Genomic DNA, 115,343 nt, shown 5'->3' on the forward strand with positions numbered 1-115,343 from the left:
ATAACCTGAAGGGTGAGACGCGCTCGAGCAAAGATCAAGCGGAGAGTCCACTCGATTGTGCCAAACAACGAACAGCGCAGAACCCGCACAAATACAAAGCTGCAGTCAATCGAGGTTAAGGAAGTCAACAGGTGATCCCAGGCGGCGCACTTCGGGCTGTATAAATTTTCGCTTCCTAATGTTTGATTTTACACAGCTTCTGGTGGCAAATAGAGCCAAGCAGTAATTTTGAGAATATTTTACATGCCAAAAAGACCACTGATCCAGAAGGGCGTAGCAGAGCTTGAAAAGCTGTTCGATCAACAGCGCGATGATCCAAAGTTTTTGGACGACCTGCTTGAAGAACTTTCCGAGCGAAAAACCCGGCGTGCGCAGGAGCTACGGCAACGAGCGATGCAGGCCAGAGGAACAATCGCTCAACGATCTGCCTCGCGCGTTGACACCAACGAACCTGCCATGGAAAGCCCGATTGTTGCTGCCGCAACACCAGTAGGCCGCCCGGCTTCTCCTCTTCCCAGACCAGCGTCAGCCTCGGCGGTACCAATCCGTCCCACCCTAGAACGCCCCTCTGTCGGTAATGATCCCGAAAGCATCCTGTCAGCGTGGACGGCGATGGAGGTCTTGTCTCCACCGTCCTTTCGAAAGCCCGAGGATCTCGCGAGCGGCGCTCGATCTCGTATCGCCCAAATCGATAAGGACGCGCTGCCTTGGGAGAATGGTGGCGAGAAAAGCCTCCCCAATCAAAAGCTTTACTACCAAATCATTCTCGGCAGCATCGACATGGAAGCTGCCGTCTCGGCGTTACTGACGGTTTACACCGACAGTCGGGCGGAGCGCCCACAAGCGCGTGGAGAGGCTGTACTCGCCACGATCATGGTTGATCGAGATGGGCGCGCCGTGGAGAGCGAAGCCGTTTCCATTTCCAGCTTCGGCTGGGGAATACCCGTGGCATTGGGTGGCAGGCTGAGTGATCTCGGACAATGGTCGCAGGCGGAAAAGTCGCTTGTGGAGGGATTGGCGGCAAAAATTGTGATTGCCGACAAGGACGGAAATCCGCTGCCGCTCACCCGCAAGATAATTCAAGACGCTTATGATTGGCTGGTGCAGACCATCGGCCTGCCTGCACAATTCGTCAGGCCACCGGCGTTTGCCGTTCGGTCGTATCAGTATTTCAAGCTGCAAGATCCGCCTGAATCCATTCTGCTCAATTCGTTCTTCCTTGATGATCTTGCAGCGGCACGCGCTCTTGTTGTTTCCGGCGAGGCGCCGCCCAACCTCAAACGCTATCTAGGCGTCCTGAAGCCAGGCGGCCGCCGAAACCTTATGAAGGACAACGAGGCACTTTCAGAAGCGCTCGAGCCCCGGAAATTTCCATTGGGATCATGGCCGGGCGACGGTCGGCATCCGCTTGCGCTCCTTCAGCAATGCGCGGTCAATCTTGCCCTTCACGACTTGAAGACGGACGGCATTCTTGCTGTAAACGGCCCGCCCGGCACGGGGAAAACAACCCTTCTTCGCGACGTTATCGCCGCGCTTGTCACCCAGCGAGCGGAAATTCTGTGCTCTTATGACGAGCCGGAAAGCGCCTTTATCCATTCCGGTCAGAGACTGAAAAAAGGAAATTCCTTCGTTCACCTCTACCGGCTGGACCACAAGATCAAGGGGTACGAGATGATCGTTGCCTCCTCGAATAACAAGGCCGTCGAGAATGTCAGCGCCGAGCTGCCCGCCATGCAAGCGATAGCAGGTGACGCCGGCGGCCTCCGATATTTCAAGACCGTATCCGATGCGCTGTTGGAACGCGACACGTGGGGCGCGGTCGCCGCAGTGCTCGGCAATGGCAAGAACAGAAGCGATTTTCGGCAAACCTTCTGGTGGGACGATGATGTCGGGCTCCAGAGGTATTTGCAGCAGGCCAGCGGTAATCCTCAACTGATCACTGAGAAAACAGACACAGGAACGAAGCAAAGACCGCCGCATGTCATCGTCAAGGAAAATGCACCGGAGGATCATGACCAGGCCCTGCGGCGCTGGAAAAAAGCTCGTCAGCATTTTCGCAAAGTAGCGGCATCTTCGAAATCGGCATTGGCGGAATTGCAGAAGGCTCATGATCTTTTACGATCGATCCGGCAAAAGCAGGAGACGGTTGACGGTCTCGCCGTCGAAATAGAGGCAATGCACCCGGTTTTGGAGCAACTGGTGGAGAACGCCGGAAAAGCGGTATCTGCTTTTGATGTCCAGAAGCGGAATGTGGAAGCATTGGATCAGGATCGAGCCGCTTTATGGAGCATACGGCCCGGTTTTCTCAGCCGGCTGTTCGGCACGCAGGCTTATCGTTCATGGCACGAGGCATACGATAGCCTCTCGAAAAGCCTGACCTCAGAGAAAATAGAGCTTTCGCGTCTGTCGGCAGATGCTGAGACGAAAAGGTCGGAATTTGCGCGAGCGAACGGCGAGCTGCAAAAAATGCAGGCTTCGGTCATCGAACTGACCGAGACGCTCAGGCGCGAACGAATTGCATGTGAAGACATTGCCGGCCGATATCCCGGCACGTTCATTTCGGAAGAATTTTTCGACCAGCGTCATCAGGATAAACAGAAGAGTGCGCCCTGGCTGGATACGGCTACCGCACGTTTGCGCAACGATGTTTTCGAAGCAGCGATGGCATTGCATAAGGCGTTTGTTGACGGCGCCGCAAAGCCGATCCGACATAACCTCAACGTTCTGATGGATGGCTTTGGCACACGTTCGCTGGGAAGTCCGGAAAAGGACGCGCTGATCCCGGATCTCTGGTCGACCTTGTTCCTGCTGGTGCCGGTGGTTTCCACCACCTTTGCCTCGGTCTCCCGCATGCTCGGTAAAATCGGACCGGAATCTTTCGGCTGGCTGCTTGTGGACGAAGCAGGCCAGGCATTGCCACAGGCGGCCGTGGGCGCATTGATGCGGACTCAGCGGGCAATGGTCGTCGGCGATCCGATACAGATCGAGCCGGTCGTCGTTCTGCCTGACCAGTTGACGGAAGCGATGTGCCAGCAGTTCGGGATCGATCCGCTGATTTACAACGCGCCCGGGGCTTCGGCGCAAACACTAGCCGACAGCGCCACGGAATACTACGGAACCTTCGAGACAAAGTTCGGAACCCGTGAAGTTGGCGTTCCTCTTCTGGTTCATCGACGCTGCGCCGAACCGATGTTCAGCATTTCCAATTCCATTGCCTACGAAAACCTGATGGTACAGGCGAAAGCGGCCAAGCCCTCCGCAATCCGGGATGTTCTCGGCCCTTCCCGATGGATCGATATCGAGGGACGAGGGCAGGAAAAATGGTGCCCACAGGAGGGTGAGGCACTGCTCGCTCAACTAGGTCATCTGCGAGATCGAGAATGCGCTCCCGATTTCTATGTCGTGACCCCGTTCGTCGTGGTGCAGGATCGTATGCGAGAAGTGTTGCGTACCAGCGGCTTGCTCGAGGGGTGGGTCGAAAATCCCCATCAATGGGTCAAGGAGCGCATCGGAACGGTCCATACCGTTCAGGGCCGCGAGGCGGAGGCCGTCTTTTTCATTCTGGGCGCTCCGGACGCCCAGCAGCGAGGTGCGCGCGGCTGGGCTGGCGGTCGCCCCAATTTGCTGAACGTCGCGGCGACGAGGGCTAAGGAAGCTCTTTACGTCGTGGGTAACCGAAGCCTCTGGAAAACAGCAGGCGTTTTCCAGTCGCTAGACAATCTCCTCGGATGACCATGATCGCATTTGAAAAAAACAATCCTTGATTGCGGTGCTCATAAAATACCTGTCGGAAGGGATTTATGGCTTATGGAGGAGGGCATAACTCGCGGTGTCCCACTTCGTCGGACCCAAGCTTTTTCAGGCATCAGCCTCGCTCAGCGGTGATGATCCATGCGCGGGAGTCGAAGAGCACGCCTTCGGAGGTCATATGCGCTTCCAGTAAATCACGCAGTCGCTGCAGTGGTTGGTCGGGCGCCTCATCGGTGTGCACGAGCGCGTCCTTGACCATGTAGAGGCCGGCAAGGGCATCAAGGGCGGCATCGACATTGGCCCCATAAAACACTGGTTCGCGCACCTCTATAAAGTCGATCGAGATGAAGCCGGCGGCGCTTAGCAGTTCTTTGGCTATGGTGCGATCGCCAAGTGAAAACGGCTTGCCGGCATTTTCTGGAATTGCGCTTCCCGCAGCCAGCGCATTCCGGATTGCGCCAGACCATTCGTTGCGCTCCTGGCTTTGCCATACCATCCAGGCGATGCGTCCGCTCGGGCGTATTGCATGGGCGATATTGGCGAATGCTACCTGCGGATCGGCAAAGAACATGACGCCGAACCGGCTGATGCATAGGTCGAAGCCGGCGGCTGGAAATTCGTGGACTTGTGCGTCACCCAGCTCGAAGCCGACGTTGCGCAATCCCGCTTCAGCGCTACGTTGGCGCGCAATCTCAAGCATCTCGGCGGACGTATCCACGCCGACCGCGCTGCCTTGTGTTGCAGCAAGAGCTGCTTCCCGAGTGGTTTGTCCAGCGCCGCAGCCGATATCGAGTATCCGGTCATGCGTCCGGACGCGGGCGACGGCTCGCAAATGCCGGTTATGCCGTGATAGTTCAGCGTCGTAAAAATCAGCACATTGCAGCACTACAAGCCTCCCTCATTTCGTCTCAATCGCCATCGGGATCACTTCTCGCAAGACCTGCGAGCAGTTCTAACGCATTGTTCTTACACAATTCCGGATGGAAACCGCTGGGCATTTTTCTGAAACTGCTCTGATGGACGTCGATACCCCGTGTTGTAGCTTCCTCATAAACTGATTGCATAACAGGATCAGTTATGCAACATGGATTCCAGTTGCAATTTGCAATCGGATGGATTTTTCATGGAACAAATGGGATCATTCGCCGCCACCGAGACGTCAATCGAGGTCAAGGGCGCGAAACTTCAGACGGAGGCTTTCGGTGATCCCTCCAGCCCGCCCATCATACTGATCATGGGAATGATGGCTTCGATGCTGTGGTGGCCGGACAGGTTCTGCGAGGCTCTTGCCGCCCGCCAGCGCTATGTGATCCGATACGACCAGCGCGATACCGGCCTCTCGACACACTATCCGAGGGGCGAACCGCGTTATTCGTTCGACGACCTGGCCGACGATGCCATCGCCATTCTCGACGGCTACGGATTGGAAACGGCGCACGTGGCGGGCATATCAATGGGCGGCGCGGTTGCACAAGAAGTCGCATTGCGCTATCCCCCGCGTGTACGGACACTCACGCTGATCAGCACATCACCGCTCGGAGTCGGGGGCTTGCCCTCCTCGACAGAGGCCTATCAAGAGCATTCCAGGTCTGCCGAAGCAGTCGACTGGTCGAACCTCGAGGCTATTGCCGATTTTCTGCGTCGCGATACGGCGATGCTGGCCGGCACTCGGCATCCGCACGATCCTGATGCTGCAAGGGCCCTGATCGCCCGCGACATGGCGCGGGCGCCGTCATTTGCCAGTGCTACGAACCACTTCACGCTGGTGAGCGAGGACAGGCCAGCGAGGCTTCACGCTTCCGATATCAAGCTGCCGGTCCTTGCGATCCATGGCACGGCCGATCCGCTGTTTCCCATAGGGCACGGCGAGGCCTTCACTGGGGTCGTGCAAGGTGCGCGGCTGCACCGAGTCGAAGGCGGAGGGCACGAAATCCACGAGCTCGACATTGACGAGATCGTGCAGGCCATCATCGATCACACGGCCTGACAGACGTCCGCCCGACAGACAACCGGAAAGCCAGGCATGACCTCGCTTTCCGGTTCGTTAGAGCAATTCCAGGAAAAGTGGGTAGCGGTTTTCCGTCCGGAATTGCGAGATAACAAAGAGATAGAGCGGTTCAGAGATTCCGTGAAAAACTGAATCGCTTCAGAAATCAGCTTCTCGGCTTCAGGTTCTCTGCGTCGTAGAGCGGCTTGTAGCCGACGCCGGCGACTTCGACCGGGTAGGTCTCGCCGAAATATTCGACCTTCAGCTTGCGGCCTTCCTGGGCATAGGACCATGGGAGATAGGCGAGTGCGATATTCTTGCCGATGGTCGGGCCGTAGGCGATCGAGGTGGTGAAGGAGCGGCGGCCGAGGTCGTCGACCAGGGTTTCGCCGGTTTCGGGATCCATGACTGGGAGAATGCCGACGGGGTAACGGGCGACGCCGTTGGAGTCGATATTATCGGTCATGACGAGCGTGCAGAGCATGGCCGGCTGGTGTTCGCGGGCGCGATATTCGAGGTGCTTCGCCTTGCCGCAGAAATCGGCGTCTTTGACCTTCGGGCGGGCGAGATCGGCTTCCAGCAGATTATATTCCGTCAGCAGGTCGGCATTCTGCAGGCGTAGGCTCTTTTCCATGCGGCGGCTGTTGGCATAGGTCTCGACGCCGACGGCGATGGCGCCGGTGGAGCGCAGCGCATCCCAGACGGCTAGTGCATCGCCATAGGCCATGTGCAGTTCCCAGCCCTGTTCGCCGACATAGGAGATGCGGAATGCCGCGACGTTCCTGCCGGCAATGCGGATCTGCTTGATCGCGGCGAAGGGAAAGTTTTCGTGCGAAAGGTTTTCCGGGCTTTCGACGACCTTCTGCAGGTTGGTGCGGGCATTCGGTCCCCAGATGCCGATCGTCACATAGCGTTCGGTGACATCGGTGATGGTGACGTCAAAGCCCTTGTCCTCAGCAACGCGGCGCATGTAGTGGAAATCGCGCGGGCCGGCATCGGCGCCGTCGATCAGGCGGCAGCGGTCGGCCATACGGATAACGGTGAAATCGGCCCGTACCATGCCTTCGTCGTCGAGGAAGTGGGTGTAGATGCCCTTGCCGATATTGGCATCGCCGCCGATCTTGGCGGCGCAGAGCCACTCCAGCAGCTCGACATGGTCAGGACCTTCGATATCGTACATGGCGAAGTGCGAGAGGTTGATGATGCCGCAGTCTTCGCTCAGTGCCAGGTGCTCGGCATTGGAGACGCGCCAGAAATGGCGGTTGTCCCATTCGTTTTCACGCACGGGGATGCGGTCACCGTATTTTTCCAGCAAGTGCTCGTTGGCGGCATAGCCATGCGCACGCTCCCAGCCGCCAAGCTCCATGAAATAGCCGCCAAGCTCTTTTTCCCGCTCATAGAAGGGCGAGCGGCGGATGTTGCGGCCGGTGGCATAGGGTTCGCGCGGGTGGACGGCGGGGTTATAGATCTTCTGGGCGGCCTCGGTGCAGCGGCCTTCGATGAATTTCTCTTCCAGCATATGTGGGTAGAAGCGGGAATAATCGATCCTGTTGTGGTCGATCGGCGTGCGGCCGTCGGTCATCCAGTCGGCAACGAGCTTGCCGAAACCGGGGCCGTCCTTCACCCAGATGGCGACGCAATACCAGAGACCGCGGACCTTCTGGCTTTCGCCGACGGATGGGCCGCCATCGGTCGTGACCTGCAGCAGACCGTTGAAGGAATGGCCTTCATTGTAGCCGAGTTCGCCGAGGATCGGCGTCAGTTCCATGGCGCGCTCGAGCGGCTCGATGATCTGCTCCATGTCGAGATCGCGCTGCGAGGGCGACAGACGTGCCTCGTGCTTTTCAAGGAGATCGCGGGGATGGCAGAGGCGCGGGTTCTTTTCCTCGTAGTAACCCCATTCGATCTGGCCGCCCTCGGCAGTCTTCGGGTCGCCTGTGTCGCGCATATAGGCTGAGTTGCCCTGGTCGCGCATCAGCGGGAAGCCGATTTCCTTGCCGGTATTGGCGAATTCATTGTAGGGGCCGAAGAAGGTCAGCGGGTGGTCGACCGGCATGACCGGCAGGTCTTCGCCGACCATTTCGGCGATCAGGCGGCCCCAAAGACCGGCGCAGACGATCACGTATTCGGCTTCGATCGTGCCGCGATGGGTAACGACGCCAGCGATGCGGCCATCCCTAACGATCAGCGACTGGGCCGGCGTGTTGGCGAAGGAAAGGAGCTTGCCGCTCTTTTCGCCCTGGTCGATCAGCTTGCCGGCAACGGTCTGCGAACGGGGAATGACGAGGCCGGCATCCGGGTCCCACATGCCGCCCTGAACCATGCTTTCCTCGATCAGCGGGAATTTCTCCTTGATCTCGGCGGGGTCGACCAGGCTCACGCGCGTGCCGAAGGCCTTGCCCGAGGTCACCTTGCGCTTGATTTCCGCCATGCGGTCGTCGTCGCCGACGCGAGCGACTTCCAGGCCGCCGACGCGGGCATAGTGGCCGAGCTTATCGTAGAAATCGATGGAGTAGAGGGTCGTCCAGCAGGAAAGGAAATCATGGCTGGTCGTGTAGCAGAAATCGGAGGCATGGGCCGTCGAGCCGATATCCGTCGGGATACCGGATTTGTCGATACCGACAATATCGTCCCAGCCGCGCTCGATCAGATGATGAGCGATCGATGCGCCGACGATACCGCCAAGCCCGATGATGACGACCTTCGCCTTTTGAGGAAATACTGCCATTGCGTGCGACCCTGATTGATATTGGAGACGGATTTTATGATGTGTGCGTCGGCGACCAGAGCCTGTCTACGACATAATCAAGATGCTTGCACGACGACCGTCATGCTGTCCCATCCGGAAATGGCTGGGTTTGTCGGCGACATATGCTGATCGGAGATGTCGCAAAGGCGACGGCATCTCCTCAATGCGCTTATTGCGGGACCGACTGCATCATGATCTCGCGTCGCAGGATCGGGCTTTCCTCGCCGAAATAGGTGGTCAGCAGCTTGGCGAAATCATCCGACTGGTAGGTCTCGGTCAGCGTTTGATCCACAAGCAGGCGGAAGGCGGAGTCATCTTGCCGGAGGGCTATGCCATAGGGCTCATGCGTGAAGAGGCGGTTGCCGATGGCGAGCGTGGACGGATTATGGGCATGGGAAGCCAGATCGAAAAGTAGGGCACGATCGGCGAAATAGGCGTCGATCTTATGATCTTCGAGCGCGTTCAGGCCATCCTGATGGGTGGCGAAAGTCGCAATCCTCGTCTTCGGTATGTCGGGGCCTAGCGCTTCCCGCAGTGTCGCGTCCGTGGTCGTGTCGGCGCGCACGCCGATGGCGCTCGTTGCGGGGGCGGGCTTGGCGGAGACTTGTGCCAGCCGCTTGTCGAGGAACAGCGCCATCAGATAATCGGGCGAATCCTTGCGCAGCAGGGCGCTGGCGCCGGTGACGAAGATCGGCTGCGAGAAATCGACGCTTTGGCGCCGGCCTAGGCTAATGGTCAGGGCGCCACAGAGAAGATCGACCTGTCCGCTTTTGACTGCATCGAAGCCATCGGCAAGCGTCGTTTCGACATAGTCGCGCTTGAGATTGGCGACCTTGGTCCCGACAGCATCGGCGATCTTGCCGCAGAGGTCGATGGCATATCCCGTCGGGTTGCCATCCTTCTTCTTGAAGGAGAAGGGTTCTTCGTCGCTGATATAGCCGATGCGGATTGTGCCCTTTTGCGCGATAATGTCGAGCGTCTGCGCGACCACCGCCGTATAGGCAGATATGCCAAGGAGAATGCCTGCCAGAACCAGTCGTCTCATGCAGTTTGCCGGCATGATCCCGATCTCCAAAAGAAAAATGGGCAATCGCAAGGGCTTAGGCGCAGATTATGGGTTGGCAAGTTTTTGTCAACGATGGATTGTCCCAGATGGTTGGCGATCGAGCAGGAGTGGCGGAATCGTTGCTCCCAAGCTGGTGTCCATAAACGTCCCTGCCGTTCATGGTGTCTGCGACGCGTTTTGGTAATATCACGAAGAGTTTCGTTACCCTGCCTCGGTTTGTGGCCTATCTCTACCGCACAATCGCAAATCCACGGAGATACGGAATGCAAGGGAGCAACGGGCCTGGAGGTCGAGGTGGTGTGATGGGCAGAGCGGGTTTTGCGCTATGCACCGGCTTTACCCTTTTTTCCATGGGCTTCGGTCTCGCGCTGACCTCGCCTGCCGCCGGGCAGACGATCATCGACGACTGGCAGAAGGTGAAGCCGCCGGCGGCGCCGGAGCTGAAGCAGGTTACCGTCGATCCGAAGACGACGGCGCTTCTGATCCTCGACTTCAACGGTGCGCAGGACCCGACCAAGGGACCGTGCAACGTGAAGACCAAGCCGCGCTGCCTCGCCTCCGTCCCCAAGGTGAAAACCCTGCTCGATCAGGCGCGCGCCAAGGAGATGCTCGTCGTCTTCAGTCTGGCCGGCGTTGGCGAGGCGCAGGATATCGCAACGGCGCTGGCGCCCCTGGCGAGCGAGCCGATCGTCAAGTCCGGGCCGGACAAGTTTATCGGCACCAATCTGCGCAGCATTCTCTCGGACAAGGGCATCAAGACCATCATCGTTACAGGTACGGCCTCGGAGGGCGCGGTGCTCGATACGGCAACGGACGCAGCACTCAACGGCATGAATATCGTACTGCCGGTCGACGGCATGTCGTCGACAGAGCTTTATGGCGAGCAATATGTGGCCTGGCACATGGTCAATGCGCCGGGCGTCTCGCAGAAGACGACGTTGACCAGCATCGACAGGATCAAGTTCTGATCTCTGGATCGGATGGTGACATCCCGCTCATGATGGCAACGGGATGCCGCCATCAATCGACTATACCAAAGCTTCCTCGAACAGGTTCAGCAGCCGCTTCCAATGCCTTTCGGCGCCGATCTCGTCATAAACGCCATGATCCGGCACCGTCCATCCATGTGCCATGCCTACATAGTTTTCGATGGTGTGATCGACGCCGCCGGTGCGGAGCGCCTCGGCAAGACGCGCCGATTGTTCCGGCGGAAAACTGTTGTCGACGCCGGCGACACCGACATAGACGCGGGCCTTGATCTTGGCGGCGAGCCGGTGCGGACTGTCTTCCGCGTCGCTCGCAAGATTGCCGCCGTGGAAGCTTGCGGCTGCCGCGATGCGGTCGGGATAGGTGGCAGCGGCAGTCAGCGCGCGGCCCCCGCCCATGCAATAGCCCACCACGCCGGCCGTACCTTTGGCGCCGGCGGCTGAGAGAGCGTCGAGGAAGGCGGCACTATCGGCCTTGGTCATTTCCTGCGTCGTGCCGCGCAGCATCGCCATGATCGTTTCGCGGGAGGCGGGATTGCCGAAGGCACTGCCGTCGAAGGGGCCATAGGCGCCGAGGCGATAGAAGAGATCGGGAAGCAGCACGATATAGCCTCCGTTCGCCAGCCGCTGCGCCATGCCATCGAGCGCAGCGCGCGGACCCATGGCATCCATATAGAGGACCACGCCGTGCTCGGCTGATTTACCATTATCGGGGCGGAAGATAGCGGCTTTGGCGGTGCCGTCGGCCGTCTTGATTTCGATATCCTGTTTCATCGTCATTTCCCTTGCGATCTCATTATCGGCTCATGTCCCCGCAGCGCATGCCACTTTGGCAAACGGTATATAGACCCTCAAGAGCATGTTTCTTCGAATGGCCGAGACCATCGATCAACATCTCTTGAGTTTCGGCGCTCGTCGTCTGTGACATAGTATCGCCGGCAACGACGTCTATGCGATGATCCCTTTGGAGGATGCGATTTCATGTCTTTTCGCCAGATGGTTCCCGGCCTGGCGCTGGCCTTTTCGCTGTTATCGGCAACGGCATCCGCCGCTCCGCCCGAGCAAGGTCATGGCGCGCCTGCCAGCGCGAGCGGCGTGCTCTCGCTCCTGCCGCCCGATGCCCTGAGCGACCATGTTCTCAATGCTGACGGCAAGACCATTCCCTATACGGCGACAGCGGGTACGCTCGATCTTTTCGGTCAGGATGGGCAGCGCAGCGCCGCGATCTTCTACACCGCCTATGTCGCCAAGAACCGGGATGCGAACCGGCCCGTGACCTTCGTGTTCAATGGCGGGCCGGGTGCCGCCTCCGCCTTCCTCAACCTCGGGCTCGTCGGCCCGCGTATCGTCGATTTCGGTGCAGACGGGCGCGATGGCGCCAATGCCAGGCTGGTCGACAACCCGCAAAGCTGGCTCGAATTTACCGATCTCGTGCTGATCGATCCGGTCGGCACTGGCTGGAGCCGCACCGCCAAGCCGGACGACCAAAATGATTTCTATAGCGTCGACAGCGATGCCGAAAGCTTGGCCAAGGCGATCGCTCTTTATGTCGCCCACAACAGCCGGGCGGCGTCGCCGAAATATATTCTCGGGGAAAGCTATGGCGGTTTTCGCTCGGTGAAGGTTGCCAACAGCCTGCGCGAGGACCAAGGCATTCTGATTTCCGGCATCGTCATGCTGTCGCCGCTACTGGAGGGCCGGTTTGTCTTCGGCGGGGGTGAGGATGCGCTTGGCGCTGCCTTGCAGCTGCCGTCGCTGGCGGCCGCCCAGCTGGAACGGCAAAATGCCTTTAGCGAGAAAGCAATCCAGGATGCCCAGGCTTTTGCCTTCAACGAATATCTGCCAACTCTTGCCAGACGGCCGCCATCGGGAGATGCTGGCCAAGCCTTCTATGGGCGTGTAGCGAAGCTGACCGGTATTCCCCAAGATGTCGTTGCCAGGAACCAGGGCTTTCTCAGCGGAGTCTATCGCAAACATTCCGATGGCGATGGCTCCGATGTGGCGAGCGCTTATGACGCCTCGTTCCTTGCACCGGACCCCTATCCGCAGTCGGATGCCGAGCATGGCGGCGATCCTGTTCTGGATGGCTTCGTCCGCGCCTATGGCGGTGCCTTTTCAGGCTATGCCCGCGACGAGCTGGGCCTCCATACCGACATGACCTATACGCTTCTGTCGTCATCGGTGAACCGGGAGTGGAAATGGGGCGGGCACAACGGCGGCTCGCGCGGGACCGCCGGTGTTGGCGACGATCTCAAGGAGCTGTTATCGCTCTCGCCATCCTTCCGCGTGATGATCGGGCAGGGTTACAGCGATCTCGTCATTCCCTTCGGCGTCAATCAATATGTGCTCGACCATATGCCCCCCGCCTTTGCGGATCGCGTGGCGATGAAGCTCTATCGCGGCGGCCATATGTTCTACACGCGGCCGGCGTCGCGCGAGCAATTCACGGGCGATGCCAAGGCGTTTTATGCCGGGCAGGTCAAGGCAGCGCCGGCAACGCAATCGAACTGACCGCCGCCTCGGGGCTCTGCCTGGAATACGGCGGCTTGCGAGACGGGCCTTCACCTGTTTCTGGTAACCATGGCCTTGATGGTTTCGAAGAGTTCGTCCTTTGCCTGCTGCGGACTGATGTCGCCCGTCGTGGCGGCATAGGACAGCGCTTCGGCGGCACCCAGCATCGCCCAGAGGCCCGCTGATTTGATGGAGCCTGCATCGGCGAAAGGAGCCAGCAGCGCACGGCATTTCTCGATAAAAGCCGTGTCATATTCGCGTTTGATTTTTTCAAGCTCCGGCGAGCCTGCGAGCGCAGCGATGATGCCGGGTATTTCGCGCCCCTGCAGCAGCACGCAATCGACATAGGAGGCGGCTATCACCTCGGCCCTGCCTGCCAGTGTCGGGCTGCTCGCATCCAGCACCTTGTCCATCACTGCCGTCTGTCTGATATCGTACTCGCGATAAAGCGCGGCCAGTAGGCCGGGACGAGTCGTGAAATGGTCGTAGACGACGGGTTTCGTCACACCGGCACGTTCCGAAAGCCGCCCCAATGTCAGGGCTTCCGTTCCCTCTTCGCCGATGATTTGCCAGGCAACCTGGATGAGCTGCCGATAGCGCTCCTCCCGCGTCAGCCGGCTGCGGGGTTCCGTTTTCTTCATTTGCACGCTTGACATCGCTATATACCAAAAGTAACTTACTAAAAGTATATAAGACTAAGCCGCCTCTCACAATCTGTCTGCAGGAGTTTTTCACATGCACGCGCTTATCGTCGTCGCCAATCCGAATCCCGATTCGTTCAGTCACGGCGTCGCGGCCAAAGTTGCTGAAGGTATCACGGCTTCGGGGGCCACGTTTGAAATCGCCGATCTTACGGCGGAAGGTTTTGATCCGAGGTTCAGCGCTGCCGATATTGCTGCTCATCTCAGAGAAGGTCCGTCGCCTGATGACGTCGTTGCCGAGCAAACACGAATCGATCGTGCCGATGCGCTGGTGCTGGTCTATCCCGTTTATTGGTGGTCCATGCCCGGGCTCCTCAAGGGATGGATCGATCGGGTGTTCACCAATGGCTGGGCCTATGACGACATGCCTGGTGACAGGCCGATCAAGAGATTGCGCCGCCTTCCCATCCACCTGATCGCTATCGGCGGTGCGACCATGCGCACCTATGCGCGCCACGGCTATTTCGGCGCCATGAGGACACAGATCGACCAAGGAATTTTCGGATATTGCGGCGCTCCTGTTGCGACATCCGAGCTGTTGTTGACGGAAGCGCAGGATATGAGTTCCCACCTCGATACCGCCCGCGCCATCGGGCAAAATCTCTTTGCCACTTCACGATCAACAAAGGCGGCGGATGCGGCCTAATCGTGCTGTTGCAGCTGAAAGAGATGCTTGATGCGCGAGCTTAGCGAGGTCACATGAGCGCCATGGCCGAGCATATCGGCATTGGCGAAGAGATGCTGCTCCTCCTCTATGCGCTTCGCCAGGATGGCGCCGAGCTCTTCGGCAAGGGTCGGCCGGTCGTGCAGCAGCGGCGCGAGACATTCCTCGCCAATTTCGTAGGTGACGACGAAGGTCAGGGCGCGAACCGTCCCGACTTCGCCCGATCCCATCAGCAGCCCGTTCTCACCGAAATAGTCCCCCGGCGCGAGGCGCGTCAGCTCGATCTGACGATGCCCTTCGCGGCGGGTGATGCTGACGACCCCCGAGCGGACGATCGTGAGCGCCCGCATGCGGGCATCCTGTTCGGCGATGACGGCATCCTTGCGGTAGGTCCGGCGCTGCATATGTGACGCCAAATGTTCCTTTTCATCCTCGGTCAGCGAAGAGAACAGAGGGATATTGCTGACCAATCGCCACGGCGTTCCCGGAGCATGTTGCTTCTCGTCGGGCGTCTCGGCCTTTTTCTCCATCGGAAGTATGATCGTGCCGGGCTGATCGGCGAATTTCAGGCCTGCCGCCTTGGTATGGCGGAAGAGCAGATCGTAGATCTCGTTCTTTGCGGCTTGTGTCAGCGACATGTCGCGCACGCGAAAGGACAGCTGCAGTTCGATTGCCTGCCCATCGATGGAATTGATGGCGACGCTGGGTTCTGGGTTCTTTTGGATCGAGTTGCAGCTGATCAAGACGTTTTGCATCACATCCGCAATGATGCGCGGTAGGGTGGTCGGCTGGATGCGTACCGTGACGGTTGCGCCGTGGCTCTCGTCGGGCGAGGAAAGATTGGTCAGCCGCGTCTTGGCAAGGATACTGTTCGGAATGACGATTAGATCATTGGTGCCGCTCAGCAATTGCGTGGCGCGCCAATTGGTTTCGACGACGCGGCCCTGGACATCATTTTCGAGGACGATCCAGTCGCCGACGGAGTAGGGACGGCCGAGATTGAGGGCGATGCCGGAGAAGACGTCGCTGAGGGTGCTCTGCAAGGCGAGACCGAGAATGATGGCGAAGACGCCCGATGTTGCGATCAGTGTACCGATCGGGACGCTGAAGACATTACCGACGATGGAGAGAATGGCGCCGAGATAGATGACGCCGACGATCAAATCCTGCAGCAGCCGGCCTTCGCGGGGCTTGCGCTCGAAAATCAGGAACAGCCGCACGCAGGCGATCAGCACCCAGGCGCCGTTGACCCACCAGACGATCTTGGCAAAGCCCGTGAAGGTGCGCAGCGTCACCGAGTCCTGCGGTGGGCTCGGCTCATAGGGGACGATGCCGTGATAGAACAAAAGTGCCGTCAGGCAGACGAAGAAAGCGATCTGGCCGATCAGACGGCCGGCCCGCTGATGACGCAGCATGACGCGGCTGACGAATGTGCCGACGACAACCAGAATGAAGAACTGGACGATCGGATTGCCAAGAAGCGCAATGGACATGGGGACTTGGTCGCACTCGGTCTTTCGGATGGGCGCTAAATTGGCATGAAAGAGGCCGCAGCGCCATATGCAGATAAAGTATGATTAATTGACGCCGACGCCTTGATCTCAGGACTTGTACCTTGATAATTAGATGACGATTATCATCTTATATCTGTCATCGCATCCTGCTATCTGCTCTCGTAGCGCAATTCCCTGGCGCTCCGACATCCTTAAGGAATACCCATGACACAGTCTTTCGAGATTCGCGGCGATCTGTTGATCGGCTCAGATTCTACCGGCGGCAACAGAACCGTGCGTGCGATCAACCCGGCAACCGGCGCAAATCTGGAGCCGGCCTTTGCAATCGCCAGCGAGAGTGATGTCGCCAAGGCCTGCGAGTTGGCGGCCCAGGCGTTCGATGTCTACCGCGCCACCAGCCCCGAGCAGCGCGCGGCATTTCTCGAAAAGATTGCCGACAACATCGTTGGCATCGGCGATGCGCTGATCGAGCGGGCAACGGAGGAGACTGGCCTGCCGGTGGCGCGCCTGCAGGGCGAGCGCGCCCGCACTGTCGGCCAGCTGCGGCTCTTCGCGCAGGTGGTCCGCGGCGGAGAATGGCTCGATCTGCGCGTCGATCCGGCATTGCCGGAGCGCAAGCCGCTGCCGCGGCCGGACCTGCGTCTGCGCCAGATCCCGCTCGGCCCGGTCGCCGTCTTCGGCGCCAGCAACTTCCCGCTCGCCTTCTCGGTTGCAGGCGGTGATACGGCGTCGGCACTTGCCGCCGGTTGCCCGGTCGTCGTCAAGGGCCATCTTGCCCATCCCGGCACGGGCGAGCTTGTCGGCCGCGCCATCCGCGCCGCCGTGGCCGCATCCGGCCTGCCAGAAGGCACGTTCTCGTTGCTGACTGGTGCCAACGAGACTGGTGCTGCGCTGGTGCGCGATCCCCGCATCAAGGCTGTCGGCTTCACCGGTTCGCGCGGTGGCGGCCTGGCTCTTGGCGCCATTGCCGCGGCCCGTCCCGAGCCGATCCCGGTCTATGCCGAGATGAGCAGCGTCAACCCCGTTTTCCTGTTCCCGGCCGCTCTTGCAGCACGCGCCGAGGCGATTGGCACGGGCTTTATCGATTCCCTGACGCTCGGTGCCGGCCAGTTCTGCACCAATCCGGGCCTGCTTTTCGCGATCGAAAGCCCCGATTTCGACCGCTTCGTCCAGGCAGCCGGCGACGCCCTGAGCGGCCGTGCGCCGGCGCCGATGCTGACGCCGGGCATTCACGCCGCCTTCGACAAGGGCGTTGCCGCATTGGCGGAACATGAGGCGGTCAAGACCGTCGCTCATGGCGCTCCGGCCGAAGGCGTCAACCGCAGCCCCGGCATCTTCTTTGAGACAGAAGCGGAGGAGTTTTTGGCCGACGAGCGTTTGGGCCATGAGGTCTTCGGCGCGGCAAGCCTTCTCGTGCGCTGCAAGGACATCGAGCAGATGATCGCCGTTGCTGAGAAGCTCGAGGGCCAGCTGACCGCGACGCTGCAGATCGAAGCGGATGACTATGCCACCGCCGCCAAGCTGGTGCCGGTGCTGGAACGCAAGGCCGGGCGCATCCTCGCCAATGGCTGGCCGACCGGCGTTGAGGTTTCCCATGCCATGGTGCATGGCGGGCCTTTCCCGGCGACCTCGGATAGCCGCACCACCTCGGTCGGCACACTCGCCATCCGCCGCTTCCTGCGTCCGGTTTCCTATCAGGATCTCCCGGAAGGACTGCTGCCGGCGGAATTGCGTGACGATGGGGTGAAGTCACTGCCGCATCTGCTGGATGGTGTGCGCAAGGGTAATTGAGCGGCAAAGTGCCCCTCATCCGGCCTGCCGGCCACCTTCTCCCCGTTTTGACGGGGAGAAGGAGATAGACGCACCCACAGCCTTCCTTCCGACTGCCTTCTCAGGGGAGGATGCAGAGGTCGTTCCCTCTCATCCGTCAAAACCAGGGCAATCCTATATGAGGCACATCGGCGCCGCACACTCCTTCTCCCCGCGGGGAGAAGGGAGGAATGCGGCAATTCCACGACTTAAAGTAATTGGAAACCTCAAACCTCCGCGTAAACAATTCCCGTAAACGAGCCGGCATGGTGCAGCAATTCGCGCTCGCCCGAACCATCGAGGCTGGCGGAATAGAGATTGCCGCCGATGTCGGTGAAGAACATTCGGTTGTTGGGCAGGTCGAGTGAGAGGCCGATGCCTTCGTCGAGGCCTTCGAGGACGACTTCGGAGGTTGCGGCGATATCGTTCATCGCTGCGCGGTTGACGGTATTTCCGCGGGGGAGATTGCCACGGTCGGTCCAATAGATCGTGCGGGTGGCGAGATCCAACTCGAGGTCGATCGGTTCCGGCAGCTTATCCAGCAGAATTTCGATATCGCTGCGGTTTGTTGCGGTTTCGCCGGCCGGGATATTGATGCCAGCGCGGAAGATGCGGCCGAGGCCGGCATCCGGCGGCCCCTTCTGGGTCCAGTAGAGCTGGCCGAGCGGCAGGTCGAGGGCGATGCCGACGCACCAGCGTTCGATATCGGCGCTGTCTCCCGGGCTGTCGCCGTTCTGCACCAGAGTTTCGATGTCGCTGCCGTCGATATTGGCGCGCATGACGCGCATGCCTTCGCGGTCGCACCAATAGAGCTTGCCGTTGTCGCGGTCGAGCTGGATCTGCTTCGGCGTGACGAGCGTGCTGCCCGGCGGGATCAGTGTGATGTGGTTTCCGCCGTCGAGGTCCATACGCTCGATGGAGCCGTCATGGGCGTTGTAGTCGTTGCCCATCTCCGTCCAGTAGATCCAGCCGTTCTCGCTGTCGACGAGAATCCCGTCCGGGCTACGGCCCGCCCGCTGGACAATGAGCTTCAAATCGGTGCCGTTGATGGCGGAGGAGAGGATCCGTCCGTCGTTGATATCGAGGAAAAACAGTCTTTCGGTCTTGTCGGCGGAGGTGGCAGGCGTCCGTGCTTCTGACATGAGAGCATCCTTTCGAGGGGCGGATCTGCGGATCATAGCGCGGCAATCATGGCATCGGTTGATGACAGCATCATTTGCCGCTGCGATCGGGACGAGCATCTGCTGCGCTGCAGCAAAGATCAAGGGCCGGAATGTCGCGGTGTGCGGAGAGGGCTGTCAAATAAGTGTCATCGGCCTGATATAAATCCCCGACATTCCCATAGGGCTGCACCAGTCGAGGGCTGAAACCGAAGCCGGAGGTGATTGATATCATGTCGACGCTCCTGCAGATCGCCTTTCGCGCCGGCTGTTCGGTTGCGACCGCCAGCCGGGTGATGAATCGCAGCGGTCCGGTCAGCGACGAGATGGTGCGGCGCGTGCGCCGGGCGGCGGCAGAGCTTGGCTATCGCGCGGGTGGGCGTACCGGCTCTGGCCGGCCGGCGATCGGGGTGCTTATTCCCAGCATTACCAATCCGGTTTTCGCGGCTTCGCTTTCCAGCATCCAGAACCGAGCTCTTCACGCGGGACATAGCGTGCTGATCGCCCAATCGAATTACGATCCGGCACAGGAGGTCGACGCCGTCGCCTCGCTGCTCCAGCAGCAGCCGACTGGGTTGATCCTTACACTCTGCGATCCCGAGCGCAGTCTTGTTCTGTCCTCCGCCCTGCCGCCAACCGTGCTGCTCGGAAACCTGCCGACCGCCCGCTTCACCGCTGCGGTCGCGACCGATAATTTCGGCGCGGGCCGGGATTTGACCGATCACCTCCTAGGTAAGGGTCACCGCCGCATCCTGTTCATATCAGGTCACTTCTCGGCATCGGATCGGGCGAAGCTGCGCTATCTCGGCTATATCAGGGCGATGGAAGCAGCGGGGCAACAGCCCCTCGATGCGCTCGAAATTTCCTTCGTGAACAGCCTGGAACAGCTCGATCTTTCGGATGCGGTTTCGCGGTTCGACCCGACGGCGATCATTGCTTCCAACGATCTTCTGGCGCTCGGTGTCATGGGCGCGCTTCGGCGTCAGGGCATTTCGATCCCTCGTGATATTTCGGTCGCCGGCTTTGACGGAATTTCCCTCGGTTTTCTGGGTGAGGTGTCTTTGACGACCGTGGAAATTCCGGATGGAACCATGGGGGCCGCTGCCGCCTCGCTGCTGCTGGATATGGCTGAAAATGCCGCGCCGCCGCGTCATCTGACGGTAGCTTATCGGATGCGTGCGGGCGGCACAGTGCGCGATCTTGCCATTCAATCCTGACTGACCCTGCCTGCGAACGAAAACGCCGCCTCTTGTTGGGAGGCGGCGCGGATTGTTCAGATTGGTTCGAAAGATCAGCTGCGCGGCAGCAGGCCTTCGACGTCGGAGGCGGCGTCGTCGAGCGCTTCCTTCGGCTCTGCCGAGCCGTCGACGATGCGCGAGAGGTTGTCGACGATGGTCTGCGTGACCTTGACGCCGTTGGAGCCCGGGAAGGCGTACCAGGGAACCATGATCGACATCTGGCCGAGGCCGGCCTGAAACAGCGGGTTCTTCTTGTAGAAATCGCCGAGATATTCGGCCGACTTGGCGGCAAGCTCGTTGTTCGGAACATAGCCGGTGCCGGGAACGACGACAGAGGCGCCGTAGGGGCCGGCGGCGAACTTGGCGAACTTCCAGGCGGCTTCTTCCTTGACCGGGTCATGGGTCAGGATGACGACGGCGTTGCCGCCCGTCGGCAGGCGACCGTTGACTGGGTCGATCAGCGGCAGCTTGGCAGTGCGCAGGTCGAACTTGGCGCCGACATTCTTGATGGTATTGACGAGAGCACCCGTGGTCTGGAATTCGAAGCCGACCTTGCCGGCAGCGAAGGCCTGCTCGCCGGCAGCCTTGGTGAAGACCGGCATGCCGCCTTCCTTGACGAAGCGCTGGATCAGTTCGACGGCCTTCTGGCCCTCGGGGCCGTTGAAGGCAACCTTCGTCTCGTCGTCGCTCAGCATCTTGCCGCCGGCGCCGAAGAGGAGAGCCGAGAACATCCAGTCGTCGCCCTGCCAGCGGAAGTCCATGCCGTCGACGCCGTTGCCGAGCGCCTTGATCTTGCCGGCGAGTGCAATGACCTCGTCCCAGGTCTTCGGCGGGTTGTCCGGATTGCCGCCGGCAGCCTTCACCAGATCGGCATTGTAATACATGATCGGGTTGGACGTCGCGAAGGCGAGGCCGACCTGCTTGCCCTTGACCTGGGCGAGCTTCAGGATCGTATCCGAGAAGCCTTTCTCGGCCATGTTGCCCTCTTTCTTGACGAGGGGGCCGAGATCGACGGCGACATTGCGCTCGTCGATCATGCGCAGACGGTTGAGGCCGATGAAGGTGACATCTGGCATTTCGCTGGTGCCGGCCTGGCGCAGGATGGTCTGGATGCCTTCCTCATAGGTGGCCGAAGGAGCGGCGAACTGGATCTTGATGTCCGGGTTTTCTTCCATGAACTTTTTCGAGATCGTGTCCATCACGTTCTTGAAGAAACCGGGCATCGGATAATGAACCGTCAGGGTGGTTTCGGCATAGGCCGGGACCGACACGACCATCGAAATGGCCGCGGCGGCGAGAATCTGGGTGATATGCTTCATCGCTCGTTCTCCGTTTTCGAATTTCGAACCGGTCAGCCTTTGAGACCGGTCATGGTGATGCCCTCGACGAAACGCTTCTGTGCCAGAAGGAATGCCGCGACGAGGGGAAGGGTGATGATGAGGGTTGCCGCCATGAGTGCGCCGTAGTCGTCGCCGGCTTCGGCGGCGCGGAAATACATGAGGCCTAGCGGCGGCGTGAAATATTCCTGCTTGGTAATGACGATCAGCGGCCAGTAGAGGTCGTTCCAGTGCGCGACGACCGAGAAGATCGCGAAAGCCGTGACCGCCGGCCAGGCATTCGGCACGATGACGCGGGCGACGATGCCGATTTCCGACATGCCGTCGAGGCGGGCGGCATGGATCAGATCGTCGGGCATGGAACGGAAGAACTGCAGGAACATGAAGATCGCGAAAACAGAGATCGAGAAGGGTGCGACGAGAGCCGTATAGCTGTTCAGGAGCGACAGGCTGTTGAAGCCGACATAGAGCGGCAGCGCCGTCGCATGGATCGGGACCAGCAGACCGAGCATGACCAGCACCATCATCATGCGCGCCGCCGGGAATTTCAGCTTGGCCATGGCATAGGCGCAGGGGATGGCGATCAGCACCTGGAAGAAGAAGATCAGGCCGCAGACGAGGACGCCGTTGAGGAGCAGCGTGCCCATGTCAACCTTGCTCAGCGCCTTGGCGATGTTCTCGACGTAGAAGAAATGCGTCGGGATCAGCTTCAGGGCGGAGGTGAAGATATCGTCCTGCGCCTTGCCGGCCGTCGAGATCATGAAGATGTAGGGCGCGAGGAAGACGAGCGAGCCGAAGATCAGCAGCGAGATGCGCAGGATGCGGCCGGGAGTGAAGCCTGTCGAGGTCATGTGTAATGCACCTGCCGGTCTTGGACGCGATATTGCAGGAAGGTCAGCACCACGAGGATGGCGAGGAAGACCGTGGTCATCGCTGAGGCATAGCCGACCCGGAGATAGACGAAACCTTCCTGATAGATGGTGAAAAGCAGGACTTCCGAAGCATGGTTCGGGCCGCCGTCGGTCAGAGCCTTCACGGTGTCGAACACCTTCACCGCATTGATAATGCTGATAGTCGTGACGAAAAGCGTCGTCGGCCCAAGCATCGGCCAGGTGACGAGCCAGAAGCGGTCGAATGACGACTTTGCACCATCCACTTCGGCCGCGGCATAGAGTTCTCGCGGGATGGCGGTAAGGCCGGCGAGAAACAGTACCATGTTGAAGCCGACGGATTGCCAGACGCCGATGATCGACAGGCTGTAGAGCGCCGTCGCCGACGAACCGAGCCAATTCGGGCCGCGCACGCCGATTTCGCCAAGCAGCGCGTTGATCGGACCGATCGTCGGATGGAAGAGATACTGCCAGACGGTCGCCATGGCGACGATCAGCGAGGCGACGGGCAGGAAGTAAGCGGTGCGGAAGAAGCTGCGGCCGATGCCTTCGCTTTCGATCAGCAGCGCGACGCCGAGGCCGAGCGCGATGGAGACGGGTGCGACGATCGCGGTATAGGTCGCCGTATTCCAGAGCGACTTTATGAAGGCGCGGTCGCGCAGTAGATGCGCGTAGTTCTCGAAGGCGACGAAGCGCAGGCTTTTGTCGCCGAGCTGGAAATCCGTGAAGCCGAGCACGACGACGGCGACGATCGGCACCAGGATGAAGAGCACGATCAGGATGATGGCGGACAGAGCAAAGAGGAGAGCCGTACGGGCCTCGCTGCGTTCGCGTGCCGCAGCCGTCTGCATCGGCAGAGAGGTGGCGGCAATGCTAGCCATGCGCCTTCTCCCGTGTCGCGTCGACGATCGTCGGTGCGGCGCGCAAACGACGGCCGTCTTCGGCGAAGACCATCGCTTGTTCAGCTGCAAGCGTCAGCGCAACCGGCATGCCGGCGGATAGGCCGGCGACTTCTGCCGGTGCGAGCTTGACGACCATGGTTTCGCCGATGGCATCGAGCTTGGCATAGAGGATGACTTCCGAGCCGAGGAATTCCATGCGCTCGATATGGGCGGCGAGCGCATCCTGACGGCCCTGGGAGAGCTGCACGAATTCCGGGCGAATGCCGAGGGTCACGTTCCTGCCGGCAAAGGTACTGTCTTCGAGCGCCAGCCGGATGCCGCCGAAGGCGACGGTGCCGTTTTCGGCGAGCGCCGGCAAAAGGTTGATGCGCGGCTGGCCGACGAAGCGGGCGACTTCGACATGGGCCGGATCGTCATAGATCGTCTGCGGCGATGCGAGCTGCAGCAGCTGGCCGCCGATCATGACGGCGACGCGATCGGCCATCGACAGCGCCTCGGCCTGGTCATGTGTCACGTAGACAGTCGGCACGCCGGCGCGGCGGTGCAGGTCGACGATCTCGCCGCGGGCATGGACGCGCAAATTGGCATCGAGATTGGAAAGCGGCTCGTCCATGAGGAAGACGGCGGGGCGGCGCACCATGGCGCGAGCGAGCGCCACACGCTGGCGCTGGCCGCCGGACATCTGCCCGGGCTTGCGGTCGAGCAGGTGATCGATCTTCAGCGAGACGGCCATTTCGCGCACATCGCGGATGATGCCGGCGCGCGCCGCGCGCTGGCCGGGGATGAGCGAGCCGATGAAGGGCAGGCGCTGGACGCGCGACAGGCGGCGCATGGCGAGCGGCACGGCAATGTTTTCCGAGGCTGTCAGATGCGGATAGAGTGCGTAGGACTGAAAGACCATGGCGATGTTGCGGTCCGCCGCCGCAACGCCTGATACGTCGCTGCCGCCGAGGATGATTTCGCCCCTGTCGGCGTGGTCGAGGCCGGCGAGAATGCGCAAAAGCGTGCTTTTGCCGCAGCCGGACGGGCCGACGAGCGCAATGAACTCACCGGGCTGGACATCGAGATCGACGCCCTTGAGGATGGCGTTGCCGCCGAAGGATTTGGCGATGCCGCGAAGCGAAAGTGCGCTCATTCGGTCGGCTCCTTTGCCTTGGGGGCGGCTTGCGGATAGACTTCCATGACGACGTCATCGAGGAAGTAGGCGGTCATGCCGGGAACGGCGACGAGTTCGGTCGAGACCGTCTCGCCAAGTTCATGGATCGCTGCGCCGATCAGCCGTTCGCCCGGCATTTCGCGTTCCATCTCGCCGAGGATGAAGGCTGCGGGCGGCGCCCAGACCAGGTTGGTATCGTTGAAGCGGCCTACCCAGGTCCAGTGCAGGTGGCCGCTGCCGAAGAGAGCGATGTCATGGGCCGCGATCAGATCATAGAGCCTGCGGCGCTGTGCCGGACGAACGCTCCAGTAGCCGGTATCGCCCTCATCGGGCGCATCGACGAAGAGCGGCTTGTGCGCAAAGAGGGCAATGCGGCGCTCGCCACGGCTTTCGAGCATCTCCTGCAGCCAGTCGAACTGCTTCTGCTCCTCGGCATCCTCGAAGCCCATCAGCAGGCTGTTGAGGCCGATGAGGCGCCAGTTGTCGATATCCTTCGCCCAGTAGTCCGGACCGACGAGGCAACGCCAGCGGTCCAGCCGCTCCGGATTGACGGGCTGATAGGAGCCGGGCAGGTGGCCGACATCGTGGTTGCCGGGCACGATCAGCATCGGCACGGAAATCTGGCGCATCAGATCCATGGAAAAGAGGAGATCTTCGTCTTTGTCGGCACCATCGACGCTGAGATCGCCGGTGTGAATGACGATATCGGCGCCGCTTGCCTCGATCCATTTCGCCAGCGGCTCCCAATTGCCGTTGAAATGCGGCTTGTTGGGGCTCAAATGCGTGTCGGTGATCTGGATGATCTTCAAGGCGCTTCTCCGAAGTCTTCAGAATGGTGCGCCCGCGGAAGGAATGGCCTTCAAAACCGGCGCGTCTCTGCGCTCTCTTTAGAAGGCCCCCATGTCAGGAAGGTAACAGGTCTTTTCAGCTGTTTTTCAGTTTTGTCACATCACCGTCAAACGACGCTGCAGCTCGCCTCATGCGGAATGGAAGGGCTGTACGCGGCGGTACCGGTGCTATAGATCGTTGCGAAAGGGATCAGACATGTCAGACGAACAGAGCCGCATCACCAAACTTGAGGAAACGGTCGCCTACCAGGCCAAGACGATCGAGGAGCTTTCCGATCAGATTGCCGAGCAATGGAAGGTGATCGAACAGACCAGGCAGAAGCTGGACCGGCTGACCGAGCGCTTCCTGACGCTGGAGCAGCAGTCGCTCGACGCACCGGCCATTACCAAGCCGCCGCATTACTGAATAAGGCCGCCGCAGCGTTCACGTTTCGGTGTTACACGCGGCCGTATGTAACATTGAGCCTCGCCTTCCCGTATCTCCGTCTGACCGAAGAGTTTAGAATGGCGGTCGAGAGGAGAGTGTCATGAAGACTTCATCGACAGATATGATCCGCATCGGCTCGGCGCGGGTTGCGCGCCTTGCCGGACTCACGGCGGCCGCAGTGCTGGCCGGCGCCATCGCACTGCAATTTGTCGGCCGCGCATCGGCCGAGGATGCGCGTGTCATCCCGCAGCCGAGCGTGGACGAGAAGGCCGGTTCCGCCAGCACGGAAACAGCGGTGCTCGCCGGCGGCTGCTTCTGGGGCGTTCAGGGCGTCTTTCAGCACGTCAACGGCGTCATCAGCGCGACGGCAGGCTATACCGGCGGCAGCAAGGATGCCGCTCACTATGAACTGGTAAGCACAGGCGATACCGGCCATGCCGAATCCGTGCGCATCGTGTTCGATCCGCACAAGATCAGCTATGGCCATCTGCTGCAGATCTATTTCTCGGTCGCCCATGATCCGACGGAGCTGAACTATCAGGGGCCGGATACCGGCACGCAGTATCGTTCGGCGATCTTCCCGACCAGCCAGTCGCAGGCCGATATCGCCAAGGCCTATATCGAGCAGCTCAATCACGCCAAAGCCTTTGATGCCGCAATCGTCACCAAGATCGAGCCCGCGCGGCAATTCTATGCCGCCGAGGCCTATCATCAGGATTTCCTGACGACGCATCCGACCTATCCCTATATCGTCATCAACGACCTGCCCAAGATCAAGAACCTGCAGCATCTTTTTCCCGGCGATTATCGCGCCGACCCGGTTCTGGTGACGGCAAGCGCCAGTGTGAAATGATGGCCTGCCCTGGCCGGCGAGCGATGACCGCCGGTCAGGGCCGCCTTGCAAGAAATGCTCGTTACTCCTCGCTCGTCTGGTGTATTGCTGCGCCGTCAGACATTCATCAAGAGTGCGTTTCGTCATGATCGTCCGCGACCGGCCGAATCTCTTCCAGCTTTTCTTCATCGTCCGCGGGTCGATCATCCGGCGTATCCTGCCGCAGATCATCGCCATCTTTTTGCTATCGGCGCTGATCGTCTGGGGTCATGAGGCTCGGCCGAACCTCATCGTTTCCTTCAACGGGTCAGCGCTTTCGCTGCTCGGCATCGCCCTCTCGATCTTCCTCGGCTTCCGTAACAATGCCTGCTACGACCGCTGGTGGGAGGGGCGGCGCGACTGGGGACAGCTCGTTCACCTCGCGCGCAGCTTCGCTCGGCAGACGTCGGTGCTGGAGAGTGCAGGGGAGACTGGCGTCGAGACGCGCAAAAATCTGCTGCGTTTGACCATGGCGTTTGCACAGGCGCTGGTCTGTCTTCTGCGTGAAGGCAGCGACGAGGGCAAGGTGCTGCGCCTGCTGACCGCAAGCGAGGCGGAATTCTACTATGCGGCCCAGAACCGGCCCGACCTTATCTTGCGCCTCATGTCAGCCGATCTCGCGCGGCTGAAAGCATCGGGTGGGATTTCGGATATCCAATATCAGATGCTGGATATCACGATTGGTCAGATGGGAGCGGTGCAGGCGGCTTGCGAGCGGCTGCGCAACACGCCGCTGCCTTTCGGTTATACGCTGCTTCTGCATCGCACGGCCTATCTCTTCTGTTTCCTGCTGCCTTTCGGCTACGTCGATACGCTCGGCTGGGGCTCGCCCTTCGTGACTGCCCTCATCGCCTACACCTTCTTCGGTCTGGATGCGCTGGGTGACGAATTGGAAGACCCTTTCGGCCATCGCCCCAATGCGCTCGCCGTCGGCGCCCTTGCCGATACGATCGAGATCAATCTGCGCGAAGCGCTGGGGGAAACCGACCTGCCGCCGCTGCCGCAGCCCAAGGATTTCCTGCTGATGTAAAAAAATCAGCAAAAATATTTGTTGGGCGATGGAATAGAATCCGGAGTGCTTCCGTATATAGGTGTATGGAACGCAAAGGACGCACATTCGATGTTTTGGGGCAGCTCGGTTCGCTGAGACGTTACGCCCGCTCGCTCGTGCGCAATGCGGACGAGGCAGAGGATCTGGTGCATGATGCACTGGTCAAGGCCTATGAGCGCAAGGCATCGTTCAGGCGCGACGGCAATCTGCGCACCTGGCTGCTGTCGATCCTGCACAATGTGCATATCGACCGCCTGCGCCAGAAGAAGTCGCTGAACCGTCGTCACGAGGAGGCTGCCGCCGACCTCGAAACGGCATTGCCGGCATCGCAGGATCACACGGTTCGCCTGAACCAAGTCCGCGAAGCCTTCTTCAGTCTGCCCGAGGAGCAGCGCGAGGCGCTGCATTTGGTGGCGATCGAGGATCTCTCCTATCAGGAGGCGGCATCAGCGCTTGGCATTCCCGTCGGCACGCTGATGTCCCGCATTGCCCGGGCTCGCGCGACGCTGCGTAGTTTCGAGGAGACAGCCTCCAAGGTTTCTCATCTCAGGCTTATCGAGGGAGGCGGCAATGAAAATCGTTGATCCGATCATCGATACCGATCTCGATGCCTATGTCGACGGCGAGCTCACTCTCGCACGCCGTGTCGAGGTGGAATCCTATCTCTCGGAGCATCCGGAGATCGCGGCCAAGGTGATGGCTGATATGAGCATCCGCGGCGAGCTGCGCATGGCGCTGGCCGGCGAAGGCCATGTGGTTCGGGCAGAAACGCGTGAGGCCGCGCGGCGGCTGGAGCGCGGGCTGGTCTATGGCCGTATGCTGGGCTCCTTCCAGCGAGTTGCCGCCATTGCGGTGCTGGTGACCACCGGCTGGGTTGCGCATACGTCCTTCGGCGCCTTCACGGCGAGCGAGGTGAGTGCGTCCACGCGGCCGCCGGCCTTCGTCGACGATGCGGTGCGCGCCTACAAGACCACGGCAGTACGCGAGGAGCTCAAGCCGCAATCGGCGGCTGCGAATTACAATCCGGATGAAATCCGCGCATCGACGGCAATCATTTTGCCGCAGCTGCCGGGCGACTGGCGCGTCACCGATGCGCAAATCTATCCGTCCGAATTCGGTCCGAGTGTCGAAATGATGGTCGATGCCGGCGAAGACGGACATTTGTCATTGTTTGCCGTCCGTCCGGGCAATTTCGCCGTGCAGGATGTCAGTCACATCAAGCGTGACGATGTCCAGGCTGCCTATTGGCAGATCGGGGAAGTCGCCTATGCGCTGATCGGCAACGGCAAGGCGGGTCAGCTTGACGGCGATGCCGAAAAGCTTGCCCGCAGCCTCTACTAGTTTGGATTAAAGGAGAACGACCATGAACCCGACCAATCCGCGATACGGCTACGGAGCCGCCGCCGGCTCTCAGGCGCTCTTCGACGAAGGGCTGCGCCGGCACATGCTGCGCGTCTACAACTACATGGGCATCGGCCTTGTCGTAACGGGAATCGTCGCGCTGATCGTCGGCACGACGCCGGCGCTCTATGTGCCGATCTTCCAGAGCCCGCTGAAGTGGGTCGTCATGCTGGCGCCGCTCGCCTTCGTGTTCTTCTTCTCGTTCCGCATCCAGTCGATGTCGGCAAGCACGGCGCAGATGATGTTCTGGGCTTTCTGTGCGGTCATGGGCCTGTCGCTGGCCTCGGTCTTCCTGGTCTTCACCGGCACGAGCATCGCGCGCACCTTCTTCATCGCCGCGACCATGTTCGGCGCGACCAGCCTCTACGGCTATACGACGAAGCGTGACCTTTCCAACATCGGCTCGTTCCTGATGATGGGCCTGTTCGGTGTGATTATCGCCAGCATCGTCAATATCTTCCTGGGTTCGAGCGCGCTGCAGTTCGCCATCTCGGTGATCGGTATCGTCGTCTTCGTCGGCCTGACCGCCTGGGATACGCAGAACATCAAGGAACAGTATGCCGAAAACTACGATCAGGAATCGCAGCAGAAGCTTGCCGTCTTCGGTGCCCTGTCGCTCTACCTGAACTTCGTCAACATCTTCCAGCTGCTGCTGAACTTCACCGGCGAGCGGGAGTAGTTTGAAATTGCCTGCTTGAGCATGGTCTGAGCTAAAGGGCACTCCACGCCTTTGGTGATCATGCTCCGGGAATGCGTCTCCCTGGGGGCTTGTTGAGACGCATGACGCGCCTGCAGTATCTGCGCCGATACTGCAGGCGCAACTTTTTTGGGAGAGCGGCATGCCGGATGTGCCGCGTTATTCGCCGCCCGGCGGCAAAGGGGAAGGTGCCGGATCAAGAGAGCACTGGTTTAAAGAAGAGGCCCGACAGCGCAGATCTGCTGCTGTCGGGCCTTTACTTGTTCGGTCTGAATATCTTCAGGCCCCTCAGGCGAGGGCTAGATTCTTACCATTCGGCGACGCTACCGTCCTCATGGCGCCAGACAGGGTTGCGCCAGCGATGGCCTTCCTTGGCACGCTCGATGACATAGGCTTCGTCGACTTCGATGCCGAGGCCGGGACCCTGCGGAATGCTCACGAAGCCGTCGGCATATTGGAACACCTCCTTGTTGGAGATGTAGTCGAGGATGTCATTGCCCTTGTTGTAGTGGATGCCGAGGCTCTGTTCCTGGATGAAGGCATTGTAGCTGACGGCGTCGACCTGCAGGCAGGCGGCAAGCGCGATCGGGCCGAGCGGGCAATGCGGCGCCAGCGCCACGTCATAGGCCTCGGCCATGGCCGCGATCTTGCGGCACTCAGTGATGCCGCCGGCGTGAGAAAGATCGGGCTGCAGAATGTCGACATAGCCGTCCGACAGGACGGATTTGAAATCCCAGCGCGAATAGAGGCGTTCGCCGAGCGCAATCGGCGTCGAGCAATGATTGGCGATTTCCTTCAGCGCCTCGCGGTTTTCCGACAGCACCGGCTCTTCGATGAAGAGCAGCTTGTAGGGTTCGAGCTCCTTGGCGAGCACCTTGGCCATCGGACGATGGACTCGGCCATGGAAATCGACGCCGATGCCGATATAGGGACCGATCGCCTCGCGGATGGTGGCGATGGTTTCGACGGCCTTTTCCACCTTGTCATAGGTGTCGACGATCTGCATTTCCTCGCAGCCGTTGAGCTTGATCGCCTTGAAGCCGCGGGCGACCACGTCCTTGGCGTTGTTGGCGACGTCGGAGGGACGGTCGCCGCCGATCCAGGAATAGACCTTGATCTTGTCGCGCACCTGGCCGCCGAGCAGCGAATGGATCGGCTGTCCCAGCGCCTTGCCCTTGATGTCCCATAGCGCCTGGTCGATGCCGGCGAGCGCCGACATGTGGACGGCGCCGCCGCGATAGAAGCCGGCGCGGTACATGACGTTCCAGTGATCTTCGATGAGGAAGGGGTCCTTGCCGATCAGATAGTCTTCCAGCTCGTGCACGGCTGCCTGCACGGTCAGCGCACGGCCTTCGACCACGGGCTCACCCCAGCCGACGATGCCTTCATCGGTCTCGATCTTCAGGAACAGCCAGCGCGGGGGAACGATATAGGTCGTCAGCTTGGTGATTTTCATGGGAATGATTCCGTTTGGCTTTGGGTTGGGTCAGCGGCGCGAGGCCGCAGATCTCGGGGTTTCGGGATTTGTTTTCCGGCCTTTGTCCAGCCGTCGTTCGACGGCGAGATCGCGGGCGGCAAGATCGAGCATATGGTGAGCGCAGATGCGTGCGGCATCGCGGTCGCGCAGGCGCAGCGCTTCCACGAGTTCGCCGTGAACGGCGATTGCTTCGTCACGGCTGTCGGCGGCGACGTTGGAGGCGTGAAGCGCATATTTGAGGCCGGCATGCATGGCGCTGGAGAGGCGCCGGAACACCTGATTGTGGCTGGCGCTGAGCAGCAGCTTGTGGAATGTCACGTCGGCCTCGGTAAAGCCCTCCGGATCATTGCCGCTGTCGCGCATCTGCTGCCATGCGCTCTCCAGGTCGGCAATTTCGCGAGCCGTAGCGCGCTCGGCCGCGTATTCTGCGGCCGCGGGTTCTATGGTGCGGCGCGCTTCAAGGATGGAGCCGAGAATATCGAAATCGGCGATATAGGGCCCCATCCATTCCAGCACATCCTGGTCGAGAATGTTCCAGTCGTCCTTGTCGCAGACCATGGTGCCGATGCGCGGCTTGCCGCGCACGAGGCCCTTGGACTCCAGCACCTTGAGGGATTCGCGAACGACCGTGCGGCTGACGCCGTACATTTCGCAGAGATCGTTTTCGCGCGGCAGGGTCGAGCCGGAGGGATAGCGTTCGGCGCAGATGTCTTCCGCGATGGCCGCTGTCACGTTTCTGCGCACGCGCGGACGGCGGCCAGGCTGAGCCGATGAGTCGTGCTCCTGTCTTTCGAGCGATTCCACCCTATCTCCTCCGCACCGTTTCGCATGCTTTCCTGAATACCTTCTCTTTCGACGAGAGGGCTTCCATGCGGGCGATGCCTTACGCGCTTCGCGACTATGCGAATGCGACAATACGGGAATCATCATACATTGGCAATACGCTTGTATGATGATTTAAAAGGCCTCGGTAACGCTGTCCGGGAACAATCCCTCGTCCCGTGCTTTTCGAAATCGGCCTCGCTGCTGTTACGGCGGCGTCGTCTTCGACGGATAGAAGGACTATGGTGACGATGCAGGCGGCCAAGCCGCTTGCCGCCGATCATCGCCGGGAGACGGTTCCGTCTCCCCTAAGTTCATTCAACGACAAGGAGAACGACATGCAGATCAATCGCACAGGTTCGGCTCAATGGTCCGGTGGCTTGAAGGACGGCAAGGGTCAGATTTCGACGCAGAGCGGCGCGCTCAATCATTATCCTTACGGTTTTGCCAGCCGCTTCGAAGGCGTTGCCGGCACCAATCCGGAAGAGCTGATCGGCGCGGCGCATGCCGGCTGCTTCACCATGGCCTTGTCGCTGATCCTCAATGAAGCCGGCTTCACTGCCGAAAGCATGGAGACGACGGCCAAGGTGACGCTTGAAAGCGTCGAAGGCGGGTTCGCCATCACCGCCATCCACCTGACGCTGACCGGCAAGGTGCCTGGCGCCGATGAAGCGACCTTCACCGAGCTTGCCAACAAGGCGAAAGCCGGTTGCCCGGTTTCCAAGGCGCTTGCCTCCGTTCCGATATCGCTGGAAGTTCACGCCGCTTAAGCCGTCTCTCGGCCGTTCGCGTCGCGCTGGCTGGCGCGGCGCGTTTCGTATATATTCCGCATTCGGGGCATTGGGCTGTCATTTCCATCGGAATGCAATGCTCACTTGGAGGGGCGAATGTCTGGAATTCTTTTGATTCACGTCGTCATCAGCTTGATCGCCATCATCAGCGGCATCGTGGTAGCCTACGGCTTTCTCACTGCCGACCGTCATAACCGCTCGACGCTCGTCTATATGCTGACGACGGCTCTCACCAGCTTGACGGGTTTTCTGTTCGCGTTTCATGGCGTGACGCCGGCGATCATCGTCGGCATCATCTGTCTGCTGATCTTCATTCCGACGGCGCTGGCGCGTTACACATTTCACCTTGCCGGCATATGGCGTGCCGTCTTCGTGGTCGGCGCGCTCGTGCTGTTGTTCTTCAACTGTCTGGTGCTCATCATTCAATCGTTCCAGAAGATACCTGCGCTCAATGCGCTCGCGCCCACCGGGAACGAACCGCCGATTCTCGCGGCCCAGGTGGCACTTTTGGTGGTGATTGTGTTCGTCGGCTTTTTCAGCCTTCGCCGTTTTCATCCGACGCTTATGAGCGCCTGAGCAGGCGACTTTCGCTGCTGCGACAAAATGCCGGACACTTTCGCTGCGTTCCGCCAGGAGCGTTGTCGATGATTTAACTCTTGTTTCAAGTAGTTCGGCGCATCCTCGGTTTATTCAATAGCATCTAAAAGCCGCCCAAGTTGTGGCCGGCTTCATTGACATCGGCGCTCTGATGGTTTACGAGTGACGAAAATTGAAAATCGTCACTCGTAAACCATCAGGCCTGCTCATGCTCGATCTTTCCGACGTTAGCGCCGATCCTGCCCGCCAGGAAAACATCACGCGCATCCTCGACGCCGCCGAAAAGCTGTTTCGCCACTATGGCTACAGCAAGACGAACGTCGCCGATATCGCCCGAGATCTCGGCATGTCGACGGCAAATATCTACCGCTTTTTCGGCTCCAAGACGGAAATCCACCAGGCTATCTGTGGGCGTATGCTCGGCCAGAGTTACCAGATGGCCCTCGCCATCCGCAATCAGCCGATCAGCGCAACCGAGCGGCTGCGGGCTTATCTCATGGCCCAATATAGGATGACCCTGGAGGCCATGCTCGACGAGCAGAAGGTTCACGAGATGGTCATTGTCGCCATAGAGCGGGACTGGCATGTCATCGAAAAACATATCGAACGTAGCCAGGATCTGGTCGCCGAGATCATCGCCGAGGGGATTGCCGCTGGCGAGTTCGCCGAACAGGATCCGGGTATTGCAGCCAAGTGCTTCGGTGCGGCGACCGTCGATCTCTGTCATCCGCAAATGGTGGCGCAGTGCCTTGGCAAGACATACCAGGCCAAGCCCGAGGATATCATCGAATTCGTCATCAGGGCTTTGAAGAAATAGCAATGCACGCACCGGATGGCCGGCGTGTTCCCACTTTTTGTTCGATTTCAGGAGAGCGACATGGTTTCGCTAACGACCAACACCTTACGGACCATTGCTGGTGCGGCTCTCTTTGCCGCTTTCGGGCTTGGGCTCTCGGGCTGCAATGAGAAGAAGGAAGAGACGGCGGAGGTGGTCCGGCCGGTCAAGGTCGTCGAAATCGCCGAGGCAGACACGACGCGCAAGCTTGATTACTCAGGCGCCGTCCGTGCGCGGACGGAGATGAATCTTGGTTTTCGCGTCAATGGCAAGATCGTCGAGCGCAAGGTAGATATCGGCCAGAGAGTAAAGCCCGGCGATGTGATCGCCCGTATGGACGCGACCGATTATGTTCTTGCCGTGCGCCGTTCGCAGGCCGATCTGGATGCGGCCGAAAAGCAGGTGCAGACGACCGAGCTTGCCCGCACGCGTGCGAAGACGCTCTTCGACAAAAACGTCACTTCCAAGTCGCAGCTCGAGCAGGCGGAGCTTTCCTATGAGCAGGCCGTCTCGACCCGGGATTCTGCTGTCTCGGCTCTGACCGAAGCCAAGAACCAGGTCGCCTATGCCGACCTGACCTCCGACATGAACGGTATCGTGACCGCAATCAATGCCGATGTCGGCCAGGTGGTCAGTTCCGGCACACCTGTCATCACCGTTGCCGTCGATGGCGAGAAGGAAGTGCAGGTCGCTGTCCCGGAAATGGACATCGCCCAGTTCAAAGTCGGCAAGGACGTCAAGGCGCGCTTCTGGTCCGACGCGGCCCTCGTGCTCAATGGAAAGGTGCGGGAAGTCTCCGGAAGCGCCGATCAGTCGCGCACCTTCGCGGTGCGTGTAAGCGTGCCGAACGATCCGCGCGTTCTCCTTGGCATGACTGCAACGATCGAGGCGCTTGCCGACAATACGCAGCCTTTTGTTTCCATTCCGCTGAGCGCGCTCGCGCAGAGGGATGGGCAGCAGATCGTCTGGCTGGTCGATCGCAGTGCCGGCACCGTGCATTCCCGCGCCATCAAGGTCGCGGACTTTTCCGATGACGGCGTGCGCGTGGCCGATGGCCTCAAGACCGGCGATGTCGTCGTTGCAGCCGGCACTCAGTTCATGAGCGAAAACATGAAGGTCAAGCTTTCTGGTGCCACAACCCAGCAAGCCTCCGCTGAAACCAAAGCCGCCTCGGCGGATATCGTACGCTGATCCGGATCGAAGGGACGACACCATGTCCATCAACAGCACCTCCGGCGAGAGGAAGCGCTTCAACCTGTCGCGCTGGGCGATCGCTCATCCCAGTATCGCTCGTTTTCTGTTCGGGCTAATCATCATCGCCGGTGCGCTCGGCCTGACCCATATGGGTCAGAAGGAAGATCCGGATTTCACCTTCCGCGTCATGGTCGTGCAGACCGTCTGGCCCGGCGCCTCCCTGCAAGACATGGAAGACCAGGTGGTCAACAAGATCGAGCGCAAGCTGCAGGAAACGCCGCATCTCGATTGGGTCAAATCCTATACCCGCGCCGGCTTTGCAATCACCACCATCCAGATCAAGGGCGATACCAATACCGCCGAGGTGAAGGACGCCTTCTACCAGATCCGCAAGAAAGTGGGCGATATCGGCAACGAACTGCCGTCCGGCCTGCTCGGCCCCTATTTCAACGATGAATTCGGCGATACCTTCATCACGCTGCATTCGATCAGCGGCGACGGCTATACCTATCCGGAGCTGAAGAAATTCGCCATCCAGGCCCGCGACATGCTGCTTTCGACGCCCGGTGTCGAGAAGGCGACCATCATCGGTGACCAGGCGGAGCAGATCTATATCGATGTCTCCTCCAAGGTTCTGGCCGAGCGTGGGCTGACGCTCACCGACTTGAAGAACGCCATTATCGGCCAGAACAACGTCGATCCGGCCGGTAATGTCGATACCAGCACCCGCTCGGTGCGCATCTCGGTCGAGGGTGACGTCAACAAGATCGAGGATATCAAGAACCTGCGGCTCAACGCCGGCGGCCAGGTAACCCGTCTCGGCGATATCGCTACCGTCACCGCCGGGCTGCAAGACCCTTATACCGCCAAGTTCCTCTTCAACGGCCATCCGAGCGTGCAGCTCGGCGTCGTCATGGCTCCGGGCTTCAAGGTGACCGATGTCGGCAAATCGGTTGAGGAAACCTACAAGCGATTCGAGGCCTCGCTGCCGATCGGCGTTCAGGTCGATCAGATCGCCAACCAGCCTGATGTCGTCACCGACGCAATCAGCGAATTCATGCATGCGCTGGGCGAAGCTCTCGTCATCGTGCTGATCGTCTCGTTCCTGTCGATCGGCTGGCGTTCCGGCCTCGTGATCGCCATCGCCATTCCGCTGGTGCTGGCCGCGACCTTCGCCATCATGTATGAGTTCGGCATCGACCTGCAGCGGATTTCGCTCGGCGCCCTCATCATCGCGCTCGGCCTGCTGGTCGACGACGCCATGATTGTGGTCGAGCTCATGGAGCGTAAGCTGGAAGAGGGGCTCGTAAAGCTCGATGCTGCCAGCTTCGCCTATTCCTCCACCGCCTTCCCGATGCTGACTGGCACGCTGATCACCACCGCCGGCTTCATCCCGGTGGGCTTTGCGGCATCGACAGCAGGCGAATATGTCCGCACGCTGTTTTACGTCGTCGGCATCGCGCTTGTGGTCTCCTGGTTCGTGGCAGTCTATTTCACGCCATGGCTCGGCTACATGATCCTCAAACAGCGCCATCATGCCGGTGAGCATCATGATGTGTTCGACACGCGATTCTATCGTCGTCTGCACTCTTCCGTCGCCTGGGCCGTACGCCACCGCGTCATCGTTCTGCTGCTGACTCTTGCCGCCTTCGTCGGCAGCCTCTGGTCCTTCCAGTTCATTCCGCAGAACTTCTTCCCGCAGTCGTCGCGCCCGGAAATCCTTGTGGACTTGTGGCTGCCTGAAGGCACCAGCATCAAGGAAGTCGAGCGGCAGGCACAGGCCCTCGAGGCACGCATGGCCGATGACTCCGACAAGCGTTTCATCGCCACCTATGTCGGGCAGGGCGCGCCGCGCTTCTTCCTGCCGCTCGATCAGCAGCTGACGAACCCGAACTATGCTCAGATGCTGGTTATGGCCAAGGACGAGCCGGCCCGCGAGCGGCTGATCACCAAGATGCGCGGCATCCTGGCGGCAGATTTCCCGTCCGTCCGCGGCAAGGTCGACCGCCTGTTCCTCGGTCCGCCCACCGGCTGGCCCGTGCAGCTGCGCGTCATGGGGCCTGACCGGCAGGAGGTTCGCCGCATTGCCGACGAGGTGAAGCAGCGCTTTACCCAGAACCCGCTGCTCGGCGCCATCCATGACGACTGGCTCGAGCCGGTGCCGGCCATGAAGCTGGTGATCGATCAGGACCGTGCCCGGGCTCTCGGCGTCACCTCGCAGCGCATCCGCCAGATGCTGCAGGCATCGATGTCCGGCGTTACCCTCGACAATTATCGCGAAGGCGAAGAAACCGTGGGGATCGTTGCCCGCGAGCCGGAGGCAAGCCGTCACCTGCTGACCTCCGTGAACTCGGTCTATATTCCCACGGACTCCGGTGGGTTCGTGCCGCTGTCGCAGGTTGCCAAGATCGTGCCTGTCATGGAGCAGAGCATCGAGTGGCGCCGCGATCGTCTGCCGACGATCAGCGTGCGGGCAACCTTGCCTGATAACGTGCAGTCGAACGACGTGACAGCCAAGCTCTACAACGACATGGCTGATCTGAGGAACAGCCTGCCGGCTGGCTACAAGATCGAGATCCAGGGCGGCGCCGAGGACAGTGCCGAAAGCCAAGCCTCGATCGCCGCCAAGGCGCCGATCATGCTCGTCATCATCGTCGTGCTGCTGATGGCGCAGCTGCAGCACTTCGGCAAGGCGATGCTGGTGCTGGCGACCGGCCCGCTCGGCATCATCGGTGCGGCGGGTGCCCTCCTGATCAGCGGTGCACCCTTTGGCTTCGTCGCGATCCTCGGCGTTATCGCTCTGCTCGGCATCATCATTCGCAACTCGATCATTCTCGTCGACCAGATCGACCAGGATATCGCGGCGGGCATGGACCGGAAGGAAGCGATCATCGGTTCTGCCGTGCGTCGTTTCCGGCCGATCATGCTAACCGCGCTGACGGCCGTGCTGGCGCTGATCCCGATCTCGCGCGGTGTCTTCTGGGGGCCGCTCGCCTACGCCATGATGGGCGGCATTCTGGTTGCGACCGTGCTGACGATCTTCGTGCTGCCAGCCGGCTACGCCCTGTTCTTCGGCCGCGATCCGAAGAACAAGTCGGCCGAGCCGCCGGCCAAGGAGCAGGCCGACGAAGAGGAGCAGAATACGATCCAGCTGCCGCCGGCAGTGGCGGCGGAGTAAAAGGTCTGAAAGAAACAAATATCCCGGCTTCGAGCCGGGATATTTGTTTGAACCGCTCAGATCGGCAGCAGGATCGTCTGTTTACCTTCGGCGATCTTGAGGATCGACAGCGTTCCGCCCATGGAAACGGCCGTATCGATACCGATGCGACTGAGACCAAAAACGGGATGCGAAGCCGGCGTGTGGCCGTGGACCACCAGCAGCGGCAATTGCGGTCCGCCCGACAGGAACGGCTCGCGAATCCACATCAGATCTTCATCCGTCTGCTCACTGAGAGGGAGGCCGGGTATGATGCCGGCATGAACGAAGAGTATCGAGCCGAAAGTAACAGCTGCAGCCAGCGAACGCAGCAGGTCGACATGCGCTGCCGGCATCGCCTTAAGCGTCATGTTGCGCAACTCCTCGACGCTATAGCCCAGGTCGAAAAGCATGTGTCTGGCATCGATGCCGTAGGATGCGAGCGTCGGCAAGGCACCGAACTCCAGCCAATGGATGTTGGTATCGGGATCGTCCAGAAAACGCAGGAAGACGTCATCATGATTGCCGCAAAGCGCATAGCGATCGAAGCCTTCGGGCGGCAGTGCGCTGAGATGCGCCAGGACATCGCTGGAACGTGGGCCGCGATCGACATAATCGCCGAGATACATCAGCAGTTTTCGGCCGGGAAGGCTGCGGGCATCCGCTGTGATGCGCCCTTCGGCCTCTACCATCTCATCATAGCAGCCATGGATGTCGCTTAAGGCGTAGATCGCGGTGTAATCACGTCCGGTGAGGTCGATGCGGTCTCGTCGATGCTGCATGAAATCGACCCGTTTCCTGCCGGGTCGTGCCTGAACGCCCGCGGCAGTCCAATTGCTTGACATGGTATCGAGAAACCCGCCTTCGGCGGGCCTATATGGACGGTATTCCAAGCGTCGATCCGCCGCAAGTCTTACGAGCGCAGGCATTGGTCTGAACCGTTGAATTTTCAGAAAGATTCAGCATTATCTTTGGGAGGTAGCGCCTTATGCAACCTGCCGAATGGTTATGATGCTTAACCGCGATAGGCGGCTTCGAGCCCGGCAATGTCGAGCTTGACCATGCCCATCCAGGCTCGCATGACGCGGGCAGCCTTTACCGGATCCGGATCGGCGATATACTTGCGGAGCACCGTCGGCACGACCTGCCAGTAGACACCGTAGCGATCCGTCACCCAACCACAATGCACCGGCGTGCCGCCATCGACGAGACCGTCCCAAAGGCGGTCGACCTCAGCCTGGTCGGCGCAATCCACCTCCAGCGAGATCGCATGATTGTATTCGATGCGGTCGCCGCCGTTCAGTGCCATGAAGCGCTGGCCGGCGAGCGTGAAAGTAACGACCAGAACCTCATCGGGCTTGCCGGAGGGCATGTCGACAATGTTCTTCTGGACGTGATCGATCCGGGAATCCGGGAAGAGCGAGACATAGAAATTCGCAGCTTCCTCGGCTTCCCGCGCAAACCACAGGCATGGGGCAATCTTGGACATTGGATGCTCCTCTCTCGTTGAATACCCTAAGGACGAAAGGGGAGCGGCAAGGCCGACAGGGTTGAGGAATTTTTCCGCAATCATGCGAGGTTGAACCAAAGCGTCAGCCTGCCGCCAGCCTTTCGGCGAATTCGATCGCCTCGATCAGGCTGCGTTCATTGGCGATGCCCTTGCCGGCGATATCAAAGGCGGTGCCGTGATCGACGGAGGTGCGCACGATCGGCAGGCCCAGCGTAATGTTGACGCCGGATAGATCCATCCATTTGCCGGTCGCGGGATCGATCTCGAAACCCAGCAACTTCACAGGGATGTGGCCCTGATCGTGATACATGGCGATGACCGCGTCGTACTGGCCGGCGCGCAGCTTGACGAAAACCGTATCGCCGGGAACGGGGCCGACGATATCGAGCCCATCGGACATCGCCTTGGCAATGGTCGGCGCGGAAATATCGATATCCTGCCGGCCGAAGAGCCCGCCTTCGCCGGCATGCGGATTGAGCGCTGCCACGGCGATCTTCGGGCTGGCGATGCCGAGATTCTTGAGCGCCTTGTCGGTCAGATCGATCACGAGCCGCAGCCGCTCTGGCGTAAGCCGCTTCGGCACATCCTCCAGCGCGACATGGGTGGTGACGTGGCTCACACGCATATTGCCATGGGCGAGCATCATCACCGAGCCGCGCGCGCCTGTCAGTTCGGCTAAAAGTTCGGTATGGCCGGCATAGTGGAAGCCGGCCTTGTTGAGGGCTTCCTTGTTGAGCGGTGCGGTGACGATGCCGCCGACCTTGCCCGATAGCGCGAGCTGAACGCCCTTTTCGATCGCCTTGAACGCCATACGTCCACCGTCTGCAGAAAGCCGGCCCGGCAGGATCGGTTCGCCCTCGGCATCCGCCTGAATGAAGCAGAGGTTCGGCCAGTCGCCCCCCATCTCAGCTTCCGGGATTGCGATGTCGAGGCTAAGCTGCTGCTCGGCAAGCCGCAGGGCTGGGCCGCTGCCGATAATTGTAAGTTTTAACTTACCTTTATCAAGCTGATCCTTCAGGCGGGCTGCTGCCTTGACGATGATTTCCGGGCCGATGCCGGCGGGATCGCCCATGGTGATTGCGAGGTGCCGCGTCATGGTTCTTCTCCTCCGGCAATCAGCCCGTTTTCACTCAAGAGATCGCGCCATAGGGTGGGGCCGCCGAATGCGCCTGACTTTGAGATGACCGTCGTACCCTCCCAACGGCCGCCGACGATCGTCGAGCGGGGCAGGCCCGGTGCTGCCTGGCCGGTGATGCTGAGAGCTGTCACATCGAGCGCCGAACAGAGATTGCGCAGGGTCTCGCCGCCGGCAACGATCAACGTGCCTGGGGCCGGCAGCACCTTAGCCATGCCACCGAAGCTCGCCGCGATCCGCCTTGCAGCATCATCGCGTTCAAGCCCGGTCGGCAGGTCGAGGCTCACCATGGCCACGCCGCTTTGCCGGATTTGTTGGTCAATGGCACTGGCATCACCGCCCTCCGCAAGTTTCAGCCAATTGGGGCCACAAGCCTGGAGCTGCGCCAGCGTGATCGGCTGGTCGGAGCCGAACAGGCCAAGCACCGGCCTTTGCAACTTGCGCGAGATGGGGACGGATGGCGTCGGGTGGCGTTCGCCTTTATCCTTTTTGGTGCGGGGCAGATGGGGCGTTGCCAGCTCGATATTGCGCGCCAGAGCGCGGGCGAGGCCGCCGGTGCCGCTCCAGAGGACCGGCCCTTCCAGCTGCGACGATACCCATGCGATGATGGCATCCAGATCCTCATCCGTATGGGCATCGAAAACATGGATGCCATCCGGAATGGGCTGATTTTCGAGGCTATCGAGCGGCGTGTTGAAGGCCGGTAGTCCCTCGGCGCGCAGGTGTGCGGCGATATCGCCGCTGACATCGCGCCAGGCATCCTTGCCGGCATAAAGCACCTGCCGTCCGCCGCGCGTGTGCCGCCCGTGATGCGGAAAGGCCGGCGCGAGAATGCAATGCCGCCAATGGCCGAGCCGAAAACAGGCTTCGAGCTCCACCGCCCATGGGCCGCGAAACAGGCTGTCCACCTTCTTGAAGGCGAGATCGGCGCCCTGCAACAGCGGTGCAATGCCGCCGACGAGCGCCTCCGCTTTGGCGGCCGTTTTCTCGCGGGTGCCGCTGTCGATCGCGAGACAATCCGGCAGGCTCGCGGAAAGCGCATCGCTGCGCTCCACCGCGATTGGCCCGTAGACACCGACGAATTCGACGGCGGTGTCGAGCGCGCCGGTCAAATCATCGGCAATGAGGCGGAGGGTTGGCATAAACTCAACGAGCCTTGCGGGTATGGAATATGGAAGCAAGGCCTTACGGCTGCTTGAACGAAGCGCAATTTTCAGCCTTCCATAGGCCTTGTCAACGCTTGCTTTGTCATCGTTTCATTGATCGGGACGGCGACATTCGTCGTGTTCTCGCAGGCGCGGTGCTCACGCCTGCGAGATGTCAGTCCTTCCGCAAGTCAGGAAAGTCGGCGCTCAGCGTCACATCTTTCCAGGCATCGAAATTCGCTTTCAGCGCTTCGAGGCGCTTATAGGCGATATCAAGCGCTGCGGCGCCCAGCAGCAATCGAAGCGGGGGTGTGTCAGCCTCGACCGCCTTTATGATTGCTGATGCGGCACGTGCGGGATCGCCGGGCTGGTTGCCGGAGGAGGCCTTCGTGGATTGGCGGCGTTTTCCGGCGGTGTCGTCATAGTCCTCGATCTGGATCGGGGACTCGACCATCGAGCTTCCGGCCCAATTGGTGCGAAACGCGCTAGGCTCGACGATCGTCACCTTCAAGCCGAGTGGTGCAACCTCGTAGGACAGCGATTCCGAGATCGCCTCCACGGCAAACTTCGTCGCGTGGTAATAGCCTGTCGCGGCGAATGCGACCAGGCCGCCCAAGGACGAGATATTGACGATATGGCCCTTTCTGCGGGCGCGCATGCCGGGCAATATTTCCTTGGTGACATTGATGAGGCCGAACAGATTCGTTTCGAACTGTTTGCGGATGCCTTCATCGTCACCTTCTTCGATGGCTGCGAGATAGCCATAGCCAGCATTGTTGACGAGCACGTCGATCCGGCCGAAAGCGGCGATGGAATCGGCCACGGCTGTGCGGATCGTGGAGACGTCGGTAACATCGAGGCGGAGTGCCAGAGCGCGTCCTTCGTGCTCGGCGACCAGGGCCTCCAGCTGCTCGGGCCGCCTTGCCGTCACGACCGCCCGCCAACCGCGCTCGAGTACGGATTTTGCGAGCTCAAATCCGAGGCCCGCAGATGATCCGGTGATAAACCATACAGGTGTGTCGCTCATGCTCTGCTCTCTTGTTTGCATGTTCTGGCTGCCTTCTGTCGAAGGATCGCCTTGAGCAAACTTAGGAGCGACTGATATCCAAGCGTTAGGGCAGAAGGACCAGAGTTTCATACGATCCTTCCAATTTTGCCTGTTGGCGATATGATGGCGAGAAATGCCGCGATCATCGAAAGCCGGATTTATGGAACCGTCGACGCAGCTGCGAGAGCTGATCAGCCGTCACGCTATCGTGCAAAAGCAGACGACGGAGGTGCAGGGGCTGACGCTTTATAGGGTCGATCAGCCGACGCTGCCGACGGACACCGTTTACAGCCCGAGAATCTGCATGGTGTTGCAGGGAACGAAGACGATCCGGCTCGGAGAGCGGGTTTTCAGCGTCGGTTCCTCGCAATATTTCATCGCGACGGTCAATCTGCCGGTGTCTGCACGGATTGAACAGGCCGATCCGGCGAGCCCGCACCTGGCGCTCTCCTTCGAACTGGAGAGGGAGGAGATCGCAAAGCTTCTTGCGGAAGCTCCGGTGGCCCATGTGGCGGAGCCTCACGATCACGCCGGAATTGCGGTGTCGCAGCAGACGCCGGAGATCGTGAGCGCCGCATTGCGCCTCGTCTCCTGCCTGGAGGCGCCTGAGGATATCGAGATCATGGCAAAGCTTGCCAAGCTTGAACTCTACTATCGGCTGCTGCGCGGCGAGCTCGGGCCGATGCTACGGCAGCTTGCCACGCACGGAACGAATCTGGCGCAGATCGGCCGCGTCACCGACTGGATCAAGGGCCATTTCGCGGAAGCCATGAGCATCGGCAAACTGGCTGACATGGCGGGAATGAGCCCCACATCGCTGCATCGGCATTTCAAGGCCGTGACATTGATGACGCCGTTGCAATATCGGGCACTCATCCGGCTGCAGGAGGCGCGTCGCCGGCTGCTTCTTCGCGAAGGCAGTGCACGAGAGATCGGATTCGAGGTCGGCTATGACAGCCAGACGCAGTTCACGCGCGAATACCGCAAATTGTTCGGCCGGCCACCGGCGATGGACGCAGCCTTTTTCAGCGGCAGATGAACTTGACTTGCCGGATGATTTGCTCTGGAGAGTGAAGCGCACCGGGTTTGCCGATATCTGGCCATGTTCCTGCCTTAGCGGCAGGGGCCATAATATTTCGTCGCTTCAAGGAGGGCAGGGTGAGCTACGATTTCCATGTGGGCCAGAAGGTCGTCTGCATCGATGACAAATTCAAGCATGTCAGCATCGATCAGCTGATCCGCAAGGGGACGATCTACACCATCCGCTGGGTCGGCGAATACACGCATTATGTCGACGGCACCTTCATCGGTGTGAAGCTGGAGGAGATCCATCGCGGCAATGACGACGGCCCGGAAGGCTATGGCGCCGCCGACATGCCCTATCGTGCCAGCCGATTCCGCCCGCTGGTGAAGGACAAGATCGCCTCGCTGAGAAAGCTTTTGGCACCGACGCCGGATGCGCCTGTCGAGCCAAAGGTGAAGACCAAAAAGACAGAGAAGGTCTGACGGCGGCGGCACCGAAGCCCGCCGCCCCTTTGGATTATCCCTGCCGCGCCCGCGCCAGCCCGTGCTCGATCAGCCGGCTGATAAGCTCCGGATAGGAAATGCCCGAGGCATCCATGGCCTTGGGATACATGCTGATATTGGTGAAGCCGGGCATGGTGTTGATCTCGTTGATGACGGCGCTGCCATCCGGCCGCAGAAAGAAATCGACGCGCGCCAGCCCTTCACATCCGAGCGCGCGAAAGCCATCCGCGGCCATGCGCTTCATCACCTCTGCCGTGTCAGCCGGAATATCCGCCGGCACGGTGACGACGGCGCCGTTCTGGTCGAGATATTTCGCCTCGTAGGAGTAGAGCTCGTACGTTGCCGATGTCGCGATCTCGCCCGGCACGGAGACGAAGAGCGTGCCATCCGGCTGCTCCAGCACGGCGTATTCGATCTCGCGGGCGCGCACGAATTCTTCCACCAGCACCTTGCGATCATGCCGGAAGGCCTCGGCAAGCGCTGTCTCGAAGGCTGCAGCATCCTGCGCCTTGCTGACCCCGACCGAAGAGCCCTGGCGCGTGGGTTTGACGAAGACGGGCGAGCCGAGGGTGGCGGCGATCTCATCGAAATCGGGCTTGTCGCCGCGCCTCAGCGTTAGGGAGCGCGCCACCGGCAGGCCGGCCTCGCGCAGCAGACGCTTTGCCATATCCTTGTCGATCGCATTGGCCGAGCCCAGAATGCCGCAGCCGACGAGGGGCAGGCCGACGATCTGGGCAAGGCCCTGAATGGAGCCATCCTCGCCGTTCAGCCCATGCAGCACCGGAAACAGCACATCGACCGCAGGCAACTCACGCGCACTAGTTCCTTCCAGCGCCAGCAGCCGTCCCTTGCCGCCCGGAACCAGGCAGACTTGCCGGCCCTCATAGGCAATCGGCTCCGGCAGCGCGCCGCCCTTTTCTTCCACCAGCAGCCAGCGCCCGCCGCGATCGATCAGAATCGGCACGATCTCATATCTGCCGCCATCGATCGCTTTGACGACATTGCGGGCCGACATGACGGAAACCTCATGCTCGCTGGACTGACCGCCAAACAGAACGGCAACGCGTAGTTTCGACATCGAGGCTTTTCTCCCGGGCCAGGATGGATGTGATGGGAGAAGGGTTTAAACGGGAGATTGCAGCGGAATTGGGGAGGGGGTGAAGCGTGCTGTCACAGGAACAGATTTGTACGTGCCGAAGGTCGCATCATGTCAGGGCGCGCAGCTCCCCATCCGCATTGTCCAATTTGGGGAAAGGCAGAGCTTGATCGAAGATCGGCCACAATTCGTTGAGGAGGATTTTCGTTGCTCCATCGAAATGGTTTAGACCAAGCGGTGCCGGGACGTGCAGAATGAAATCGATACCTGCAAGGTCGCCACAGAAGGTCGCCTCGATCGGATTGAGGTTATCATACATCAGGACGATGCCGACGTTTCGCGGTGGGTAGTTTCGCGCCAGCTCGACGAGATCGATCTGCATGTGTGCGTAGGTGTCGATATAGTCCTTTGCGAGCACTATGGGATCCTGTCCAAGTCGCGCACCCTGCCAGCGGCTTTCCAGTGTCGTCCTTTCGATGCGGGCGAACAAGTCGGGCCGAAAGCCGGTCTGGGGATTGATCGCGAAAGAGAGGATCGTGGCGTCGCTGCCGCTTTGCTCAAGCCGTTGATCCAGCAGCAACCCCATTCTGATCGCCGCGTATCCGCCGGCGCTGGAGCCAATCATTTTGATCGCCGTGATGCCATGCTCGACGATGTAACGCGTGAGGATGTCGAGGATGCGGTCCTGATGCTCAAGATACCAGGAGCCCTTCTCTTCCACGAACCAGATGGCATGCGCATCGTAGCGGATGACTTTTCGATAATTCTGGAACCGTGTTCCGAACGGCCTGCCGGGCTGTTTGCCGGGGCGATTCTCCGCACCATAGGAATTGAAGTAGACGATCAGGTTATTGGAGCGATTTTGCCGGACAACCGAAAGCAGTTCTCCCTTTTGCGGAGCGGCCGTTTCAAAAATCGCTCGAACTCCTCCGCCAATCATAATCGACTTCTATCCTCGGCCGCAACGAATCTGATTGGTGTATTATGGCGCAAACGCCAAGTTCAGGTAACGAGCAATTTTACGCTGGAGCGCAAGGGATTAAGAGATTTCCGGAGGAAAACTGATGCTGCTGGAGATTTGAACTCTCGGCCTCTCCCCTGCCAAGGGAGTGCTACCCTTCCAGCGCCATCAGCCAGTGCCCGGTGCGATCGATCAGGATCGGCACGATCTCATATCTTGCGCCATCGATCGCCTTGACGACATTGCGGTCTGACATGACGGAAACCTCATGCTCGGCGGACTGATCGCCAAACAGAACGGCGACGCGTCGTTTCGATATTGGGGCTTTTCTCCCGGGCTAGGATGGATGTGATGGGAGAAGGGTTTTAACGAGGGATTGCAGCGGAATCGGGGTGAGGGTGCTAGTGTTTTCGATAGTGGACTTCTGGAGAAGCAGGATACGTCGCGCGAGCGATCGTCAACTTTTTGGTTTTGAAAAACAGAGCTCTACGCCGCTTCAGAGAGGCTATATCCGCGTTGTTCAGCATTTGAGAGCACCTCGATGAAAAGCCGTCCGAAAGTTGCCAGCCCGTTGACCGGTGGTTTTTCTATGGTCATCTGACGGCGAATGGCGATAACGCGCGGACGATGATTCCATAAACCGATTGCCAGGGGTGCTAGATGGAAATGTGGGAAGGTGTTAAGTTTGTTCTGACAATTCTCGGCGGAGGCGCCGTTGTCGCACTAGCAATCGCGGGTTTCGTTTATTGGCTCCTTCAGAAGGCCATCGATGCCAGATTTGCGAAGGCATTGGTGGACTATCAACATAGCCGGAATTCCACACTCCAGAATGAGAGGCTCCGCCTAGATCTGTACGATCGCCGCTTCAAATTATACAGCGGCATATTCGACTTCTATTATGCTATGATTTCATGGGAGGGAACGCTAGAGCAAAAGGAAGCTCGACAGCGCTTCTTTATGGCCTATCAAGAGTCTGCATTCCTGTTCACGAAGGAATCTGGCATAGAAGAATTGCTAAAGATGCTGAATTCTGAAGCCGCAAAGGTCATTGGGTTCAAGGAAAATAGCGAGCTCTACAAGTCTGACCCAGCTTTCTTGAACGAACAGTTTTTGGAGACCAACAGAATCCAACTGACGGTTTTCGAAGATGGTTTGGCGAAATTCAAGGAAGCAATACGTCCATATTTGGATTTCTCGAAAATCTAGCCAGCTACGGCGGAGCAAGATATTGTCTAGTCTAACTCATGAACGATAAACCAGAGCACAACAAGCTGGAAAGCGACGATTGCGTTCTTCCGCCTGATAACCCGTTACCGCCCGACCAACTCGGTCGATATAGTCCCGAGCGGGATTTCTACGCCGAGCGAGACATTGCAGATTATGTCGAGGGCCAGGCTCGTGGTGAGGAAACGGTGCTGAACGTGGAGCGCGTGAAGACCGAATACGTACTGGGTGATGCGTATGAAATTTGGGATGTTCATACGGACAAAGAGCGTTGGTGGGTAATTACACACCCAACCAATCTTTACTCCCAAAAAAATTTCCCAAGTCTCGACTACACTCTGTCGTTTCACATCGGGCTCACGATGCGGGTAATGAGCCGATCTCAGAAGGATGACGATGGTGAAGCCTCGCCATTCGATGAAGTAGTCCGACGCCAAGCACAAGCGGCAAAACTGCTTGAGAGGGCAATCGAGGCGGTCGATTTTCAATCCGTTGGAATGCAGCTCCGCGAATGCCTGATTTCGCTGGTCGGAGCCGTGAGAAGGAGAGTGGAATTCGCTGACGAGGCCGAGAGGCCGAAGGACGCGGATGTCGTCGGTTGGAACCGTCTGCTGACCAGCAAGCTATGCCCCGGCGAGAGGAACGACGAACTTCGGAACTACATCAGAGCGGCTGTCGAGAAAGCGTGGCCTCTCGTCAACTGGCTTACTCATCATCGGAACGCGAACAAGACTTCCTCGCTGGTAGCGCTGGATGCCGTGGACGCAATCGTAAGGCACTACATGTGCCTGCTTAGTCGAGAGCGCCATGATCGGACGGACCAGTGTCCGCGATGCGCTTCTCGAAATTTGCGGACATTCTTTGACATAGCCATTGCACCTGAGGGAGCCTATTTCGAGTCCTGCGCGGAGTGCGACTGGGACAGCCACCCCGGTTATTCTGAGGACGAGGAAGATCACGATAACGGTTAAGCGCACTAGCTCTCAGGTAAGGCTGGCCATTTTCCAAACGATGGTCGTTTTGTCGCTCTGGCGTACCGAAACGGTAGTTGAAATAGCCCTAAGGCTAAATAAATGAACGATTTCCGGGGAATGGGCTGGTGCTGCTAGAGAGATTTGAAATCTACATGTGATCAATAAAATCAATTGGTTGCATGATTTTTTGTAACGATGTTCCGTTCATCATATTGTGAGATTTTTACCCTCATTTGCAGTCATTATCATACGCAAAAAGATTGCAAACGGAATACTTTTGATGAATTACTGTGGCTATGCAATCTGGATACGGGCGTCCGGAGATTTCCTAGGGCCTGGCGCTGCAATGGTCGGCGAGGCTCTGACTTACCTTCAGGTGCTCTGAGAGATAGGACCAGTGAGCGCCAAAACATTTGCGGCGGTCTTCGTAGCGAACGGTAGGATCGGCCGCGATATCTCGTTTCGCCTGGGCTTCGGAAAGAGCTTCCAGGAGTATCTCGTTCCCTTATCTTCAATCATGTCGAGGGCGCTAGAATGGCCTCGGGTTTCGGTGTTTTGACCCGCGGTATGGCTCGACCGGTGCCGCGAATTCGGGAATGGGATTGTGTATCTCAGGTCTGACCTGGAACATATTGTGGATAATGACTAAAACATGAAATGCGCATGCCGTCTGAGGAGTGATCTTGGAATGATGGTGCAGCTATAGATTGTTATTGCCGCATCGGCTATGGGTTGATCAAGGACGTCAGTTGATACGTGGGTTGGTGCTATAACGTGTTTGAGGTTTGCTCGATGAGCGCTGGGTAGTAGGGGGAAATGATGATCCGCACCGGTTGCATTTTAACGGCGCCGATCCTTGAGATTGTTATCGAATGAAAATCATCGACAATACCTCTCAGCTACTTGGTGATGATCTGAAGGAAACACTCGGTCGCGGCTCTCGCGTGAAGATCGCGGCATCCTGCTTCTCGATCTATGCGTATGAGGCCCTGAAGTCCGAGCTGTCGAAGATTGATAGCCTACAGTTCATCTTCACCTCTCCGACTTTTGTGCCCATGGAAGCGACCGACAAGTTGCGAAAGGAGAAACGCGAGTTTTTTATTCCTAAAGCGGGTCGGGAAAGCGGCCTTTACGGCACTGAATTCGAGATCAAACTCCGAAATAAGCTCACGCAACGCGCCGTAGCTCGAGAATGTTCCGAATGGATCCGCAAGAAGGCTCGCTTCAAGTCCAACGCCACGCAGGCAGCCATGCAGCCCTTTGCGCATGTAGAGGTCGGAGGCGCTGCCGTCCTCTATCAGCCGATCAGCGGCTTTACGGCGGTGGATCTTGGCTACCAGAAGGGCAACGCGGTTTCCAACTTTGTGACCCGGATGGATGAGCCGGCGCATGCCGGCCTCTATCTTCAGCTTTTCAACCAGATCTGGAACGACGCGGATAAGCTGAGGGATGTGACGGACGCCGTCTGTGACCACATCGAGTCCATCTACCAGGAAAATGCTCCTGAGCGGGTCTACTTCCTGATGCTCTACAACATCTTTCGGGAGTTCTTAGAGGATATCGATGAGGACGTTCTTCCGAATGATCTGACGGGCTATCGCGAGAGCATCGTCTGGAACAAGCTCTTCAACTACCAGCGCGACGCCGCGACGGGGATAATCAATAAGCTCGAAACCTACAACGGCTGTATCCTGGCGGACTCGGTCGGCCTGGGGAAAACCTTCACCGCGCTAGCGGTGGTCAAATACTACGAGCTTCGCAACAAGTCCGTGCTGGTGCTGTGCCCGAAGAAGCTGGCGGACAACTGGCGGAACTACAACACTAATCTCACCACGAACATCTTTGCAAAGGACCGCTTCAACTATGACGTCTTCTGCCACACGGATCTGTCGCGCACGTCTGGTGAATCCTTTGGCATCCCGCTGAACCGAGTGAACTGGGGCAACTACGATCTTGTGGTGATCGACGAGTCCCACAATTTCCGGAACAACGATGTCTACAAAGACCGCGAGACGCGATATCAGAAGCTGATGAACAAGGTTATCCGTGCCGGGGTTAAGACCAAGGTGCTGATGCTTTCCGCTACGCCGGTGAACAACCGCTTCAATGATCTGCGAAACCAGCTCGCCCTCGCCTATGAGGGCCAATCGGATACCCTCAGCAAGAGCTTGAAGTCGCAGACCAGTATCGAGGAGATCTTTCGCCGAGCCCAGAAGGCCTTCAACGAATGGTCTGTTTTGCCATCAAACGAGCGGACAGCGGCGTCGATCCTGCGGACCCTGGATTTCGACTTTTTCGAGCTGCTCGACGCTGTCACCATTGCAAGGTCGCGCAAACATATCGAAACCTTCTACGACACCAAAGACATCGGCAAATTTCCGGAACGCCGAAAGCCTCTGTCGTTTCATTGCCCGATTACGCAGCGACCGGATGTGATGGGACTGAACGAGATCTTCGGCCAGCTATCGGTGTTGAAGCTCGCGGTCTATGCGCCGATCAGCTATATCCTGCCGAGCCGGCTGCGGAAGTATGAAGAGATCTACGATACGCAGGTCGAGGGTGGCCGTGGCAGGCTACGGCAGGCGGACCGTGAGCGAAGCCTCCAGGCCTTGATGACAACCAACCTGCTAAAGCGGCTTGAAAGCTCGGTGGAAGCGTTCCGCCTCACCTTGCGGGCGCTCGGCGGCAACATCACAAGGGCACTAGATGCCATCGTGGAATATGAGCGAACCGGGCGTGGTGGCAGCATCAGCGATCATCTGGAGGACGTCAGTGACTTCGATCCGGAAGATGAAGACCTTGCCGGGCTCGATGAGTTCACTGTTGGCAAGAAGGTTCAGATCAGCCTCGCCGACATGGACCTGCCTTCCTGGAAACATGATCTTGCGGCCGATCGCACTTTGATCGATGCGCTGATCGCTTCGATGGATAAAGTGGCGGCTGCGGATGACGCGAAGCTCCAGCACCTCATCACCCTTCTGAAGCAGAAGGTCGCAGAACCCCTCAATCCGGGCAACCGGAAGATCATCGTGTTCACTGCCTTCGCCGACACGGCCAACTACCTCTTTGCGAACCTGGCGCCCGTTGCACAGGAGCTCGGGCTCCAGGTGGGAGAGGTAACCGGCTCCGGCGCGCCGAAAACCACGCTCAAGAAGTCTTATGATTTCCAAAGTGTCCTGACCCTCTTTTCTCCCCGCTCCAAAGAGAAGGTAGCCGTCCTGCCGCACGAGACAGCAGAGCTGGATATCCTGATCGGCACTGATTGCATCTCCGAAGGCCAGAATCTGCAGGATTGCGACTTCCTAGTGAACTACGACATTCACTGGAATCCTGTCCGGATCATCCAACGTTTCGGGCGTATCGACCGTATCGGATCGCCGAATGATCAGATCCAGCTCGTTAACTACTGGCCCGATATTACCCTCGACGAATACATCAATCTCAAGGAACGCGTTGAAAACCGTATGGTCATAGCCGACGTCACCGCGACCGGCGACGACAACGTATTGACCGCGAAGTCGAGCGACATCGCCTATCGCAAGGAGCAATTGAAGCGGTTAAAGGACGAGGTCATCGAGTTAGAGGACGTCAAGGCGGGCATCTCGATCACGGATCTTGGTCTGAATGACTTCAGGATGGACTTGCTCAATTACGTCAAGGAGAATGGTGATCTAGTAAGCATGCCCTATGGCATGCATGCCGTCGTGCCGGCTGCGCCAGAGCTGGGGCTACGGCCAGGCGTGATCTTCGCCTTGAAGAACATTCATGATAGCATCAACATCAACCAGCAGAACCGTCTGCATCCCTTCTACTTGGTCTACATCGATGACGACGGCGATATCGTCGCGGACCATACGGAGGTCAAGCGGCTACTCGACCTGATCCGCACAAGCTGCAAGGGGCGCTCTGAACCGATCCCGGATGTCTGCCGGTTCTTCAACGAGCGGACGGAAGACGGTCGTCAGATGGGGCGCTACTCTGATCTGCTCAGCCAGGCCATTCGGTCGATGATCGAGGTCAAGGAAGAAAAGGATATCGACAGCCTGTTCAGCGGCGGACGGACGACGGCGTTGACGCACACGATCCAGGGGTTGGACGACTTCGAGCTGATTGCCTTCCTGCGCGTCGAGGAGGTAGACGTCTGATGGTCTATGATTGGCCGCGGGCGACCGTCTTCGGGCGGGTGATCCCCAAGAACAAGATCTATGAGCACGCAGGCGCCAGCACCGCGCTCAAGGACCTATTCGTGCGCGAGGTCGATCAGATCGTCTGGGCTCATAAACTGGCGCCGGAGACGATCAACCTACCGGCGTCGAAATCGGTGACCGAGATCCAGGTGTTCCGTGTTACTCAAAGGGAGCGGAGCCTCAATCTGGATGCCCTTCGTGCTATTGATCGCGCGATTCCGTTCCCTCTGCTGTTTGAGCTAGTCCATGAGGGCAAGGTAAAGCTCACGGCGGCCTATAAACGGCCGAGCGACGCGGATAGCTCGAAATGGGTCCTCGGCGACTATTTCGAGGGGGAATGGGAGGATGCGCCGCGGATGCCGCTGCCGGTGGCGCTGAACATGGGCGCGCTGTACGAGCTGCTTCTGAGCCCGCTGATCGAGCAAAAGGCGGCAAGGTTGCTAGCCCATTCGACGCTGGGATTTGCAGAAGACCCGCCGCCACCTTTCGTCCCGGCGCCCTCCATAGAGCCGGTTTCTCTCGAGGTCAGGATTGCCCATGCAGAGGCGATCAAGGCGAAGACACGCGAAATCGAGCGGATCAAGACCCGCTTGGCCCGCGAGAAACAATTCAATAAACGTGTCGCCATCAATGCGGAGCTGCGCGCCGCGAAGCAGGAGCTGGAGCGACTGGTGGGCGCAAATGCGGCTGCCGCACCGGCTCAGGAATAAGAGGACGAGAATGGAAAAGCTGAAGATGCACAGCCCGGACCTGACCCAGGAGAACATCGCGAAGATCCGCGACTTGTTCCCCGGTTGCGTGACCGAGGCGCGCGACGAGGTGACCGGCAAGTTGCGTCTGGCCGTGGACTTCGACCAGCTTCGCCAGGAATTGAGCGACAGTATCGTGGAGGGGCCGCAGGAGCGGTATCGGCTGGATTGGCCGGGCAAGCGGGAGGCTTTGGCACTCGCCAGCGCGCCGATCAACAAGGCACTGCGACCCGCGCCGGACGAAAGCATTCAATTCGATACAACCAGGAATCTCTTCATTGAGGGCGACAACCTTGAAGCACTCAAGCTTATTCAGGACACCTATCTTGGTCAGATAAAGCTTATCTATATAGACCCGCCATATAACACCGGCCGGGACTTCATATATGACGACGATTTCTCGATATCCCGAGATGTCTACTTTGATAAGAGTGAGCAAGAGGATATCTTCGGCAATAAACTGGTTGCAAACACCGAAGCGAATGGCCGATTCCATTCCGATTGGCTCTCAATGATGTACTCGCGCCTTCGGCTGGCCCGGAACTTGCTGCGGGACGATGGCGCGATATTTATTTCGATTGACGACAACGAAGTGGATAATCTCCGAAAGATCTGCTCCGACGTCTTCGGCGAACGAAACTTCGTGGCGCAAATTATCTGGCAGAAAGTCTTCTCACCTAAGAACTCCGCGCGGTGGTTCTCTGAGGATCACGACTATGTAATGGTTTTCGCCAAGAGCGCTGATGATTGGACTCCAAACCTTTTGCCGCAGACTGACGAAATGCTTGCTCGATACAAGAACCCCGACAACGATCCCCGCGGATCTTGGACATCTAGCGACTTAGCCGCAAGAAACCGCTATGACGCTGGCCTCTATTCGATAAAGTGCCCGTCCGGACGCATTATCGATGGACCTCCGCGGGGCAGATACTGGGCAATCAGTGAAGCTAACTTCAAGGAGTTGGACGCAGACGGTCGGATTTGGTGGGGCGTTGACGGCAACAACATGCCGCGGCTCAAGCGCTTCCTCTCAGAGGTCAAACAGGGGATCACCCCTCAAACCCTTTGGCTTTATGAGGACGTGGGGCACACGCAGGAAGCAAAGAAAACACTCCTGAAATATGTTCCGTTCGAGCATACTGAAAATGTTCTCAATTCGGTGAAGACCGTTGGTTTGATTCAGCGAATTATTCAGATTTCTACTTCTTCAACCGGTGGTGATATCGTCCTGGATTTCTTTAGCGGCAGCGCCACCACAGCACATGCGGTAATGAAGCAGAACGAGTTTGACCGAGGGGATAGACGCTTCATCTGCGTTCAGGCGCCGGAACCGCTTCCAAAGCCGGAGCCGGAGTTCGCCACGATATTCGGTATGGGGCTTACGAGAACCCGCAATGTTGGCAAAGAAATAGCAGCTTCGGCCACCCCCGAGGAAGCGGACCTAGGATTTCGCGTCCTGAAGATCGACACCTCGAACCTGAAGGATGTCTATTACCGCCCCGACGAACTGAAGCAGGGCGACCTGCTCGATATGGTCGACAACGTCAAGGCAGACCGCACCGCCGAAGACTTGCTGTTCCAGGTGCTGGTCGATTGGGGTGTGGATCTGACGCTGCCGATCCGCCGTGAGGCGATGCAGGGTAAGACGGTTTTCTTTGTGGACGACAACGCTCTCGTCGCCTGCTTCGACAAGGGCGTGACCGAAGATCTGGTCAAGGATCTGGCAAAGGGGGAACCGCTGCGCGTCGTCTTCCGCGACAACGGCTTCGTTTCTGACGCGGTGAAGATCAATGTCGAGCAGATCTTCCGACAGCTTTCCCCGGCCACCGACGTCAAGTCGATCTGAGGCCGCGCGATGGATCAAGCAGCGCTTTCCGCCCTATTGACTCAGCTCATCTCCAATTGGGAGAGCGAGGTGGTCGAGTTCAAGCGCGGAAAGAACGGCTTTTCGAGCAATGAACTTGGCGAATATGTCTCGGCGCTAGCGAACGAGGCTAACCTACACGAAAGCGATCGTGCATGGCTGGTGTTCGGTGTCGATGACAAGACGCGCGTCGTTGTCGGCACGTCCTACAAAGAGAACCGTGACCACCTCCAGGCCGACAAGATGCAGCTCATCAACGGCACGGGCAGCTTCACGGTTCGTGATATCCATGTGCTGGATCATCCAGATGGCCGGGTTGTTCTTTTTGAGATCCCTGCAGCGCCCCGTGGCATGCCGATCAATTGGAAGGGCCACTATTATGGCCGCGCCGGTGAGAGCCTTGTGGCCCTTGGTCAAGATAAGCTGGACGAGATACGCTCTCAGACGCTCGCAACGGATTGGACGGCTCAGGTCGTCGAAGGCGCCACCCTCGACGATCTCGATCCGCAAGCGCTGAAGGTTGCGCGCGAGCGTTTTGCTGCCAAGCATGCGAACAGCTTCAATACGGACGCGATCGCCGGCTGGAGTGATGCAACGTTCCTCAACAGAGCAAAGCTAACGCAGAATGGCGCGATAACGCGCGCTGCTCTTCTCTTGCTGGGCAAACCCGAATCCGCCTGGAGGCTCAATCCGCACCCGGTCGAGATCACCTGGAAGCTTGAGGGAGAAGAGCGCGCCTATGAGCATTTCGGTCCACCCTTCTTGCTGACATCGTCACAGGTCTTCGCGCGTATCCGCAATATTCAACTCCGCTTGCTTCCGGAAAACGAGTTGTTGGCCCACGAGGTGGCAAAGTACGATCAGAAAGTCGTTCTGGAAGCGCTGCACAACTGCATTGCCCATCAGGACTATGCCCGCTTGGCACGTATCATCGTAACGGAGCGGCCAGATCGGCTAATCCTGGTCAATGAAGGTGGTTTCTTTGAAGGCGAACCTGACGACTACGTGCTGCGCGACCGCACGCCTCTGCGTTATCGAAACCCCTTCCTAACCCAGGCCATGACCGAGCTGAACATGATCGACCATATGGGCTATGGCATTCAGGACATTTATCGCAGACAGCGGCAGCGCTTCTTTCCGTTGCCGGACTATGACCTGACCGAGCCGGACGTTGTCCGCCTGACCATTCACGGCCGCATTGTCGATGAGGCCTACAGCCAATTGCTCATGCAGCAGACCGGGCTACCGCTTGCCGATGTTCTCGCGCTAGACCGCATCCAGAAACATCTCCCAATTACGGATGACGCCGTACGCCACCTAAGGCAGGCGCGCCTTATCGAAGGCCGGAAGCCGAATTTCTTCATATCGGCCAGAGTTGCCGATGCTACCTCGCAGAAGGCGCGATATATAAAAACGCGAGCCTTCGACGACCAGCACTATGAGGAGATGGTCCTCGAATTTCTAAGAAAGTTTGGGCGAGCTTCAAGAAAGGAAATCGACGACCTTCTCTGGAACAAGCTCAGCGAAGCTCTCGACGAAGGCCAAAAGAAGCGAAAAATCGGCAATCTTTTGAGTGGTTTAAGAATGAAGGGGCGGATCCATAACACAGGGTCCAAGGCAATCCCCGAATGGCGTCTACCGGACGAATAGTGAACATTCTAAGAAAGCCCAAAGAGAGCTAAGAAAGAAATTTAAGAAAGTCGACGTCCGATGAAGCTCAAATTTAAGGTCCAGCCCTACCAGACCAATGCGGTCGACGCGGTTGTCGATTGCTTCGAAGGCCAGGTGAAATCTGATGCGCTGAGCTATCGGATCGATCCCGGCCGGAAGGCGCAGACCAGCGCCTTCGAGGAGGGCTTCAAGAATGCCGATTTCTCGATCAGCGAGGCACAGATCCTTGAAAACATCCGGAAGGTGCAGCGGCGCCAGAATCTACCGCTGTCGCAGTCGCTGACCGAATTCACCACGTTCAACACCCGTGGAGAACGCGTGGCCGTTCCCGTTGCTTACAAGAGGGATGCGGTTGCGGCGACCCGCGTCCATCTTGACGTCGAGATGGAAACTGGGACAGGCAAGACCTACTGTTACATCAAGACCATCTTTGAAATGAACAAGCGCTATGGATGGTCGAAATTCATCGTGATGGTGCCCTCCATCGCCATTCGCGAAGGCGTCGCCAAGTCGTTGCAGATCACCGCTGATCACTTCACCGAAGGCTATGGCAAGAAGGCACGGTTCTTCATTTACAACTCGAAGCGACTGCATGAGCTGGAAAGTTTCTCATCCGACGCCGGCATCAATGTGATGATCATCAACATCCAGGCGTTCAACGCTCGTGGGGCAGATAATCGCCGTATCTACGACGAACTGGATGATTTTCAGTCGAGAAAGCCGATCGACGTCATCGCGTCGAACCGTCCGATCCTGATCCTCGACGAGCCGCAGAAGATGGAAGGCGCGGCAACCACCGAAGCCCTGCCGAAGTTCAAGCCGCTGATGATCCTGCGATACTCGGCCACGCACAAGACGCAGCACAACCGCATTCACCGCCTCGACGCGCTCGACGCCTATAACCAGAAGCTGGTGAAGAAGATTGCTGTCCGCGGCATCCAGGCACGCGGTCTCGCAGGCACCAATGCCTACCTCTATCTCGAAGGCATCGAGATTTCGAAAAAAGCTCCGATTGCCCGGATCGAGCTGGAGGTAAAGCTGACTTCGGGGGAGATCAAGCGCCAGCTTCGCCGTGTAGAGTTCAAGGACGACCTCTTTACGCTGTCGGGTGAACTTGATCAGTATCGCGGCTTTACCGTCAGCCAGATCGATACCCTGAGCGAGACCGTCGAATTCACGAACGGTGTCGTTCTCAGGGCGGGTGAACCTAACGGTGACGTTTCAGAACGCGACATTCGCCGCATTCAAGTCCGGGAAGCGATCAAGGCACATCTCGATAAGGAGAAGCAGCTCTATTCCCGTGGCATCAAGGTGCTGTCCTTGTTCTTCATCGATGAGGTGGCGAAGTATCGCGACTATATGCGACCCGACGAGCGCGGCGAGTATGCCCGTGTTTTCGAGGAGGAGTATGCGCTTCTCAAGGACGAATATCTGTCGGAGCTTGCCGTCGACAACGAGGCCTACCGCGAATATCTGGCCAGCATCGATCCCGTGAGGACTCACAACGGTTATTTCTCGATCGACAGGAAAACCAATCGCCTCAAGGACCCCGACGTCGCTAAGACGGGGGACAATAGGGGGCAATCGGAAGATTCGGACGCCTATGACCTGATTCTGAAAGACAAGGAGAGGCTGCTATCGCTTGCAGAGCCGACCCGGTTCATCTTCTCTCACTCCGCGCTGCGTGAAGGCTGGGACAACCCGAACGTGTTCGTGATGTGTATGTTGAAGCACAGCGAGAATCAAATATCGCGTCGCCAGGAAGTGGGTCGTGGGCTGCGTTTGAGCGTGGACCAAAACGGTGATCGCATGGACAATCCGGTCACTGTTCACGACATCAACGTGCTGACGGTTGTCGCCAACGAGAGCTACAGGAATTTTGTGGATGCGCTTCAGAAGGAAATGGTCGAGGCGCTGACTGCCCGACCGCGGCAGGCGAACGAGGAGTATTTCAAGGGTAAGCTCATTCACGCGGATGGCGCGCCCATCGAGATATCGTCCGACATGGCGGCGGGCATAGAGTTCTATCTCGTGCAAAACGGCTATGTTGACCGGCAGAAGAACATCACTGAAAAGTATCAGGCCGCCCGTGAGAGTGGGACGCTGGCTGAGCTACCGGAAGATTTGAAGTCCTATACCGACCAGATCGTGGAACTGATTGACGGTGTCTTCAATGAACGGCAGTTGCCAAAGATACAGGATGACCGCCGCTCAAAGCGCAACCCGCTGAATGACAACTTCCACCGGAAGGAATTTCAGGAGCTCTGGCGCCGGATCAACCAGAAGGCAGTCTACAAGGTCGAGTTTGAGCCGGCGGAACTGATCCGCAAGAGTATCAGCGTGCTCGACAGTCATCTTCGGGTGACACCGCTGCATTATACGGTCACAGCAGGCATCCAACGAGACGGCCTGACCTATGACTCCCTCGGGGATGGCAAGAGCTTCCGCGAAAACGAGCAAGAGACGTATCAAGCCGAGACGGTTGTCTCACTCGTCAAGTACGACTTGCTGGCAAAGCTCGCCGAAGCGACCCAGCTCACCCGGCAGACTATCGCGGAGATCCTGTCTGGGATCCAGCCGAGTGTATTCGCCCAGTTCAAGCAGAACCCGGAACACTTTATCAGCGAAACATCCCGTCTCATCATCGAGCAGAAGGCGACGATGGTCATCGAGCGATTGACTTACGATGCTGTTGCCGAGCGCTACGAGAGCGACATATTCACGGCCAGTCAGACCGTTCAGGACTTTTCCAGGGCGAGCGAAAAGCTGAAGAAGCATGTCTACGACTATGCGCTTCTCGATTCAGACACCGAGCGTAAGTTCGTCGAGCATTTGGACACCAGCAACGAGATCGTTGTCTACGCCAAGCTTCCGAAAGGCTTCACTATTCCAACCCCTGTGGGCGATTATAATCCGGACTGGGCCATCTCGTTCAAGGAAGGATCGGTTCGGCACATCTACTTTGTCGCCGAGACGAAGGGCACCTTGTCATCCCTGAAGCTGCGAGAGTTCGAGAGCACAAAGATCGAGTGCGCCCGGCGCTTCTTCGAGAAAATCGGAAATTCGGTGACGACTGACAAAGTGACGTATGACGTGGTGACCGATTACTCACGACTGATGGATGTCGTAAGGAGTGCATGACCTCCGACCCGACCACATTGCGGAGCCTAGACGATGATACCCGACTATCAGAGCCTCATGCTGCCTGTGCTCCGCCTCGCTGCCGCAGGCGAAACACGCGTCGCTGACGTCGCGGAGCGCCTTGCCGACGAGATTGGGTTGACGCCGGAGGAGCGAGACGAGTTGCTGCCGAGCGGCCGCCAGCGCGTGTTGCACAACCGCATCCACTGGGCGAAGTTCTATATGAGCAAGGCTGGGCTGATCGCCTCGCCGGCGCGGGGTCGCTTTGTTGCTACAGACAAGGGAAAGACGCTGTTGGCGAGGGCGCCGGAACGCATTGATGTAGCTCTACTCATGCGGGAGCCCGAATTCCGCGAGTTCTACAGGAACGAAGGCGAGGCAGCTGAACAGGACGCCGTCATAGCCAAGCCACTCGATGCGACCTCATCTAGAACAACGCCGGAGGAGCAGATTGACGCTGCCCACGCGGCACTCCAGGCCGCGCTGCGCGACGAACTTCTCCAGCGCATCCTTGCAAACAGCCCCACCTTCTTTGAGCAGCTAATTGTCGACCTTCTCGTCGCTATGGGTTACGGCGGCAGCCACAAAGACGCTGCTGCCCAACTCGGCCGCTCCGGCGACGGCGGTGTCGACGGCATCGTGAATGAGGATCGCCTGGGCCTCGACCGCATCTATGTTCAGGCCAAGCGCCATGCGCCTGGCAATCCAGTTGGCCGACCGGACGTAAATGGATTCGTCGGAAGTCTCGTCGGTCTCGGCGCCACTAAGGGTGTCTTCGTCACCACCTCGACGTTCAGCCAGCCGGCTCGTGATTACGTCAAGCATCTCGCTCAGCGGGTCATTCTAATCGACGGCCGGGAGTTGGCCGATCTGATGATCGAACACCGCGTGGGTGTCCGCAACTATCGAACGGTCGAGTTCAAGCGGCTTGATGAGGACTTTTTCGGAGAGGAATAACATTCGCCGGAGACAAGGAAAGTCCGTGGATCGGTTGCCGGAGCAGGTGATCGATACAGGTTTTTCCCGAAGGTATAGTTTGTATCCCGGCACCGCAGGCCAATGCTTTCAATGAAGCTGCTTTACTGCCTCGCGGTTTACCTAATAACTTGGTTATATGTGTAAGTTTTCATGAATGCCGTCTCTCATATAGAGCGGACGCCAAACTCTGTAGACGTACCTATCCCTTCATCTCCCTCCGTACTCTTCTCTGAAGACCAGCAAGCGCGCGCTCGATGATGCGGGCCAGTTCCTCGTAAGCCACCATGCTTCCATACGAACCCGCGCCGGTCCGATTTTTGCGCGGCATCTTACTGCCGCGTGCCTTGTGCCAGCTCACGAAGTTGGCCATTTCCAGTCTTCTGTAGTCTTCCCTAGCGTCCTCCCGGATCTGAAGTCCCAAGACGCCAGCGTTTAGAAATCTTTCTCTGCGTGTTTCCTCTGTCCGCATCTTGATTGCCGAAGAATGAGCGCCGAAGCCGCTCGGTGGGAATACTCCAAATGTCGGCTTCACAAACTTAAAGAAGCGCTTTTGTAGCCTGGTAAACTTGAACTGGCCTATAGCCTCAAAATCCTGGAGACCTGCTTCCCGGCATCCATCAGGACCTAAGGCGACTTCAATCCGGACGCGCTTTCTGTCCTCAGGCAAGATTTCACTGGTCCCGGCCGCCTTGTTCTGCTTGTCTAGGACCTTGTTTTGGATTCGCCAAAATGCCCATGCGTCATCTTTTTCACCTGCATAGAAAGTCGCGTCATAGGTGACAGGCCTATCTGTGATCGGCATCATTCGATCGATTATGTCAAGTCGAGGGTCATCCTTGTTGCGGCTGACTGTGTAATCCGTCTTGTCAACCGTCCCAGGGAAGAACCTCGGCCATTTCTTGTCGCCCGTCAGAATTGCCGTGGTCGGAAAGAAATGTCGGACCAGAACACCATGCAACCGTGCCCTGGCCTCCTCACTCACGATTTTCGGATAGGCATCTATGCTAACTTCCAGCCCCACGACACGCGCCGGGGCCACGAAGCCATACTCGGCCTTGATGTCCTCGATCACCTTCCAGGTCATTGCAAAATCAGGCTCTTGAACCCGCAACCTGTATCGGGTGGCGGTTTTGCCGGCATCGAGTTCCAGCGCTTCTGGAAACTCCTTGCGGCCGGTGAGGGCTTCGATCCGATCGTTGAGCTTCCAATGCTGAGTGCGACGCACCAGTTCGAACTCAATATCGATCCAATCGACCAAAGCGCTCCACCGGTAGGCATCGAGATCAATTTCGGGGGTGAGGACTCTCCGGTCGCGAAATCGCCTCTGTGACCGCCTGAGAGTCTCCTCGACATATACCAGGTCCACCGGCGCATCACCGAGCTTGCTTCGATATATCGTTAGGCGGTGACGCTTGGACATTGGTAGATTCGCGTGCCGTGCTCAATGAAAGAGATGTCTGGCTTCTATCGAGGATCACAGCCACCCGGCTATCGGTTTTTGCTATCCGAGTAGCGTTGTTGCGAAAAAGCCACAGGAAAATGTGCGTTCGCAGGCCGGCTTTGGCTATACATCATTCAACACCGCAGCAAAGGGAATGCCAGGCAGATGCTTACCTCGACCAACGTCGTGCTTGTCCGCATGAAATAGGTCCGGCTGGGCGCCGGACCTTGCTCGTAAGGAGAAATGCAGATGGACAATACGACTACGCCCTACGGCACCGCACATAGCTACTATTTTGAATACCCGAAGGAAATTCAGAAGCGCATCCGCTACACGGGGATCGACGTGCCGATCCGCGACTTATTCGAAATGATGGCAAGGGACATCGAGCCCAGCAATCCTCAGAGGGCGGCGTTCTTTCGCTTGGTAGCCGCTTACTATCCGCACTACGACGACAACGGCTATGTTGTAGAACGTGACAGCAGGGGAGCTATTCTTTTCGATTACGATGATTGGGATAGCCTGTCGACCGAAGAAAAGCTGACCCGCGGCAACATCAATGCGACGATTGCTATCATCGAGCGGCTTCGGTTTGACTTGGAGAAGATGAACGACGATCCGGCAAACAATAAGGAGGTCAGCGAGATCCGTCGTATCGTTGGCAAGATTGTGGAGGATCGCCTTTAGGGCCTGGTCGCTTTTGGCAGGGGATGCGGACCTTTGTGTTCGCACCTCCGAAAAACTGTGACGGCTATGCGGAGGTTTGCGGTTTAGCCGATGAGGAAAATCGGACGGTGGCGCTGACGGCAACCTCCTTTCATGTTTTCATTTCCAATCGCTGCTCAGAGTCTCACAACCCGCCAGGATTTAGACGTCTCGATTTCAGTGCTGCTTGCGCAATCTAGTGGGGCCGCTCTGCTTGAGCCTAGGTGTCTCCCTTCGCCTCTCTGGCGCCCGGGCGAAATATGTTTATCGCTTAGGAGTGCGCGCTTTCAGATTGACTCGAGGTTCGTCTGCAGCGCGTTCCTTTGATGTGTCTCGTCTCTGTAGTCGTTTTCTGAGACGGACGCGCTCTGTGAGCTTTTAAGCGTCATTCGCTTTTCGAGGATTAGCGGGTGCTTAAGTTGACAAAATCGTCAAAACCCTGATTTCGGGCTAAAAGCGACAACGGAATGTAAAGTTGTGCCAACTTAGCGGTGCGTTAGGGCGCCATTTGGCTTGTCCGGAGATTGACGTTCTTCCTGGTGGAGATTGTCGTTTTGGCCTGGAAGGTTGACGGAACTTACCCTTTCATTGGCGCGGGTATGGTTGAGTGTCAACTTTTGGTCGCTGCCTGTGGTAGGTTATCTCTGTTCTACCTCAATCACAATCGAAAGAGTTGGCCTCCGGATTGAGGTAAAAGGCTGTCACGAATTTCAGGGGATCGCCATGGGCATGACAGAGATCCAGGAGCTCGGCTTCATTGACAAGCCTGTCGTGGATGATCGGCATGCCGTCACGCTCTATGGTCAAATACCAGAGCCTCATCACTTCTTTCTGTCGGTCCATAGAGCGTGGATCAAGAGAACAACCCAGCCGGCCGCCCATATGATCGCCAGCTTTACCGAGAGAATGCCTGTAATAAACATGCCCACGAGCCAGATGATGAAGGCTGTGCCGCTATCCATGGCCCACCCTATCAATGCTTCGTCATCGAGGCGTGCAGAATGGCGAGCTCCGTCTGGGCGCTGGCCCCTTCCATGGAGAGGTGAGCGAATGCGAGCTCCTGTAGCCTGGCCGCCGTTTCCGTCTTGGTCCATCCGGAGCGCTCCACCAGTCCGAGCACCGTCTTGAACGTATCCTCGAGGGCTGCCTGGTGGCCTAGTTCTCGGTCAGAGTAAGGTGTGAGCCGACGTGGCAGGCAGATCGTCATGGTTCATGTTCCAGGTCCATTCCTCTAGCGGTAGCGCAACCGGGAGGATTTGTCGACGATTGGCGGCAGGAATCCGCCCTTCGGTAGCCGCCCGCAACGAAAGGCAAGCCTTAACGCCCTAGATTTTCACCTCGCGGAAGTATTTGCCGCCCCGGAAGACCCGCCTAGCTTCATCCTTCTCCTCGACATCAAGAAGGACTTTGAGCTTTGACGTTGCCGTCAGGTCATTGAGGTCTGAACTGACGCCCGTGATGTGGTATTCCTCCGGCGTCATCGTGTCATGCAGAGCAAACGCTTTCATCGCAACCTTCACGCGATCCTTGGCGTAGACCGCGCCGTTTATGGTCACGGAAAGAGTTGATCGTTAGGGTCTCTTGTCGTTCGGCTCGCTCATTTCAGGCTTCCCGGTTTCAACCGCTCTAGCGACCACCTCGTCAATTTCCGCCGGTGTGAAGACGATTTCAGGGGGCGGCCCAGTTAGTCGGCCATATCAAATATGCCGATGGTTCGGAGCACGACAATTATTTCCGGCACCGAGCGCAACCCCGCGATGGCTATCGGCCGGCTTATCATGCCACCGCTCTACCTGGCTGGACTATCCCGCGTTGGTGGCTCAGATGTAAGTAAATGCTTACTTACTGTCAAGTCCGCATTTCCGTAATTCAGGAAAACAGGAAATCATTGTTGAGCGCGAAACAGGCCCCTGTCCGGAGGCGTGGCGTCCCGATACGACTGGATCAGGTTCTCCTGAAGATCGTCACATTGCTTGCTCTCTTTGGCGAGGGCCTGCTCCCAACCGGCATAGACGTCCGGCCCCTTCATTCGCTCAGGTTTAAACATGTCGCCGACATGCTCGACCAGTGCCCATTGGCTAGATGCGGCAGCTAACCGGTCATTGGGTCTGGCCCAAATGCGATAGCTTCGCATCTTCGCGTTCAATTCTGGCACGAGCGCGATCAGCTTCGAACCAATCATCCCCTGACTCTTTTGCACGCGGTCAATCGAAGCGGGGCTCTGAGGGTCGAATGGCTGTACCACGCCCTTGTTCACTAAGAAATCCAGCCATTCCTGACGCACCGTGTCGCAGAATGGATCCAGTGTGAGGACCAGTTGCTCGAACGTCCGGTTGCGTTCAGGGGCCGTGAGGGCATCTTTCATTGTCTGGTATTGGGAGAACGCGATCACGCCTGCCAAGGCCGTTGAGAGAGCTGATAGAACAGTGGCCGACAACATCAGATACTCCCGCATCGATGCCTGATCGCGCTTCTTCCGCTCCTTGTGAGGCAGTGCTTCCACATGTTCGCGCCAATCCTTCAAGGTCATATTGCTCATGGTGTCTCCCGGTGCCGCTCAAGCGATAGCGCGCTGCCAAAACCTCGAACAGGGGTTGAGCGATCTCGATATCAGGATTTAAGGAAATCAGGAATTAAGGAGGGCGCGAACGCCCCTCCCGCTAGTTGACCTGCTTCAGCGTCTCCTTGAATGCGTTATTTGACTTTTCGATGCTAAACAAGTTCGGGAGCTCCATTGCCACACCGTAGATGATGGGAATGCAGAAGGCCGTCACAATCGTGAACGTTTGGATGGACGTGCCTAGATAGAGGGCGAACCCAGTCACGGCGAGCCCAATCGCGATGACGCCTATGTCGATCGCGAGGTAAGGCCAAAAGGGCAGGGCGTTCCATAGAGCATAGAGCGGATAGAGGTATCCGAGGCAAACGAGGAGGAAGACGATGTGTTTTCCCATGCAAGGCTCCTAATAGTTGCAGACTAGGCCTTATCGGTTGGCGGGCTGGAGCAGGGCTTGTGGCATGGGAGGATTGAGCGACGGGTCAGTCTCTACGCGGCAGGCGAGGACGGAACTTGCAATCTGGGAAGCACGGAATACGGATTTCCCGAAATCAGTATTTCCATATGGAGGTGTTTGCACCCGACAGAGGAGGTTCCGGTCGCCGGGAGCTCGGTCGACACAGACGGCATCCCCATCACAAGTGTAGTCTTTTGTAGGACTTCGATCATTAATCTAGCGAGCAAGCAAATCTTGCAGCAGAACTTATCGGAATGCTGTAATCGTTTGCGCAAACAGCTGATCGAATATCCACAGCATAGTTGATGGTAAGCATTTGCTTACTCCCTAGTCCATGTGATTATTAGTTTGCTCACTCGTTCCAGAGGAGCAAGGCATGGCCAAATACAGCATCGATAAAGTTGTGGCCCACATCAGATTCAATCACCCCGGTTGCCCGGATTTCGCTGTGAACTTCTTTGCTGCCGAGGTAGCTCGCAGCAACTGGAAGCGCGCTACTATCGGCAAAGCTGTCGGAATCACATTACAGAATTATCTCCGTCACAATCTGACAGATTACGACCAATTATTACTGAGCGGGATTAGCCGTAGGGAAGCACGCCGGCGGGTTCAGCCGCGAGTAAACGCCATGATCCAAAGCTGGAGCAAAGTGGAGGCGGAAACTAAGAGGAGTGCGACGAAGGCAGGAAGTCTTCATGACATTGGAGACGAGAATGACGGCTAATCATCGCAATTGGCAGCAGCTGGGCATCGTGCTGAACGAGCGCATGCAAAAGCTCGGATATACAGGCGAGGAATTGTTGAGAGCTGCGATGCTGCCAAATCGAACATACATGTCCGGAATTCTTTCCGGGCGAGCGCGGCTGAAACTTGAATATGTGAAGGCCGTCGCGCTCGCGCTCGACCTGGATGAAGACCAACTCTTTTGGACAGCCCTTGAGGGCATGCTCGAGGCGGAAGATGTTGTCCATTTCAGAGAGTTCTTCGTCCGCCTGAAGGTACGCAAAAAGAAAAAGAGGCAGAACTGACCGTCCATTCTACAATCGCGAGCCCTGATGCTGATTGTAGCGTCGCTGCCCGCTGACGGGTCCCGAAGCGCAGCCATTCCTCTTCGGTCGCGTGCGTCGATAGACCGTGGGCTCAACGTAGAGGAGCAGCTTTTCTGCGTTGACGAGGCTCAGGGTTCCTTCCCGCCGTCACTTTGCCCGCGACACTCCCAAGCGGCCCTTCGCTATAAGTAATTCATCAGTATCAACATACGAGCAGATGACATGAATGACTTGCCGATCCGCAACTATCTTTGCGAATATGCCATAGCCGCCGGCCTTGATCCTGAGAGGCTCGACGGTCCGCCCGGATCGCCTGAGCGCCTTCTTCGCTTGGTCCTCCACGGCAATGCAAAGCTGCCCCTTGATAAGGTGGCTGATGTTGCAGCCCTCATTGGATATGACGCTCGTGGCCTGTTTCGCGTTGCTCTTGGGCAGTTCTACAGCAGTAGCACTATTCATCTCCTGGAATGCATGCTCGCGCCCCCGGAGAGGGACTCTGCTGAAGAGGCGTGGCTCGGTCTGATCCGGCGCGCGGCAGGTGACCGACTTGATCCTCCGAGCCGTGTCGCGCGTCGTCTGCTCTGGGCGCTGCTAAGGAGGGATGCATAGGTGGCTGGATTTTTAATCGGCCCTTTCGCTGCTTGCACGATCGGTGGAAGTGAGCAGATTTCGCCGCTACCGAGGGTCGCTTCGGGCATTCATTCACGTCGTTCAGCGATTTCGACCTGCCGCCTAAAGTGGACAGTATTAGATCGTTCGAATACTGCCGGACTCGCCGGACGAGATGAAACCTGGAACTGGTATCTAATTGTTCTGCTTTATGAATTTCATTCACTGCTATCAACCGATTTCTCGCATGACGCATCGGTGACGAACAATACAATTTTCTGTCCGGCATTTTGCTTGGAGGCGTAAGATCCTCCGGAAAGAGTGAAACCTACCTTTTTTAAGAGATGATGCATTGCTCCATTGTTCTCCCGAGCTGTCGCGAATATCGGAGCTCCGTCTGACTCTTTCATCGCCGCTTCAATTAGCGGCGTCGCTTTCTTGCTGCCACGATGCTCCGGCGCGATATAAACCCAGCCAAGCTCGAACGGAAAATCCTTTGGTGCTTTGTCTGTCTGAGATTTGAGAAAGACCTTATTCTGATACTCCGCCTCAGGGCGCTTCAGTCCAACCGTCCCGACCAGTTTATCGCCATCAAACAACATCACAACGTTAGCCGCCTTCTGAATGCGAGCGGGTAAACCGTTCGCAACCTCACCACCAGCCATAACTAATTTGGCAAACAGCTCAAGCTCCTCAGCAGAACAGTCCGAAGGCTTTTTGGAGACGATACGATACATTGAAATCTCCCTTCAAATTTTGCCAGTAACTCGCCGGAAACATCCTATTCTAACTATTCCGGTTGTGAGAACCATAGATAATACCTGTCATTTGATCGACGATATCCGGGCCATCAAGACGACGGGGAGGAATCTGATCAGGAAATATTACATCCGGCCGTATGCCGTTGTAGGTGATATGCTTCAGGCCAGCCTCAATTACTTGATCCATAAACGCCCGGTCGTCCCCTTCTGTGCGCGGGCTGAAGTGCTTGGTCGCGAGGCCCGCCAACAAATCACAATACTGAATAGAGAAGCTCTCCTGCGAGTTCATTGGCGTCGTTGAAATCACACGCAGGGGATATTCGACGAAACTGCCATCACCACTGCGATGGAGTTGAGGCGGAACGTCCGGACTAGTAATCTTTCCCCACATATCGCGGCTTCTGAGGAAGTTTGATGAATCATCATGGATGACGACAAAGTCCTCGGGATAGCGCTGACGCCAGTGCGATACGATCGCCAGCATTGTTGTCGTCTGTAACTCGTCCGATCCATGGAAATTTTCCAGGCTATGGTAGCGCTCAAACAACGCCGCACCCAGTGCCATCTGTTCAAGAAAAATCTTAACGCGGTCGTCCGTGCTTGCTGCCATCATGCTGAGCCGCGCCTGTAGGGTCGCAAGTCCCTCTGGTGTCGGGTTGCGGCTAAAAGTCTGATAGTGACGCAGCAGGGCATCTAGCAGCTCCGGCGGCGCGAACTGTGTCAATCCGAAGTGAATGTAGTTCGCATACTTCCAGCAAAACCCATCCGCGTAAAAATCGTACCCCCCGTCCGTAACGTATGGCTCTATGAGAAAATCGACGATCTTGGTCAGCACAGCGAACCGCTTGTCGGCCATGTAGATAAAGGCCAAATCCTGCAAACTCTCCAGGTGAGCGGCGAATCTCAGCAAACCAGCTCGACTGTTCGAACCCCAGATGTTGGAGAACTTAAACTCCGTACCTCTATAGCGCGGAAAAGAGTCGCGAAGGATCTCACGGGCCTGGTCCCCGGCAATGTCAGCACTTGCAATCGCAAAAATGGGCTGCAACGGGTCGAGAAGATTGTATCCGGTAAATCCCGATTCATCGAAATATAAAGTTCTTACGGCCATTGCGTCACACAGATAGTATTGATGTCTAATTCATAGCTTACTTCCGGGCTGTTACATCCGCGAAAATCGTCTCATATTTTGTACCGGAAGTGCGCGCGCGTTCTTCAACGAAAAGGTTCCTGGGAAGCAAAAGTTCGTATTCGCAAGATTGTCCCGTTTTCCCCCATAACGCCGGCAGTGGAATTTTCAGAGTCAGGACAAATACACGCGGTTGACCATTCTTATTCTCTACTCCCGCCCTTCTGAAGGCGCTGTTGCGCGCGACTATGGGGTGAAGGGAGGTGGATATGTATGTCGGGTACGGCTGAAGATTGGTCAAATCGTCGTTGGCTCGGCCATGAAACAGAACTTGTCCGGCAGGAACGAGGATACGGGAATTTTCAATTTCTTCGTCAAGTCCGCTGACTATTATAGTTTGAGATGAATCCGCAGTGCCGGAGGAAGTCGCACGGGCCGCAGCATGGTATCGGTCATATTCGTTGCGCCGATAACGCGGGAAATGCTTTAGATCTTTTAATCGCGTTCGCAGCCGATCCCACTCTTGCGCGACAGGATCTGCATCGAGACGTTCGTCAATCGGCGAGTGCAATCGCATGTATTCATCACTGTGGTCATTTCCGAGATGTTTGACGAGATCGCCGGCACTCGGAAATTCCAGAATCGTATCAGGCTTATCGGTGCCGAGCAGCCGCTCAACCTGAGACGAATTGCTTAGACGGAAATGCCAATTCTCCTGGCTGACGGTAGTCATTCAGTCCCCTCATACACTAGTAACTGGTGTTGCTTGCTGAGCTGAGCGACGTACAGCGCCCTCTATCTTCGCCAAAGGATGCCGGAAATAGTGTTCGTTCAGAGCTTTCCGGATGGCGGCGTTCGCCGCTCTGTCAGAGTAAGTTTTCATCTCTGTTCCGTCTCTCCACGCAGTGCTGAGATCACTTCGTACGGGCTGCTGGCTTAACCAGGCCAGTGCGTCATCTGCGATTGGTCCGTTCGTCCAGAGTTCAAAACTCAGCGGCTTGTTGTAGAAGCGGCTATTCGTGCGGATGATGCTGTGGAGCAGCGGCACCCGATCGCCATGCCACTTTTGAACTTCTTCAAGGTTGACCCTGCTGCCGGGGATCTTGGACTTGCATTCAATGATCAGCACACCTTTGTCGTCGGGGCGGTCAAGGAGCACATCAATCTCGACCGAGCGTCCCGAACTGAAATCTGTCCATTTTTCGCCTGCGCGCAGATAGCCGCCCTCCACATCCTTTACCAAGGAACCAACAACGATCTCAAACAAGGCACCACGCAGGTTGTTTGCCGCGCCCTCGATCCTAGTTAGGTTTGACAGGACACGCTCCACATGTTCGGGATTAACCGACGCAGTCTTTCCAGTATCCGAAAGTAGGCTAATTAGATCCCGCACCGCCTTAGCTACATCTCCGCCAAAAAGATGTCCGGTCGTGGTCGCTAAGACGCCTTTGCTCTTTGCCGTACTAAACCCAGTCGCAGTGAAGCCATCTGCTATGAGGAAAGGCATGATGGGGGCGACATTTGCAGGCGCTGAGGCTAGATCGTGCTTGCGCACAAATGTAGCGACGGCATCCTCGTCGAGAACACCCCTGAGATTGACATCACAGACCACGAACCCCGGCTTGAGGCCTGAAACGGATGCTTTAACCAAAGGGCGCGCATAACACGGGGCCGACATATCCCAGGTGATAGATGAAACCACGGGCGGTGTTTCATCATCGCGGATGCGTACCCTGTCGAAGCTACCAAAACCCGTCCTGCGGCACCATTCCTTCATGCCGTGGAGCACAACGTTTTCAGCGACCAGTCGAGCACGGACTATCAGAATTTCATCCCGCGCGTAAGCGTAGGGTTTGAATTGCACAAATGGCTGCCCCGTGTCGGGGTCGGTAATTTCTTCCAGCATTTGGATCGCGGAAAGCCGCTCGAATATGCGCTCCGGCGAAAGCTGCCTTAGCCGTGCGGCGGGACTTCCGCAGACACCGGCAAAGTATTTCCGCGGAATGCAGCCGCCACGCGCCCTTAGACCGGCCATCGCGCTCCAGTAGGCTCTGCCATGATTCTGGAAAACGCGCTCAACGGCGCGCCAATACGCTTGATCACCGAACTGGTCGGCAAGGTAAAGGAAGCGGGCATTGTGCGGGAATCTAAGGCCGGCCAGGCGCACAACATCCGGGCCGGCACGCGCGATCCGCTGCCGGGCAGAAGTAAGCGAAATGCCGTCTTTGGCCATCTCAGCGATCAACTCTGTCGAGAGCGATGGGCCGACACGCCGCAGAAGCGCAGAGATGGACTCCATAGCTAAGAAAGCCTCCATGTCACACTGCGCTATTTATAACACTTTCTCTTTCGCGGCTCGATAGTTTCGTTGTTGTCGAAGCGTTAAAATTTCACACGAAATTACAATATCTTACCTTGACCAAATAAGGGGCGAAAAACAGCTGTTGTCATACCCTGTCTGTCACAAGCGATGCATTGTGCCGTCGCGCTATTGCTGCCGGACACGCGACTTGCTGCACGGCGGCCACATAAGTCGGCGTAGTGATCGATCCGTTTCTTTATAAAATCCACTCATATCCTCCCGCCTGAACCCGCGCGAGGCGCCATCCCTTGGCCTTTAGCAACGTCAACTCAGCAGCGGTGATCGCGTCTTCACGCAGAGCCAGGCAGAGGAGATGTGTCGGGCGTGTCATGGCGACGTAATGTTGTTTCAGGCGTTTGCGATTCTCCGCTCCCTCACTGCCCTGGCCCGTCTTGGCTCCTGTCAGCCATGATTTGAGGCTTGCAAGATGATGCTTCCTATAGAAACTCTCCAGCACCAGCGTCGCAGTGTGAGTTTCTCCTTTGACTGAGTGAATGGAGCCGACTCGTATGCTGACTTCCGGTGCGGCGGCCGGATAATGGTAGATATTATTCCGTTCGATTGCCGGAGCCCCGGCAGCACCTCCCGGCCCACTGTTCCAGGTAAGGAAAGCGTCAGCAGCAGTACCAGTAGGAACCTTACCGGTCAGGCATTTAACAATTTCTGCGAACGCCGGCCTACAAGTGCTATCCCAGAATTCCTCCGTAAGTGTCTGGCGATCGACCGCTATGCCTGTGATTATTTGAAAATAAAGCGCATGCGCTTTTTGATTGCTGGCCAATAGCGCGGCCATTTGCCTATGCTTTCGCTTGCCCGCGACGGATGTCAGCGGATCTGTCATCTGCGCAAGCCGGAAAATGCCTTCGGCGATTTTCTCCGTAACGAAATGGGTTTCGCCGCGCTCCGCTGCCAACTTGGCACCTGCGAAAAAATACTGCTGCAAGGTTTCCGGTTTCGGCTCCGCGGCGGTCAGGGCCGGATCATAGGCAGGCCAATATTTTCCAACGTGCCGGGGCACATTGTCGTCCTTCTCTCCGGGTTTATGCACCGCAGCGACGGCTGTGAAAACCCCGTCTTTCAACTCTGTGGCGGTGAAGATCTCGCACAAATAACGGGCGTAGGATTCGACGACGTGATCGACTGTAGCGTCATCAAACAAAAACACGGTGTGATTGCCGCTTGTGTCAGAAGCAATCCTGGGGTTCTTCGGGCCTAGGCCGATAAGGCCATGAGGTGCAAGGCCAAGCGGATTTGCAAAGGAAGCAATTTCCTGGCCAAACCGGTGGCTGTTGGGAATGGCCTTGCATATGGCGGCTAGTGGGAAAGTGTCCGTCGTCGCGCCCGCCCCATTCGCACTGTCATAGATTGCCTGATTGGAATCTCCATATCGCTGACGAATGGCAGCCCCCGACGGCCCCGCGACAAAGATTCGATGAAGGATGCCTGACTGTAGTTCACTATTGTCTTGCACCTCATCGATGAACACCGAGGGGAACCGCAAGCGCAGGGCTTCAATAGTATCTGGATAGCGATCGAGAAGGTCGCAGGCCCACATGAACATTTCGTCGTAGCAGTGATAGCCGTCCTGTGCGCATTTTCGGGCAAGAGCGACAAGTTGTTTGGCGGCGGGTTTCGTCTGGTCTTTGAACTCCGGTTGTCCGTTGCGAAGCACCGTAAAACCCGCGGTGGCAACGCGCCAATTTCCTACGATATTGATACGATCATTGGCCGCTTCCTTTGGGTTGATGGCATTCGCCAGCGCGCTGAACTGCTGCGTTTTCAGCAACCGTCTGCGATGGTTCTCGCATAAGAGGTCGTCGATCGCGCGCACTGGAATGCCCTGTGAGCGTAACCAAGGGATCGCAAGGAACTCGTTCACGAAGCCGTGGATGGTGCCGACATAATGTGGATAACTAAGAAGGCGTTGCCCCGCAGCAGTATTTCCAAGCTGTGTTTCTATCTCGCGGCGGGCCACGTTTGTGTGCGAAAGAACGCAAATCCCCCGACGTGGATCAGTCCACTTTTTCGCAAGAATTGCTAACTTGGCGACAAGCAAGGTGGTCTTCCCGCTGCCGGGACACGCTTCTATGTCGATGCTCTCGGTTGATTTCAGTACATGAAGCCGTGGGTCTGCTCCATCGGCGCCTGCAAATGCGTTCGCCGGCAAACCAAGGAGACCGCACACCCATGCTATGTCGCTATCGTCAATGACCGGAAGCGTGAAGACAGGATAACTAGGCACCGGCGCCTGCCCCGGCCGGAGGGGCCGCGCCGGGGATAGTTGTTACATGCGTGATGGCACTGACAATGTAAGGGGGCAAAACCGATACCAGGCCGCCCGGCGTTCGGTTCGATCGACGCTGTTCCAGCAGAGCCGCAAGATACTGGGCAACAGTTGGCTTTGAAACATCGAGAACCAAGCCATATACGCGTGTGGCAAGTTCTTCGGGCGTCGCCGCGGCAGCCTGAAGCGCTAAAAACGATTTCAATGCCCCGCGGATCACATCGCGAGATTTGATCTTCCCGGCGTTGATTTTATCATCATTTTCGGCAAGCGATGCCGCAACCCAGACCTCTTTTGCCAGACCGCAAAAGGCCAGATCGTACTCCAACGTCCAGTGATCGGCTACAAACGTCTCAACGTTCTGCTCGGACGCTTTCCCTTTGATCCCTGCCTTTTTCTCTGCGAGCTGAGGGGTCGTAAAGTCCTTTAACGCGCGCCATTTTCTATCTTTGGTAAGCGGCCATGCGTCTCCCGGCTTCACCTTTCCGATGATTTCAGGGGCGCAATCTGGCATAACATCGAGATCGGTAACGCAGGCAACAGGAATGCCTATGACACCGTCCGACATTGGCTCCTTGCGGAGATAAATGCGTGCAAACCTTCGCAGCCCCACACCGCCGACATTGACAAGCGATACACCGTTTTCGGTTAGATCGCGCCCGATAAGCTTGGCTATAGTCGGCAGCAGGATGTTTTCTGCATCGCCCTCTACAATGAATAGACCGCGCGCAAAAAACAAATTGGCCTTCGTGACATCAAGAAACCTTGAGAGAAACGCGTAATCCGTTTTCTCCAGTTTTGTCCGTGTCGAAGAGAGAGGAAACGCCTTGCGGCCATGCAACAGAACCAGATTCTCCAGTGCAATGGCCGAAGCTAAATGGGCGCTATGAGTTGTAATGATGATCTGTATTTTTTGTCCATCGTCGCGTAGCTCGGTTGCTTTTTGCTGCAAGAACTGCACCAGACGAAGCTGACGCTGCGGATGAAGATGCGCTTCCGGTTCTTCGATCAACAGAACGGGGAAACCGTCGGCCTCTGCGCCCAATAGAAGAAGCTCGCATGCCATAAACAGGAGATTGTTCGACCCGAGCCCCCGGTTAGCGGGCGTATCGGGCAGAGATTCATCCCGTAGTTCGAGGTCTAGCTTCTCCAGCAGTAGCCGAAGCCGCGCCGCATCCTCGCCTCTGACCCCGCTTACCGAAATACGCCCTTGCAATTTGCTTCCGGCAAATGACAAGGGCGCGAGATACCTAGTGTTGAGGTTCTCCCGCGCGCTGTTCACCCCAATATGTGTTTTGAGAAGCTCGTTCGCGAAATCCCCGATGCCCAGAACCGTCAGTGCCCGCGGGTCCACGGGCGGATTCTGCGCGGGATCATAAGGCGTGCCGTTCTCTTTAATTTCACTGGTGTGCTGAAGAATCTGCGACAGCCGGGAGCCTCGCCCGGCTGACATCGCGCGTTCCGCATCGCGCAGCGGCCGCAGATAAGTCGAGCATAAGAGGGTTCGGGCGCCTTGATCGAACGGCGGCCCATCTCCTGCCCCTCCAGATCTGGTTTCAATGGTTGTGAATCGCCTGTTGCGGCTCCCGGCGACGGACGCTATCGCTTTCCAATTAAGATATAGAACGACCGATTTTGCCGCACCTTTATCCTCATAACTGAGGTGCTCAGCAAAGGCTGCTTTATCGCGGGCCGTGAGCCCTTCAAATTTGCAACGAATGCGGATCTCGGTGCGGCGCTCCCCACCACCTGCAGGGTGGTGGAAATCGCCATCATCCACCCGAAAACTCTCTTGGTCACGGGTTCCCAATGCAAGGCGCAATGCATCGATGATCGTCGTTTTGCCGCTATCGTTCTCGCCAACAAGCGCTGTAAGGCCGGCACTGAGTGGTAGGGTGAGGGCATCGTCTCCCTCACCGTACCCTCTAAAATTCTCGATGCGCAGCTCTGAGATGAACATCGATAACCCTTGCTATGCACGTGCGGCTTCTACCGCGATGTCCGCACCAAATGAAGACCTCAAATTCTTGTTCGGCAGCTGCGTCGTTTTATGGGACGCACAGCGGCAACTTCGGACGAGCGAGCCCGGATATGGTGCGCGATCTAGAATCACAGGAACAAAACTAGAACGTGTTATTGGAGCGAGTCAAGCGACAAGCGACGCTTGTCCCAGTCGATATTTCTTGTTCAAGCTCAGTAGGAACTTGCATTGGTGGCGAACTCCCGCTGTTACGTGAGCGCTTGCACGCGCTCTTTCTCATACAAATCCGCCACAAGCAGGTCCTCCCGCTTCGAAAAAATCACATTTGGTGCACCCAAAGTACCTCAAATCCGAACGCTTCAAAGAGGCACTACCACTCCCGCTGCGCGGGCAGCTGCGTTCAGGGCGCAAATGGCTGTTTGAACTGGATTCGTATCGAACTCTTGCGCATCTGTAGACCGTATGCGAACATGATAGGGGCCGAGAGCGGATCATGGGCTCCCTGTCTCGCAATCTCAGCAAGATCCAACGGGCGATACGAACTGGACCAAGATATTGGAGCGGAAAACTGTTCCGGCAGCGTGATGCGGTGCCGGCACTAAAGTTTGGAGGCATCCTCTGGGTCATTGTATCTAGGTTTGTAAAGCTCAGTTGGCGTCTTCCAGGCCAGGAAAAAGTCCAGGGGGTCTTGGCTGCCTAGGAAGTCACGAGCGAGTGCAAGTCTTTCTAGCACGTGCCTTCGTTCGTCCTCGACCAGCACAGCAGCACGCTCCTCTACGCCCCTCAGAAACTGTTCCACTCCAATCACTTGAGACCATCGTTGGATAATTTCGGTCAGATGTTCCCGGCTTTCGCGGAAAGACTTTTTGACCTGATGTCGATCCTCCTCTTTCGCCCGGCGCTCCTGGGCTGCAAGCCGTTCTTGGTGAGCTATCTCAGCCCGGCGGTCCGCTTCCTCGAGTTTAGTAGCAAGCTCGATCGCCGCGCTTTCTATAGCCTTTACGATGGCAGGGAGCGTCTTTTCCAAAGGGGAATTTGCCGTCTCGTCCCAATGACTTGACCAGGAAACGCGATGATAGGGGCTGTATGCTATAAGCCTCAGGCGTCCGGCGGGAATCTCCTTGTTCGTAGTCCAGATAAAAGCTCTCGCGTACCGGGAAGCCTTTGGAGGAACGTAGTCCGCCTCGCGGATGTATTTGCTGTTACCAATATAGCGCATAAGCACCTCTTCGGACACTTCCAGGATCGCCAGGCCGATTGGAACGGTGCCAACATAGACTAGGGTGGCGCGCCCCGGCGACCAAAGACTATTCTGATGATGGCTACGCTGTTTGCTGGTATCTTCGCGCTCGTCGATCCGTGGTCGCGAAAATCGCTGATCAGATGGGGCCAGAACCACACGATGCCCTGCTGTCTCAAGCGAATTGAAGAGATTGCTGGCGAAGCCAAGGATTTTGCTCAAACAAGCTTTGGAGGTCGTCACATGAAGCAGCACCTTTTTGTACGGCTTGAGGTAGGCGCCGCCCTCGACCGGCCGGCCATTTTCGAAATGTGCTCTGGCATTTTGCACCAGCGAGTGAGTGCTGGACTTTGGCAAACGTTCCTCCAAAGATGCGGGCGGAGCCTTGACCGAACGGTGATGAGGCCGAGGTTTTTCTGGAACGCTAAGCTCTCCTCCCTTGGACCAAGAAACCTGGTCACCAGGTCGAGCCTTCGGAAGGTCCTCGCGTGGTGGTGCTTTACCGACAGCCAGTTTCGCCCAATAGCCGCGCTCCGGCCGGGGGACATTGAGCGAAGCACAAACGCGGGCCATGTAGCTGTTCGACACTTCGAATTGCTCGGCGACCTTGGTCATGGGCTTTGACCACACGAGTTCATAGAGTTCGTCTCTGCTGATCAAGGCACGCTCTCCTTTGCCGATTCCACCAGTTCGCTAACATCCGTGCAGGAGTGCCAGACCATAGCCATTGCGACAGTGTGCGCCGTCGATCAAACAGCGAATGATGGGAGCTTGTCGATCGCAATCTTCTTTGCCGAAATCGTCACGTCACCGTAATTTTCGCCTGCCGTGCGTGGTGCATGCCCCTGTATCGCGTCGAGAACTCGGCCATCGATCCCGGCCTCAAGGCCGAATGTCTTAAACGCATGCCGCCAACCGTGATTGGGCGAAACGCCGTCCGGAACTACGTGGTTCTTTTGAAGCCAATTGGAAATTCGCCCAGAGACCGTTTGAGCGGGGTCCGCGGTTCTCTTGCCCTCCATAGGTGGGTAAAACAAGGCTCCGGCCGGTGAGGTCTCAACGAATTTCAGAAAACCCTTTTCAATGATCTGCGGATGGAGCGGAACGTCCCGGTATTGTCGGTTTTTCACTTTGCCGGCGTCGGGTGTAATCCTGATGTAGGAGATGCCATTCTCCTCTCGCACATCCTCCTTCCGCAATTGTGTGATCTCTGAAATACGTGAGCCCGTCAGCGCACAGATAAGAGGTGCCCACTTCTTGGCCGCAGTGGTGCCAGGTTTTTCCCGTGTCTGCGGGTTGTCAGATTGGGGAGCTTCGTAAGCGAGAGAGAATTTCAATATGGCAACGGCTTCTTCGCGGGTAAAGCCCTTAGGACGTGTCACCGGCTTGAGTGCTACTTTCAGCTTCACGTCCCTGGCTGGGTTGGCCTCAAGCAAGTCGTTCGAGACGGCCCAGTTCAACACAGCATTCACAGCCGTCAGGTAGACGTCCCTGACTGTGCGGGGAGCGAGTGTCGTGATTTTCGCGTCCTTCCACTCGACAATGTGTTTTTTGGTAAGCTTCCTGGCATCTGAGATCTTGGTGAATTTCACGAGATCTTCGATGATCGGACGCCAGCGCTTCTCCGCACCGGCGCCTTTACCGTTGGCTTTCAACTCCGCCATGTAGCGATTGAAAATTTGTTCCATCGGCACGGGCGGCAGGTCCTCTGCGACCGACATCGACTTTCGAATGACGGGATGGGCCGGCTCGCCAGAATAGTCACCTTCGTCCCGCTCAGCTACTCGTGCCAAAGCCTCGAGCTCGGATATGCAAAGCGCACGCGCTACGTCGCGCCACTCGGTGGTGCCGAACTCCACTGTTGTGTTGCCGAGTTGTCGATATCGTTCCAGCCGGCCCCCAATAAGCTCAAGAAGGGCCTGATCGTTTAGCTTCCCGGCGATGCCAGCCCGTAAATCTGAAACGTAAATGTCATCAATACCGACACTTGCCCAGGCGGGGCCGCTTCTTCGAAACTGCTCGTCAAGCGACAGCCTCTCATGATAATTTCGGGCTGCGATCTGTTCTGGAGTGAGAGGGTATCGGCCAAGGGCCGCGGGCACGCCTTTTTCTTGTTGAGCCTGCTTTTCCGCTAAATGAAGTTTGTGCTGAAGATTCGCAACAGCACTATGGAGCCGTGAAAGAGCAAGTCGGCGGTCCGGTCCCAGCGCTTCGCGAAGTTCTGTCTTGTTTTCGAGATAAGGGCGTAGATCTTTAGGGATGACGAGACGGGCGAAATAGCGACCTTCTCTGTTCAACAAATATCGGGGCTGGCGGGCCATTTAGCTTCCGTTTTGTAACGTGATTTGTAACGGAAGAATGTACGAACGGCCTTGGAATGCAAGGGCTTCAATGAAATCAATGAGGTAAGATGGTGCTGCTAGAGAGATTTGAACTCTCGGCCTCTCCCTTACCAAGGGAGTGCTCTACCCCTGAGCTATAGCAGCATTCCGTGGCGCGGTGTGGTGCGCCGTATTGGGCGAGGCGGCTATTGCCATAGGTCGGGGCGGAGTGCAAGCCGCAAATTGCAAGTTCTTTGAAAGATGGCTGGAAAAAATGTGTCGGTCTTTTGAAGGCAGGCGTTTTCCGCTATGGGAAAATCATGGCTGCGGACAAGACGAAAATCGATGGTGGGCGGACTTTGCGGGGCGGTTCGGCGCCCGGTGGGGTCGGTGACGGGATTGGCGATGAGGCGGGCGAGGCCGTGGGCGGCAAGCAGGTCACGGAGGCGGATCGGCGGCGCGAGCGTGCGGCGCAGAAGCTGCGCGAGAATCTGGCGCGGCGCAAGCAGCAGGTGCGGGCGCGGCGCGCCGGGCAGGCCGACGAGACGGATGGGCTGCCGGGCGCAAAGGCTGGGGATAATGCTGATTCCGCCGCAAAAAGGGACGAATCGCAATGATTGATGTCGCCCATCATCAAACGAATTGATGCGTTAATCTATTTCGTCTAAAGAGCGCCTTTTACCAGGTGCACGAAACCTGGCGCCTGAGCTGGCGCCCGGAACTATCAGGAAAGGCGGGCCTCGCCCGTATTGCTTATATGGATCGTATCAGGATTGTCGGCGGCAATGAGCTCAACGGTATCATTCCGATCTCCGGCGCCAAGAATGCCGCCCTGCCGCTGATGATCGCCTCGCTTCTGACAAGCGATACCCTGACCCTCGAAAACGTGCCGCATCTCGCCGATGTCGAGCTCCTGATGCGCATTCTCGGCAATCACGGCGTCGATGTCGCCGTCAACGGCCGGCGCGAGCGCCAGGAAGACGGCTATTCCCGCACCATCCATTTCACCTGCCGCACCATCGTCGATACGACAGCACCTTATGAGCTCGTCGCCAAGATGCGCGCGAGCTTCTGGGTCATCGGGCCGCTGCTCGCCCGCGAGGGGCAGGCGCGCGTGTCGCTGCCGGGCGGCTGCGCCATCGGCACGCGTCCGGTCGATCTCTTCATTGAGGGCTTGCAGGCGCTCGGCGCCACTATGGAAATCGATGGCGGCTATATCAACGCCACCGCGCCGAAGGGCGGCCTCATCGGCGCGCGTTATGACTTCCCGAAGGTTTCCGTCGGTGCGACGCATGTGATGATGATGGCCGCCACGCTTGCCCGCGGCACCACCGTCATCGGCAATGCGGCTCGCGAGCCCGAAATCGTCGATCTCGCCAATTGCCTGATCGCCATGGGCGCCAAGATTTCCGGCGCCGGCACCAGCACGATCACCATCGAAGGCGTCACCTCGCTCTCCGGTGCCCGCCACCGCGTGCTGCCCGACCGTATCGAGACCGGCACCTATGCCATGGCGGTTGCCATGGCTGGCGGCGACGTCACGCTTGAAAATACCCATGTCGCCCTGCTCGACACCGCGCTCGAAAGCCTGCGGCGCGCCGGTGCCGTGGTTTCGCCGACCAATAACGGCATCCGCGTCATGCGCAATGGCGGCGGCATCCAGCCGGTTGACGTCACCACCGATCCGTTCCCCGGCTTCCCGACCGACCTGCAGGCGCAGTTCATGGCGCTGATGACCCGCTCCTCAGGCATTTCGAATATCACCGAGACCATCTTCGAAAACCGCTTCATGCATGTGCAGGAGCTCGCCCGCCTCGGCGCCAAGATCTCGCTTTCCGGTCAGACCGCCCGCGTCGAAGGCGTACAGAAGCTGAAGGGCGCGCCCGTGATGGCGACCGACCTTCGTGCCTCCGTCTCGCTCGTCATTGCCGGCCTTGCCGCCGAAGGCGAGACGCTGGTGTCGCGCATCTATCACCTCGACCGCGGCTTCGAGCGGCTGGAAGACAAGCTGACGCGCTGCGGCGCCGTGGTCGAGCGCATCAGCGACTAAGCGCGTCGCGTTCTCCCCCGAGCAATCGCATATGGGCAAATCGGCACGGCAAATTCCTTCTCCCCTTGGGGAGAGGTGGCCCGCCCCCTCGACAGGCTCAGGAGGTCGGATGAGGGGGGATATCGATTTGAATTCACGAGTTTTCGTATTCCTGGCAGGCACCCCCTCATCCGCCTGACGGCACCTTCTCCCCGCCGGGGAGAAGGGGGTGCGGCGACTTCCGTTCATATGCGATTGTCATGCCCCCGAGCAGCTTTCCGGTTTTCTGTATTCCGCTGTCGCAAAAGCGCGACAACATTTTGGATGATCGAGCTTATTTCCATCCGTCGGCGCGAAGAGAGCCGGCAAGCCCGCTTTCTTCGGTTGCGTCTTTTGCGCTCCCATCTTATGTCCAGAATGGAAAAACCTCGGCAATCGTGTTTTGCCGGGCGTTCCAGAGCAATTCCAGGAAAAGTGCGTAGCGGTTTTCCGTCCGGAATTGCGAGAGAATAAAGGGATAGAGCGTTTTCGCGATTCGAAGAAAAGCAGAAACGCTCTAGTGGCGCGATCAGGGATAAAGGACGAATGAGCGATCTCAAGCTAATGGCACTCGACACCGAGGACCTGGATGTCATCTCCGCCTATATGCAGGATAGCGTCTTCAAGGTCGGCGACATGTCCTTTGCGCCGAAGCAGGAACAGTTTTCGCTCGCGGCCAACCGTTTCGTCTGGGAGCAATCGGACCAGCGCAGCAAGCCTTATGAACGCCATCGTTCGGCACTGGTGTTCAAGCGCGTGCAGGCCGTGCGTTCCAGCGGCTTCGACCGGCGCAACCGTGACGAGGTTCTGTCGCTGCTCGCGATCCGCTTCGAGCAGAAGGGCGAGGGGCCTGACGGCACCATCGAGCTTGCCCTTGCCGCCAACGCCACGATCGCGCTCGATGTCGAGTGCATCGAGGCCCAGCTTGCGGATATCGGCGGCGCATGGGAAACGGCCCATAAGCCTCGGCATCCCGACGCGGGCGAATAGGCAGCGACGGTTGGATTTTTGCCGCCGCAGGCGGCCGCAGTGAAGAGGAATATCAGTTTGGCTATCTGGCTGGATCAGGCGTCGGAAGGGTTCGAGCAGCAGTTCGCCGCATTCCTGACGACCAAGCGGGAAGTGTCCGAGGATGTGAACGCCGTGGTGCGCGGCATCATCGACGATGTGCGGACGCGCGGCGATGCGGCCCTGGCGGACTATTCGAAAAAGTTCGACGGCGTCGATTTCGCGACAACGCCGATGCGTGTCAGCGAAGCGGAGATCGATGCCGCGATCGAGGCCGTTCCGGCGGAAGTTTTGGGCGCGCTGAAGGTTGCTGCCACCCGCATCGAATCGCATCACCGCCGGCAATTGCCGAAGGACGATATCTATGAAGACGATCTCGGTGTCGGCTTGGGATCGCGCTGGACGGCAATCGAAGCGGTCGGCCTCTATGTGCCCGGCGGCACGGCGAGCTATCCGAGCTCGGTGCTGATGAATGCCGTTCCGGCCAAGGTCGCCGGCGTCGATCGCATCGTCATCGCCGTGCCGGCGACCGGCGGCGCCGTCAAGCCGGCCGTGCTTGCCGCCGCGCGCATGGCCGGCGTCGAGGAGATCTATCGCATCGGCGGCGCGCAGGCGATCGCGGCCCTTGCCTATGGCACCGAGACGATCGAGCCGGTCTACAAGATCACCGGCCCCGGCAATGCCTATGTGGCCGCGGCCAAGCGCCAGGTGTTCGGTACCGTCGGCATCGATATGATCGCCGGCCCCTCGGAAGTGCTTGTCATCGCCGACAAGAACAACGATCCGGACTGGATCGCCGCCGATCTGCTGGCGCAGGCTGAGCACGATGAAAGCGCGCAATCGATCCTGATCACCGACGATGCCGAATTCGGTCGGGCAGTGGAAGCGGCGGTCGAGCGGCAGCTGAAGCGGCTCAGCCGCTCGCAGACGGCGGCGGCGAGCTGGCGGGATTTCGGCGCGGTCATCCTGGTCTCCGATCTGAAGCAGGCGATACCGCTCGCCAACCGCATCGCGGCCGAACATCTGGAGCTGGCGGTCGACGATCCCGAGCCGCTTTTGGCCGGTGTTCGCAATGCCGGAGCGATCTTCGTCGGCCGTCATACGCCCGAAGTGATCGGCGACTATGTCGGTGGCTCGAACCATGTGCTGCCGACGGCCCGCTCCGCCCGCTTCTCCTCTGGACTTTCCGTGCTGGATTTCGTCAAGCGCACCTCTATTCTCCGGCTTGGAGCGGAGCAGCTTCGCGCGCTCGGCCCGGCGGCGATCGCGCTTGCCAATTCCGAGGGGCTGGATGCACATGCGCGGTCGGTCGCGATTCGCCTCAATCTCGAGGGGTAAGGCATGGCAAAGGGCGTCTTCCGGCTGAGCGACGTGGTCCTGGACGACACGATCGGCCGCTCGACGCCCGATGTCGAGCATGAGCGTGCCGTCGCCATTTTCGACCTGATCGAGGAAAACAGCTTCGCGCCCGTCGGGCATGAGGGCGGGCCTTATCTGCTGAACCTGTCGCTGGTCGAGCAGAAGCTGGTCTTCGACATCCGCATGGAAGATGGCGGGGTTGTCGCCACCCATATCCTGTCGCTCACCCCGTTTCGCCGGATCGTGAAGGATTACTTCATGATCTGCGAGAGCTATTACGAGGCGATCCGCTCCGCCACGCCAAGCCGCATCGAGGCGATCGACATGGGCCGGCGCGGCATCCACAACGAAGGCTCCCAGACGCTGATGGACCGGCTGAACGGCAAGATCAGCGTGGATTTCGATACGGCGCGGCGGCTCTTCACGCTCGTCTGCGTGCTCTACTGGCGCGGGTGACTGCCATGGACGAGCCGCAGGCGATCGAGCACAATGGTAGGTCGTCCGGGGGCAAATCCCCCAGCGCCATCCTCTTCATGTGCGGCCTGAATACCATTCGTTCGCCGATGGCCGAAGCGATCGCTCGGCAGATGCTGCCGCAGGGCACCTATATCGCCTCGGCGGGGGTGCGCGCCGGCGAGCGCAATCCCTTCGTCGATGTCGTGCTTTCCGAGATGGGGCTCTCGCTCGGCCGGCGACAGCCGCAGACCTTGGAGGAGCTGGAAGATGATTTCTTCGATATCATCATCACGCTCTCTCCTGAAGCGCATCACGCCGCGCTGGAATTGACGCGGGCCAATGCGATTGACGTCATCTATTGGCCGACGATGGACCCTTCCGCGACGGACGGAACACGCGATCAGGTTCTGGATGCCTATCGCGGGGTGAGGGACTATCTTCTCGGCCTGATCGAGAGCAGGCTTGTGGAACATCGCGGCTCGCTTTAGAGCTGCAAATGAAACAAATGCAGAAACCCTTATCAACGTGGTTCACAAAACCGCGGCGATTGTGTAGTTTCCGCGCAAATTTCCGGCGACCCAGCCTTTTTAACAGGAACGCCGGCCCCAACCGACAGGAAAAGAAGCTTTAATGCCGAAAGAAGAAGTCCTCGAATTTCCCGGTGTCGTCACCGAACTCCTGCCGAACGCGACCTTTCGCGTGAAGCTGGAAAACGAGCACGAGATCATCGCCCACACCGCGGGCCGCATGCGCAAGAACCGCATCCGCGTTCTGGCGGGCGACAAGGTGCTGGTGGAAATGACCCCTTACGACCTGACCAAGGGCCGCATCACCTACCGTTTCAAGTAGTCCGCCGCTCGCTGGAGCCGGATGCCGCCGACATTTTCGGCATCACGCTCCGGAGCCGGCTCTCATTCCCGCATGACAGGTCGAGATCTGATGGCGTTGAAACACAAGCTGATACTGGCCTCCGGATCGCCGCGTCGCGTCGAGCTCCTGCATCAGTCAGGCATCGAGCCCGCGCGTCTCATGCCGATGGACATCGACGAGGCGCCGAGGAAATCGGAGCATCCACGCTCGCTGGCGCGCCGGCTTTCGGCGGAGAAGGGCGATGCCGCCTTTGCCGCCATCAAGAGCGATGCCGCCTGGCAGGGGAGCTATATCCTTTCGGCCGACACGGTCGTCGCCGTCGGGCGGCGCATCCTGCCGAAGGCGGAATTCGTCGATGAAGCGGCTGCGGCCCTGCATCTGCTCTCCGGTCGCGGCCATGTCGTCTATACCGGCATCTGCCTGATCACGCCGGACCGGAAGGCGCGCCAGAAGGTGGTGGAAACCAAGGTGCGTTTCAAGCGGCTTTCGAGCCGCGATATCGACATGTATCTTGCCTCCGGCCAGTGGCGCGGCAAGGCGGGAGCCTACGGCATTCAGGGGCTTGCCGGTTCCTTCGTGCAGAAACTTGTCGGTTCCTACACCAATGTCGTCGGATTGCCGCTTTATGAAACCATGCTGCTGCTGGCAGGCGAGGGATTCGATGTCCACGCCGGATGGCAGGAAGGATAGTCGTCATGACGAAGGCTGAAGAGATCAAGGTCGGTTCGAAAGTCGAGCCGCTGCGAAAGACGCGTCCCTGTCCGGAATGCGGCCGCCCTTCACTGCGTGAGCATTATCCCTTCTGCTCGGATCGCTGCCGCTCCGTCGATCTCTCGCGGTGGCTCAATGGCTCCTATGCCATTCCCGTCACCGAGGACGAGACGAAGGCCGACGGCTCCGATCAGGACTGAACGCAGTTTTCCAAAGAGGTTCGATGTTGCGAACCTCTTCATTTTGTTCGCGAATTGGCAAAATTCGATTTCCTGTCAAAAAAGAGTCATTTGCGGCTGGACATGGCCGAACAAGATGCTATAACCCCGCTCGCTTCCGGGGCGAACCAACCGCCCAGCGCCCCTCAAGGCTCTTCTCTCGACGCGAAGCACGGATGCCCAGATAGCTCAGTTGGTAGAGCAGCGGATTGAAAATCCGCGTGTCGCTGGTTCGATTCCGGCTCTGGGCACCATCTTTTCTCCCCAATCATGCGGACAATGAAGCCTGACGCTGGCTTCGACCAATTCTTCGCCGAGATCGTGTATTTGCAAGAATACGCGGCCGATGCGTCGACCATGGTTGCATATCCAGATGCGTGTGGTGTATGATCGCAACAATCCTATAGTTGCGTTTCATTAATTCGGTGCATGACCCCATCAAGATATTGATGACATTTGGAATCAAGCGTACGAATTATTGACAGATCACCTATTGATTCGAAGCGGATCATACCGCACTTTAGATACAGCGGGATAAAGTGATCTCGTAAAAGCCGGCGTTAATTGCAATAGCAAGCTACCGAGGCGCCATGTTAAACAACGATGTTCTGTTCAACACGTTCGCCCGTACTTTTGAAGCACGGCGCGAAGTCGAGATGTCATTCTCAGAATACCTGGAAGCGTGCCGGGATGATCCGCTCATGTACGCAAATGCGGCTGAGCGGCTGCTGGCAGCCATGGGCGAACCACTGCTGATCGATACGGCCAAGGATACAAGGCTTGGGCGTATCTTCATGAACCGGACCATCCGGACTTATCCGGCTTTTTCGGGCTTTTTCGGCATGGAAGAGACGATCGAACGCATCGTCGCCTTCTTCCGCCATGCGGCCCAGGGGCTGGAGGAGCGCAAGCAGATCCTCTATCTGCTCGGGCCCGTCGGCGGCGGCAAGTCATCGCTCGCCGAGCGGCTGAAATCATTGATGGAAGTTCATCCCATCTATGTCCTCAAGGCCGGTAACGAGCTGAGCCCAGTCTTCGAAAGCCCGCTCAGCCTGTTCGATCCTGTCACCATGGGGCCGATGATCGAGGAGCGCTATGGCATTCCGCGCCGTCGTCTGACCGGGCTGATGAGCCCCTGGTGCCTGAAGCGGCTGGAAGAGTTCGAAGGCGATATTTCCCGCTTCCGCGTCGTCAGGATGCAGCCCTCGAGGCTGCGGCAAATCGCCGTCGCCAAGACGGAGCCGGGTGACGAGAACAATCAGGACATCTCCTCGCTGGTCGGCAAGGTGGATATCCGCAAGCTCGAAAGTCTCGCGCAGAACGACCCGGATGCCTACAGCTACTCTGGGGCATTGAACCGTGCCAACCAGGGCATCCTCGAATTCGTCGAAATGTTCAAGGCGCCGATCAAGATGCTGCACCCGTTGCTGACGGCGACGCAGGAAGGCAATTACATCGGTACGGAAAATATCGGTGCGATACCTTTCTCCGGCATCATTCTGGCACACTCAAACGAGTCGGAATGGCAGACATTCAAGGCCAACAAAAACAATGAAGCGTTCATCGACCGTATCTGCGTGGTGAAAGTGCCTTATTGCCTACGGGTCACCGAAGAGCAGAAGATCTATGAGAAGCTGATCGAGGAATCCGAGCTCAGCGACGCGCCCTGCGCGCCGTCGACCCTGGAGACGCTCGCCCGCTTCACGGTTCTGACGCGGCTTTCCAAGCACGAAAATTCGACCGCCTTCTCCAAGCTTCGGGTCTACGACGGCGAGAGCCTGAAGGAGACCGATCCGAGAGCGCGTAGCGTACAGGAATATCGTGATTCGGCCGGTGTCGACGAGGGCATGGATGGGGCCTCCACCCGTTTTGCCTTCAAAGTGCTGGCGGCAACCTTCAACTACGATACGACAGAAGTCGGTGCCGATCCGGTACATCTGATGTACATGCTGGAGCAGTCAATCCGCCGCGAACAGCTGCCGCTTGAAACCGAGAAGCTCTATATTGAGTTTATCAAGAGCGAACTGGCACCGCGCTATGCGGAGTTCATCGGCAACGAGATCCAGAAGGCCTATCTGGAATCCTATGCGGATTACGGTCAGAACCTCTTCGATCGCTATGTCGACTATGCGGACGCGTGGATCGAGGATGTCGATTTCAAAGATCCGGATACCGGCCAGCTTCTCGATCGCGAGCTTCTGAACCAGGAGCTCACCAAGATCGAAAAGCCGGCAGGCATCGCCAATCCGAAGGACTTCCGCAACGAGGTGGTCAAGTTCTGCCTGCGGGCACGAGCGAGCCACGGCGGCAAGAATCCGTCCTGGACCAGCTACGAGAAGATCCGTGAAGTCATCGAAAAACGGATGTTCTCTCAAGTGGAGGACCTTCTGCCCGTCATCTCGTTCGGCTCCAAGAAGGATGGCGAGACGGAGAAGAAACATGGCGAATTCGTCGAGCGGATGGTCGCGCGGGGTTACACCGAACGGCAAGTCCGGCGGCTTGTGGAATGGTACATGCGTGTGAAACAGGCGGGATGAGCCACCAAGGAAGAAGGAATGCACATTGTTGACAGACGCCTGAACCCAGGCGGAAAAAGTCTGGAAAATCGTCAACGATTTTTGCGAAGAGCAAAAGCGCTGGTGCAGAGAGCGGTCTATGAATCCTCTCAAAATCGCGACATTCAGGACATTCTGAAGGGTGGCGAAATCAGCATTCCCCTGGATGGAACCGAGGAACCTCGGTTCCATCGCGGCCCAGAGGGCCTGAAGGAACATATTCTTCCCGGCAACAAGGACTTCATCGAAGGCGATATGCTTCCCCGCCCTGAGGGCGGTGGCGGCAAGTCGCGGGCCGGCGGCGATGGAACCGGCGAGGATGCCTTCCGCTTCATCCTAACGCGGGACGAATTCCTCGATCTCTTCCTCGACGATCTCGAATTGCCCGATCTTGCCAAGCGCCGCCTGATGTCGGCGGAGCAGATCAACCCGGTGCGCTCGGGCTATTCGGTGACGGGATCGCCCGCCAATCTTGCCATCAATCGCACGATGCGGCTTGCCATGATGCGTCGCGTCGCGCTGCATCGCCCGAAGCCGGAAACGGTCGAAAAGCTCATCGAGGAGGCTGAGGAGTGCACGGACGAGAAGCGCCGAGCACAACTCGAAGACGAAATCAAAAGACTGGAATCGAAGGTCCGGCGCATTCCCTATATCGATCCGATCGATATTCGCTATCGCCGCTTCGAGAACGAGCCGAAGCCGGTGGCGCAAGCCGTCATGTTCTGCCTGATGGACGTCTCCGGCTCGATGACGGAGCACATGAAGGATCTCGCCAAGCGTTTCTACATGCTGCTCTACATCTTCCTGACCCGGCAGTACCGCCGCGTCGAGATCGTCTTCATCCGCCATACCGACGTAGCGGAAGAGGTGGACGAGGAGACCTTCTTCCGCAGCCCGGCAACGGGCGGCACGCAGGTTTCGAGCGCTCTCGAGGCCATGCGGCGGATCGTGCGTGATCGTTTCCCTGCTTCCGACTGGAATATCTACGCGGCACAGGCGTCCGACGGCGACAACGCCTATTCCGACAATGCGACGACGGCGGCGCTGATGACGAGCGAGATCCTGCCCGTCTGCCAATATTTCGCTTATCTCGAAGTGGGGGAATCACGCAGCGTCGCGATCTCGTCCGGCTCGGCGATCTGGTCGCTTTACGAGCGGATGCAGGCGGGGTGGCCGGTGCTTTCCATGCGGCGTGTCAGCGATCGCAGCCAGATCTATCCGGTCTTCCACGATCTCTTCCAGCGCCGGACGGCGGAAACAAGGAGCGGATAATGGCAAAGAAGGCATCGATGGAGCGGCTTTTCGAAGGCGCGGACTGGGATTTCGCCACCATCCAGCGAATTCACGATGCCTGCGAGAAGATCGCCGTCGATGAGCTCGGGCTCGATGTTTACCCCAATCAGATCGAGATCATTACCGCCGAGCAGATGCTCGACGTCTATTCTTCGATCGGCATGCCGCTCTTTTACAAGCATTGGTCCTTCGGCAAGCATTTCGCCCATCACGAGGCCTTTTACCGTAAGGGCCTGCGCGGGCTCGCCTATGAGATCGTCATCAACAGTTCGCCCTGCATCTCCTATCTGATGGAGGAGAATAGCGCGACGATGCAGGCGCTCGTTATCGCGCATGCCGCCTTCGGCCATAATCACTTTTTCAAGAACAATTATCTCTTCAAGCTCTGGACCGATGCCGAAGGCATTCTCGACTATCTTAACTTCGCCAAGAGCTATATCGCGCGCTGCGAGGAGCGCTATGGCCATGCTGCCGTCGAGCGCACGTTGGACGCCGCCCATGCGCTGATGTCGCATGGTGTGCATCGCTATGCCGGCAAGAAGACGCCGGACTTGCGCGACGAAGAGAAGCGCGAGCGCGAGCGGCGCGAATATGACGAGAAGATCTTCAACGATCTCTGGCGCACGGTTCCTAGCGGGCCGGGCAAGAAGACCCACGATCTCGATCTGGAGCGCCGGCGTGCGCTGGCCGGTCTGCCGCAGGAGAACATCCTCTATTTCCTGGAAAAGATGGCGCCGCGCCTAAAGCCCTGGCAGCGCGAGATCATCCGCATCGTGCGGCATGTGGCACAGTATTTCTATCCGCAGAGCCAGACCAAGGTGATGAACGAGGGCACTGCGACCTATGTGCACTATCGCATCATGACGCGGCTGCACGAGCTTGGCGGCATCGGCGATGGCGATTTTCTGGAATTCCTGAAATCGCATACCAACGTGGTTTTCCAGCCGACCTTCAACGATCCGCGCTATTCCGGCCTCAACCCTTACGCGATCGGTTTTGCCATGATGCAGGATATCGAGCGCATCGTGACGAAGCCGGAGGAGGAGGATCGCCAGTGGTTCCCCGAGATCGCCGGCACCGGCGATGCCATGGCGGTGCTGCGCGATCTCTGGGCCAATTATCGCGACGAGAGTTTCGTGGCGCAGTTCTTAAGCCCGCACCTGATGCGCAAGATGCGCATGTTCCAGCTGACGGATGATCCCGAGGAGGAAGAGGGACTGAGGGTTGCAGCCATTCATGATGAGCGCGGCTACCGGCGTATCCGGCGCGAGCTGTCACGGCAATATGATGTCGGCTGGATCGATCCGCATATCGAGATCGTCGATGTCGATCTTGCCGGCGATAGGCGGTTGCTGGTCAAGCATACGGTGCTGAACGGCGCGATGCTCGATGATATGGATGCCAAGCGCGTGCTGCAGCATCTGGCCGATCTCTGGAGCTACGACGTGCTGATGCAGGAGGTCGATCGCTCCGGCGCGGTGCTGCGCGATCATCTTGTGCATCCACGGTCTTCGGCGCTCGCGGCGTAAACACCTCTATACCCGTTTTATGTCTTCGGCAGCCGGTGGTGGCCGCTCACCTGCACGCCATCCTCAGGCTGCAACTTCAGGAAGCCGGGTATGCCGAGCAGCGGGATAACCGCCATCAGCAAAAATGCAATGTGGAATTTCTCCGGCGTCAGCGGCGATCCATCCAAGGTCACCAGCCCCAGCAGCATAGCGGCAATGGAGACGCCGAAGCTGACGCTCAATTGCTGCAGCACGCCGCCCAAGCTGGTGGCGCGGCTGAGCTGTGCCGCCGGAGTATCGGAATAGGACAGCGTATTGGACGTCATGAACTGTCCGGCCCGCGCCAGCCCGAAGATGAAAACATAGATGATGATGAACCAGCGCGGCGTGTCGGGTGTGATCAATGCGAAGCCGGCGACGACGGCGGCACCGAACACGGCGCTCCAGGTGAGCATGCGATCGAAGCCATAGAGCTTCAGCAGTTTTGCCGAGACCGGCCGCACGGCAAGCGCGCTCAGGGCGCTGACGAAGGTCAGCGTGCCCGAGACGATCGGGCTCAAGCCGAAGCCGACCTGCAGCATCAGCGGCAGCAGGAAGGGCACGCCATTCAGCCCGACACGACAGATGCCGCCTGCAAGCGTGCCGATGCGGAAGGTGCGCAGCTTGAAGAGGGTGAGATCCACGGCCGGAGATTCCGCTGTTCTGGCATAGCGGATGAAGCCGACCAGCAGCAGGCCGGCGGCGGCAAGCGCGAGGAAGATGGCCCAGACCGGAATTGCAGGGCGGCCGATATTCTCGATGCCGTATTGCAGAAGTACGCAGCCGAGGCCGACCATGACGAAGCCGGGAAAATCGAACTTGATCGTCGCGTCGCGCTCCGTATCCTCGACATAGCGCAGCGCCATGGCCATGCCGATCAGCCCGAAGGGCAGGTTTACCCAGAAGATCCAGCGCCAGGACAGATAGGTCGTCAGGAAGCCGCCGAGCACCGGCCCGATGACAGGTCCCATGACGGCTGGCAGGGTCATGTAGGTCATGGCAGTCACGAGTTGGCTGCGCGGGAAGCTGCGGATGAGGATGAGGCGCCCGACCGGCGTCATCATGGCGCCGCCAAAGCCCTGCAGCGCGCGCGTGGCGATGAGCATCGGCAGGCTGGTCGCCAGGCCGCAGAGGATCGAGCCGATGGTGAAGATGAAGAGGGAAAGCGTGAAGATGCGCCGGGCGCCGAAGCGATCCGCAAACCATCCACTCACCGGAATGAACATGGCGAGCGTCAGAATATAGGTCGTGACAGCCAGATTCATGCGAAGCGGCGTCGTATCGAGGCTCTTGGCGATATCGGGAACGGCGGTAATCAGGATGGTCGAATCCAGCTGCTCCATCAGGAAGGCAACAGCGACCACGGCGGGGATGATGTAGCGCAGGCGGGGATTGCGTTCGACCGCAAAAGTCTGGCCCTGCGGATTGGGATCTATCGAATCCATGAAATGAAATGGCTTTCCAACGTCCGGCGGGGGACCGGCGCGTTTGACGATTTGCATGAATCCCTTCGGAAACCGCCTCGTGCTCTCGGGAAACATGATGCTGGCGGCCGGTGATCCGCCGACCTTCGGAATTGTCGTCTATATGAGCACCATCCATGGCGCGACGCAACAAAAACCGGAGTGCTCGAATGTTGGGGTTGCGGAGTTTAGTTGGTCGATGGGGGAGAGGGCAATGTCCAGCGCGCCTTGTCGAAGACGATCGCGGTGCGGAGCTGCTCCGGCGAGGTTCTGCGCAATTCCAGCTGTAGGTTGAAATTGTTGTCGCTCTGGAATTCCTTGAAAAAGGCAAGCTTGGCGCCGAAAGCTTGCAGCGTCACGTCCTGCAATTTGCCGATCGCCTCGAGCGCCGCTTGAAAGTCCAGCCAATGGGTCTCGTTCAGCAACAGGACGACGGTATCGACAAAGGTGCCGGCAACGGCCTTTCCATCGTCATTGTCAGGCATGATGACCTTGATGCGGATGGTATCGATTTCGCCTGATGGTTTGCCCCTGGCGATGATGAAGAAGGAAGCCGCCTTGGGATCGCCATAGGCGCCCTTCTGGACGGCATAGCTGCACTCCGAAGTGCCGGCGCCCAGCTCGCTTTGCCGCCATTCGCCTACGGACAGGCCGAACTTTTGGAGATCGGCGCAAAGCGTCTGGCCCGATATCCGCCAGCTTCGCACAAAGGCGCTCAGCAGCGCGTCGACAGGCTCGTCCAGCAGATGGGATCGTTTCTTGGGGGACGGATTGGCGGCGACAGTCGCTGGCTTGACGCGGACGCTGCTGGCTGCCGGGGCTGATGTCTTCGGCGCCGCTGCCGGAGGCGTGGCTGCATGAGATGGCTGCTGTTCCCGCACGGGCGTGGTCGGTGCTGCGGGGTGTTGTTCCGGTTTCAGAAACAGATTGAAGTGATAGCGATCGTCCAGCGCCCGCAGATTGCGCATATCGTTAGCCAGGAGCGCGGTTACGAGGATGATCGAACCGATGACAACGGCGGCAATCCAAAAGACAGCCCTGCTTTTCTTGCGAGGTGGCGCCACCGACATGGTTCAGATCACAGCTACTCCCGAGGAAACTTACCTTGCTGCAATAACCGTATGTTGCGCAGCCATGTTCATGGCTACAGCATATGCGTTTATGAACGATTGATCATTCTAATGTTTCTTTGTCAATTCATGATGTTGCACACCGCGGACTGCGATCTTGCGCAGCCGGTGCGGCTTTTGCACGTTCTTGTTACAGAACTGCTGCACGTCCTTGTGGGGTCTGTTCTACGCGAAATATGCCTTGAGTGCCTTGACGGTGGCGGCATCCGTGCGGCGGGCCGATGGCGCCGAGAAGCCGAGGGCGATGGCTCGCTCATCGATCTCGGAGACGGGTGCCGAGCAGGAGGCATGAATCTCGCTGATCTGCAGGCTCGGCCAAAGCTGGCCGACCTTCGCCAGCGTCACGCCGGAGCCGGGCATGATGGAGATGCGGCCGGCGGCGGCTGCAATCGCCTGTTCGAGCACGGCGAGCCCTTCCCCCGCGGTCTTTGCGCCGCCGGATGTCAGGATGCGCTCGAAGCCGAGGGAGATCGCGATATCGACGGCTTCTGCGACGTCGGGCACCAGATCGAAGGCACGGTGCAGCGTCTTGCCGAGGCCTTCCGCATGGGCGGTGAGAGCCGTAAGCGTATCAACATCGAGTCGCCCATCGGGCAGGGAGGCACCGAGCACGACACCGGGCAAGCCGACAGCTCGCGCCGTATCGATGTCTTGCTTCATGATATCAAGCTCATCGGCTGAGTAGACGAAGCCGCCGGCGCGCGGACGGATAATGGCATAGACCGGGACGGGCATCTTCGCCGCTGCGGCCATCAGCCCGGCGCTTGGCGTCAGTCCGCCGAGGGGGAGCGCGCTGCAAAGCTCGATGCGATCGCCGCCGCCCTCGACGGCGGCCTTGAGGCCGGCAATATCCTCGACGCAGACCTCAAGCAGCATGAGTGCGTTCTCCGGCATACTGCAGGCCCAGCAGGGCGGCGCCGATGAGGCCCGGTTCCAGTTTGCACTCGCTCGGCACGACGAGCGGCCGGCCGAATTTGCGCAGGATGCGGGCACGCACCGCCTCGTCCAGCCTTGCCAGGAGTGGTTCGACGTTGGAGAGGCCGCCACCAACAGGCACGATGGTCGCTCCGGTTATGTTGACGGTGAGGGCGAGCGGCGAGGCGACCAGGTCGACCATGACGTCGATCGTGCGTCCCGCGCGGTCTCCGCCCTTGAGCCACTGGCCGATGATCTCCTCGCTGGAAAGTTCCAGCCCGTGAAGCGTCTTGTGCAGGCGTTCGATGCCGCGCGCGCCGCCGACGGTGTCGACGCAGCCCTTCTGGCCGCAGCCGCAGGCATAGGCGGGAATGGCAACAGGCGGATTGCCGGCGGAGGACGCGATGATGGGGCCGTGGCCCCATTCCCCGGCAAAGCCGCCGGCAGCATTGACCAGCCGGCCATCGGCGACAAGGCCGCCGCCGACGCCGGTGCCGAGAATGGCGCCGAAGACGATGCGATGGCCACGGCCCGCGCCGGACATGGCCTCGGCCATGGCGAAGCAATCGGCATCATTCGCGATCAGCACGGGATAGCCGAGTTCCGCTTCCAGATCGGCGGCAAGATGCCGGCCGTGAATGCAGGGAATATTGGCGCAGGTGAGTGTCTGTGTATCGGGATCGACGACGCCGGCGATGGAGAAGGAGAGGCAATCCGGCCTCTCGCCGGCTTCGGCAATCACCTCACGCAGGGCAGCGACGAATTCGGCGAAATCGTGCCTGGGCGTCGGGCGTCGCGCCAGCGGCACGATATCCGTCATGGAGCGGGCGATGCCGCCTTTGATGGCGCTGCCGCCAATGTCGAAGGAAACGATCATGAATGCCGACCTGCTGGAAACATGGCGCACTTGCTCGCACCCTTTGCCGGTCTTTGCAAGATCAATCCTCTGCGAGGGTCAATCCCTGACGGCCAGCGCGTCATCAGCCGGACGGCAGGGTGATCCTGGCTTCAAAGCCATCGGTCCTGCCCGTCGCCGGCGACAGTAGATCGAGATGGCCGCCGATCTGGCCGACGATGCGCTCGACGATCGAAAGTCCGAGGCCGGAGCCCGCCGCTTTCGTCTTGCCACGCCAGAAGCGCTTCTTCAGGCCGGCAAGCTCCTGTGCGGAAAGCACGGCGCCGCCGTTGATCACGCGGACGGTGCGGTCGTCGATCCGGACGGTCACTTCGTCATCCGCCGGCCCATGGATCAAGGCGTTTTCGATGAGGTTGCGCATGACGATCGCAAATGCGTCAATATCGACGTTACGGATCAGTTTCTCCGCCGTTTCGTTCTCCAGAAGGACACGGCCTGCCGTTCCCGTGTCGCGGTCGTAGTCGCCTATGACGGTTTCGATGATGGCCACGAGATCGGCGGGTTTATCACCCGTGCCGATCCCGGCCTGGGCGCGGGAAAGCTGCAGCAGCTTTTCGGCCAGCCGGCCGAGATTGGAGAGCGACGTCTCGATGCGGCCGGCGCGTTCCGTCAATTGCCCCTGCGGCAGTTCGGCGATCAGTCTCTGGGTCTGCGCAAGGGCGCCAGCAATCGGGGTGCGCAGCTCATGGGCGCTATTGGCGGTGAATTCGCGCTCGGCTTCCAGCGCCAGGCGCAGGCGCTCCAGCAGTAGGTTGACGGAGCGGGCGATCGGCTGCAGCTCGAGCGGCAGCGTCTCGCTCACGAGCGGCGCCATGTTGCCGCCGTCCTTGGTGGCGATCTCCGAGCGCAGACGGTCGATCGGCCTTAGCGACCGGCCGACGACGACGCCGATGGCGATGATGCTGGCGGGAATGAGGGCCAGCAGCGGCCAGAGCAGGGCGACGCCGCTTTCGCGCGATGCCTCGCGGCGATTCTTGAAGGCGTCGGCGACGTGCAGGAAGATCGTGCCGTCGGCCGAGGATTCGGTGTAGATTCGGTATCGCGACGTATTGTGGAAGCCGATCTTCAGCGGCACGTCATAGGCCGTGGGCGGGGCATCGTGGGAATGCAGGATGACCTTGCCGTTCCCATCGAGCACCTGATAGGTCAGATATTCACGGTTCAGCCCCTTGTTGAGCTCTTCCAGGCTCTGAGGATCGCCGGAATGGTCGCGGTTGGCGAGATCGTCGAGCACCAGTGGCAGCAGACGCTCGGCGGTTTCCTGCAATGCGCCGTCGAAGGTTTCCGAGAGTTCCTTGTTGACGACGTAGACACCGATACCAACGGCAATCAACCAGAAGACGACGACAGTGCCGGTCAGTGCAGTGATCAGCCGCCGGGTGATGCTGGCACGGCTGGGCTCCTTGTGTTCGGTCATCGCTCACCCAGGCAATAGCCGACGCCGCGGGCCGTCCTTATGCGGTCCTTGCCGATCTTCTTGCGCAGGCGGCTGACATAGACCTCCACCGTGTTGCTCTCGATTTCGGAGCCGAAGGCGTAGAGCGCCTCTTCTATCTTGTCCTTGGAGACGATGGCGCCCGGCCGCGTGATCAGCAGGTCAAGTACGGCCCACTCGCGCCCCGTCAGGATCACGTCCTTGCCCGCCAGCTTGACGCGGCGCTGCGGCTGGTCGATTTCGAGGTCGTCAAACCGGAGCGTCGGCTGCGGACTGCCGGCATAACGCCGGGCGACTGCCAGGATACGCGCCGTCAATTCGCCAAGGTTGAACGGCTTGACGAGATAATCGTCGGCGCCGCTGTTCAGGCCTTCGATGCGGTCGGAGATCTGATCGCGAGCCGTCAGGATGATCACGGGCGTTTCGTCAGGCTTGCGGCGCAGCCGCTTCAAGAAATCGATGCCGCTGCCATCCGGAAGCTGCAGATCCAGCAGGATGAGGCCGTATTGCACGGCGCTGGTGACCTCTTCCGCATCGGTCAGGTTCTTGACCCAATCGACGGCGTGAGGCCCTGCCGCGATATGGTCGCGAACCGCACCGCCGATCGTGTCGTCGTCCTCCACCACAAGAATGCGCACCTGCACCTCTCAACCGTTGAACGTACTTCAGTTAATGCCGACGAACCTATCGGGTCAATAACGGCTGAAATAAGCTGCGGCGCGATGCACAGTTCATGGGTGGACTACCCGCCGAAAACGTTCCCGGCGCCTATGGACAGACAGGAACGCGATGGTTACTTGTTTGCGCGGAGAACGAAGTGGCCGCGAAGTGGCCGCCGCAGGCTATCGGAGGATCGTTCATGCTGAAGGGAATTTCGCCGCTGTTGAATGCGGACGTGCTCTATGCGCTTAAATCCATGGGGCATGGCGATATGCTCGCCGTCGTTGATACGAATTTCCCCGCTGAATCGGTGGCAAGCCAGACCGTTCTGGGCGAGCTGCTGCGCATCGATAACGTGTCGTCCGCCGATGCGGTTGCGGCAATCTTGTCCCTGATGCCGCTCGATACCTTCATCGATGATGCGGCGGCGCGCATGGAAGTGGTTGGCGCGCCAGATGAGGTGCCGCAGGTGCAGCGTGAAGTCCAGGCCGTGATCGATAAGGCCGAGGGCAAGCATTGGCCGCTGACGCCGGTCGAGCGTTTTGCCTTCTACGAGCGTGCCAAGGATGCTTTTTGCGTCATTCAGACCGGCGAGCGCCGCTTCTATGGTTGTTTCACCTTGACCAAGGGTGTCATCCCGCCGGAAGCTGAATAATCCGGTGCGGATAGTCCGGATCATCCCGAGCGAGGGCGCTGTTTCGGTAAAGGAAGGCGATGGCGAAGAAGCTGGATTCCCAGGGGCGGCTTGATGATGCGGCGCGGGCCGGATGGCTCTACTACGTCGCCGGCCGCACACAGGACGAAATCGCCGTTGCGATGGGAATATCCCGCCAGTCGGCGCAGCGGCTGGTGTCGCTCGCCGTCGCCGAGCGATTGATCAAGGTCCGGCTGGATCACCCGATTGCCGCCTGCCTGGAATATGCGGCGGAGCTCAAGAAGAAATTCAATCTGCGCCACGTCGATATCGTGCCGAGCGATCCCGACAGCACCTCCTCCACGATCGGCATTGCCGAGGCGGGTGCCGCCGAAATCGAGCGCTGGCTGCGGCGGGCCGATCCGATCGTGCTGGCGATCGGCACGGGCCGGACGCTGAAGGCTGCGGTCGATCAGCTGCCGGCGATCGAATGTCTGCAGCATCGGGTGGTGTCGCTGACGGGCAATATCGGCCCAGACGGTTCAGCCGCCTACTACAACGTCATCTTCAGCATGGCCGATGTCGTCAAGGCGCGGCATTTTCCGATGCCGCTGCCGGTGCTGGTATCTTCCGCGGAGGAGCGCGAGCTGCTGCATGCGCAGGCATTGGTGCGCTCGACGCTCGATATCAGCGCACAGGCTGACGTGACCTTCGTCGGCATCGGCGAGATGGGTGTGGAAGCACCGCTCTGTCTCGACGGTTTTCTCGAAAGGGACGAGATGCTGGCATTGATGGATCGGGGTGCCGCCGGCGAGATCTGCGGCTGGGTTTTCGATGGCAATGGCAAGCTCATGCCCGACGATGTCAATGAGCGCGTCGCCAGTGCGCCCTTGCCGTCGCGCGATACCTGCAGCGTCATAGGAATCGCCAAGGGCTGGCGCAAATTCCAGGCGATCAAGGCGGCCGTCGTCGGTCAGCAGATCAATGGTTTGATTACCGACGAGGCAGTTGCCGAATTTTTGCTCAAGGTGTGAGCAAAAAATTTAACTCGTAAAAACAAAAGGATAGGCTGCTTGCTCGGCAATGCAGCAACGAATCTGCATTGACATTTTGTCGCAAGAAGTGAGTAATTGCCCACGAGCAAAGCGAATGCTCATTTTTAATCTTCTGGGAGGAAGATATGAAATTGAAAACTTTACTGCTGGGCGCCTGCTCGGCTCTGATGTTTGCCGGCCTGGCGTCCGCCGAAACCCTCACGATTGCGACGGTTAACAACGGCGACATGGTCCGTATGCAGAAGCTTACGGACGATTTCAAAGCCAAGAACCCCGGTATCGACCTGCAATGGGTCACGCTTGAAGAAAACGTATTGCGCCAGAAGGTTACGACCGACATCGCTACCAAGGCCGGCCAGTACGACGTGCTGACCATCGGCACCTATGAAGTGCCGATCTGGAGCAAGCTCGGCTGGCTTGCCTCGCTCGACAAGCTTTCCGCCGACAAGAACTACGATGTGGATGACCTTCTCCCGGCCATTCGCAGCGGTCTGACGACCGACGGCAAGCTGTACGCAGCACCGTTCTATGGCGAAAGCTCGATGGTCATGTACCGCAAGGACCTGTTCGAGAAGGCCGGCCTGAAGATGCCGGACGCTCCGACCTGGGACTTCGTTGCCGATGCCGCCCGCAAGATCACCGACAAGGATCATGAAGTCTACGGCATCTGCCTTCGTGGCAAGGCAGGCTGGGGCGAAAACATGGCGTTCCTGACGGCGATGTCGAATTCGTTCGGCGCTCGCTGGTTCGATGAAAAGTGGAAGGCACAGTTCGATCAGCCGGAATGGAAGGACACGCTCGACTTCTACGTCAAGCTGATGAAGGATGCAGGTCCTCCGGGCGCATCGTCCAACGGCTTCAACGAGAACCTGGCCCTGTTCCAGTCCGGCAAGTGCGGCATGTGGATCGATGCCACCGTTGCTGCCTCCTTCGTTTCCGATCCGAAGGAATCGAAGGTCGCCGACAAGGTCGGCTTCGCTCTGGCTCCGGATAAGGGCCTCGGCAAGCGCGGCAACTGGCTCTGGGCATGGAATCTCGCCATCCCGGCTTCCTCGAAGAAGACCGAAGCGGCGGAGAAGTTCATCTCCTGGGCAACCAGCAAGGACTACACCAACCTGGTCGCACAGAAGGAAGGCTGGCTGAACGCACCTCCCGGCACCCGCACCTCGCTCTATGCAAATGCGGACTACCAGAAGGCAGCGCCTTTCGCCAAGATGACGCTCGACTCGATCAACTCGGCTGATCCCACGCATCCGACCGTCAAGCCGGTTCCTTATGTCGGCGTCCAGTTCGTCGCCATTCCTGAATTCCAGGGCATCGGCACGGCTGTCGGCCAGCAGTTCTCCGCTGCTCTCGCCGGCCAGATCTCCGTCGATCAGGCTCTGAAGGCTGCCCAGCAGCTGACGGAACGCGAAATGAAGAAGGCCGGCTATCCGAAGTAAGGGCCTTCGAAGCTAAGGAAAGCAGCGCCCCCTCTCGAGCACTGCTTTCCCCTAGGCCGCCGAGCGCCGAACTGCCCTTGGCGGCCCTTTTGTTTCAGCCGGTCCGCGGCCACCCCCTCCTTTAAAGATAGGTCGGTACTTGCCATGGCAACGTTGCACACCCGTTCCACCGCACGCGTCATGATGGCGCCTTCGGTTCTGCTCCTCTTTGCGTGGATGATCGTCCCGCTCGTGATGACGATCTATTTCTCGACGCTGAACTACAATCTTCTGAACCCCGGCACGCATGATTTCCTCGGGTTTCTCAACTACGAATATTTCATCACCGATCCTGCCTTTCTGAGCTCGCTGATCGTGACGCTGCTGCTCGTCGGCGGTGCGTTGCTGATCACCGTCATCGGCGGCATTGCGCTCGCGCTCCTTCTTGATCAGCCGATCTTCGGCCAGGGTATCGTGCGCATGCTGGTGCTTGCGCCCTTCTTCGTGATGCCGACGGTCGCAGCCCTCATCTGGAAGCATATGTTCATGAACCCGGTGAACGGGCTCCTGGCACATCTCTTCCGGTTCTTCGGGCTTGATCCGCTGACCTGGCTGGAGACGGTTCCGCTGCTGTCGATCATCATCATCATCGCGTGGCAGTGGCTGCCCTTCGCGACACTTATCCTGCTGACGGCCCTGCAGTCGCTGGACGAGGAGCAGAAGGAAGCTGCCGAGATGGATGGCGCCGGACCGATTTCGAAATTCATCTACATCATCCTGCCGCATCTCGCCCGCGCCATCACCGTCGTCATCCTGATCGAGACGATCTTCATGCTGTCGGCTTTCGCCGAGATCCTCGTCACCACCAACGGCGGACCGGGCACGGCGACGACGAATCTGACTTATCTCGTCTATTCGCAGATCGTTCTGTCGCAGGACGTCGGCGGCGCATCTGCGGGCGGCATCATCGCCGTCATCCTCGCCAATATCGTCGCGATCTTCCTGATGCGCGCAGTCGGCAAGAATCTGGAGGCTTGAGATGGCACGCAAAGTCACCACACAACGCAAGATCGTCGTATCGATCGCCGCCTGGATCGTGGCAATTCTCATCTTCTTCCCGATCCTGTGGACGATCCTGACAAGCTTCAAGACGGAAGGCGATGCCATCGCCTCGCCGCCGCAGTTCCTCTTCTTCCACTGGACGCTGGAGAACTATTTCGAGGTGCAGTCGCGCTCGGACTACTTCCTCCACTTCGGCAACTCGGTCATCATCGCCTTCGGTTCGACCATTCTCGGCCTGCTCGTCGCAGTACCCGCCGCCTGGGCCATGGCGTTCTCGCCGACCAAGCGGACCAAGGACGTCCTGATGTGGATGCTGTCGACGAAGATGATGCCGCCGGTCGGCGCCTTCATCCCGATCTACCTGCTGTTCCAGAGCTTCGGCCTCCTGAACAACCAGTTCGCCAGCCGGGTGGGCATGGTCGTCGTGCTGATGCTCATCAACCTGCCGATCATCGTCTGGATGCTCTACACCTACTTCAAGGAAATTCCCGGCGAAATCCTCGAGGCGGCCCGCATGGACGGTGCGACGCTTGCCAAGGAGATCATCTACGTGCTGACGCCGATGGCGATCCCGGGCCTTGCCTCGACGATGCTGCTCAACATCATCCTCGCCTGGAACGAGGCCTTCTGGACGCTCAACCTCTCCGCGGTCGACGCGGCGCCGCTGAGCACCTTCATCGCCTCCTATTCCAGCCCGGAGGGTCTGTTCTATGCCAAGCTTTCGGCGGCATCGACCATGGCGATCGCTCCGATCCTGATCCTCGGCTGGTTCAGCCAGAAGCAACTCGTTCGCGGCCTGACCTTCGGCGCGGTTAAGTAAGGAAGAGAAACATGGGTAGCATTGTTCTCAAACAAGTCTCCAAGGTTTTCGGTGAAGCCAAGGTCATCCCTTCCATCGACCTCGAGATCGACAACGGCGAGTTCGTCGTCTTCGTCGGCCCCTCCGGTTGCGGCAAGTCCACGCTGCTGCGCCTGATCGCCGGCCTCGAAGACGTCTCCGGCGGACAGATCATGATCGACGGCAAGGACGGCACCAATCTGAAGCCCTCCGACCGCGGCCTTGCCATGGTGTTTCAGTCCTACGCGCTCTATCCGCATATGAGCGTGCGCAAGAACATCGCCTTTCCGCTGAAGATGGCGAACATGCCGCAGGCGGAAATCGACAAGAAGGTTGCGGATGCCGCACGGGTCCTCAACCTGACTGATTATCTGGAGCGCAAGCCGCGCCAGCTTTCCGGCGGTCAGCGCCAGCGCGTCGCCATCGGCCGCGCCATCGTGCGCCAGCCGGCAGCCTTCCTGTTCGACGAGCCCTTGTCGAACCTCGATGCAGCGTTGCGCGTCAACATGCGCCTTGAGATCAGCGAGCTGCATCAGCAGCTGAAGACGACGATGGTCTATGTGACGCATGATCAGGTCGAGGCCATGACCATGGCCGACAAGATCGTCGTACTCAACCGCGGCAATATCGAGCAGGTGGGCTCGCCGTTGGAGCTCTATCGCAGCCCGCGCAACCTCTTCGTCGCCGGCTTCATCGGCTCGCCGAAGATGAATTTCGTCAAGGGCGCCTATGCCCAGAGCCTCGGCGGCGACACGATCGGCGTCAGGCCGGAACACGTGCTGCTGTCGACCACGTCGGGCGACTGGCAGGGCAAGGTGCTCGTGGCCGAACATCTCGGTTCCGACACTTTCCTGCACATCGACGTTGAAGGGATCGGCACGGTAACTGCGCGGGGCTCGGGCGATTTCCCGGCCCGGGCCGGCGATACCGTCTACCTGACACCGGACAAGGCGCATATTCACCGGTTTAACGCCGAAGGGCTGGCGATCTCAGCTTAAAAGCCAAGGCCGTGTGCGCTTGAGCGGGCACGGCCGACGCATCTGCTCCGGTTCGCATCCATCGATCTGCGTGGACCGGCCAAGCATAGCACCGGCGCGGGTTTCCCAGCCACCCGGAGCCAAAGACCTTTCAGAAGGACCAGAGACATGACGTGCAAATTATCGCTCGCAACTCTCCAGCAGGCGACGGCAAAGGCAGCCATACCTGCTTATGACCGGAAGTCGCTTTCGGCTGGTATCGTGCATTTCGGTGTCGGCAATTTCCATCGTGCCCATCAGGCAATCTATCTCGACGACCTTTTCAATACCGGCGAGGCCCATGACTGGGCGATCATCGGCGCTGGCGTGTTGCCGTCGGATGCGGCCATGCGCGAGAAGCTGGCCGCCCAGGACTTCCTGACGACCGTCGTCGAGCAGGACAATAATCGCACGGCCGCGCGTGTCACCGCGCCCATGATCGACATCCTGCCGGTCGGCGACGCCAAGGCGATCATTGCCAAGCTCGCTGACCCGACAATCCGCATCGTCTCGATGACGATTACCGAAGGTGGCTACTTCATCGATGCCTCGGGCAAATTCAATCCCGCCCATCCGGCAATCGTGGCCGATGGGCAGAAGCCGGATGCGCCGAAGACGGTGTTCGGCCTGATCGTCGCCGGTCTGAAAGCGCGTCGCGCTGCCGGCCTGCCGCCCTTCACCGTCATGTCCTGCGACAATATTCCCCATAATGGTGGCGTCACCAAAGCCGCTGTCGTCGGCACGGCAAAGCTGTCCGATCCGGCCTTTGCCGACTGGATCGCCGCGAACGTCGCCTTCCCGAACGGCATGGTCGATCGCATCACGCCGGCAACGGGTGCGCGCGAGATCGACCTGCTGAAAGAAGTTTTCGACATCGAAGACAACTGGCCCGTCTATTGCGAAGAGTTCAAGCAATGGGTGCTGGAGGACAACTTCCCCGCAGGCCGCCCGCCGCTGGAAAAGGTCGGCGTGACTTTCGTGCCCGACGTGACGCCCTATGAGCACATGAAGATTCGCATCCTCAACGGCGGCCATGCGGCGATCGCCTATCCGGCGGCTCTGATGGACATTCACTTCGTGCATGAGGCCATGGAAGAGCCGTTGATCCGAGCCTTCCTCGCCAAGCTCGAGAATGACGAGATCATCCCCGTCATCCCGCCGGTGCCGAACACGGTGCTTGCGGATTACTTCAAGCTGATCGAGCACCGCTTCTCCAATCCGAAGATCGCCGATACTATCCCGCGCCTGGCGCAGGACGGCTCCAACCGCCAGCCGAAGTTCATCCTGCCATCGACAGCCGATCGTCTCCGCCGCGGCGAGGATATTGTCGGCCTTGCCCTCGTTTCGGCGCTGTGGTGCCGTTACTTCGCCGGCAAAAGCGACAGCGGCAAGGATATCGTCTTCAACGATGCCAGCGCCGATCGGCTGCATGAAGCCGCGCTCAAGGCGAAGGACGATCCGAATGCCTTCCTGGTCTTCGACGACATCTTCGGCGATGTCGCCAAGTCGGATCTTTTCCGCAAGCGCTTCGCGCATGCACTGAAAACGCTGTGGGAAAAGGGTACCCGCGTCACCCTGCAGCTATACTTGGACAACAAACTCGCGGAATAATTTCGAGCGGCCGGACCTCTCCTGTTCCGGCCGTGTTCCATTGGCGCGCCGGCATTTCCGGCGGCAGGATAGCAACAGAATTCGGGTTGGATCTGTGATGACGGGTGCGGGAACAGGGCTCGTAATCTTCGATTGCGATGGCGTGCTTGTAGATAGCGAGCCGCTGTCGGTCGGCGTGCTCATCCAGGCGATGCACGATGTCGGTGTCGAGATGAGCGAGGAGGATGTCTATAGCCGCTTCCTCGGCAAGAGCCTGGCGACGCTCGTCGACACGATGCAGACGGAATTCGATGTCTTCATCGATCAGGCATTTCTCGATCGCATCCGCAACGATCTCTACGAGCGTTTCAAGCATGAGCTGAAGCCGATCGACGGTATTGGCGCGACGCTGGATGCGCTTTCGCTGCCGCGCTGCGTCGCCTCGTCTAGCCAGCTGGAGCGCATCCGCCTCTCGCTCGGCGTGACCGGGCTTTTGGACAGGCTGGAGCCGAATATTTTCAGCGCCAGCATGGTCAAGCGCGGCAAGCCCGCGCCGGATCTCTTCCTTTATGCGGCCGAAAAGATGGGTGTCCCGCCGAAGGATTGCATCGTCGTGGAAGATAGCCCGGCGGGCATCACGGCAGCGCGTGCGGCCGGCATGACGGTCTTTGCCTTCACCGGTGGTTCGCATGCCCATTCGCCGAGTTACCGGGCGGAGCTGGAGCAGCTTTCGCCGGAAGTCGTGTTTGACGCGATGCCGGAATTGATACAACTTGTCCGCAACAAGAGATAAGTGGGCGGGACCTCTTTTGCATGCGTGATCACGTGGTTGCGGTCGATATCGGCACAGGCAGCGCACGCGCTGGTGTCTTCACCGCGAGCGGCTCACTGCTGGGAAAAAGCGAACATCCGATCCTGATGAACCGCCCGCGTGAAAACCACGCCGAGCATGATTCCGAAGATATATGGGCCGCCGTCTGCACCGCCGTTCGCGGAGCCGTGAAGGCATCCGGCGCCGATGCGTCCGCTATCGGCGCGATCGGCTTCGATGCGACCTGTTCGCTGGTCGTGCGTGACCGCGATGGCGGGCAACTCACCGTTTCCACCGGTGGCGAGAAGAGATTCGATACCATCGTCTGGCTCGATCATCGGGCGCTGGCCGAGGCTGATTACTGCACGGCCACGCGGCATGCGGTTCTCGAATATTCGGGCGAGTTCATGTCGCCGGAAATGGAAATGCCGAAGCTGATGTGGCTGAAGGAGAACCTTCCGGAAAGCTGGGCACAGGCCGGCTACTTTTTCGACCTTGCTGATTTCATGACATGGAAGGCGACCGGTTCGCTTGCGCGGTCGCGCTCGACGCTGGTGGCGAAATGGAATTACCTTGCGCATCGTGAGCCGGGCTGGCAGGCCGATTTTCTCAATGTGATCGGCCTTGGCGATCTGCGCGAACGCGGCAGCCTGCCAGACGAGAGCGTTCCCGTCGGCCGGTCCATCGGCACGCTGACGGCTGAGGCGGCGCAAGCGCTAGGTCTCGACCGTGAATGCCATGTCGGTGCGGGCATGATCGACGCCTATGCGGGCGCGCTCGGCGCACTTGCAGCCCATGCGGGCGATGCCGCCACGTTGGAGCATCAGCTGGCGCTGATTGCAGGAACATCGAGCTGCGTGGTTTCCTTTGCGCGGGAGCGCAAGCGCAGCACGGGCATGTGGGGCCCATATTACGAGGCCGTCTTCCCCGGGATGTGGCTTGCCGAAGCGGGGCAGTCGGCGACGGGCGCATTGCTTGACCATATCGTCAGCATGCATGCGGCCGGCGGGCCGCCGACGGCGGCATTGCACGATCGTATCGTTCGGCGGATTGCTCAGCTCAGGCTTGCGGAGGGTGATTCCCTTGGCGGGCGTATCCATGTGTTGCCCGATTTTCACGGCAATCGATCGCCGCTCGCCGATCCGCATGCATTGGGCGTCATCAGCGGCATGACGCTGGATGCCTCCTTCGATGGTCTCTGCCGGCTATATTGGCGCACCAGTGTCGGCATTGCGCTCGGCATTCGCCATATCCTGGAGCGGATGCGGGATTATGGCTACGTGCCCGACACACTGCATGTCGCCGGCGGCCATGTGAAGAATTCGGTGCTGATGGAACTCTACTCCGACGTGACCGGCTGCAAGGTCGTGATCCCCAAGATGAACGAGACGGTCCTGCTCGGCACGGCAATCGCCGCCTCGGTCTCCTGCGGTCTCCATGAAAGCCTGGGTGCTGCCGGCGCAGCCATGTACCCGGGCGGTCACGAGCGGCTGCCGAATGCCGAAAAGAAAGAGCTCTACGATCGCGACTACCGGCGCTTCCTCGCCATGTATCGCCATCGCGCGGAACTGGACGCCATGGAATAGGCGGCCTACCGGAGCGGCGCCTGGGCAAATATACCTTGAAGTTCTTCGATGCGGCGCGTCCTCATTTCCGCCGTTTCACCCGCGGCGTGAGCGACTGAAATCGCCAGATATTCCAGCAGCGCCATTATGGCTGAAAGGTTTTCGCGGCTATTGGCGCGTTGCGGCGGTAGGGACAGCGTGATGTTTGCGAATTCATGCGCCCATTCCGTGAATTGACCAGTTACCAGCAATACCTTGCAGCCCGCGCGACGAGCCGAGCGCGCCAGAAGACGCGAGGTGACGAAGCCCAGGGAGTCGATGACAACGAGAAGCGAATCGTCGGACGGCTCGCCGAACAGCTCGATATAGCTGCCATTGGCGCCATCGAGGAAAAGGACCTGATCACGGGCAAAGGTCAGGCGGTCGCGGAAATAGCGGCCGATCCCCGCGAGACTGGGGTGGGAGGTGATGAAGACATTGCTGGAGGACAGAATTGTCGCAACCGCGTCGTGCCATTGCGGCTGGCCGGCGAGGTTGTAGATATGCTGCAGCATCTCGACCTGTTCGGCAATTTGGGTTGCAAGCGGATGGCCTTCGCTTGCGTCCTTCTGAAGCTGTTCGAGGATATTGGGCAATTGCGACGAGAGGCTGGGCGCATTTTCCTTGAGGTGTACCTTTATCCCATCCAGACCGTGATAGCCGAGCGACCGCAGAAACCGTCCTACCGTCATCGGGCTCAGTTCCAGCCTGTCGGCAACGGAGGAAGCCGTCTCGAACGGTAGTTCATTCAGATGCTCGGAGAAATACTTCGCAATTCTTCGTTCGGCCGGAGTACCGATCTTTATATATTGTCTAAGTTTCTGACTCAGGTCTTCCAAGTTTTGCGCCTCTTTGGTGGTCTTTTCGATGTTCTATCGCGCCAATTTCTATGTCAATTGGCCATTCAATTTCGATCGGGTCGCCGATCTTGTTGCGGTTGTTGTTCTTAATGTGGCGTACAGGATATATTAGTGCAAACTGTATTACAATAATTCAAATTTTTAATTGGTACATTCATATATTTGCACGCGATATTGATATCGATGCAACCGCTTCTTAAGTGTCCAACTGCCACCAAAAGAGGTAGACCGAATGATTGGCCTTGCTGCCCGCCTCTCCCTAGAAAATCTGTTTGCGCCGGAGACGCGCAAAGTTTTCTGGAAGGTTCTGGGCCTCACATTGCTGGCGCTTCTTGTGCTCTGGTTCGTCCTGCGAGGCGCCTTCAATTCTTTCGTATTGCCTTGGCTGCAGGGCTTCATGCCGTCCGCTTCGGATTGGACGGGTTGGCTTACGCTCTTCCTTGCCATCTTCGCCGGCATCGCATTGGCATTGGTGATGGCGCTGCTGATTTCGCCGGTCACGGCCCTGATTGCCGGGCTCTTTCTCGATGATGTCGCTGAAGTTGTAGAAAAGCGCGACTACCCAGGCGATGCGCCCGGAACGGCGATGCCGATCGCCGCGGCGATGAAAAGCTCCGTGCGGTTTCTCGGCGTCGTCATCGTCGGCAATATCGTGGCGCTGTTGCTGCTGTTCATTCCGGGCGTCAACCTGATCGCCTTTTTTCTGGTGAACGGCTATCTGCTCGGACGCGAGTTCTTCGAATTCGCCGCCATGCGCTTCCGCTCACCGGACGAGGCGCGGCAATTCCGCGTCAAGCACGCCTTCACGGTCTTTCTGGCCGGCCTGGTCATCGCGGCCTTTCTGGCAATTCCGCTTCTCAATCTGCTGACGCCGCTCTTTGCCGCCGGCATGATGGTGCATCTGCACAAGCTGATTTCGCACAAGGAAGCGAACCCGCGCCTTCGATAGGTTCAGCCTGCCGCTTCAGCCCCGATGATCTGCGCCGGAAGTTCGACCAGGGGAGCGGGGATGTCCCAGGTCTTTTCCGGCGAGCGACAGAGGTCCGCGATCACGCAGCGTTCGCATTCCGGCTTGCGCGCCTTGCAGACATAGCGGCCATGCAGGATCAGCCAATGGTGGGCATGGTAGAGATACTGATCGGGGATGATCTGCATCAGTCGCTGCTCGACTTCGTCGGGCGTCTTGCCGGGGGCGAGCAGCAGCCGGTTGGCGATGCGGAAGATGTGCGTGTCGACGGCCATCGTGGCCTGGCCGAAGGCCATGGAAAGCACGACATTCGCGGTCTTGCGGCCGACGCCGGGGAGCGTTATCAACTCCTCGCGCGTCCGCGGCACTTCGCCGCCGAAATCGGTGATCAACTTTTCCGAAAGTGCTACGACATTCTTCGCCTTGTTGCGGTAAAGGCCGATCGTCTTGATATATTCGCGGATGCGCTCCTCGCCGAGATCGAGCATCTTCTGCGGGGTATCGGCGACGGCGAAGAGCGCGCGCGTCGCCTTGTTGACACCGGCATCCGTCGCCTGTGCCGACAGTGCCACCGCAACGACGAGCGTGAAGGGATTGACGTGTTCCAGCTCACCCTTCGGCTCCGGCCGCTGAATGGAGAAGCGCCGGAAAATCTCTTCCAGGTCCGCCTTGGAATAGAGGCTCTTGGCGGCCGGCTTGCGGCCTGCGGTCGCATTTGACTTTTTCGCGGTTTGGGCGCTGGATTTGATCTTTGGATTTGCCATAAACGACCTATACTCAAGTCCTATGACGGAACGCAACGCCGATACGGCTGCAGACGGCAACAGGCCGGTTTTCGCCGCCGAATTGTTTCCCCATCGCTCGCTGCCGCGAAAGGGGTTCAAGATCATGCTGGCCTTGGCCGGCATCTTTTGCCTCTTCTACAGTATCCTCTTCGTCACGCGTGGCGCCTGGCCGATCGGCATCTTCTTCGGCGCCGATTTCTTCCTGCTCTACGGCGCCTTCTGGCTGAATTATCGCTCCGGACGCGTGCGTGAAGAGGTGACGGTATCGCGCACCAACGTTTCCATCCGCAAGTTTTCGCCGACGGGGCGGATGGTGGAACATGATTTCAATCCGTTCTGGACGCGGTTCCTCGTTCGCCGCCACCGCGAGATCGGCGTCGTCTCCATGCATGTGCGCGACAGACGCCACGATACCGATGTCGGCTCCTTTCTCAATCCGGAGGATCGCGAGAGCTTTGCCAAGGCTTTCAAGCGGGCATTGGCGACGGTGACGCAGCGGATATGAGCCGCTTGCCCAAATCGGCGATATCACATTTTTGCAGAGAGACCATATGCGCAAGAAACGGGTGGTTTTAGCCCTCTTGCCGTGGTTTTCTCCTTTCCAAGGAGAAAGATCATGAATGCGATTGCACAGCTGAAGAAAGACATCACCCCGGAAGGTCAGGATTACGACACCGTGCGGGAGGTCATCGAGCTCATCACGGAGGAATATCGCGACCAGCCTTCGCTGGAGATGCTTGCCGATCGGCTTGGCCAATCGCCGACCCAATTGCAGAAGACGTTTACGCGCTGGGCCGGTCTGTCGCCCAAGGCGTTTCTGCAGGCCGTCACGCTTGATCATGCGAAGCGGCTCCTGCGCAAGGAGGATCTGCCGCTGCTGGAGACCTCCTTCGAGGTCGGCCTGTCCGGTCCGAGCCGGCTGCACGATCTTTTCGTCACGCATGAGGCGATGTCGCCGGGCGAATGGAAGGCGAGGGGCAATGGTCTGGTGATGCGCTATGCGTTTCACATCTCGCCCTTCGGGCTCGCCTTGATCATGGTCACGGATCGCGGCCTTGCCGGTCTCGCCTTCAGCGATTCCGGCAATGAGAAAGCTTGCCTCGCCGACATGACCTGCCGCTGGCCGAATGCCGAGTTCATCGAGGACCCGCATGCCACGGCGCCTTACGCGGCGCGTATCTTCGAGCGATCCAAGTGGTCGAGCGATCAGCCGCTGCGGGTGGTTCTGATCGGCTCGGATTTCCAGCTTCGCGTATGGGAAAGCCTGTTGAAGATCCCGATGGGCCGCGCCGTGACCTATTCCGACATCGCCAGGGATATCGGCCAGCCGACGGCCATGCGGGCCGTAGGTGCGGCTGTCGGACGTAACCCGATCTCCTTCGTCGTGCCCTGCCATCGTGCGCTGGGCAAGAATGGGCAGCTGACGGGCTATCACTGGGGGCTGACGCGAAAGCGGGCGATGCTGGGATGGGAAGCGGGGGATGCTTGAGGGGGGGTTCGAAAGTTTTGAGATCGCTGAGGCTCTGATACCCCCCTCTGTCGCTTTCGCGACATCTCCCCCACAAGGGGGGAGATCGTTGGGAGTTTGGGGATCGCCCTAATGAATGTTTAGCTGCTGCAACTTCAGCAGACTCGATGTTTGCTTTGAAGTGAGAGGTTGCCGCGCATTACCAATCTCCCCCCTTGTGGGGGAGATGTCACGAAGTGACAGAGGGGGGTCGCACTTTCGACGCGCTCGGAGCTGCCGGCCGAAGCGCCCTCAAGCTGCCTTAGCCATCGCCATCTGCAGTAGCGCCTTGGCGGCACTTTCATCCGTGATCAAAGTATTGCAGCCGATGCGCTTGATGGTGGCGCTGATCGCCTGCGCGCGGTGGGCGCCGCCGGAGGAGATCACGATGTGCTTTGCCTTTTTCAGCGTATCGAGATCGACTGACATGACGCGCTTGTTGATCGGGTGATCGACAGAATTTCCGTCGGCATCGAGGAAGTTGAACATGGTGTCGCAGACGCAGCCCATGTCGATCAGCTCCTCCAGTTCCCGCTTCGAGATGAAGCCTTCCGACAGTGATGTCGATTGTGGGCCGATATCGCCGCAGCTGACGATGGCGAGATCGAGGTTTTCCGCCAGCCGATAGATGGCCTCGAGGCCGCATTTCTCGATGAGATTGCGCTTGGTCTCGACGGAGTCGACGAGCAGCGGTGCCAGGAACATGTAGCATTCCGCGCCGAGCTGGCTTGCCAGACGCCAGGTATAATCGATCGGGTTTGTCTGATGGACGGCGACGATGCCGCCGAGCAGGGAGACCACCTTGCAATTGTCGCGGCGAGTCGGACGGAAGCTCGCGAGCGAAGCCGTCATCGTCCGGCCCCAGCCGACGCCGATCGTATAATTGTCGGGGATGGCTTCGGTTAGGAACTGGCCAAGCGCCAGGCCGACGCTCTTTGCCTGGGCGTTCACATCGCCGCCGGCGGGCTCGGGAACGACGATCGCCTCGTCGAGACCATATGTGCGCTCGAGTTTGATCGCCAGCTCCACGCAGTCGTCAATGCCTTCGGTGATCCAGATCTGCACTTCGGCGCGGCGCATGGCCTCGTCCAGCAGGCGGATGACCGTGGTGCGGCTGATGCCGAGCTGTTCGGCAACATCTTTCTGCGTCAGGCCCTGATTGTAATAGAGCCAGGCGGCGCGAAGCCTCAGGGAGGAGGTCTCCGAATAGGCGGTATGCGTTCCGCGTCTCAGTTTGGCCACAGGTCCTCCGGCGAGATTGTCGCATGCGTCGTTTAACGTCATGATCCGCCTGAGATGCGAAAGGATTTTGGCAGATGACTGGAGCAGGCGAGATCAGCTCTTCCGCTGCCGATATTCTATGACATGAAACTTATGTCAATCGAATTGCACAAATGTCCTTGACTTTTCCGTGCGAGATTGCTGATAGTCAGCGCTGAGGAATTCGGTCTTGTCCAGTCGAGGAGGACAATGTGCGAGTGCTGCTGAGAGCAGGTGCCAGGCCGGACAGGGAGCCATATAGGGCGCCCGATACCGGCGGAAAGCTTGTTTTTGGAAGGTTGTCTCCTCATCGCTCGGCCGTTCACCGGAAATGGAACTTTCGCTGTTTTTATCCCGTTACCGAAACATAGGAGAAGGAAGGCTGCACTCCCCCTGACGCCTTCGGTCCCGTCCGGCGAAAGACCGGATCCGCCGCCTGACATCTCCCATCCAAATGGGCCTCATTCAACAAGGATACCTGTTATGACTTCCAAGCTTGATCAACTCCGCGCCATGACGACGGTCGTGGCCGATACCGGCGATATCGAGGCAGTCGCTCGCCTGAAGCCGGTGGATTGCACCACCAACCCGACCAT

102 protein-coding genes and 2 tRNA genes (1 of these 104 running past the window's edge) are annotated in these 115,343 nt (G+C 58.7%); 57 read left to right on the forward strand and 47 right to left on the reverse strand.

Annotation, left to right across the window (positions count from 1 at the left end; all coding sequences use genetic code 11):
* The first annotated feature begins 243 nt into the window (after positions 1–243).
* Positions 244–3,732, forward strand: a complete 3,489-nt coding sequence (locus AC13RM_RS23285) for an AAA domain-containing protein (RefSeq protein WP_374816561.1) — start codon at positions 244–246, stop codon at positions 3,730–3,732.
* A 133-nt stretch (positions 3,733–3,865) separates the two neighbouring features.
* Here AC13RM_RS23285 and AC13RM_RS23290 read toward each other — a convergent pair whose 3' ends face one another.
* A complete protein-coding gene (locus AC13RM_RS23290; RefSeq protein WP_285175913.1) occupies positions 3,866–4,636 on the reverse strand; it encodes a class I SAM-dependent methyltransferase in 771 nt (256 codons plus the stop codon).
* Between the two features lie 237 nt (positions 4,637–4,873).
* On the opposite strand from AC13RM_RS23290, the gene AC13RM_RS23295 reads away from it, so the two are divergent.
* On the forward strand, positions 4,874–5,737 hold the full coding sequence (locus AC13RM_RS23295; protein WP_285175914.1) for an alpha/beta fold hydrolase: 864 nt from the start codon (positions 4,874–4,876) through the stop codon (positions 5,735–5,737).
* A 166-nt stretch (positions 5,738–5,903) separates the two neighbouring features.
* Here the strand turns inward: AC13RM_RS23295 and AC13RM_RS23300 are convergent, their stop codons facing one another.
* Both AC13RM_RS23300 and AC13RM_RS23305 read right to left on the reverse strand, forming a co-directional pair.
* A complete protein-coding gene (locus AC13RM_RS23300; RefSeq protein ID WP_285175916.1) occupies positions 5,904–8,465 on the reverse strand; it encodes a GcvT family protein in 2,562 nt (853 codons plus the stop codon).
* Between the two features lie 190 nt (positions 8,466–8,655).
* Positions 8,656–9,546, reverse strand: coding sequence for an amino acid ABC transporter substrate-binding protein (locus AC13RM_RS23305; RefSeq protein ID WP_374816560.1), 891 nt, complete (start codon positions 9,544–9,546; stop codon positions 8,656–8,658).
* 308 nt (positions 9,547–9,854) lie between these two features.
* On the opposite strand from AC13RM_RS23305, the gene AC13RM_RS23310 reads away from it, so the two are divergent.
* A complete protein-coding gene (locus AC13RM_RS23310) occupies positions 9,855–10,520 on the forward strand; it encodes an isochorismatase family protein (protein ID WP_488555600.1) in 666 nt (221 codons plus the stop codon).
* Positions 10,521–10,580: 60 nt separating this feature from the next.
* Here the strand turns inward: AC13RM_RS23310 and AC13RM_RS23315 are convergent, their stop codons facing one another.
* Complete coding sequence (locus AC13RM_RS23315; RefSeq protein WP_374816559.1) at positions 10,581–11,312, reverse strand: dienelactone hydrolase family protein; 732 nt, start codon at positions 11,310–11,312, stop codon at positions 10,581–10,583.
* A 207-nt stretch (positions 11,313–11,519) separates the two neighbouring features.
* Here AC13RM_RS23315 and AC13RM_RS23320 point away from each other — a divergent pair, with 207 nt between their 5' ends.
* The gene (locus AC13RM_RS23320; RefSeq protein WP_374816558.1) at positions 11,520–13,049 is read left to right on the forward strand and encodes a S10 family peptidase; all 1,530 of its coding nucleotides are present in this window, start codon (positions 11,520–11,522) and stop codon (positions 13,047–13,049) included.
* 50 nt (positions 13,050–13,099) lie between these two features.
* Here the strand turns inward: AC13RM_RS23320 and AC13RM_RS23325 are convergent, their stop codons facing one another.
* Positions 13,100–13,690: a TetR/AcrR family transcriptional regulator gene (locus AC13RM_RS23325; protein ID WP_374816557.1), complete on the reverse strand. Its 591-nt coding sequence runs from the start codon at positions 13,688–13,690 to the stop codon at positions 13,100–13,102.
* Between the two features lie 94 nt (positions 13,691–13,784).
* Here AC13RM_RS23325 and AC13RM_RS23330 point away from each other — a divergent pair, with 94 nt between their 5' ends.
* On the forward strand, positions 13,785–14,396 hold the full coding sequence (locus AC13RM_RS23330) for an NAD(P)H-dependent oxidoreductase (protein ID WP_113230915.1): 612 nt from the start codon (positions 13,785–13,787) through the stop codon (positions 14,394–14,396).
* On the opposite strand, the gene AC13RM_RS23335 is transcribed toward AC13RM_RS23330, so the two are convergent.
* Complete coding sequence (locus tag AC13RM_RS23335) at positions 14,393–15,907, reverse strand: mechanosensitive ion channel family protein (RefSeq protein ID WP_374816555.1); 1,515 nt, start codon at positions 15,905–15,907, stop codon at positions 14,393–14,395. The genes AC13RM_RS23330 and AC13RM_RS23335 overlap by 4 nt on opposite strands.
* A gap of 225 nt (positions 15,908–16,132) precedes the next feature.
* Between AC13RM_RS23335 and AC13RM_RS23340 the strand changes: the two genes are divergently transcribed.
* Positions 16,133–17,719 (forward strand): aldehyde dehydrogenase (NADP(+)), encoded by a 1,587-nt coding sequence (locus AC13RM_RS23340; protein WP_374816554.1) that lies wholly within the window; start codon positions 16,133–16,135, stop codon positions 17,717–17,719.
* A gap of 245 nt (positions 17,720–17,964) precedes the next feature.
* On the opposite strand, the gene AC13RM_RS23345 is transcribed toward AC13RM_RS23340, so the two are convergent.
* Positions 17,965–18,879 (reverse strand): YncE family protein, encoded by a 915-nt coding sequence (locus AC13RM_RS23345; RefSeq protein ID WP_374816553.1) that lies wholly within the window; start codon positions 18,877–18,879, stop codon positions 17,965–17,967.
* A gap of 251 nt (positions 18,880–19,130) precedes the next feature.
* On the opposite strand from AC13RM_RS23345, the gene AC13RM_RS23350 reads away from it, so the two are divergent.
* Positions 19,131–20,114, forward strand: coding sequence for a substrate-binding domain-containing protein (locus tag AC13RM_RS23350; protein ID WP_374816552.1), 984 nt, complete (start codon positions 19,131–19,133; stop codon positions 20,112–20,114).
* 74 nt (positions 20,115–20,188) lie between these two features.
* Here the strand turns inward: AC13RM_RS23350 and AC13RM_RS23355 are convergent, their stop codons facing one another.
* The 5 genes from AC13RM_RS23355 to AC13RM_RS23375 are packed head-to-tail and all read right to left on the reverse strand — an operon-like array spanning position 20,189 to position 25,229.
* The gene (locus AC13RM_RS23355; protein WP_374816551.1) at positions 20,189–21,454 is read right to left on the reverse strand and encodes an ABC transporter substrate-binding protein; all 1,266 of its coding nucleotides are present in this window, start codon (positions 21,452–21,454) and stop codon (positions 20,189–20,191) included.
* Positions 21,455–21,486: 32 nt separating this feature from the next.
* Positions 21,487–22,323, reverse strand: a complete 837-nt coding sequence (locus tag AC13RM_RS23360; protein ID WP_374816550.1) for a carbohydrate ABC transporter permease — start codon at positions 22,321–22,323, stop codon at positions 21,487–21,489.
* Positions 22,320–23,243: a carbohydrate ABC transporter permease gene (locus AC13RM_RS23365; RefSeq protein WP_374816549.1), complete on the reverse strand. Its 924-nt coding sequence runs from the start codon at positions 23,241–23,243 to the stop codon at positions 22,320–22,322. Before AC13RM_RS23365 ends, AC13RM_RS23360 begins: the two co-directional genes overlap by 4 nt.
* Complete coding sequence (locus AC13RM_RS23370; RefSeq protein WP_374816548.1) at positions 23,236–24,399, reverse strand: ABC transporter ATP-binding protein; 1,164 nt, start codon at positions 24,397–24,399, stop codon at positions 23,236–23,238. The genes AC13RM_RS23365 and AC13RM_RS23370 overlap by 8 nt, the downstream gene beginning before the upstream one ends.
* The gene (locus AC13RM_RS23375) at positions 24,396–25,229 is read right to left on the reverse strand and encodes a metallophosphoesterase family protein (RefSeq protein ID WP_374816546.1); all 834 of its coding nucleotides are present in this window, start codon (positions 25,227–25,229) and stop codon (positions 24,396–24,398) included. The genes AC13RM_RS23370 and AC13RM_RS23375 overlap by 4 nt, the downstream gene beginning before the upstream one ends.
* Before the next feature lie 235 nt (positions 25,230–25,464).
* Between AC13RM_RS23375 and AC13RM_RS23380 the strand changes: the two genes are divergently transcribed.
* The 6 genes from AC13RM_RS23380 (at position 25,465) to AC13RM_RS23405 (ending at position 29,697) form a co-directional block, all read left to right on the forward strand.
* Positions 25,465–25,674, forward strand: a complete 210-nt coding sequence (locus tag AC13RM_RS23380; protein ID WP_374816545.1) for a SlyX family protein — start codon at positions 25,465–25,467, stop codon at positions 25,672–25,674.
* 121 nt (positions 25,675–25,795) lie between these two features.
* Positions 25,796–26,548, forward strand: coding sequence for a peptide-methionine (S)-S-oxide reductase MsrA (msrA, locus tag AC13RM_RS23385; RefSeq protein ID WP_374816544.1), 753 nt, complete (start codon positions 25,796–25,798; stop codon positions 26,546–26,548).
* Positions 26,549–26,672: 124 nt separating this feature from the next.
* Positions 26,673–27,596, forward strand: a complete 924-nt coding sequence (locus tag AC13RM_RS23390; RefSeq protein ID WP_374816543.1) for a bestrophin family protein — start codon at positions 26,673–26,675, stop codon at positions 27,594–27,596.
* A 65-nt stretch (positions 27,597–27,661) separates the two neighbouring features.
* Positions 27,662–28,201 carry a sigma-70 family RNA polymerase sigma factor gene (locus AC13RM_RS23395; protein WP_374816542.1) on the forward strand — a complete coding sequence of 180 codons (540 nt, stop codon included), beginning with the start codon at positions 27,662–27,664 and terminating at the stop codon, positions 28,199–28,201.
* The gene (locus tag AC13RM_RS23400; RefSeq protein ID WP_113230902.1) at positions 28,188–28,958 is read left to right on the forward strand and encodes an anti-sigma factor family protein; all 771 of its coding nucleotides are present in this window, start codon (positions 28,188–28,190) and stop codon (positions 28,956–28,958) included. The genes AC13RM_RS23395 and AC13RM_RS23400 overlap by 14 nt, the downstream gene beginning before the upstream one ends.
* Positions 28,959–28,980: 22 nt before the next feature.
* Complete coding sequence (locus tag AC13RM_RS23405) at positions 28,981–29,697, forward strand: Bax inhibitor-1/YccA family protein (protein WP_069615925.1); 717 nt, start codon at positions 28,981–28,983, stop codon at positions 29,695–29,697.
* A 325-nt stretch (positions 29,698–30,022) separates the two neighbouring features.
* Here the strand turns inward: AC13RM_RS23405 and dgoD are convergent, their stop codons facing one another.
* Together dgoD and AC13RM_RS23415 are read right to left on the reverse strand one after the other, a co-directional pair.
* A complete protein-coding gene (gene dgoD, locus AC13RM_RS23410; RefSeq protein ID WP_092712672.1) occupies positions 30,023–31,171 on the reverse strand; it encodes a galactonate dehydratase in 1,149 nt (382 codons plus the stop codon).
* Between the two features lie 30 nt (positions 31,172–31,201).
* Positions 31,202–31,996, reverse strand: coding sequence for a FadR/GntR family transcriptional regulator (locus AC13RM_RS23415; RefSeq protein WP_374816541.1), 795 nt, complete (start codon positions 31,994–31,996; stop codon positions 31,202–31,204).
* Between the two features lie 356 nt (positions 31,997–32,352).
* Between AC13RM_RS23415 and AC13RM_RS23420 the strand changes: the two genes are divergently transcribed.
* The 5 genes from AC13RM_RS23420 (at position 32,353) to AC13RM_RS23440 (ending at position 38,609) form a co-directional block, all read left to right on the forward strand.
* Entirely contained in the window at positions 32,353–32,784 is a 432-nt protein-coding gene (locus AC13RM_RS23420; protein ID WP_004117925.1) for an OsmC family protein, read from the forward strand.
* A gap of 117 nt (positions 32,785–32,901) precedes the next feature.
* Complete coding sequence (locus AC13RM_RS23425; RefSeq protein ID WP_113230900.1) at positions 32,902–33,381, forward strand: hypothetical protein; 480 nt, start codon at positions 32,902–32,904, stop codon at positions 33,379–33,381.
* Positions 33,382–33,610: 229 nt separating this feature from the next.
* A complete protein-coding gene (locus tag AC13RM_RS23430; protein ID WP_113230899.1) occupies positions 33,611–34,219 on the forward strand; it encodes a TetR/AcrR family transcriptional regulator in 609 nt (202 codons plus the stop codon).
* Positions 34,220–34,279: 60 nt separating this feature from the next.
* Positions 34,280–35,428, forward strand: a complete 1,149-nt coding sequence (locus AC13RM_RS23435; protein WP_374816539.1) for an efflux RND transporter periplasmic adaptor subunit — start codon at positions 34,280–34,282, stop codon at positions 35,426–35,428.
* Between the two features lie 22 nt (positions 35,429–35,450).
* Complete coding sequence (locus tag AC13RM_RS23440) at positions 35,451–38,609, forward strand: efflux RND transporter permease subunit (protein ID WP_374816538.1); 3,159 nt, start codon at positions 35,451–35,453, stop codon at positions 38,607–38,609.
* A 56-nt stretch (positions 38,610–38,665) separates the two neighbouring features.
* Here AC13RM_RS23440 and AC13RM_RS23445 read toward each other — a convergent pair whose 3' ends face one another.
* The 5 genes from AC13RM_RS23445 to AC13RM_RS23465 all read right to left on the reverse strand — a co-directional run bounded on the left by AC13RM_RS23445 (position 38,666) and on the right by AC13RM_RS23465 (position 43,444).
* Entirely contained in the window at positions 38,666–39,409 is a 744-nt protein-coding gene (locus AC13RM_RS23445) for a metallophosphoesterase family protein (RefSeq protein ID WP_285175958.1), read from the reverse strand.
* Positions 39,410–39,642: 233 nt separating this feature from the next.
* Positions 39,643–40,116 carry a VOC family protein gene (locus AC13RM_RS23450; protein ID WP_113230896.1) on the reverse strand — a complete coding sequence of 158 codons (474 nt, stop codon included), beginning with the start codon at positions 40,114–40,116 and terminating at the stop codon, positions 39,643–39,645.
* A gap of 103 nt (positions 40,117–40,219) precedes the next feature.
* Positions 40,220–41,233 carry a 4-hydroxythreonine-4-phosphate dehydrogenase PdxA gene (gene pdxA / locus AC13RM_RS23455; RefSeq protein ID WP_374816537.1) on the reverse strand — a complete coding sequence of 338 codons (1,014 nt, stop codon included), beginning with the start codon at positions 41,231–41,233 and terminating at the stop codon, positions 40,220–40,222.
* Positions 41,230–42,414 (reverse strand): four-carbon acid sugar kinase family protein, encoded by a 1,185-nt coding sequence (locus AC13RM_RS23460; protein ID WP_374816536.1) that lies wholly within the window; start codon positions 42,412–42,414, stop codon positions 41,230–41,232. Before AC13RM_RS23460 ends, pdxA begins: the two co-directional genes overlap by 4 nt.
* Positions 42,415–42,592: 178 nt before the next feature.
* Positions 42,593–43,444 carry an oxidoreductase gene (locus AC13RM_RS23465; protein WP_374816535.1) on the reverse strand — a complete coding sequence of 284 codons (852 nt, stop codon included), beginning with the start codon at positions 43,442–43,444 and terminating at the stop codon, positions 42,593–42,595.
* Positions 43,445–43,625: 181 nt separating this feature from the next.
* Between AC13RM_RS23465 and AC13RM_RS23470 the strand changes: the two genes are divergently transcribed.
* Both AC13RM_RS23470 and AC13RM_RS23475 read left to right on the forward strand, forming a co-directional pair.
* Entirely contained in the window at positions 43,626–44,504 is an 879-nt protein-coding gene (locus AC13RM_RS23470; RefSeq protein ID WP_374816534.1) for an AraC family transcriptional regulator, read from the forward strand.
* A gap of 119 nt (positions 44,505–44,623) precedes the next feature.
* Positions 44,624–44,971, forward strand: a complete 348-nt coding sequence (locus AC13RM_RS23475) for a CAP-Gly domain-containing protein (protein ID WP_004117911.1) — start codon at positions 44,624–44,626, stop codon at positions 44,969–44,971.
* Positions 44,972–45,005: 34 nt separating this feature from the next.
* Here the strand turns inward: AC13RM_RS23475 and AC13RM_RS23480 are convergent, their stop codons facing one another.
* The 3 genes from AC13RM_RS23480 to AC13RM_RS23490 form a co-directional block, all read right to left on the reverse strand.
* Positions 45,006–46,070, reverse strand: coding sequence for a D-alanine--D-alanine ligase family protein (locus AC13RM_RS23480; protein ID WP_488555601.1), 1,065 nt, complete (start codon positions 46,068–46,070; stop codon positions 45,006–45,008).
* A gap of 127 nt (positions 46,071–46,197) precedes the next feature.
* The gene (locus AC13RM_RS23485; protein WP_374816532.1) at positions 46,198–47,028 is read right to left on the reverse strand and encodes a hypothetical protein; all 831 of its coding nucleotides are present in this window, start codon (positions 47,026–47,028) and stop codon (positions 46,198–46,200) included.
* A 172-nt stretch (positions 47,029–47,200) separates the two neighbouring features.
* Entirely contained in the window at positions 47,201–47,368 is a 168-nt protein-coding gene (locus tag AC13RM_RS23490; protein WP_488555635.1) for a hypothetical protein, read from the reverse strand.
* A gap of 341 nt (positions 47,369–47,709) precedes the next feature.
* Between AC13RM_RS23490 and AC13RM_RS23495 the strand changes: the two genes are divergently transcribed.
* The 8 genes from AC13RM_RS23495 (at position 47,710) to AC13RM_RS23530 (ending at position 61,816) form a co-directional block, all read left to right on the forward strand.
* Positions 47,710–48,255 (forward strand): hypothetical protein, encoded by a 546-nt coding sequence (locus AC13RM_RS23495; protein ID WP_374816531.1) that lies wholly within the window; start codon positions 47,710–47,712, stop codon positions 48,253–48,255.
* A gap of 38 nt (positions 48,256–48,293) precedes the next feature.
* Complete coding sequence (locus AC13RM_RS23500) at positions 48,294–49,244, forward strand: hypothetical protein (RefSeq protein WP_374816530.1); 951 nt, start codon at positions 48,294–48,296, stop codon at positions 49,242–49,244.
* An 875-nt stretch (positions 49,245–50,119) separates the two neighbouring features.
* On the forward strand, positions 50,120–53,392 hold the full coding sequence (locus AC13RM_RS23505) for a helicase-related protein (RefSeq protein WP_488555602.1): 3,273 nt from the start codon (positions 50,120–50,122) through the stop codon (positions 53,390–53,392).
* Entirely contained in the window at positions 53,392–54,144 is a 753-nt protein-coding gene (locus tag AC13RM_RS23510; RefSeq protein WP_488555603.1) for a DUF4391 domain-containing protein, read from the forward strand. Before AC13RM_RS23505 ends, AC13RM_RS23510 begins: the two co-directional genes overlap by 1 nt.
* Positions 54,145–54,154: 10 nt before the next feature.
* Positions 54,155–56,029: a site-specific DNA-methyltransferase gene (locus AC13RM_RS23515; protein WP_488555604.1), complete on the forward strand. Its 1,875-nt coding sequence runs from the start codon at positions 54,155–54,157 to the stop codon at positions 56,027–56,029.
* Between the two features lie 9 nt (positions 56,030–56,038).
* The gene (locus AC13RM_RS23520) at positions 56,039–57,697 is read left to right on the forward strand and encodes an RNA-binding domain-containing protein (RefSeq protein WP_488555605.1); all 1,659 of its coding nucleotides are present in this window, start codon (positions 56,039–56,041) and stop codon (positions 57,695–57,697) included.
* 60 nt (positions 57,698–57,757) lie between these two features.
* Positions 57,758–60,859 carry a type III restriction-modification system endonuclease gene (locus AC13RM_RS23525; RefSeq protein WP_488555606.1) on the forward strand — a complete coding sequence of 1,034 codons (3,102 nt, stop codon included), beginning with the start codon at positions 57,758–57,760 and terminating at the stop codon, positions 60,857–60,859.
* Positions 60,860–60,892: 33 nt separating this feature from the next.
* On the forward strand, positions 60,893–61,816 hold the full coding sequence (locus tag AC13RM_RS23530; protein ID WP_488555607.1) for a restriction endonuclease: 924 nt from the start codon (positions 60,893–60,895) through the stop codon (positions 61,814–61,816).
* A 220-nt stretch (positions 61,817–62,036) separates the two neighbouring features.
* On the opposite strand, the gene AC13RM_RS23535 is transcribed toward AC13RM_RS23530, so the two are convergent.
* Positions 62,037–63,257, reverse strand: a complete 1,221-nt coding sequence (locus tag AC13RM_RS23535; protein WP_488555608.1) for a hypothetical protein — start codon at positions 63,255–63,257, stop codon at positions 62,037–62,039.
* Between the two features lie 270 nt (positions 63,258–63,527).
* Here AC13RM_RS23535 and AC13RM_RS23540 point away from each other — a divergent pair, with 270 nt between their 5' ends.
* Positions 63,528–63,965 carry a hypothetical protein gene (locus AC13RM_RS23540; protein ID WP_488555609.1) on the forward strand — a complete coding sequence of 146 codons (438 nt, stop codon included), beginning with the start codon at positions 63,528–63,530 and terminating at the stop codon, positions 63,963–63,965.
* A 672-nt stretch (positions 63,966–64,637) separates the two neighbouring features.
* On the opposite strand, the gene AC13RM_RS23545 is transcribed toward AC13RM_RS23540, so the two are convergent.
* The 6 genes from AC13RM_RS23545 to AC13RM_RS23570 all read right to left on the reverse strand — a co-directional run bounded on the left by AC13RM_RS23545 (position 64,638) and on the right by AC13RM_RS23570 (position 66,937).
* The gene (locus AC13RM_RS23545) at positions 64,638–64,805 is read right to left on the reverse strand and encodes a hypothetical protein (RefSeq protein WP_488555610.1); all 168 of its coding nucleotides are present in this window, start codon (positions 64,803–64,805) and stop codon (positions 64,638–64,640) included.
* On the reverse strand, positions 64,805–64,945 hold the full coding sequence (locus AC13RM_RS23550) for a hypothetical protein (RefSeq protein ID WP_488555611.1): 141 nt from the start codon (positions 64,943–64,945) through the stop codon (positions 64,805–64,807). The genes AC13RM_RS23545 and AC13RM_RS23550 overlap by 1 nt, the downstream gene beginning before the upstream one ends.
* Before the next feature lie 11 nt (positions 64,946–64,956).
* Positions 64,957–65,190, reverse strand: a complete 234-nt coding sequence (locus AC13RM_RS23555) for a hypothetical protein (RefSeq protein WP_488555612.1) — start codon at positions 65,188–65,190, stop codon at positions 64,957–64,959.
* Positions 65,191–65,308: 118 nt separating this feature from the next.
* Positions 65,309–65,539 carry a hypothetical protein gene (locus AC13RM_RS23560; protein WP_488555613.1) on the reverse strand — a complete coding sequence of 77 codons (231 nt, stop codon included), beginning with the start codon at positions 65,537–65,539 and terminating at the stop codon, positions 65,309–65,311.
* A gap of 329 nt (positions 65,540–65,868) precedes the next feature.
* Positions 65,869–66,522: a hypothetical protein gene (locus tag AC13RM_RS23565; protein WP_488555614.1), complete on the reverse strand. Its 654-nt coding sequence runs from the start codon at positions 66,520–66,522 to the stop codon at positions 65,869–65,871.
* 121 nt (positions 66,523–66,643) lie between these two features.
* The gene (locus AC13RM_RS23570; RefSeq protein WP_488555615.1) at positions 66,644–66,937 is read right to left on the reverse strand and encodes a hypothetical protein; all 294 of its coding nucleotides are present in this window, start codon (positions 66,935–66,937) and stop codon (positions 66,644–66,646) included.
* 436 nt (positions 66,938–67,373) lie between these two features.
* Here AC13RM_RS23570 and AC13RM_RS23575 point away from each other — a divergent pair, with 436 nt between their 5' ends.
* Both AC13RM_RS23575 and AC13RM_RS23580 read left to right on the forward strand, forming a co-directional pair.
* Positions 67,374–67,721, forward strand: coding sequence for a DUF2293 domain-containing protein (locus AC13RM_RS23575; protein WP_488555616.1), 348 nt, complete (start codon positions 67,374–67,376; stop codon positions 67,719–67,721).
* A complete protein-coding gene (locus AC13RM_RS23580; protein WP_488555617.1) occupies positions 67,693–68,025 on the forward strand; it encodes a helix-turn-helix domain-containing protein in 333 nt (110 codons plus the stop codon). The genes AC13RM_RS23575 and AC13RM_RS23580 overlap by 29 nt, the downstream gene beginning before the upstream one ends.
* 848 nt (positions 68,026–68,873) lie before the next feature.
* Here the strand turns inward: AC13RM_RS23580 and AC13RM_RS23585 are convergent.
* The 9 genes from AC13RM_RS23585 to AC13RM_RS23625 all read right to left on the reverse strand — a co-directional run bounded on the left by AC13RM_RS23585 (position 68,874) and on the right by AC13RM_RS23625 (position 80,898).
* Positions 68,874–69,392: a GNAT family N-acetyltransferase gene (locus AC13RM_RS23585; protein WP_488555618.1), complete on the reverse strand. Its 519-nt coding sequence runs from the start codon at positions 69,390–69,392 to the stop codon at positions 68,874–68,876.
* Between the two features lie 49 nt (positions 69,393–69,441).
* Positions 69,442–70,527, reverse strand: a complete 1,086-nt coding sequence (locus AC13RM_RS23590) for a DUF3800 domain-containing protein (RefSeq protein WP_488555619.1) — start codon at positions 70,525–70,527, stop codon at positions 69,442–69,444.
* A 37-nt stretch (positions 70,528–70,564) separates the two neighbouring features.
* Entirely contained in the window at positions 70,565–71,278 is a 714-nt protein-coding gene (locus AC13RM_RS23595) for a hypothetical protein (RefSeq protein WP_488555620.1), read from the reverse strand.
* A 9-nt stretch (positions 71,279–71,287) separates the two neighbouring features.
* Positions 71,288–72,844, reverse strand: coding sequence for a hypothetical protein (locus AC13RM_RS23600; RefSeq protein WP_488555621.1), 1,557 nt, complete (start codon positions 72,842–72,844; stop codon positions 71,288–71,290).
* A 259-nt stretch (positions 72,845–73,103) separates the two neighbouring features.
* Positions 73,104–75,149: a UvrD-helicase domain-containing protein gene (locus tag AC13RM_RS23605; RefSeq protein ID WP_488555622.1), complete on the reverse strand. Its 2,046-nt coding sequence runs from the start codon at positions 75,147–75,149 to the stop codon at positions 73,104–73,106.
* Positions 75,142–77,151 carry an ATP-dependent nuclease gene (locus AC13RM_RS23610; RefSeq protein ID WP_488555623.1) on the reverse strand — a complete coding sequence of 670 codons (2,010 nt, stop codon included), beginning with the start codon at positions 77,149–77,151 and terminating at the stop codon, positions 75,142–75,144. The genes AC13RM_RS23605 and AC13RM_RS23610 overlap by 8 nt, the downstream gene beginning before the upstream one ends.
* 619 nt (positions 77,152–77,770) lie before the next feature.
* Positions 77,771–79,072 carry a hypothetical protein gene (locus AC13RM_RS23615; protein ID WP_488555624.1) on the reverse strand — a complete coding sequence of 434 codons (1,302 nt, stop codon included), beginning with the start codon at positions 79,070–79,072 and terminating at the stop codon, positions 77,771–77,773.
* An 89-nt stretch (positions 79,073–79,161) separates the two neighbouring features.
* Entirely contained in the window at positions 79,162–80,733 is a 1,572-nt protein-coding gene (locus AC13RM_RS23620; protein ID WP_488555625.1) for a tyrosine-type recombinase/integrase, read from the reverse strand.
* 90 nt (positions 80,734–80,823) lie between these two features.
* Positions 80,824–80,898 (reverse strand) — tRNA-Thr (locus AC13RM_RS23625).
* Between the two features lie 233 nt (positions 80,899–81,131).
* On the opposite strand from AC13RM_RS23625, the gene AC13RM_RS23630 reads away from it, so the two are divergent.
* The 13 genes from AC13RM_RS23630 to AC13RM_RS23690 all read left to right on the forward strand — a co-directional run bounded on the left by AC13RM_RS23630 (position 81,132) and on the right by AC13RM_RS23690 (position 92,800).
* Entirely contained in the window at positions 81,132–81,350 is a 219-nt protein-coding gene (locus tag AC13RM_RS23630) for a hypothetical protein (RefSeq protein WP_374816568.1), read from the forward strand.
* 140 nt (positions 81,351–81,490) lie between these two features.
* Complete coding sequence (murA, locus tag AC13RM_RS23635; protein ID WP_374816529.1) at positions 81,491–82,783, forward strand: UDP-N-acetylglucosamine 1-carboxyvinyltransferase; 1,293 nt, start codon at positions 81,491–81,493, stop codon at positions 82,781–82,783.
* A gap of 564 nt (positions 82,784–83,347) precedes the next feature.
* The gene (locus tag AC13RM_RS23640) at positions 83,348–83,791 is read left to right on the forward strand and encodes a DUF2948 family protein (RefSeq protein ID WP_368517182.1); all 444 of its coding nucleotides are present in this window, start codon (positions 83,348–83,350) and stop codon (positions 83,789–83,791) included.
* 57 nt (positions 83,792–83,848) lie between these two features.
* The gene (gene hisD / locus AC13RM_RS23645; RefSeq protein ID WP_488555626.1) at positions 83,849–85,147 is read left to right on the forward strand and encodes a histidinol dehydrogenase; all 1,299 of its coding nucleotides are present in this window, start codon (positions 83,849–83,851) and stop codon (positions 85,145–85,147) included.
* Positions 85,148–85,150: 3 nt separating this feature from the next.
* Positions 85,151–85,624 carry a UPF0262 family protein gene (locus tag AC13RM_RS23650; RefSeq protein ID WP_015341224.1) on the forward strand — a complete coding sequence of 158 codons (474 nt, stop codon included), beginning with the start codon at positions 85,151–85,153 and terminating at the stop codon, positions 85,622–85,624.
* A gap of 5 nt (positions 85,625–85,629) precedes the next feature.
* Complete coding sequence (locus AC13RM_RS23655) at positions 85,630–86,112, forward strand: arsenate-mycothiol transferase ArsC (RefSeq protein WP_113230883.1); 483 nt, start codon at positions 85,630–85,632, stop codon at positions 86,110–86,112.
* A gap of 142 nt (positions 86,113–86,254) precedes the next feature.
* Entirely contained in the window at positions 86,255–86,473 is a 219-nt protein-coding gene (gene infA, locus AC13RM_RS23660) for a translation initiation factor IF-1 (protein WP_004117876.1), read from the forward strand.
* Between the two features lie 90 nt (positions 86,474–86,563).
* Entirely contained in the window at positions 86,564–87,184 is a 621-nt protein-coding gene (locus AC13RM_RS23665; RefSeq protein ID WP_488555627.1) for a Maf-like protein, read from the forward strand.
* A 5-nt stretch (positions 87,185–87,189) separates the two neighbouring features.
* Complete coding sequence (gene yacG, locus AC13RM_RS23670; RefSeq protein ID WP_075851761.1) at positions 87,190–87,405, forward strand: DNA gyrase inhibitor YacG; 216 nt, start codon at positions 87,190–87,192, stop codon at positions 87,403–87,405.
* 196 nt (positions 87,406–87,601) lie between these two features.
* A tRNA-Phe gene (locus AC13RM_RS23675) sits at positions 87,602–87,677 on the forward strand.
* 336 nt (positions 87,678–88,013) lie between these two features.
* Positions 88,014–89,960 carry a PrkA family serine protein kinase gene (locus AC13RM_RS23680; RefSeq protein WP_113230881.1) on the forward strand — a complete coding sequence of 649 codons (1,947 nt, stop codon included), beginning with the start codon at positions 88,014–88,016 and terminating at the stop codon, positions 89,958–89,960.
* Positions 89,961–89,978: 18 nt separating this feature from the next.
* On the forward strand, positions 89,979–91,250 hold the full coding sequence (locus tag AC13RM_RS23685) for a YeaH/YhbH family protein (protein WP_285176006.1): 1,272 nt from the start codon (positions 89,979–89,981) through the stop codon (positions 91,248–91,250).
* Positions 91,250–92,800, forward strand: a complete 1,551-nt coding sequence (locus AC13RM_RS23690; RefSeq protein WP_113230879.1) for a SpoVR family protein — start codon at positions 91,250–91,252, stop codon at positions 92,798–92,800. Before AC13RM_RS23685 ends, AC13RM_RS23690 begins: the two co-directional genes overlap by 1 nt.
* Before the next feature lie 17 nt (positions 92,801–92,817).
* Here the strand turns inward: AC13RM_RS23690 and AC13RM_RS23695 are convergent, their stop codons facing one another.
* From AC13RM_RS23695 to AC13RM_RS23720, 6 genes are all read right to left on the reverse strand, one after another.
* Complete coding sequence (locus AC13RM_RS23695) at positions 92,818–94,263, reverse strand: DHA2 family efflux MFS transporter permease subunit (RefSeq protein ID WP_285176072.1); 1,446 nt, start codon at positions 94,261–94,263, stop codon at positions 92,818–92,820.
* Between the two features lie 206 nt (positions 94,264–94,469).
* Entirely contained in the window at positions 94,470–95,351 is an 882-nt protein-coding gene (locus AC13RM_RS23700) for a DUF6030 family protein (RefSeq protein ID WP_374816524.1), read from the reverse strand.
* 225 nt (positions 95,352–95,576) lie between these two features.
* Positions 95,577–96,287: a copper homeostasis protein CutC gene (locus tag AC13RM_RS23705; RefSeq protein WP_374816523.1), complete on the reverse strand. Its 711-nt coding sequence runs from the start codon at positions 96,285–96,287 to the stop codon at positions 95,577–95,579.
* Entirely contained in the window at positions 96,277–97,203 is a 927-nt protein-coding gene (locus AC13RM_RS23710; protein WP_374816522.1) for an ROK family protein, read from the reverse strand. The genes AC13RM_RS23705 and AC13RM_RS23710 overlap by 11 nt, the downstream gene beginning before the upstream one ends.
* A gap of 103 nt (positions 97,204–97,306) precedes the next feature.
* Positions 97,307–98,659: an ATP-binding protein gene (locus AC13RM_RS23715; RefSeq protein WP_374816521.1), complete on the reverse strand. Its 1,353-nt coding sequence runs from the start codon at positions 98,657–98,659 to the stop codon at positions 97,307–97,309.
* Entirely contained in the window at positions 98,656–99,315 is a 660-nt protein-coding gene (locus AC13RM_RS23720) for a response regulator (protein WP_069615956.1), read from the reverse strand. The genes AC13RM_RS23715 and AC13RM_RS23720 overlap by 4 nt, the downstream gene beginning before the upstream one ends.
* 221 nt (positions 99,316–99,536) lie before the next feature.
* Between AC13RM_RS23720 and AC13RM_RS23725 the strand changes: the two genes are divergently transcribed.
* From AC13RM_RS23725 to AC13RM_RS23765, 9 genes are all read left to right on the forward strand, one after another.
* A complete protein-coding gene (locus AC13RM_RS23725) occupies positions 99,537–99,992 on the forward strand; it encodes an RbsD/FucU family protein (protein ID WP_113230873.1) in 456 nt (151 codons plus the stop codon).
* Between the two features lie 59 nt (positions 99,993–100,051).
* A complete protein-coding gene (locus AC13RM_RS23730; protein ID WP_374816520.1) occupies positions 100,052–101,005 on the forward strand; it encodes a sugar-binding transcriptional regulator in 954 nt (317 codons plus the stop codon).
* Between the two features lie 146 nt (positions 101,006–101,151).
* Positions 101,152–102,468 carry an ABC transporter substrate-binding protein gene (locus AC13RM_RS23735; RefSeq protein ID WP_285176020.1) on the forward strand — a complete coding sequence of 439 codons (1,317 nt, stop codon included), beginning with the start codon at positions 101,152–101,154 and terminating at the stop codon, positions 102,466–102,468.
* A gap of 144 nt (positions 102,469–102,612) precedes the next feature.
* Positions 102,613–103,485, forward strand: coding sequence for a carbohydrate ABC transporter permease (locus tag AC13RM_RS23740; RefSeq protein WP_113230870.1), 873 nt, complete (start codon positions 102,613–102,615; stop codon positions 103,483–103,485).
* Position 103,486: 1 nt separating this feature from the next.
* Positions 103,487–104,329, forward strand: a complete 843-nt coding sequence (locus AC13RM_RS23745; protein WP_075851745.1) for a carbohydrate ABC transporter permease — start codon at positions 103,487–103,489, stop codon at positions 104,327–104,329.
* Positions 104,330–104,340: 11 nt separating this feature from the next.
* Positions 104,341–105,345, forward strand: a complete 1,005-nt coding sequence (locus AC13RM_RS23750) for an ABC transporter ATP-binding protein (protein WP_374816519.1) — start codon at positions 104,341–104,343, stop codon at positions 105,343–105,345.
* A 147-nt stretch (positions 105,346–105,492) separates the two neighbouring features.
* Positions 105,493–106,974 (forward strand): mannitol dehydrogenase family protein, encoded by a 1,482-nt coding sequence (locus tag AC13RM_RS23755; protein ID WP_374816518.1) that lies wholly within the window; start codon positions 105,493–105,495, stop codon positions 106,972–106,974.
* 97 nt (positions 106,975–107,071) lie between these two features.
* Positions 107,072–107,746 carry an HAD family hydrolase gene (locus AC13RM_RS23760; RefSeq protein WP_113230866.1) on the forward strand — a complete coding sequence of 225 codons (675 nt, stop codon included), beginning with the start codon at positions 107,072–107,074 and terminating at the stop codon, positions 107,744–107,746.
* Positions 107,747–107,766: 20 nt separating this feature from the next.
* Entirely contained in the window at positions 107,767–109,350 is a 1,584-nt protein-coding gene (locus AC13RM_RS23765; RefSeq protein WP_285176030.1) for an FGGY-family carbohydrate kinase, read from the forward strand.
* Between the two features lie 5 nt (positions 109,351–109,355).
* On the opposite strand, the gene AC13RM_RS23770 is transcribed toward AC13RM_RS23765, so the two are convergent.
* Positions 109,356–110,207, reverse strand: a complete 852-nt coding sequence (locus AC13RM_RS23770) for a MurR/RpiR family transcriptional regulator (protein ID WP_113230864.1) — start codon at positions 110,205–110,207, stop codon at positions 109,356–109,358.
* A 253-nt stretch (positions 110,208–110,460) separates the two neighbouring features.
* Between AC13RM_RS23770 and AC13RM_RS23775 the strand changes: the two genes are divergently transcribed.
* Positions 110,461–111,177: a sulfate transporter family protein gene (locus AC13RM_RS23775; protein WP_285176033.1), complete on the forward strand. Its 717-nt coding sequence runs from the start codon at positions 110,461–110,463 to the stop codon at positions 111,175–111,177.
* A 2-nt stretch (positions 111,178–111,179) separates the two neighbouring features.
* On the opposite strand, the gene nth is transcribed toward AC13RM_RS23775, so the two are convergent.
* Complete coding sequence (gene nth, locus AC13RM_RS23780) at positions 111,180–111,959, reverse strand: endonuclease III (protein ID WP_208409419.1); 780 nt, start codon at positions 111,957–111,959, stop codon at positions 111,180–111,182.
* Positions 111,960–111,981: 22 nt separating this feature from the next.
* Here nth and AC13RM_RS23785 point away from each other — a divergent pair, with 22 nt between their 5' ends.
* Both AC13RM_RS23785 and AC13RM_RS23790 read left to right on the forward strand, forming a co-directional pair.
* Entirely contained in the window at positions 111,982–112,485 is a 504-nt protein-coding gene (locus AC13RM_RS23785; protein WP_285176036.1) for a DUF2244 domain-containing protein, read from the forward strand.
* Positions 112,486–112,596: 111 nt separating this feature from the next.
* A complete protein-coding gene (locus AC13RM_RS23790) occupies positions 112,597–113,469 on the forward strand; it encodes a methylated-DNA--[protein]-cysteine S-methyltransferase (RefSeq protein ID WP_285176037.1) in 873 nt (290 codons plus the stop codon).
* Positions 113,470–113,739: 270 nt separating this feature from the next.
* On the opposite strand, the gene AC13RM_RS23795 is transcribed toward AC13RM_RS23790, so the two are convergent.
* On the reverse strand, positions 113,740–114,729 hold the full coding sequence (locus AC13RM_RS23795; protein WP_113230860.1) for a sugar-binding transcriptional regulator: 990 nt from the start codon (positions 114,727–114,729) through the stop codon (positions 113,740–113,742).
* 501 nt (positions 114,730–115,230) lie between these two features.
* On the opposite strand from AC13RM_RS23795, the gene tal reads away from it, so the two are divergent.
* On the forward strand, positions 115,231–115,343 hold the 5' end (the start) of the coding sequence (gene tal, locus AC13RM_RS23800; protein ID WP_069615972.1) for a transaldolase. The gene runs 853 nt beyond the window's last position; only the first 113 of its 966 coding nucleotides appear in the window; its start codon is at positions 115,231–115,233; its stop codon lies beyond the right edge, outside the window.

Source organism: Martinezella sp. CNPSo 3732, assembly GCF_057784515.1.

What these genes read in the sequence shown, in the direction of transcription:
- AC13RM_RS23360 (WP_374816550.1), bottom strand. Translation starts at nt 22,323, where the DNA reads ATGACCTCGACAGGCTTCACTCCCGGCCGCATCCTGCGCATCTCGCTG.
- AC13RM_RS23735 (WP_285176020.1), top strand. Translation starts at nt 101,152, where the DNA reads ATGAAATTGAAAACTTTACTGCTGGGCGCCTGCTCGGCTCTGATGTTT.
- AC13RM_RS23320 (WP_374816558.1), top strand. Translation starts at nt 11,520, where the DNA reads ATGTCTTTTCGCCAGATGGTTCCCGGCCTGGCGCTGGCCTTTTCGCTG.
- AC13RM_RS23430 (WP_113230899.1), top strand. Translation starts at nt 33,611, where the DNA reads ATGCTCGATCTTTCCGACGTTAGCGCCGATCCTGCCCGCCAGGAAAAC.
- AC13RM_RS23540 (WP_488555609.1), top strand. Translation starts at nt 63,528, where the DNA reads ATGGACAATACGACTACGCCCTACGGCACCGCACATAGCTACTATTTT.
- AC13RM_RS23295 (WP_285175914.1), top strand. Translation starts at nt 4,874, where the DNA reads ATGGAACAAATGGGATCATTCGCCGCCACCGAGACGTCAATCGAGGTC.
- AC13RM_RS23510 (WP_488555603.1), top strand. Translation starts at nt 53,392, where the DNA reads ATGGTCTATGATTGGCCGCGGGCGACCGTCTTCGGGCGGGTGATCCCC.
- AC13RM_RS23740 (WP_113230870.1), top strand. Translation starts at nt 102,613, where the DNA reads ATGGCAACGTTGCACACCCGTTCCACCGCACGCGTCATGATGGCGCCT.
- AC13RM_RS23575 (WP_488555616.1), top strand. Translation starts at nt 67,374, where the DNA reads ATGGCCAAATACAGCATCGATAAAGTTGTGGCCCACATCAGATTCAAT.
- AC13RM_RS23405 (WP_069615925.1), top strand. Translation starts at nt 28,981, where the DNA reads ATGAACCCGACCAATCCGCGATACGGCTACGGAGCCGCCGCCGGCTCT.
- AC13RM_RS23685 (WP_285176006.1), top strand. Translation starts at nt 89,979, where the DNA reads ATGCACATTGTTGACAGACGCCTGAACCCAGGCGGAAAAAGTCTGGAA.
- AC13RM_RS23340 (WP_374816554.1), top strand. Translation starts at nt 16,133, where the DNA reads ATGACACAGTCTTTCGAGATTCGCGGCGATCTGTTGATCGGCTCAGAT.
- AC13RM_RS23330 (WP_113230915.1), top strand. Translation starts at nt 13,785, where the DNA reads ATGCACGCGCTTATCGTCGTCGCCAATCCGAATCCCGATTCGTTCAGT.
- AC13RM_RS23365 (WP_374816549.1), bottom strand. Translation starts at nt 23,243, where the DNA reads ATGGCTAGCATTGCCGCCACCTCTCTGCCGATGCAGACGGCTGCGGCA.
- msrA (WP_374816544.1), top strand. Translation starts at nt 25,796, where the DNA reads ATGAAGACTTCATCGACAGATATGATCCGCATCGGCTCGGCGCGGGTT.
- AC13RM_RS23550 (WP_488555611.1), bottom strand. Translation starts at nt 64,945, where the DNA reads ATGGATAGCGGCACAGCCTTCATCATCTGGCTCGTGGGCATGTTTATT.
- AC13RM_RS23515 (WP_488555604.1), top strand. Translation starts at nt 54,155, where the DNA reads ATGGAAAAGCTGAAGATGCACAGCCCGGACCTGACCCAGGAGAACATC.
- AC13RM_RS23775 (WP_285176033.1), top strand. Translation starts at nt 110,461, where the DNA reads ATGATTGGCCTTGCTGCCCGCCTCTCCCTAGAAAATCTGTTTGCGCCG.
- AC13RM_RS23585 (WP_488555618.1), bottom strand. Translation starts at nt 69,392, where the DNA reads ATGTATCGTATCGTCTCCAAAAAGCCTTCGGACTGTTCTGCTGAGGAG.
- AC13RM_RS23380 (WP_374816545.1), top strand. Translation starts at nt 25,465, where the DNA reads ATGTCAGACGAACAGAGCCGCATCACCAAACTTGAGGAAACGGTCGCC.
- AC13RM_RS23700 (WP_374816524.1), bottom strand. Translation starts at nt 95,351, where the DNA reads ATGTCGGTGGCGCCACCTCGCAAGAAAAGCAGGGCTGTCTTTTGGATT.
- AC13RM_RS23570 (WP_488555615.1), bottom strand. Translation starts at nt 66,937, where the DNA reads ATGGGAAAACACATCGTCTTCCTCCTCGTTTGCCTCGGATACCTCTAT.
- AC13RM_RS23300 (WP_285175916.1), bottom strand. Translation starts at nt 8,465, where the DNA reads ATGGCAGTATTTCCTCAAAAGGCGAAGGTCGTCATCATCGGGCTTGGC.
- AC13RM_RS23690 (WP_113230879.1), top strand. Translation starts at nt 91,250, where the DNA reads ATGGCAAAGAAGGCATCGATGGAGCGGCTTTTCGAAGGCGCGGACTGG.
- AC13RM_RS23610 (WP_488555623.1), bottom strand. Translation starts at nt 77,151, where the DNA reads ATGTTCATCTCAGAGCTGCGCATCGAGAATTTTAGAGGGTACGGTGAG.
- AC13RM_RS23705 (WP_374816523.1), bottom strand. Translation starts at nt 96,287, where the DNA reads ATGCTGCTTGAGGTCTGCGTCGAGGATATTGCCGGCCTCAAGGCCGCC.
- AC13RM_RS23480 (WP_488555601.1), bottom strand. Translation starts at nt 46,070, where the DNA reads ATGTCGAAACTACGCGTTGCCGTTCTGTTTGGCGGTCAGTCCAGCGAG.
- AC13RM_RS23400 (WP_113230902.1), top strand. Translation starts at nt 28,188, where the DNA reads ATGAAAATCGTTGATCCGATCATCGATACCGATCTCGATGCCTATGTC.
- AC13RM_RS23440 (WP_374816538.1), top strand. Translation starts at nt 35,451, where the DNA reads ATGTCCATCAACAGCACCTCCGGCGAGAGGAAGCGCTTCAACCTGTCG.
- AC13RM_RS23650 (WP_015341224.1), top strand. Translation starts at nt 85,151, where the DNA reads ATGGCAAAGGGCGTCTTCCGGCTGAGCGACGTGGTCCTGGACGACACG.
- pdxA (WP_374816537.1), bottom strand. Translation starts at nt 41,233, where the DNA reads ATGACGCGGCACCTCGCAATCACCATGGGCGATCCCGCCGGCATCGGC.
- AC13RM_RS23785 (WP_285176036.1), top strand. Translation starts at nt 111,982, where the DNA reads ATGACGGAACGCAACGCCGATACGGCTGCAGACGGCAACAGGCCGGTT.
- AC13RM_RS23350 (WP_374816552.1), top strand. Translation starts at nt 19,131, where the DNA reads ATGTCGACGCTCCTGCAGATCGCCTTTCGCGCCGGCTGTTCGGTTGCG.
- AC13RM_RS23665 (WP_488555627.1), top strand. Translation starts at nt 86,564, where the DNA reads ATGGCGTTGAAACACAAGCTGATACTGGCCTCCGGATCGCCGCGTCGC.
- AC13RM_RS23600 (WP_488555621.1), bottom strand. Translation starts at nt 72,844, where the DNA reads ATGGAGTCCATCTCTGCGCTTCTGCGGCGTGTCGGCCCATCGCTCTCG.
- AC13RM_RS23555 (WP_488555612.1), bottom strand. Translation starts at nt 65,190, where the DNA reads ATGACGATCTGCCTGCCACGTCGGCTCACACCTTACTCTGACCGAGAA.
- AC13RM_RS23445 (WP_285175958.1), bottom strand. Translation starts at nt 39,409, where the DNA reads ATGCAGCATCGACGAGACCGCATCGACCTCACCGGACGTGATTACACC.
- yacG (WP_075851761.1), top strand. Translation starts at nt 87,190, where the DNA reads ATGACGAAGGCTGAAGAGATCAAGGTCGGTTCGAAAGTCGAGCCGCTG.
- AC13RM_RS23620 (WP_488555625.1), bottom strand. Translation starts at nt 80,733, where the DNA reads ATGGCCCGCCAGCCCCGATATTTGTTGAACAGAGAAGGTCGCTATTTC.
- AC13RM_RS23710 (WP_374816522.1), bottom strand. Translation starts at nt 97,203, where the DNA reads ATGATCGTTTCCTTCGACATTGGCGGCAGCGCCATCAAAGGCGGCATC.
- AC13RM_RS23500 (WP_374816530.1), top strand. Translation starts at nt 48,294, where the DNA reads ATGAACGATAAACCAGAGCACAACAAGCTGGAAAGCGACGATTGCGTT.
- AC13RM_RS23470 (WP_374816534.1), top strand. Translation starts at nt 43,626, where the DNA reads ATGGAACCGTCGACGCAGCTGCGAGAGCTGATCAGCCGTCACGCTATC.
- AC13RM_RS23465 (WP_374816535.1), bottom strand. Translation starts at nt 43,444, where the DNA reads ATGAGCGACACACCTGTATGGTTTATCACCGGATCATCTGCGGGCCTC.
- AC13RM_RS23790 (WP_285176037.1), top strand. Translation starts at nt 112,597, where the DNA reads ATGAATGCGATTGCACAGCTGAAGAAAGACATCACCCCGGAAGGTCAG.
- AC13RM_RS23745 (WP_075851745.1), top strand. Translation starts at nt 103,487, where the DNA reads ATGGCACGCAAAGTCACCACACAACGCAAGATCGTCGTATCGATCGCC.
- dgoD (WP_092712672.1), bottom strand. Translation starts at nt 31,171, where the DNA reads ATGAAAATCACCAAGCTGACGACCTATATCGTTCCCCCGCGCTGGCTG.
- AC13RM_RS23390 (WP_374816543.1), top strand. Translation starts at nt 26,673, where the DNA reads ATGATCGTCCGCGACCGGCCGAATCTCTTCCAGCTTTTCTTCATCGTC.
- AC13RM_RS23565 (WP_488555614.1), bottom strand. Translation starts at nt 66,522, where the DNA reads ATGAGCAATATGACCTTGAAGGATTGGCGCGAACATGTGGAAGCACTG.
- AC13RM_RS23325 (WP_374816557.1), bottom strand. Translation starts at nt 13,690, where the DNA reads ATGAAGAAAACGGAACCCCGCAGCCGGCTGACGCGGGAGGAGCGCTAT.
- AC13RM_RS23395 (WP_374816542.1), top strand. Translation starts at nt 27,662, where the DNA reads ATGGAACGCAAAGGACGCACATTCGATGTTTTGGGGCAGCTCGGTTCG.
- AC13RM_RS23435 (WP_374816539.1), top strand. Translation starts at nt 34,280, where the DNA reads ATGGTTTCGCTAACGACCAACACCTTACGGACCATTGCTGGTGCGGCT.
- AC13RM_RS23750 (WP_374816519.1), top strand. Translation starts at nt 104,341, where the DNA reads ATGGGTAGCATTGTTCTCAAACAAGTCTCCAAGGTTTTCGGTGAAGCC.
- AC13RM_RS23715 (WP_374816521.1), bottom strand. Translation starts at nt 98,659, where the DNA reads ATGACCGAACACAAGGAGCCCAGCCGTGCCAGCATCACCCGGCGGCTG.
- AC13RM_RS23460 (WP_374816536.1), bottom strand. Translation starts at nt 42,414, where the DNA reads ATGCCAACCCTCCGCCTCATTGCCGATGATTTGACCGGCGCGCTCGAC.
- AC13RM_RS23305 (WP_374816560.1), bottom strand. Translation starts at nt 9,546, where the DNA reads ATGCCGGCAAACTGCATGAGACGACTGGTTCTGGCAGGCATTCTCCTT.
- AC13RM_RS23425 (WP_113230900.1), top strand. Translation starts at nt 32,902, where the DNA reads ATGTCTGGAATTCTTTTGATTCACGTCGTCATCAGCTTGATCGCCATC.
- AC13RM_RS23370 (WP_374816548.1), bottom strand. Translation starts at nt 24,399, where the DNA reads ATGAGCGCACTTTCGCTTCGCGGCATCGCCAAATCCTTCGGCGGCAAC.
- AC13RM_RS23530 (WP_488555607.1), top strand. Translation starts at nt 60,893, where the DNA reads ATGATACCCGACTATCAGAGCCTCATGCTGCCTGTGCTCCGCCTCGCT.
- AC13RM_RS23310 (WP_488555600.1), top strand. Translation starts at nt 9,855, where the DNA reads ATGGGCAGAGCGGGTTTTGCGCTATGCACCGGCTTTACCCTTTTTTCC.
- AC13RM_RS23680 (WP_113230881.1), top strand. Translation starts at nt 88,014, where the DNA reads ATGTTAAACAACGATGTTCTGTTCAACACGTTCGCCCGTACTTTTGAA.
- AC13RM_RS23520 (WP_488555605.1), top strand. Translation starts at nt 56,039, where the DNA reads ATGGATCAAGCAGCGCTTTCCGCCCTATTGACTCAGCTCATCTCCAAT.
- AC13RM_RS23765 (WP_285176030.1), top strand. Translation starts at nt 107,767, where the DNA reads ATGCGTGATCACGTGGTTGCGGTCGATATCGGCACAGGCAGCGCACGC.
- AC13RM_RS23590 (WP_488555619.1), bottom strand. Translation starts at nt 70,527, where the DNA reads ATGGCCGTAAGAACTTTATATTTCGATGAATCGGGATTTACCGGATAC.
- AC13RM_RS23655 (WP_113230883.1), top strand. Translation starts at nt 85,630, where the DNA reads ATGGACGAGCCGCAGGCGATCGAGCACAATGGTAGGTCGTCCGGGGGC.
- AC13RM_RS23345 (WP_374816553.1), bottom strand. Translation starts at nt 18,879, where the DNA reads ATGTCAGAAGCACGGACGCCTGCCACCTCCGCCGACAAGACCGAAAGA.
- AC13RM_RS23505 (WP_488555602.1), top strand. Translation starts at nt 50,120, where the DNA reads ATGAAAATCATCGACAATACCTCTCAGCTACTTGGTGATGATCTGAAG.
- AC13RM_RS23640 (WP_368517182.1), top strand. Translation starts at nt 83,348, where the DNA reads ATGAGCGATCTCAAGCTAATGGCACTCGACACCGAGGACCTGGATGTC.
- AC13RM_RS23545 (WP_488555610.1), bottom strand. Translation starts at nt 64,805, where the DNA reads ATGAGGCTCTGGTATTTGACCATAGAGCGTGACGGCATGCCGATCATC.
- AC13RM_RS23525 (WP_488555606.1), top strand. Translation starts at nt 57,758, where the DNA reads ATGAAGCTCAAATTTAAGGTCCAGCCCTACCAGACCAATGCGGTCGAC.
- AC13RM_RS23760 (WP_113230866.1), top strand. Translation starts at nt 107,072, where the DNA reads ATGACGGGTGCGGGAACAGGGCTCGTAATCTTCGATTGCGATGGCGTG.
- AC13RM_RS23755 (WP_374816518.1), top strand. Translation starts at nt 105,493, where the DNA reads ATGACGTGCAAATTATCGCTCGCAACTCTCCAGCAGGCGACGGCAAAG.
- AC13RM_RS23485 (WP_374816532.1), bottom strand. Translation starts at nt 47,028, where the DNA reads ATGATTGGCGGAGGAGTTCGAGCGATTTTTGAAACGGCCGCTCCGCAA.
- nth (WP_208409419.1), bottom strand. Translation starts at nt 111,959, where the DNA reads ATGGCAAATCCAAAGATCAAATCCAGCGCCCAAACCGCGAAAAAGTCA.
- AC13RM_RS23535 (WP_488555608.1), bottom strand. Translation starts at nt 63,257, where the DNA reads ATGTCCAAGCGTCACCGCCTAACGATATATCGAAGCAAGCTCGGTGAT.
- AC13RM_RS23580 (WP_488555617.1), top strand. Translation starts at nt 67,693, where the DNA reads ATGACATTGGAGACGAGAATGACGGCTAATCATCGCAATTGGCAGCAG.
- AC13RM_RS23495 (WP_374816531.1), top strand. Translation starts at nt 47,710, where the DNA reads ATGGAAATGTGGGAAGGTGTTAAGTTTGTTCTGACAATTCTCGGCGGA.
- AC13RM_RS23335 (WP_374816555.1), bottom strand. Translation starts at nt 15,907, where the DNA reads ATGTCCATTGCGCTTCTTGGCAATCCGATCGTCCAGTTCTTCATTCTG.
- AC13RM_RS23420 (WP_004117925.1), top strand. Translation starts at nt 32,353, where the DNA reads ATGCAGATCAATCGCACAGGTTCGGCTCAATGGTCCGGTGGCTTGAAG.
- AC13RM_RS23315 (WP_374816559.1), bottom strand. Translation starts at nt 11,312, where the DNA reads ATGAAACAGGATATCGAAATCAAGACGGCCGACGGCACCGCCAAAGCC.
- AC13RM_RS23450 (WP_113230896.1), bottom strand. Translation starts at nt 40,116, where the DNA reads ATGTCCAAGATTGCCCCATGCCTGTGGTTTGCGCGGGAAGCCGAGGAA.
- AC13RM_RS23285 (WP_374816561.1), top strand. Translation starts at nt 244, where the DNA reads ATGCCAAAAAGACCACTGATCCAGAAGGGCGTAGCAGAGCTTGAAAAG.
- AC13RM_RS23355 (WP_374816551.1), bottom strand. Translation starts at nt 21,454, where the DNA reads ATGAAGCATATCACCCAGATTCTCGCCGCCGCGGCCATTTCGATGGTC.
- murA (WP_374816529.1), top strand. Translation starts at nt 81,491, where the DNA reads ATGGATCGTATCAGGATTGTCGGCGGCAATGAGCTCAACGGTATCATT.
- AC13RM_RS23730 (WP_374816520.1), top strand. Translation starts at nt 100,052, where the DNA reads ATGGCGAAGAAGCTGGATTCCCAGGGGCGGCTTGATGATGCGGCGCGG.
- AC13RM_RS23695 (WP_285176072.1), bottom strand. Translation starts at nt 94,263, where the DNA reads ATGGATTCGATAGATCCCAATCCGCAGGGCCAGACTTTTGCGGTCGAA.
- AC13RM_RS23595 (WP_488555620.1), bottom strand. Translation starts at nt 71,278, where the DNA reads ATGACTACCGTCAGCCAGGAGAATTGGCATTTCCGTCTAAGCAATTCG.
- infA (WP_004117876.1), top strand. Translation starts at nt 86,255, where the DNA reads ATGCCGAAAGAAGAAGTCCTCGAATTTCCCGGTGTCGTCACCGAACTC.
- AC13RM_RS23725 (WP_113230873.1), top strand. Translation starts at nt 99,537, where the DNA reads ATGCTGAAGGGAATTTCGCCGCTGTTGAATGCGGACGTGCTCTATGCG.